Annotated in this window: 101 protein-coding genes and 3 tRNA genes (1 of these 104 running past the window's edge); 57 read left to right on the top strand and 47 right to left on the bottom strand. The window is 65.5% G+C overall.

Annotated features, from left to right (window positions below):
• From ACRVY7_RS21950 to ACRVY7_RS21925, 6 genes are all read left to right on the top strand, one after another.
• On the top strand, positions 1 to 537 hold the 3' portion of the coding sequence (locus ACRVY7_RS21950; RefSeq protein ID WP_431818644.1) for a PadR family transcriptional regulator. Its footprint begins 48 nt before the window's first position; 537 of the gene's 585 nt are visible here — the last part of the coding sequence; its start codon lies off the left edge, out of view; the stop codon is at positions 535 to 537.
• A gap of 41 nt (positions 538 to 578) precedes the next feature.
• Positions 579 to 2657, top strand: a complete 2079-nt coding sequence (locus ACRVY7_RS21945; RefSeq protein WP_431818643.1) for an oxidoreductase — start codon at positions 579 to 581, stop codon at positions 2655 to 2657.
• A 100-nt stretch (positions 2658 to 2757) separates the two neighbouring features.
• Positions 2758 to 3267: a nitroreductase/quinone reductase family protein gene (locus ACRVY7_RS21940; protein WP_431818642.1), complete on the top strand. Its 510-nt coding sequence runs from the start codon at positions 2758 to 2760 to the stop codon at positions 3265 to 3267.
• 54 nt (positions 3268 to 3321) lie between these two features.
• Positions 3322 to 4140 carry a mycolate reductase gene (cmrA, locus tag ACRVY7_RS21935; protein ID WP_387316088.1) on the top strand — a complete coding sequence of 273 codons (819 nt, stop codon included), beginning with the start codon at positions 3322 to 3324 and terminating at the stop codon, positions 4138 to 4140.
• 8 nt (positions 4141 to 4148) lie between these two features.
• A complete protein-coding gene (gene def / locus ACRVY7_RS21930) occupies positions 4149 to 4724 on the top strand; it encodes a peptide deformylase (RefSeq protein WP_431818641.1) in 576 nt (191 codons plus the stop codon).
• A 129-nt stretch (positions 4725 to 4853) separates the two neighbouring features.
• Positions 4854 to 5504: a hypothetical protein gene (locus ACRVY7_RS21925; protein ID WP_431818640.1), complete on the top strand. Its 651-nt coding sequence runs from the start codon at positions 4854 to 4856 to the stop codon at positions 5502 to 5504.
• A 23-nt stretch (positions 5505 to 5527) separates the two neighbouring features.
• On the opposite strand, the gene ACRVY7_RS21920 is transcribed toward ACRVY7_RS21925, so the two are convergent.
• Positions 5528 to 7105: a helicase HerA-like domain-containing protein gene (locus ACRVY7_RS21920; RefSeq protein ID WP_431818639.1), complete on the bottom strand. Its 1578-nt coding sequence runs from the start codon at positions 7103 to 7105 to the stop codon at positions 5528 to 5530.
• 112 nt (positions 7106 to 7217) lie between these two features.
• On the opposite strand from ACRVY7_RS21920, the gene orn reads away from it, so the two are divergent.
• From orn to ACRVY7_RS22600, 3 genes are all read left to right on the top strand, one after another.
• Positions 7218 to 7817 carry an oligoribonuclease gene (gene orn / locus ACRVY7_RS21915; protein WP_049700886.1) on the top strand — a complete coding sequence of 200 codons (600 nt, stop codon included), beginning with the start codon at positions 7218 to 7220 and terminating at the stop codon, positions 7815 to 7817.
• A gap of 103 nt (positions 7818 to 7920) precedes the next feature.
• Positions 7921 to 7993 (top strand) — tRNA-His (locus ACRVY7_RS21910).
• Positions 7994 to 8055: 62 nt separating this feature from the next.
• Positions 8056 to 8709: a DUF8453 domain-containing protein gene (locus ACRVY7_RS22600; protein WP_488184329.1), complete on the top strand. Its 654-nt coding sequence runs from the start codon at positions 8056 to 8058 to the stop codon at positions 8707 to 8709.
• A 22-nt stretch (positions 8710 to 8731) separates the two neighbouring features.
• Here the strand turns inward: ACRVY7_RS22600 and ACRVY7_RS21900 are convergent, their stop codons facing one another.
• On the bottom strand, positions 8732 to 9970 hold the full coding sequence (locus ACRVY7_RS21900; RefSeq protein WP_431818637.1) for a tyrosine-type recombinase/integrase: 1239 nt from the start codon (positions 9968 to 9970) through the stop codon (positions 8732 to 8734).
• The gene (locus ACRVY7_RS21895) at positions 9967 to 10533 is read right to left on the bottom strand and encodes a hypothetical protein (RefSeq protein WP_431818636.1); all 567 of its coding nucleotides are present in this window, start codon (positions 10531 to 10533) and stop codon (positions 9967 to 9969) included. The genes ACRVY7_RS21900 and ACRVY7_RS21895 overlap by 4 nt, the downstream gene beginning before the upstream one ends.
• Positions 10534 to 10674: 141 nt before the next feature.
• Between ACRVY7_RS21895 and ACRVY7_RS21890 the strand changes: the two genes are divergently transcribed.
• The 10 genes from ACRVY7_RS21890 to ACRVY7_RS21845 all read left to right on the top strand — a co-directional run bounded on the left by ACRVY7_RS21890 (position 10675) and on the right by ACRVY7_RS21845 (position 16270).
• The gene (locus ACRVY7_RS21890; RefSeq protein ID WP_431818635.1) at positions 10675 to 10917 is read left to right on the top strand and encodes a helix-turn-helix domain-containing protein; all 243 of its coding nucleotides are present in this window, start codon (positions 10675 to 10677) and stop codon (positions 10915 to 10917) included.
• Positions 10918 to 10920: 3 nt separating this feature from the next.
• Positions 10921 to 11337, top strand: a complete 417-nt coding sequence (locus tag ACRVY7_RS21885) for a DUF2742 domain-containing protein (RefSeq protein WP_431818634.1) — start codon at positions 10921 to 10923, stop codon at positions 11335 to 11337.
• Positions 11334 to 12659 (top strand): AAA family ATPase, encoded by a 1326-nt coding sequence (locus tag ACRVY7_RS21880; RefSeq protein ID WP_431818633.1) that lies wholly within the window; start codon positions 11334 to 11336, stop codon positions 12657 to 12659. The genes ACRVY7_RS21885 and ACRVY7_RS21880 overlap by 4 nt, the downstream gene beginning before the upstream one ends.
• Positions 12656 to 13018 (top strand): hypothetical protein, encoded by a 363-nt coding sequence (locus tag ACRVY7_RS21875; protein ID WP_431818632.1) that lies wholly within the window; start codon positions 12656 to 12658, stop codon positions 13016 to 13018. The genes ACRVY7_RS21880 and ACRVY7_RS21875 overlap by 4 nt, the downstream gene beginning before the upstream one ends.
• A complete protein-coding gene (locus ACRVY7_RS21870; protein ID WP_431818631.1) occupies positions 13015 to 13440 on the top strand; it encodes an endonuclease VII domain-containing protein in 426 nt (141 codons plus the stop codon). Before ACRVY7_RS21875 ends, ACRVY7_RS21870 begins: the two co-directional genes overlap by 4 nt.
• Positions 13437 to 13871: a hypothetical protein gene (locus tag ACRVY7_RS21865; protein WP_431818630.1), complete on the top strand. Its 435-nt coding sequence runs from the start codon at positions 13437 to 13439 to the stop codon at positions 13869 to 13871. Before ACRVY7_RS21870 ends, ACRVY7_RS21865 begins: the two co-directional genes overlap by 4 nt.
• 181 nt (positions 13872 to 14052) lie before the next feature.
• Positions 14053 to 14472 (top strand): hypothetical protein, encoded by a 420-nt coding sequence (locus ACRVY7_RS21860; protein WP_431818629.1) that lies wholly within the window; start codon positions 14053 to 14055, stop codon positions 14470 to 14472.
• A gap of 23 nt (positions 14473 to 14495) precedes the next feature.
• Positions 14496 to 14735: a hypothetical protein gene (locus ACRVY7_RS21855; protein ID WP_431818628.1), complete on the top strand. Its 240-nt coding sequence runs from the start codon at positions 14496 to 14498 to the stop codon at positions 14733 to 14735.
• A 53-nt stretch (positions 14736 to 14788) separates the two neighbouring features.
• On the top strand, positions 14789 to 15673 hold the full coding sequence (locus tag ACRVY7_RS21850; RefSeq protein ID WP_431818627.1) for a hypothetical protein: 885 nt from the start codon (positions 14789 to 14791) through the stop codon (positions 15671 to 15673).
• A 231-nt stretch (positions 15674 to 15904) separates the two neighbouring features.
• Complete coding sequence (locus tag ACRVY7_RS21845) at positions 15905 to 16270, top strand: hypothetical protein (RefSeq protein ID WP_431818626.1); 366 nt, start codon at positions 15905 to 15907, stop codon at positions 16268 to 16270.
• Positions 16271 to 16608: 338 nt separating this feature from the next.
• On the opposite strand, the gene ACRVY7_RS21840 is transcribed toward ACRVY7_RS21845, so the two are convergent.
• The 3 genes from ACRVY7_RS21840 to ACRVY7_RS21830 form a co-directional block, all read right to left on the bottom strand.
• Positions 16609 to 16734: a hypothetical protein gene (locus tag ACRVY7_RS21840; RefSeq protein WP_431818625.1), complete on the bottom strand. Its 126-nt coding sequence runs from the start codon at positions 16732 to 16734 to the stop codon at positions 16609 to 16611.
• A 169-nt stretch (positions 16735 to 16903) separates the two neighbouring features.
• A complete protein-coding gene (locus tag ACRVY7_RS21835; RefSeq protein WP_431818624.1) occupies positions 16904 to 18190 on the bottom strand; it encodes a site-specific integrase in 1287 nt (428 codons plus the stop codon).
• Positions 18187 to 18519 (bottom strand): hypothetical protein, encoded by a 333-nt coding sequence (locus ACRVY7_RS21830; protein WP_431818623.1) that lies wholly within the window; start codon positions 18517 to 18519, stop codon positions 18187 to 18189. The genes ACRVY7_RS21835 and ACRVY7_RS21830 overlap by 4 nt, the downstream gene beginning before the upstream one ends.
• A 256-nt stretch (positions 18520 to 18775) precedes the next feature.
• Here ACRVY7_RS21830 and ACRVY7_RS21825 point away from each other — a divergent pair, with 256 nt between their 5' ends.
• Positions 18776 to 23392, top strand: a complete 4617-nt coding sequence (locus tag ACRVY7_RS21825; protein ID WP_431818622.1) for a transglycosylase family protein — start codon at positions 18776 to 18778, stop codon at positions 23390 to 23392.
• 310 nt (positions 23393 to 23702) lie between these two features.
• On the opposite strand, the gene ACRVY7_RS21820 is transcribed toward ACRVY7_RS21825, so the two are convergent.
• Complete coding sequence (locus ACRVY7_RS21820) at positions 23703 to 24005, bottom strand: PX domain-containing protein (protein ID WP_431818621.1); 303 nt, start codon at positions 24003 to 24005, stop codon at positions 23703 to 23705.
• Positions 24006 to 24564: 559 nt separating this feature from the next.
• On the opposite strand from ACRVY7_RS21820, the gene ACRVY7_RS21815 reads away from it, so the two are divergent.
• The 9 genes from ACRVY7_RS21815 to ACRVY7_RS21775 all read left to right on the top strand — a co-directional run bounded on the left by ACRVY7_RS21815 (position 24565) and on the right by ACRVY7_RS21775 (position 32072).
• Positions 24565 to 25752 carry a hypothetical protein gene (locus ACRVY7_RS21815; protein WP_431818620.1) on the top strand — a complete coding sequence of 396 codons (1188 nt, stop codon included), beginning with the start codon at positions 24565 to 24567 and terminating at the stop codon, positions 25750 to 25752.
• Positions 25753 to 26100: 348 nt separating this feature from the next.
• Positions 26101 to 26718 (top strand): TetR/AcrR family transcriptional regulator, encoded by a 618-nt coding sequence (locus ACRVY7_RS21810; protein WP_431818619.1) that lies wholly within the window; start codon positions 26101 to 26103, stop codon positions 26716 to 26718.
• Positions 26719 to 26723: 5 nt separating this feature from the next.
• Positions 26724 to 27890 (top strand): sensor histidine kinase, encoded by a 1167-nt coding sequence (locus ACRVY7_RS21805; protein ID WP_431818618.1) that lies wholly within the window; start codon positions 26724 to 26726, stop codon positions 27888 to 27890.
• The gene (locus tag ACRVY7_RS21800) at positions 27887 to 28513 is read left to right on the top strand and encodes a response regulator (protein ID WP_431818617.1); all 627 of its coding nucleotides are present in this window, start codon (positions 27887 to 27889) and stop codon (positions 28511 to 28513) included. The genes ACRVY7_RS21805 and ACRVY7_RS21800 overlap by 4 nt, the downstream gene beginning before the upstream one ends.
• 105 nt (positions 28514 to 28618) lie before the next feature.
• A complete protein-coding gene (locus tag ACRVY7_RS21795) occupies positions 28619 to 29212 on the top strand; it encodes a hypothetical protein (protein ID WP_431818616.1) in 594 nt (197 codons plus the stop codon).
• Between the two features lie 160 nt (positions 29213 to 29372).
• Complete coding sequence (locus ACRVY7_RS21790; RefSeq protein ID WP_431818615.1) at positions 29373 to 30119, top strand: alpha/beta fold hydrolase; 747 nt, start codon at positions 29373 to 29375, stop codon at positions 30117 to 30119.
• Positions 30120 to 30122: 3 nt separating this feature from the next.
• Positions 30123 to 30563 (top strand): winged helix-turn-helix transcriptional regulator, encoded by a 441-nt coding sequence (locus ACRVY7_RS21785; RefSeq protein WP_431818614.1) that lies wholly within the window; start codon positions 30123 to 30125, stop codon positions 30561 to 30563.
• A gap of 132 nt (positions 30564 to 30695) precedes the next feature.
• Complete coding sequence (locus ACRVY7_RS21780; RefSeq protein WP_431818613.1) at positions 30696 to 31874, top strand: PE-PPE domain-containing protein; 1179 nt, start codon at positions 30696 to 30698, stop codon at positions 31872 to 31874.
• Between the two features lie 36 nt (positions 31875 to 31910).
• Positions 31911 to 32072: a hypothetical protein gene (locus ACRVY7_RS21775; protein ID WP_197494508.1), complete on the top strand. Its 162-nt coding sequence runs from the start codon at positions 31911 to 31913 to the stop codon at positions 32070 to 32072.
• 27 nt (positions 32073 to 32099) lie between these two features.
• On the opposite strand, the gene ACRVY7_RS21770 is transcribed toward ACRVY7_RS21775, so the two are convergent.
• Positions 32100 to 32843 carry an SDR family oxidoreductase gene (locus ACRVY7_RS21770; protein ID WP_431818612.1) on the bottom strand — a complete coding sequence of 248 codons (744 nt, stop codon included), beginning with the start codon at positions 32841 to 32843 and terminating at the stop codon, positions 32100 to 32102.
• A 185-nt stretch (positions 32844 to 33028) separates the two neighbouring features.
• Between ACRVY7_RS21770 and ACRVY7_RS21765 the strand changes: the two genes are divergently transcribed.
• Positions 33029 to 33865: a helix-turn-helix transcriptional regulator gene (locus ACRVY7_RS21765; RefSeq protein ID WP_431818611.1), complete on the top strand. Its 837-nt coding sequence runs from the start codon at positions 33029 to 33031 to the stop codon at positions 33863 to 33865.
• 18 nt (positions 33866 to 33883) lie between these two features.
• On the opposite strand, the gene ACRVY7_RS21760 is transcribed toward ACRVY7_RS21765, so the two are convergent.
• From ACRVY7_RS21760 to soxR, 3 genes are all read right to left on the bottom strand, one after another.
• Entirely contained in the window at positions 33884 to 35026 is a 1143-nt protein-coding gene (locus tag ACRVY7_RS21760) for an acyl-CoA dehydrogenase family protein (RefSeq protein ID WP_431818610.1), read from the bottom strand.
• Positions 35027 to 35096: 70 nt separating this feature from the next.
• Positions 35097 to 36302: a L,D-transpeptidase gene (locus ACRVY7_RS21755; RefSeq protein WP_064869758.1), complete on the bottom strand. Its 1206-nt coding sequence runs from the start codon at positions 36300 to 36302 to the stop codon at positions 35097 to 35099.
• 133 nt (positions 36303 to 36435) lie between these two features.
• Positions 36436 to 36909 (bottom strand): redox-sensitive transcriptional activator SoxR, encoded by a 474-nt coding sequence (soxR, locus tag ACRVY7_RS21750; protein WP_431818609.1) that lies wholly within the window; start codon positions 36907 to 36909, stop codon positions 36436 to 36438.
• A gap of 40 nt (positions 36910 to 36949) precedes the next feature.
• On the opposite strand from soxR, the gene ACRVY7_RS21745 reads away from it, so the two are divergent.
• Positions 36950 to 38371 (top strand): MFS transporter, encoded by a 1422-nt coding sequence (locus tag ACRVY7_RS21745; RefSeq protein ID WP_431818608.1) that lies wholly within the window; start codon positions 36950 to 36952, stop codon positions 38369 to 38371.
• A gap of 97 nt (positions 38372 to 38468) precedes the next feature.
• Here the strand turns inward: ACRVY7_RS21745 and ACRVY7_RS21740 are convergent.
• The 3 genes from ACRVY7_RS21740 to ACRVY7_RS21730 all read right to left on the bottom strand — a co-directional run bounded on the left by ACRVY7_RS21740 (position 38469) and on the right by ACRVY7_RS21730 (position 40129).
• Positions 38469 to 38541, bottom strand: a tRNA-Lys gene (locus ACRVY7_RS21740).
• A gap of 92 nt (positions 38542 to 38633) precedes the next feature.
• Positions 38634 to 39851: a L,D-transpeptidase gene (locus ACRVY7_RS21735; protein WP_431818677.1), complete on the bottom strand. Its 1218-nt coding sequence runs from the start codon at positions 39849 to 39851 to the stop codon at positions 38634 to 38636.
• Positions 39852 to 39907: 56 nt separating this feature from the next.
• Positions 39908 to 40129 (bottom strand): DUF3618 domain-containing protein, encoded by a 222-nt coding sequence (locus tag ACRVY7_RS21730; protein ID WP_064869752.1) that lies wholly within the window; start codon positions 40127 to 40129, stop codon positions 39908 to 39910.
• A 245-nt stretch (positions 40130 to 40374) separates the two neighbouring features.
• On the opposite strand from ACRVY7_RS21730, the gene bcp reads away from it, so the two are divergent.
• Both bcp and ACRVY7_RS21720 read left to right on the top strand, forming a co-directional pair.
• Positions 40375 to 40845 (top strand): thioredoxin-dependent thiol peroxidase, encoded by a 471-nt coding sequence (gene bcp / locus ACRVY7_RS21725; RefSeq protein ID WP_431818607.1) that lies wholly within the window; start codon positions 40375 to 40377, stop codon positions 40843 to 40845.
• Positions 40846 to 40881: 36 nt separating this feature from the next.
• Positions 40882 to 41502, top strand: coding sequence for a TetR/AcrR family transcriptional regulator (locus ACRVY7_RS21720; RefSeq protein ID WP_049700951.1), 621 nt, complete (start codon positions 40882 to 40884; stop codon positions 41500 to 41502).
• 36 nt (positions 41503 to 41538) lie between these two features.
• Here ACRVY7_RS21720 and acpS read toward each other — a convergent pair whose 3' ends face one another.
• Together acpS and ACRVY7_RS21710 are read right to left on the bottom strand one after the other, a co-directional pair.
• Positions 41539 to 41931, bottom strand: coding sequence for a holo-ACP synthase AcpS (gene acpS, locus ACRVY7_RS21715; protein ID WP_049700952.1), 393 nt, complete (start codon positions 41929 to 41931; stop codon positions 41539 to 41541).
• A 4-nt stretch (positions 41932 to 41935) separates the two neighbouring features.
• Positions 41936 to 51166: a fatty acid synthase subunit beta domain-containing protein gene (locus tag ACRVY7_RS21710; protein WP_431818606.1), complete on the bottom strand. Its 9231-nt coding sequence runs from the start codon at positions 51164 to 51166 to the stop codon at positions 41936 to 41938.
• A gap of 499 nt (positions 51167 to 51665) precedes the next feature.
• Between ACRVY7_RS21710 and ACRVY7_RS21705 the strand changes: the two genes are divergently transcribed.
• Together ACRVY7_RS21705 and ACRVY7_RS21700 are read left to right on the top strand one after the other, a co-directional pair.
• Positions 51666 to 52115: an HIT family protein gene (locus ACRVY7_RS21705; protein WP_064869746.1), complete on the top strand. Its 450-nt coding sequence runs from the start codon at positions 51666 to 51668 to the stop codon at positions 52113 to 52115.
• Positions 52112 to 52936: an SIR2 family NAD-dependent protein deacylase gene (locus ACRVY7_RS21700; protein ID WP_431818605.1), complete on the top strand. Its 825-nt coding sequence runs from the start codon at positions 52112 to 52114 to the stop codon at positions 52934 to 52936. The genes ACRVY7_RS21705 and ACRVY7_RS21700 overlap by 4 nt, the downstream gene beginning before the upstream one ends.
• A 7-nt stretch (positions 52937 to 52943) precedes the next feature.
• On the opposite strand, the gene ACRVY7_RS21695 is transcribed toward ACRVY7_RS21700, so the two are convergent.
• The 3 genes from ACRVY7_RS21695 to ACRVY7_RS21685 form a co-directional block, all read right to left on the bottom strand.
• Positions 52944 to 57101 (bottom strand): AAA domain-containing protein, encoded by a 4158-nt coding sequence (locus ACRVY7_RS21695; RefSeq protein ID WP_431818604.1) that lies wholly within the window; start codon positions 57099 to 57101, stop codon positions 52944 to 52946.
• Between the two features lie 95 nt (positions 57102 to 57196).
• On the bottom strand, positions 57197 to 57529 hold the full coding sequence (locus ACRVY7_RS21690; protein ID WP_049700903.1) for a rhodanese-like domain-containing protein: 333 nt from the start codon (positions 57527 to 57529) through the stop codon (positions 57197 to 57199).
• A gap of 168 nt (positions 57530 to 57697) precedes the next feature.
• Positions 57698 to 59455 carry a DEAD/DEAH box helicase gene (locus tag ACRVY7_RS21685; RefSeq protein WP_064869740.1) on the bottom strand — a complete coding sequence of 586 codons (1758 nt, stop codon included), beginning with the start codon at positions 59453 to 59455 and terminating at the stop codon, positions 57698 to 57700.
• Positions 59456 to 59685: 230 nt separating this feature from the next.
• Here ACRVY7_RS21685 and ACRVY7_RS21680 point away from each other — a divergent pair, with 230 nt between their 5' ends.
• Both ACRVY7_RS21680 and opgC read left to right on the top strand, forming a co-directional pair.
• Positions 59686 to 61473: an AMP-dependent synthetase/ligase gene (locus ACRVY7_RS21680; protein ID WP_431818676.1), complete on the top strand. Its 1788-nt coding sequence runs from the start codon at positions 59686 to 59688 to the stop codon at positions 61471 to 61473.
• A gap of 82 nt (positions 61474 to 61555) precedes the next feature.
• Entirely contained in the window at positions 61556 to 62716 is a 1161-nt protein-coding gene (opgC, locus tag ACRVY7_RS21675) for an OpgC domain-containing protein (protein WP_431818603.1), read from the top strand.
• Positions 62717 to 62862: 146 nt separating this feature from the next.
• Here opgC and ACRVY7_RS21670 read toward each other — a convergent pair whose 3' ends face one another.
• Both ACRVY7_RS21670 and ACRVY7_RS21665 read right to left on the bottom strand, forming a co-directional pair.
• A complete protein-coding gene (locus ACRVY7_RS21670; RefSeq protein WP_431818602.1) occupies positions 62863 to 64011 on the bottom strand; it encodes an acid phosphatase in 1149 nt (382 codons plus the stop codon).
• A gap of 184 nt (positions 64012 to 64195) precedes the next feature.
• Positions 64196 to 65722 carry a DUF7782 domain-containing protein gene (locus ACRVY7_RS21665; protein WP_431818601.1) on the bottom strand — a complete coding sequence of 509 codons (1527 nt, stop codon included), beginning with the start codon at positions 65720 to 65722 and terminating at the stop codon, positions 64196 to 64198.
• Between the two features lie 379 nt (positions 65723 to 66101).
• Between ACRVY7_RS21665 and ACRVY7_RS21660 the strand changes: the two genes are divergently transcribed.
• Positions 66102 to 67769: a hypothetical protein gene (locus tag ACRVY7_RS21660; RefSeq protein ID WP_235434475.1), complete on the top strand. Its 1668-nt coding sequence runs from the start codon at positions 66102 to 66104 to the stop codon at positions 67767 to 67769.
• A gap of 91 nt (positions 67770 to 67860) precedes the next feature.
• Positions 67861 to 71274 (top strand): GH92 family glycosyl hydrolase, encoded by a 3414-nt coding sequence (locus tag ACRVY7_RS21655; RefSeq protein ID WP_431818600.1) that lies wholly within the window; start codon positions 67861 to 67863, stop codon positions 71272 to 71274.
• Here ACRVY7_RS21655 and ACRVY7_RS21650 read toward each other — a convergent pair.
• The 5 genes from ACRVY7_RS21650 to ACRVY7_RS21630 all read right to left on the bottom strand — a co-directional run bounded on the left by ACRVY7_RS21650 (position 71215) and on the right by ACRVY7_RS21630 (position 76064).
• The gene (locus ACRVY7_RS21650) at positions 71215 to 72813 is read right to left on the bottom strand and encodes a SulP family inorganic anion transporter (protein ID WP_431818599.1); all 1599 of its coding nucleotides are present in this window, start codon (positions 72811 to 72813) and stop codon (positions 71215 to 71217) included. The two genes, ACRVY7_RS21655 and ACRVY7_RS21650, sit on opposite strands and share 60 nt — an antisense overlap.
• 84 nt (positions 72814 to 72897) lie before the next feature.
• Positions 72898 to 73605, bottom strand: a complete 708-nt coding sequence (locus tag ACRVY7_RS21645; protein ID WP_049700910.1) for a cysteine hydrolase family protein — start codon at positions 73603 to 73605, stop codon at positions 72898 to 72900.
• Positions 73602 to 75053: an allophanate hydrolase gene (locus ACRVY7_RS21640; RefSeq protein ID WP_431818598.1), complete on the bottom strand. Its 1452-nt coding sequence runs from the start codon at positions 75051 to 75053 to the stop codon at positions 73602 to 73604. Before ACRVY7_RS21640 ends, ACRVY7_RS21645 begins: the two co-directional genes overlap by 4 nt.
• Before the next feature lie 56 nt (positions 75054 to 75109).
• Positions 75110 to 75823 carry a GntR family transcriptional regulator gene (locus tag ACRVY7_RS21635; RefSeq protein WP_064868056.1) on the bottom strand — a complete coding sequence of 238 codons (714 nt, stop codon included), beginning with the start codon at positions 75821 to 75823 and terminating at the stop codon, positions 75110 to 75112.
• 156 nt (positions 75824 to 75979) lie between these two features.
• Positions 75980 to 76064 (bottom strand) — tRNA-Leu (locus ACRVY7_RS21630).
• A 60-nt stretch (positions 76065 to 76124) separates the two neighbouring features.
• Between ACRVY7_RS21630 and ACRVY7_RS21625 the strand changes: the two genes are divergently transcribed.
• The 3 genes from ACRVY7_RS21625 to ACRVY7_RS21615 are packed head-to-tail and all read left to right on the top strand — an operon-like array spanning position 76125 to position 78121.
• On the top strand, positions 76125 to 76595 hold the full coding sequence (locus ACRVY7_RS21625) for a hypothetical protein (RefSeq protein ID WP_064868060.1): 471 nt from the start codon (positions 76125 to 76127) through the stop codon (positions 76593 to 76595).
• Positions 76592 to 76963, top strand: a complete 372-nt coding sequence (locus ACRVY7_RS21620) for a DUF3817 domain-containing protein (protein WP_049700914.1) — start codon at positions 76592 to 76594, stop codon at positions 76961 to 76963. Before ACRVY7_RS21625 ends, ACRVY7_RS21620 begins: the two co-directional genes overlap by 4 nt.
• Positions 76964 to 77008: 45 nt before the next feature.
• Positions 77009 to 78121 carry a glycosyltransferase gene (locus ACRVY7_RS21615; RefSeq protein WP_431818597.1) on the top strand — a complete coding sequence of 371 codons (1113 nt, stop codon included), beginning with the start codon at positions 77009 to 77011 and terminating at the stop codon, positions 78119 to 78121.
• Between the two features lie 47 nt (positions 78122 to 78168).
• On the opposite strand, the gene rdgB is transcribed toward ACRVY7_RS21615, so the two are convergent.
• The 11 genes from rdgB to clpS all read right to left on the bottom strand — a co-directional run bounded on the left by rdgB (position 78169) and on the right by clpS (position 85835).
• A complete protein-coding gene (gene rdgB, locus ACRVY7_RS21610; protein WP_431818596.1) occupies positions 78169 to 78780 on the bottom strand; it encodes an RdgB/HAM1 family non-canonical purine NTP pyrophosphatase in 612 nt (203 codons plus the stop codon).
• Positions 78781 to 78784: 4 nt separating this feature from the next.
• Positions 78785 to 79540, bottom strand: coding sequence for a ribonuclease PH (gene rph / locus ACRVY7_RS21605; RefSeq protein ID WP_049700917.1), 756 nt, complete (start codon positions 79538 to 79540; stop codon positions 78785 to 78787).
• Between the two features lie 18 nt (positions 79541 to 79558).
• Positions 79559 to 80326, bottom strand: a complete 768-nt coding sequence (locus tag ACRVY7_RS21600; protein WP_431818595.1) for a cyclic nucleotide-degrading phosphodiesterase — start codon at positions 80324 to 80326, stop codon at positions 79559 to 79561.
• Between the two features lie 104 nt (positions 80327 to 80430).
• Positions 80431 to 81240 carry a glutamate racemase gene (gene murI / locus ACRVY7_RS21595; RefSeq protein WP_083444490.1) on the bottom strand — a complete coding sequence of 270 codons (810 nt, stop codon included), beginning with the start codon at positions 81238 to 81240 and terminating at the stop codon, positions 80431 to 80433.
• The gene (locus tag ACRVY7_RS21590) at positions 81237 to 81890 is read right to left on the bottom strand and encodes a rhomboid family intramembrane serine protease (RefSeq protein ID WP_049700919.1); all 654 of its coding nucleotides are present in this window, start codon (positions 81888 to 81890) and stop codon (positions 81237 to 81239) included. The genes murI and ACRVY7_RS21590 overlap by 4 nt, the downstream gene beginning before the upstream one ends.
• Before the next feature lie 103 nt (positions 81891 to 81993).
• Positions 81994 to 82965, bottom strand: coding sequence for a PLP-dependent cysteine synthase family protein (locus ACRVY7_RS21585; RefSeq protein WP_431818594.1), 972 nt, complete (start codon positions 82963 to 82965; stop codon positions 81994 to 81996).
• Positions 82966 to 82972: 7 nt separating this feature from the next.
• Positions 82973 to 83281 carry a MoaD/ThiS family protein gene (locus ACRVY7_RS21580; RefSeq protein WP_049700921.1) on the bottom strand — a complete coding sequence of 103 codons (309 nt, stop codon included), beginning with the start codon at positions 83279 to 83281 and terminating at the stop codon, positions 82973 to 82975.
• A 7-nt stretch (positions 83282 to 83288) separates the two neighbouring features.
• Positions 83289 to 83696 (bottom strand): M67 family metallopeptidase, encoded by a 408-nt coding sequence (locus ACRVY7_RS21575; protein WP_431818593.1) that lies wholly within the window; start codon positions 83694 to 83696, stop codon positions 83289 to 83291.
• A 78-nt stretch (positions 83697 to 83774) separates the two neighbouring features.
• Positions 83775 to 84899 (bottom strand): P1 family peptidase, encoded by a 1125-nt coding sequence (locus ACRVY7_RS21570; protein ID WP_431818592.1) that lies wholly within the window; start codon positions 84897 to 84899, stop codon positions 83775 to 83777.
• The gene (aosR, locus tag ACRVY7_RS21565; protein WP_431818591.1) at positions 84899 to 85474 is read right to left on the bottom strand and encodes an oxidative stress transcriptional regulator AosR; all 576 of its coding nucleotides are present in this window, start codon (positions 85472 to 85474) and stop codon (positions 84899 to 84901) included. The genes ACRVY7_RS21570 and aosR overlap by 1 nt, the downstream gene beginning before the upstream one ends.
• A gap of 19 nt (positions 85475 to 85493) precedes the next feature.
• On the bottom strand, positions 85494 to 85835 hold the full coding sequence (gene clpS / locus ACRVY7_RS21560; protein WP_049700924.1) for an ATP-dependent Clp protease adapter ClpS: 342 nt from the start codon (positions 85833 to 85835) through the stop codon (positions 85494 to 85496).
• Positions 85836 to 85855: 20 nt separating this feature from the next.
• On the opposite strand from clpS, the gene ACRVY7_RS21555 reads away from it, so the two are divergent.
• From ACRVY7_RS21555 to glgB, 5 genes are all read left to right on the top strand, one after another.
• On the top strand, positions 85856 to 87160 hold the full coding sequence (locus ACRVY7_RS21555) for a nicotinate phosphoribosyltransferase (protein ID WP_431818590.1): 1305 nt from the start codon (positions 85856 to 85858) through the stop codon (positions 87158 to 87160).
• A gap of 142 nt (positions 87161 to 87302) precedes the next feature.
• Positions 87303 to 87914: an isochorismatase family protein gene (locus ACRVY7_RS21550; RefSeq protein ID WP_431818589.1), complete on the top strand. Its 612-nt coding sequence runs from the start codon at positions 87303 to 87305 to the stop codon at positions 87912 to 87914.
• A 71-nt stretch (positions 87915 to 87985) separates the two neighbouring features.
• Positions 87986 to 90082 (top strand): ATP-dependent DNA helicase, encoded by a 2097-nt coding sequence (locus ACRVY7_RS21545; RefSeq protein ID WP_431818675.1) that lies wholly within the window; start codon positions 87986 to 87988, stop codon positions 90080 to 90082.
• Between the two features lie 116 nt (positions 90083 to 90198).
• Positions 90199 to 92199: a maltotransferase domain-containing protein gene (locus tag ACRVY7_RS21540; protein ID WP_431818588.1), complete on the top strand. Its 2001-nt coding sequence runs from the start codon at positions 90199 to 90201 to the stop codon at positions 92197 to 92199.
• A gap of 7 nt (positions 92200 to 92206) precedes the next feature.
• Positions 92207 to 94411, top strand: a complete 2205-nt coding sequence (glgB, locus tag ACRVY7_RS21535) for a 1,4-alpha-glucan branching protein GlgB (RefSeq protein ID WP_431818587.1) — start codon at positions 92207 to 92209, stop codon at positions 94409 to 94411.
• Here glgB and ACRVY7_RS21530 read toward each other — a convergent pair.
• Positions 94408 to 95280 (bottom strand): NAD(P)-dependent oxidoreductase, encoded by an 873-nt coding sequence (locus ACRVY7_RS21530; RefSeq protein WP_431818586.1) that lies wholly within the window; start codon positions 95278 to 95280, stop codon positions 94408 to 94410. The genes glgB and ACRVY7_RS21530 overlap by 4 nt on opposite strands.
• Before the next feature lie 82 nt (positions 95281 to 95362).
• Here ACRVY7_RS21530 and ACRVY7_RS21525 point away from each other — a divergent pair, with 82 nt between their 5' ends.
• A complete protein-coding gene (locus ACRVY7_RS21525; protein WP_049700930.1) occupies positions 95363 to 95725 on the top strand; it encodes a winged helix-turn-helix transcriptional regulator in 363 nt (120 codons plus the stop codon).
• A gap of 20 nt (positions 95726 to 95745) precedes the next feature.
• Here ACRVY7_RS21525 and trxA read toward each other — a convergent pair whose 3' ends face one another.
• The 5 genes from trxA to ACRVY7_RS21500 form a co-directional block, all read right to left on the bottom strand.
• Positions 95746 to 96651 (bottom strand): thioredoxin, encoded by a 906-nt coding sequence (gene trxA, locus ACRVY7_RS21520; protein WP_431818674.1) that lies wholly within the window; start codon positions 96649 to 96651, stop codon positions 95746 to 95748.
• A gap of 86 nt (positions 96652 to 96737) precedes the next feature.
• Entirely contained in the window at positions 96738 to 97967 is a 1230-nt protein-coding gene (locus ACRVY7_RS21515; protein WP_431818673.1) for an MFS transporter, read from the bottom strand.
• A 31-nt stretch (positions 97968 to 97998) separates the two neighbouring features.
• On the bottom strand, positions 97999 to 98304 hold the full coding sequence (locus ACRVY7_RS21510; protein WP_431818585.1) for a thiamine-binding protein: 306 nt from the start codon (positions 98302 to 98304) through the stop codon (positions 97999 to 98001).
• 64 nt (positions 98305 to 98368) lie between these two features.
• Complete coding sequence (locus tag ACRVY7_RS21505; protein ID WP_431818584.1) at positions 98369 to 98737, bottom strand: DUF3817 domain-containing protein; 369 nt, start codon at positions 98735 to 98737, stop codon at positions 98369 to 98371.
• 72 nt (positions 98738 to 98809) lie between these two features.
• On the bottom strand, positions 98810 to 100015 hold the full coding sequence (locus ACRVY7_RS21500; protein ID WP_049700957.1) for an acetyl-CoA C-acetyltransferase: 1206 nt from the start codon (positions 100013 to 100015) through the stop codon (positions 98810 to 98812).
• Between the two features lie 79 nt (positions 100016 to 100094).
• Between ACRVY7_RS21500 and mce the strand changes: the two genes are divergently transcribed.
• Positions 100095 to 100637, top strand: coding sequence for a methylmalonyl-CoA epimerase (gene mce / locus ACRVY7_RS21495; protein WP_431818583.1), 543 nt, complete (start codon positions 100095 to 100097; stop codon positions 100635 to 100637).
• A gap of 100 nt (positions 100638 to 100737) precedes the next feature.
• Positions 100738 to 101778, top strand: coding sequence for a coiled-coil domain-containing protein (locus ACRVY7_RS21490; RefSeq protein ID WP_431818582.1), 1041 nt, complete (start codon positions 100738 to 100740; stop codon positions 101776 to 101778).
• A gap of 12 nt (positions 101779 to 101790) precedes the next feature.
• Here ACRVY7_RS21490 and nucS read toward each other — a convergent pair whose 3' ends face one another.
• From nucS to ACRVY7_RS21475, 3 genes are all read right to left on the bottom strand, one after another.
• Positions 101791 to 102489 carry an endonuclease NucS gene (gene nucS / locus ACRVY7_RS21485; protein ID WP_431818581.1) on the bottom strand — a complete coding sequence of 233 codons (699 nt, stop codon included), beginning with the start codon at positions 102487 to 102489 and terminating at the stop codon, positions 101791 to 101793.
• 83 nt (positions 102490 to 102572) lie between these two features.
• The gene (gene glsA, locus ACRVY7_RS21480; protein WP_431818580.1) at positions 102573 to 104009 is read right to left on the bottom strand and encodes a glutaminase A; all 1437 of its coding nucleotides are present in this window, start codon (positions 104007 to 104009) and stop codon (positions 102573 to 102575) included.
• Positions 104010 to 104048: 39 nt separating this feature from the next.
• Positions 104049 to 105293: a helix-turn-helix domain-containing protein gene (locus ACRVY7_RS21475; RefSeq protein ID WP_431818579.1), complete on the bottom strand. Its 1245-nt coding sequence runs from the start codon at positions 105291 to 105293 to the stop codon at positions 104049 to 104051.
• Between the two features lie 149 nt (positions 105294 to 105442).
• On the opposite strand from ACRVY7_RS21475, the gene ACRVY7_RS21470 reads away from it, so the two are divergent.
• The 3 genes from ACRVY7_RS21470 (at position 105443) to ACRVY7_RS21460 (ending at position 109962) form a co-directional block, all read left to right on the top strand.
• Positions 105443 to 107314 carry an NAD(P)-binding domain-containing protein gene (locus tag ACRVY7_RS21470; protein WP_431818578.1) on the top strand — a complete coding sequence of 624 codons (1872 nt, stop codon included), beginning with the start codon at positions 105443 to 105445 and terminating at the stop codon, positions 107312 to 107314.
• A gap of 185 nt (positions 107315 to 107499) precedes the next feature.
• The gene (locus ACRVY7_RS21465) at positions 107500 to 108378 is read left to right on the top strand and encodes a universal stress protein (RefSeq protein WP_431818577.1); all 879 of its coding nucleotides are present in this window, start codon (positions 107500 to 107502) and stop codon (positions 108376 to 108378) included.
• An 18-nt stretch (positions 108379 to 108396) separates the two neighbouring features.
• A complete protein-coding gene (locus ACRVY7_RS21460; RefSeq protein WP_431818576.1) occupies positions 108397 to 109962 on the top strand; it encodes an APC family permease in 1566 nt (521 codons plus the stop codon).
• Between the two features lie 14 nt (positions 109963 to 109976).
• Here ACRVY7_RS21460 and ACRVY7_RS21455 read toward each other — a convergent pair whose 3' ends face one another.
• On the bottom strand, positions 109977 to 110672 hold the full coding sequence (locus ACRVY7_RS21455; protein WP_431818575.1) for a GntR family transcriptional regulator: 696 nt from the start codon (positions 110670 to 110672) through the stop codon (positions 109977 to 109979).
• Positions 110673 to 110834: 162 nt separating this feature from the next.
• Here ACRVY7_RS21455 and ACRVY7_RS21450 point away from each other — a divergent pair, with 162 nt between their 5' ends.
• The 4 genes from ACRVY7_RS21450 to ACRVY7_RS21435 all read left to right on the top strand — a co-directional run bounded on the left by ACRVY7_RS21450 (position 110835) and on the right by ACRVY7_RS21435 (position 115292).
• Positions 110835 to 111689 carry a fumarylacetoacetate hydrolase family protein gene (locus tag ACRVY7_RS21450; RefSeq protein ID WP_431818574.1) on the top strand — a complete coding sequence of 285 codons (855 nt, stop codon included), beginning with the start codon at positions 110835 to 110837 and terminating at the stop codon, positions 111687 to 111689.
• Between the two features lie 6 nt (positions 111690 to 111695).
• Positions 111696 to 112616, top strand: a complete 921-nt coding sequence (locus tag ACRVY7_RS21445) for a VOC family protein (RefSeq protein WP_431818573.1) — start codon at positions 111696 to 111698, stop codon at positions 112614 to 112616.
• A 90-nt stretch (positions 112617 to 112706) separates the two neighbouring features.
• Complete coding sequence (locus ACRVY7_RS21440) at positions 112707 to 114572, top strand: FAD-dependent monooxygenase (protein WP_431818572.1); 1866 nt, start codon at positions 112707 to 112709, stop codon at positions 114570 to 114572.
• 84 nt (positions 114573 to 114656) lie between these two features.
• Positions 114657 to 115292, top strand: a complete 636-nt coding sequence (locus tag ACRVY7_RS21435) for an isochorismatase family protein (RefSeq protein WP_431818571.1) — start codon at positions 114657 to 114659, stop codon at positions 115290 to 115292.
• Positions 115293 to 115343: the final 51 nt, after the last annotated feature.

The following is a 115343-nucleotide window of genomic DNA, read 5'->3' as shown; positions in this document are numbered from 1 at the left end:
ACCGGCTACGAGATCGGCAGGCAATTCGACCGGTCGATCGGCTACTTCTGGTCGGCGACGCACCAGCAGATCTATCGCACACTGGGCAAGCTCCACGCCGAGGGCATGGTGAGCTTCGAACCCGTCGCCCAGGAGGGCAGACCGGACAAGAAGGTCTACACACTCTCCGACGCGGGCCGTCATGCGCTGCGCGAGTGGGTTTCGTCGCCGACGCCCATGCAACAACTCCGCGACGACCTCGGACTCAAGATCCGAGCAGCAGAGCACGCCGACCTCACCGACGTCATCGACGAACTCCGCAGGCACCGCGCCGAACACCTTGCGCGACTGCACCTTTACCAGTCGTTCGAGAAGGACGACTACCCCGACCCGCAGGCACTGACCGGCCGCCGCCTCCATCAGTACCTGGTACTCCGCGGCGGCGTACGCATCGAAGAAGGCTTTGTCGGTTGGTGCGACGAAGTCATCACCGCGCTCGACGCCGAGCAGCGTCGAACAGCCACCGCGTCGAAGCCATCCGTCGGCAACGATTCCTGACCAGCAACCCACCCCATCCCCGACGACCCAGGAGAGCGCAGATGTCAGCCCCATCCGCGAATGCCAGCTCGAGCCAACCGAATCCGTACTATCCGCGTCTGTTCGAGCCCCTCACCGTCGGTGGGATGACGTTGCGCAATCGCATCGTCATGGGGTCGATGCACACCGGTCTCGAAGACCGCGTGTGGGACACCGACAAGCTGGGCGCGTACTACGCCGAGCGCGCCCGCGGCGGTGCGGGCCTGATCATCACGGGCGGCTTCGCGGTCAGTCGCACCGGCCAGCTCCTGCCTTTCGCGGGCAAGATGACCAACGTGCTCGACGCCAAACGGCATCAGCGCGTCACCCGCGCGGTGCACGACGCGGGCGGCAAGATCGCCATGCAACTCCTCCAGGCAGGCCGCTACGGCTATACGCCACTGAAAGTTGCTCCGGGAAGCGAGAATTCGCCCATCCACCCGTTCAAGAACCTGCCGATGCCCGAGTCGGTCATCCGGCACGTGATCCGCTCGTACGGGCAGGCCGCAAAGCTGGCGCGCCAGGCCGGCTACGACGCCGTCGAGATCATGGGCGGTGAGGGCTACCTGGTCAACCAGTTCCTGTGCCCGCACACCAACGACCGCACCGACAAGTGGGGCGGCTCCACCGAGAACCGGCAGCGCTTTCTGGTGGAGGTGATCACCGAGATCCGACGCCGCGTCCCCCGCGACTTCCCGGTCATCCTTCGGCAGTCGATCGCCGACTTCGTCAAGGGCGGACAGACCTGGGACGAGATCGCCCTCATGGCACGCAAGGCCGAGGCGCTCGGCGTCGACGCCATCAACACCGACATCGGATGGCACGAAGCCGGAGTGCCGACCATCGTCACCTCGGTGCCGCGCGCGGCGTTCGTCAAGTTCACCGAGCGACTCCGCGACGAGGTGTCGATCCCGCTCATCGCGAGCAACCGCATCAACACCCCGGAGGTGGCGGAGGAGATCCTCGACCGTGGCCGCGTCGACGCGGTGTCGATGGCTCGCCCACTCCTGTCCGATCCCGAGTTCCCGGTGAAGGCCATGACCGGTCGCGCCGACGAGATCAACACGTGCATCGGCTGCAACCAGGCGTGCCTCGATCACGCGTTCGTCGGGAAGAAGGTGTCGTGCCTGCTCAATCCGCGTGCCGGACGGGAAACCACGCTGACTCTCGGCGCGACGCGTCGGGCACGTAAGGTCGCCGTGATCGGCGCCGGACCGGCCGGACTGTCGGCCGCGGTGACCGCCGCACAACGCGGTCACAGGGTCGAGCTCTTCGAGGCCGGCCCGACGATCGGCGGCCAATTCTCCATCGCCGCAAGGATTCCCGGTAAAGAGGAGTTCGCCGAGACGCTGCGCTACTACACCCGGCAGCTCGAGCTCAACAACGTCCGCGTTCATCTCGAACAGCGCGTCGACGCCGAGCACATCATCGCCGAGGGTTTCGACGAGGTGATCGTCGCCACCGGCGTCACCCCACGCATACCCGACATCCCCGGTGTCGATCACCCGATGGTCATGTCGTACGCCGAGGCAGTGCTCGGCCACCGCGAGATCGGCAAGCGTGTCGCGGTGATCGGCGCGGGCGGTATCGGTTTCGACATCACCGAGTTCCTCACCGTCGACGACTCGCCCTCCCTCAACCTGAAGGAATGGGAACAGGAGTGGGGAGTCAGCGAAGACCTCGACGTTCCCGGCTTCCTCACCACGCCCCGACCGCTTCCGGCAACCCGCGAGGTCTTCCTGGTGCAACGCAAGCGCGGAAAGCAGGGCAAGACACTCGGTAAGACCACCGGGTGGGTACATCGGGCGAGTGTGAAAATGAAAGGCGTCGAACAGATCTCGGGTGCAACCTACGACAAGATCGACGACGCCGGACTCCACCTGAGTTTTCACGACGACGACGGCTCGGTCCGCGAGACGCGCCTTCTCGAGGTCGACAACGTGGTCATCTGCGCGGGACAGGAGTCCGTGCGCGACCTCGTCGACCCGCTGACCGTGGCGGGCATCCGAACGCACGTCATCGGTGGCGCCGACCTGGCCGCCGAGCTCGACGCCAAGCGCGCGATCCGTCAGGGCACGGAGGTCGCAGCGGGTATCGAGTAGACCGCTACCAATCGATCGACACCCAGACCGATTCGACGTACGTGCAGCCGCAAAACTGAGAAGCTGTGTGGGTCGCACGTCCGTCGATCGAAGGAGTGGCATGGCGTCTCCGTTTGCCGAGCGGCGTTGGGGCTCGACGTCGAGTCCGCTGCGCGGCCCGATGACCGCTCTCGCGAAGACGAGTGTCGGCTCGTGGGTGGTGCGTCGATCGGCGGGTGTCGACCGGCGCGTGCTGCACGCCTCGAAGGGCCGGTTCACGGTGCTGGGGCCGATCGGGGCTCCGACGCTGCTGTTGACGACCACCGGCGCAAAGTCCGGACTGTCGCGGACATCGCCGCTGCTCTACGCCCGCGAGGGCGACGACATCTTCGTCGTCGGGTCCAATTTCGGCCAGGAACGCCATCCCGCCTGGACGGCCAATCTCCTCGCCAACCCCGCATGCACGGTCAACACGGCAGGCGTCGAGGTCGACGCCGTCGCGACGCTTCTCGACGGCACCGAGCGCGAGCGGATCTACCGCCTCTTCGAGAGCGACGTGACCGACGTGTACTCGGTCTACCGCGATCGCACCGATCGCGAGATCAGGGTGTTCCGACTCTCGGCGAGCTGACCGGCGCACAGCTACGCGACCGGTTCGCGATCGAGCCACGCCGGCGGCGCTACCATGACCGCCATGCCCATTGCGTCTCCCGTCGTGTCCGCACGCGCCGTCGTCACCGGCGCGTCCTCCGGAATCGGAATGGAACTCGCCCGCGAACTCGCCAGGCGCGGGCACTCACTGATCGTCGTGGCGCGTCGCGGGGACATCCTCGAAGAGCTCGCGGTCGAGCTGCGCACGCAACACGACGTGCAGGTCGAGGTACGACCGAGCGACCTGTCGGATCCGACTGCCGTCGAGATCCTCTCCGCAGAACTCGCCCAGCGTGAGGTCTCGGTGCTCTGCAACAACGCGGGCATCGCCACGTTCGGTCCGGTTGCCGAGCTCGACGCCGACTACGAGCGCGCCCAGGTCCGGCTCAACGTCAACGCCGTGCATGACCTGACCCTCGCGGTGCTCCCCCAGATGGTTGCTCGCGGCTCGGGCGGCATCCTCATGGTCGGTTCGGCAGCGGGCAACATGCCGATCCCCAACAACGCCACCTACGCGGCGTCGAAAGCCTTCGTGAACACTTTCAGCGAGTCGCTGCGTGGCGAGGTCGGCGGTTCGGGTGTCCACGTCACCCTGCTCGCGCCAGGACCTGTCCGTACTCAGACACCGGACCCCGAGGACGCGTCGATCGTCGACAAGATGGTGCCCGGCTTTCTGTGGCACGACAGCGCGGAGGTCGCCAAGATGAGCCTGGATGCGTTGGAGCACAACAAGATGCGCGTTGTGCCCGGAACGCTGTCGAAGGCAATGTCGGTCGCGGGCGGCTACAGTCCGCGAGCGCTCGTCGCTCCCATCGTCGGCACGTTCTACAAGCGACTCGGGCCAGAGTCCTAGGAACCCCGATGCCACTCGAAGAATTGCTCCGCATCGGTACGCCGCGCCCGATCGTGCGGTGGGGCGACCCTGTCCTGCATACGCCTGCCCGTCCGGTGACAGACTTCGACGACGAGCTGCAGCATCTGATCGCCGACATGTTCGCCACCAATACCGCGGCACCGGGTGCGGGTCTTGCCGCGGCCCAGATCGGCGTCGACCTCGCGGTATTCGTGTACGACTGCGGCGACGAGGCAGGCAGGCGACGTACGGGCGTGATCTGCAATCCCGAGCTCGAACTCCCCGAGGGCCGCGACAGGGAACTCGCGACGCTGGGCGAGGGATGTCTCTCGCTGCCGGGTGCCCATGAGGATCTGGCTCGTCCGAAGGTCGCGACGTGTCGAGGCGTCGACCAATTCGGCCAACCGGTCACCGTGACAGCGGGCGGGATACTCGGCCGCTGTCTACAGCACGAGACCGACCACACGCGCGGCATGGTGTTCGGCGATCGCCTGACCGCCAAGGCTCGCAAACGACTCTTCCGCGACGCCGATGAGGTTGCCGATCGGTATCCCGACGACTGGCCCGTGTCGCCGATGGTGTGACCCGGCTCGCGATGACCGGCTCTGCCCTCACCGGGACAAATCGAGAATCTGATAGTTAGCCAAATCACACAGTGCTAGTTTCTGAGAACTTACTCACAGGTAGGTGCTAGCTCGTTCTCAGGAGGTCTCATGCGTCGCTTCACCCGTCTACGTCGGACAGTCATCACGGCCGCAACGCTATCCGCAACTGCCGCAGCCGTTTTCGCCACTTCCGTACACGCGGAGGCGGCCCCTTCGCTCTACATCAACCACAAGCACACGACGGTGACCACTCACCTCAAGAATCTCGGCGTCGACGTGGTCTTCACAACCACGGAGCGGACGAAGGCCGAGTCGATGCCACCGTTCGCGCTGGAATCCAAGATCGAGCCGGCACAGACACGTGCCGCATGGAGACTGGCCGACCTACGCATCGCGACGCTGCAGATCAAGATGATCCCCGACGGACCAGCGACAGGAAACGCCACGCCGACGGGCCAGGGACCGATGGACGTCAAGGTCACTCAGAAGCTCGACATTCAGATCCAGCGGATCGAACCGCTCGGGATCAAGGAGTTCAATCTCGTCGGGGCTCCGTGTACGACGAGCACCCCTGCTGAACTGGTGCTGACCGGCCAGATCCCCTTCTCCGAGGACGAGGGCACCGACTTCTTCGCTCCCCTCACCCTCAAGGGCGATCTGACCATCCCACCGCTGGCAGGCTGCGGCGCGCTCACGCCGCTGCTCAATCCCATCGCGTCCGGCCCGGGCAATGCGGTGACGGTCGAACTGAAGGAGTGACGCTCAGTTGGTGCCGGGCGTCCTCAGCGTCGACGACGCCCGGTACCGAAGATGGCTCGGCTGAACTCGCGGCCGGCCTGGCTGGCAGCGTTACGTAGGAAGCTCTGCATCGGCTGGCTCGTCAGGATTTCGGTGATCATGCCTGGCTCTTCGGGCGCGGGAGCAGGCACAGGTGCCGGCGTCGGCGTCGGCGCAGGAGCCTGTGCGGGCGGAGTCGGTGCCGGGGCGTCGGGTGACTCGCCCGGCGAGAGCATCTTCGCGGCGAGCATTTCGTATGCCGACTCGTTGTCGATGGCCGTGCCGTAGGTCTGATAGAGCGGACTCGCCTTCGCCGCGGCCGTGATATCCGCTGCCGCAACAGCTTCCATCGACGACCGGGGCGCACGAATGACCGTCCAGGCGACCGGCGTCGGCGCACCCTTCTCCGACAGCACGGTCACGATCGCCTCGCCGGTCCCCAGAGATGTCAGTGCCTGATCGAGCTTGTAGACGTCCGATACCGGGTAGGTCTTGACCGTTTTGCTGAGCGCTTTCTGATCATCGGGGGTGAATGCGCGCAGCGCGTGCTGGACTCGTGCGCCCAATTGGGACAGCACATCGTTGGGAATGTCGGTCGGCAACTGCGAACAGAAGTACACACCGACGCCCTTGGACCGGATCAACTTGACCGTCTGCACCACCTGCGCGATGAAGGCTTTCGACGCATCGTTGAACAGCAGGTGCGACTCGTCGAAGATGAAGACCAGCTTGGGTTTGTCGACGTCGCCGACCTCGGGGAGGGACTCGAACAGTTCCGCCAGGATCCACATGAGGAACGTGGAGAACAGGACCGGATTGGCGGCTTGGTCTCCCAACTCGAACAGTGTGATGATGCCGCGGCCGTCCGGAGCTAGCCGCAACAGATCCTGCGGATCGAGTTCCCGCTCACCGAAAAACGTATCGCCGCCTGCCGCTTCGAGATTCGTCAGTGCGCGCAGGATGACTCCGGCGGTCTGCGTCGAAACCCCACCGATCGCCTTGAGTTCGGGCTTACCCTCATCGCTGGTCAGGTAGGCGATCACCGAACGGATGTCTTTGAGGTCGAGCAGGGCCAGGCCGTTCTTGTCTGCCCAATGGAAGATCAGTCCGAGCGTCGATTCCTGGGTGTCGTTGAGCCCCAACACCTTACTGAGCAGAATCGGCCCGAACGCAGTGATCGTCGCACGCACCGGCACCCCGATCCCCTTCGATCCGAGTGACACGAACTCGACCGGGTACGCCGTCGGCGACCAGTCGTCGCCGGTCTGTGACGCCCGTGAGGTGATCCTGTCGTTGGACACCCCCGGTCGGCTCAGCCCCGACAGGTCGCCCTTGATGTCGGCCATCACAACCGGAACGCCGTTGGCCGACAACTGTTCTGCGATGAGCTGCAAGGTTTTTGTCTTACCCGTGCCCGTCGCCCCGGCCACCAGCCCGTGACGGTTCATCATCGCCAGCGGGATACGAACCTTGGCTGTCGAATCGACCTGGCCGTCGACCGATACCGTGCCGAGTTCAAGCGCAGTCGAATCGAACTGGTAGCCCTGCGCGATCGTCTGGGCGGCCTGGGTGGGATCGGTCACGAACATGTCCTTCCGGCGGTTGATTGACTGAGCACGACACCGGTCGAAGCACTGGCAGTCGGTGCACTACAGCAAACAATAGCCGTGGAACGCCGCCCGCTAAGGTTGATGCGTGCAGGACAAACTGGTGTGGATCGATTGCGAAATGACCGGCCTCGATCTCGAGAAGGACAAACTGATCGAGATCGCCGCCCTCGTCACCGATAGTGAGCTCAACATTCTGGGCGACGGCGTCGACGTGGTCATCCACGCCGACGACGCCGACCTCGAGTCGATGCCCGACGTCGTGACCAAAATGCACGCCGACTCGGGGCTGACCGAAGAAGTCCGACGCTCGACCATCACCGTCCCGGAGGCCGAGGCAATGGTCCTCGACTACATCCGCGCGCACGTGACGACGGCGGGCGCAGTCCCCCTCGCAGGCAACTCCATCGCCACCGACCGGGGTTTCATCGCTCGGGACATGCCGGAACTCGACGCCTACCTGCACTACCGCATGGTCGACGTCAGCTCGATCAAAGAACTCACTCGACGCTGGTACCCGCGCATCTACTTCAATCAGCCCGAGAAGGGCCTCGCGCACCGTGCCCTCGCCGACATCCGCGAATCCATCCGCGAACTCCGGTATTACCGCGCTGCGGCCTTCGTTCCCGACCCGGGTCCCGACGTCGATACCCTCGCGACGATCGTCAAAGACCTCGGACCGGCCTGAACGCACAGGTCAGTCAACCGATTGGAGTTCGGAGCGTCCGAACCGCTAGAGTATGACCTTGGCTCTGGGACCCAGTGTTCTTCCTGGGTTTCCGATGCCGATGGTGAGCGTAGTTCAGTTGGTAGAGCACCAGGTTGTGATCCTGGCTGTCGCGGGTTCGAGTCCCGTCGCTCACCCCGACCGGAAATAGCGCCCCACCTGCCAACGAGCGAGTGGGGCGCTATTCCTTTTTGTGCGCATGCAACGGACCATGCAACAGCGGTGCAGGAAGGTGACTCGCGTGGGTTGGTTCATGGACTTCTGGCATTGGTGGACCGCCGCCAGAGTCGCAGCCACCGCGGCTGCCGCTGGTGGACTGATGGCAGTTGTCACCGGTACCACTGCAGTCCGTACCCTTCGGCACAATCGGGACGCCGCGCGACGCACCGCCCGGCCTATGATGGTGGGATCGCTCCGCTTCACGGGTCGGATGAAGGCGGGTCTCGTGGTAACCAACGCGGGAAAGTCAATTGCCCGGAAGGTGCGCGTGACTTTTGATCCGCCACTGCCGACTCACACGACGACTGCCGACGGCCAGGAGTCAGTGTTGAAGTACGTCCGCGACCGATATGCGCAACCGGTAGATGCATGGCTACCCGAGTTCGCCGCGCGAAACGAGTTCATCCTCCTTACCGGCAAGAAGGACGCTCACGGCCATCTGGAGAACGTCGACGGAATTAGTCGCGACTCGGCGATCTGTTTTCAGTACGAAGATGACGACGGGAACGAATACGTCGACCGCATGTCCCTTGGCATTCCGCTGATTGAGGGTGAGACTTGGTCGGTCGATAAGCGCGACCGGGGTGGCGTGGAGACCGTCCTGCGTGACGGCGCACCTTGGCTGGGTGATTAACGAAACCGACTGAATCTCGTCATCACGAAGGTGGTCGAGCGCCGATCGCGGCGGCGAACCTATCTACCGCGGCCCGTTGCATCGTTGGCGTGACGTGCGAGTAGGTGTCCATCGTGGTCGTGATTGTCGTGTGCCCCAGTCGCTCCTGTACCACCTTGGGATTCTCTCCGTTCTCCAGGAGGACCGTGGCGTGAGTATGCCTGAGCCCGTGCAAGGTGATCTCCGGCAGTGCGTCTGCACCGAGCTTCCGTCTGGCCTTTTCGACACGTCGGCCGAACATCTGCGACGTGGACACCGGATTGCGAGGCGAGCCATCGAAGGTGCCAAACACGTATGCGCCAGCGCGGCCGAACTCCAGCGATATCGCGGCTCGGGCGGCTCTCCACTTGCGGAGCACCTTGATCGTTGCCGCGTCGACGTCGATCACACGGGCACGATCCGACTTCGTGCCTTTGATCTCGCCTCGACGAGCAGTGTCGAGAGCTCGGCGGACCTTGATCCGAGATCCTTCGAAGTCGATGTCGTCCCACATCAGCGCGAGGACTTCGGACCGTCGGAGGCCGGTGTGGGCAACAGTCCACCAGAGTGCGTGGACGTCGTCATCGAGAGTGTCGCGATTCCAAGCGAGGAATGCACCGAGTTGAGCTCCGGACCAGGTGACCATCTCGGCTTGCTCACGCTTCACGGCTTTGGCGGTGGGCGCTTTCACTGTCTTGCGCTGCCGAGCAGGGTTGATGGCGATGAGGCGGTCAGAGCGGGCCGACTCGAACATGGCTGATATCGCCACGTGCACCTTGTGGACGGTGTTCTTCGATAAACCGGCAGGTGCTCGTTTGCGGGATGGGTTGGGCCGCTGGAGCTCTGCGTAGAGCCTCGCTAGTCGGGTTGGGGTCACTTTGTCGATTCGTATCGTGCCTATGGCTGGGTTGACGTGAAGCTTGAAGATTCGGCGGTAGCCGGCGACGGTGGAGGCTTCGAGATCGAGCGAGTCGAGCCAGCGTGTGGAGTACTCAAGCGTCGTCGGCATCGTTGCAGTGAGGTCAACTCCGGCCTTGTGATCTGCGCGCGCGGATTGCAGCGCATCGTCGGCGTCATCGGCGGTCTCGTATCCGCCTTTGCCGACGTGTTTCCACTCCCCCTCGGGAAACTCGGGATCGGCGGGCACCCACACTTGGTATCGCCAGCGAGTACCAGCCTTCGTCTTGTAACTGGTGATGGAGCCGACGCCGCGACGCCTGCTCGTGTTCTTCCGCTTCGTCATTGTGGCGTGCCTTTCTTGGGAGATTGTCTGCGGCGCATCACGAGTCCTGCATCTTGTAGTTGCCGAATGACTTTGTCGGCACCTGCCGGGGTGATTCCAAGGTGGAGGGCGATCGCTTGTCGTGCGGAAGTGCCGTTTCGACGAGCCGCTCGGTGGACTGCTGCGAGGTCTTGCAGGTCTGAGGTTGTGCGTGGAGGCCTGCCGCGTGCACCTGGTCGTCGCCGCTCGGGTTCAGTGAAGTACGTGCCAGGGTCGAATTCAAGGGGTGCGGCTTCCTCTGTGGAGTGATCGTCACCATGCTCGACGTGGAACAGCGCGGCCTGATGAGCCAGTCGTTTGGCTGGAATCCGTTTGAGTAGTTCAGCGGTGAGCTCGGTTCCGTCGTCAGGAATGATGGCGAGTCCCAGGAGAACTGGACCCTCGTCGGTTCTGCCTGCACGCACGTAATAGGTGCAGGGGTGTCCGACGAGGCGGATCGCTACTGAGCGCAGTCTTCCGAGGCTGACGGGGTAGACGCCGTCGACGACTGAGTGGGCGATCTCGACCTGGGGTTTGCCGTCCATGTGACCAGGGAGACGATCCGATCCTCCGCCCGATTCCATGCCTCGACTTTTTCTCATAATCGACACACTAGACTTTGTAGGTAATTACGGCAACCGTAGAGGCATCAGCAGATTCACTGAGATGCACACGGAGGCAACAGGATGACGAGTTCACCGGAACCCACGCTGGATCTGGGCTGGCTGAAACGATCGACGTTAGCGGCGATCACCATGAAACAGACCGCCGAAGTGTTGGGTGTCGACCAACGCACTGTCAGCCGGGCGGTGCGTGACGGACAGATCCCCAGCATCCGTGTCGGACGGAGAGCCGTCGTTCCCCGCATGTCGCTACTCGCAATGCTGGGCGCCACGCCATCTGGAGACACTTCAGCGAGCGAACTCTGACCAATGGCCCAAACGTACGAACGCCTCCCTGGAGCGGAGGGAGGCGATCGCAACAACACCGAGGGATGGGCGTCTGATGTCGATAGTAGCGGTGCACAGCGAGTCCCGGAGCCCACGACACCAGACCCGTACATCGAGGTGCGTGACTGGGTGAACCGGAGCGTTGGCGCCGCCGCCGCGCGACCCTCTCCGGCTGCGGGGTCGCCGCAGTGGTGTGCGCTCCCAGATACCCACCCGCAGAAGTTCATTGCCGTGCTGACCGCCGGCACCCGCTGGGTCCTCGCCGAACGCAGCGCTGCACTCAAGGACGCCGCGCTCGTCGTGTCAGATGCAGTCGATTGGGCAGCTGTCGCTCACCGAGTTCGTCAGCGCGACAACGCGATTCGGTCAGGCGCCTACATCCCGCGGAGGTCAGAATGACCGACATCGGGACTCGCATCGCCCAGTTGAATCACCGCGTCGAGACAGCGCTGGGAGTGACTCTCGACGCCGATCCGTACGCGGACGTTCCGCCACCCAATGCGGAGCCACCGACAACCCCAGGCGCACAGCCCGATTCGTGGAACTCCCACATGGTTGAGGGAGCGCGTTATGTTCTCGACCAGCCGCCAGGGGTTCCCGCGGTGTGGGGCGACGACGCCGGCCGGGTGTTGTGGGCTGAAGGCGAGGCGCTCATGATTGCCGGGCCTCAGGGCGTCGGGAAGACGACTCTGATTGGCCAAGTGCTGTGTGCGCTGCTGGGGGTCGCATCAGAGCCTGTTCTGGGGTTGCCTGTCGCCGAGGCCCACCGCGTTCTCTATCTGGCGATGGACCGGCCGCGCCAGATCGCACGGTCTCTGCGCCGCGGTTTCGGCGAGGAACACCGGGCGATCCTGGACGCGAAACTGGTTGTGTGGAAGGGGCCTCCACCGCATGACGTCGCCAGCAACCCCGGTCTGCTGCTGAACCTGGTCGAGGATGCATGTGCCGACGTCTTGATCGTCGACAGCATCAAGGACGCTGCGCTGGGTCTGGCGAAGGACGAGGTCGGTGCTGCCTACAACCGGGCGCGGCAGGCGGTGTTGAACAGTGGCCGACAGATTGCCGAGTTGCATCACATCAAGAAGCGCGGTGACCGCGACGATGGCCCGACGACTATCGGGGACGTGTACGGGTCGACGTGGCTGACGTCGGGTGCGGGGTCGGTGGTGCTGCTCGACGGTCAGCCGGGTGATCCGATCGTGTCGTTCCGGCATTTGAAACAGCCAGCCGAGGAGGTAGGTCCCTACCGACTCCTACATGATCAGGCGGCGGGTTCGATGTCGATCGAGCACCGCGTCGATCTTGTCGAGGTGGTGCGCGCTGCGGGTGTGACGGGGTTGACGGCACGGATGGCTGCGGCGTCGATTGCGGAGAAGTCGAACCCGAATCGTTCGGATGTGGAGAAGGCTCGCCGTCAGCTCGACAAGCTCGTCGTGGCGGGGATGTTGGTGCGGAGCGTGGGCGAGAAGGGTGGTTCGGAGGGTGGCCGTGCGGCTACTTACTTTCTTGCGGAGACCGATCACGGGCGATCACGGAAATCGGTAAAAGCGCAGGTCAGGGGCGATCACGCACTTTTTCCACTCGAACCCGATCACGCACCGATCACGCCGATCACGAATTCTGGTGTTTCCGCAGGTCAGGGCGATCACGCTACCGATCACGCCGATCACGCGGGTACCGATCACGTTTTCCCCCCCTCCTTTAAGGAGGGGGAAACGTGACGGATCGGGACAACGCTCACGATCCACTCGAGCGCGCATGGGCACTGATCGATCCTCGTACGCAGCGCGGACTTGGCGATGTCGGCCTGCCCGGACATCAGCTCGTAGAGAGCATCGACGCGGACGGTAATCGTGAGTTGTGGATCGCCGACTGCGGCGTCGTTGGCCGACGCGACGTCGACCATGGCGACCCGTGTCCCAAACACGACCTCGACGAGCCACTGCCCGACGAGACGCGTGCGCGGGTGTGGTCTGTACCGATTCGGTGTGGAGCGCCCACCGAGTGTGGGCGGCCGTGCCGGCGTCGCGTGGCCCAATCCGGGCAGCGGTGCGGCGCACATCGGGAGGTTCTGCGATGACGGCGAAGCTGAAGGCGTGCAAGGAGTGCGGAGCTCCGGACGCCCGGTTCCCCGGCCCACGCTGCTACCGCCACCACAGGGCCCGCATGGCGGCCAGGAGCACGCAGGAGCACCGTCGCCGCGTCGAGGGCACCTACGACCTTCCGGCGGGCGCATACGACGCGCTGCTGGTTGCGCAGGGCGGTCGCTGCGCCATCTGCTGGGCAAAGCCGCGGGGACGACGCCTAGCGGTCGATCACGACCACGAGACAGGCCGGGTCCGTGGATTGCTGTGCGAGCCGTGCAATCACCGCCTGCTGGGCCGGTGGTCGCTGACCAGTTTGCGGCGAGCTGTCGCATACCTGATGCGGCCGCCTGCAGCCGACGTTTTCACCGATCCGCCGACGCTATCCGACACCGACACGAAGGAGACCTCAGCATGACCGAGCTGTTGACGACCGCCGACGAACGCGTCGCCGCTGGCTTCCTGGCAGGCCTACGCGACGAGCTTGACGCTGCAGGCGAGTACGGCAGCCAATCGTGGCGCCGATGCCGCGACGCCCAGATCCACAGGTTGCATGAGCGGTTCGATTGGGAGGTCGACGTGATCGCCGCCCACTTCCGCCTCGGCCGTAATGCGGTGCGGGCCGCACTGTCCCGCCACGACGCCCGAGAACGCACTCCACTAGCCGCGCACGCCGCATCAGGCGAGACAGAGCCGGTAGTGTCGGCGACCCAGCCGGGTTGGACGCTGACCGTCGCCGACAGCCCACCGATCTCGTTGCATGCCAGCATCACCGAAGTCACGCGATTGCTGCAGATCTTCCATGCCCGCGGCATCGATGCCGCCCTCACGTCCGGAGTTGTGCGGTGACCAGCAGCCGCCGGACTCGCGCCGTGTTGGCTGCCGCCGCCGAGCTGCGCTGCCCAGCGTGCGGTGCCGCCGCCTTACACCCGTGTATCGGCGCGACGTGGTGCACGGGGCGACTCGACCTCGCGATCACGCACACCACCCTCCCGAAACTCAACCCCCACTCACCGTCCTGAAAGGAACCATGATGCAATCCCCCACCCCGAGCGTCGACCGGCTCATCCACGCCGCCGCAAGCGCTGTGGACACCCTCGAGTGGACGTACTTCCAACTGTCGATGGATGGCGCGTTCTCCGACCATGTCGACGCAGGTGATCAGATCGAGCGTGCCCGAACCGATCTCGGCGGCACCGTGCACGACTTCACCACCTACGGTGACGGCCGCCCGGTCACCGCAACCATAACCATCGAGCAAGGTCGAATCTTCCGGTACGTGTTCCCGCCGATCGCCGAGGACGTCGGTGGGCGCCTGCTTTATCACGCCGACCTCGGGCCCGGCTCGCCTGACAGCCCTTCCCGAGGCATGTACTCGGTGTGGGTCGACGACCGCGCCGGAACCGTGCGTGCCACCACACTGCGCGACATCTCGGCAGGGAGTATCTGATGCATTCCTACAACCTGGACCACGTGGCCACCGGCCTGGCGAACGACATCGCGACGACCACCAGCGAAGCGCAGATTGCCGAGCTACTGGACACTACGCGGGAACTGATCGGCGCAACCGAGACCGACGCCATCATGGCCGCGGTGATCACCCGCCTTGCCGAGCACCTGTGGGTTCTCCCGCTGGAGGTTCGCATGAGCGGTGTCAACCATTTCAGCCGGGATAGTCGCTGTACGGTCCTCGATCCTGGAAGCCTGCGATGAGCCCATTGCCCTGGCGCCGACGCACCACAATCAACCTCGATGAGGAGCCCACCATGCCCGACGCCGCCCCGGCGCCAGCCCCGAGCCAACCTGCCGATCCCGCCAGTGCCGTCATAGACGCGCAAGTCGAGTCGCTGCGCAACACACAAGGACGGTTACGGATCACGTTCCGGGCGGGCCGATTTCAGATACCCGACCGGGCTGGCCACTGGCACACAGTCCCCGAGCCGCTCATCGAGGCGATGCTCGCCGACACCGCTGCGACGCTCGATCTCGACGTCGACGATCCCGAGATGCTGCTTCGACGATTCGCATACCACCTCGGCGACCTTGACCCGACAGACGGACCTATCGTCAACGCACGGTTCGCCTGCCTTCCGGCCGATCATCCGAATGGGGCGCCACGAAGCTGGGAACAGCGGAGCGACGACGGCACACTGCCCGAACCGGTCAATGCGCGTGCCCTTGCCGAGATCTTCATCCGAGAACGGTTGTATCGCACCGATATTCACAACCCCGGCCGGATCGTCGTGTTCTCCGGCCGCCTCCTACTGTGGCACGACAACCCTTCCGAGTATCGCGGGCCCTACACCGGCACGTGGTTGGGCAATTGGCAGCCCATCGAAGGCATCGAGGACTGGCTCGCCGACCAGTTGCGACGGTGGTTGGCCGGCGCGCGCTACCGACGCCCGGCCACGGATGCCACGCTGATCCTCACCCACAACGGGCTCGACTGGTCGTCCTATGACGTCATCGACTGGCCTGGAAGCCACCAGAAGCCGTTCCTCGACGGCACGCTTGTACCTGCGGTGCGCGACATCCTGTGGTCCCCAGGATTGCCAGAGAATCCGGGCGAGCTGGCGGCAGCGGACCGAGAGAAAGCCATCGCGCGTATTCAGCATTCGGAAGTTGCGAGCCACAAGCCGCGGTTGCGGTGAAGTCGGAGTTGGCCAGCTTTGTGCTGTCTGTTCCGACGGCTGCGCCAGACAAGAGAGGATGTGGGTATGAGACCTGACGAGGTGCGCAATCGTGAGCGCGCGACGGAGGCTTTGCGGTTGCGTCGCCAGGGCTATTCGTGGCAGGCGGTGGCCGACCGATGTGGGTATCACGATCGGACGACTGCGTATCGGGCGGCGGCGCGCCTTCTGTCTCGGGTCGAGGTCGCTGAGGTGGACGAGTACCGTGCGCTGCACACGGAGCGTCTGGAGGACTTGCTCAGACGCTCATATGAGGCGTTGGACGAGGCACACCGCGGCCGCGAGGTCGGTGTCGCGCAACTCCTGTCGTCGGCGCGCGGCATCCTCGACAGCCTGGCAAAACTCCATGGGCTCAACCAGCCAGATCGAAATTGGTTGCCGATGCGGCAGCAGGAGTCGGAGGCGGACCTGTTAGACGCCGAGTTGGGTGCGTTGGTGACGGTCTTAAAGAATCATGCGATGACAGAAGGCATTGTGATGCCGACACCGGGGCTCGATGCGCTGGAGCAGCGTGGCGCGACGTACGACGGGACTGGAGGAGCTGGTGGCGGTGATTGAGTCGTGGGAGCAGGCTCTCGCGGCCGCAGCGTCGGCGGCGCCCGGAAGGTGTGTGGTCAACCAAGGTTGGCGCGTTCCCGACGGCTGGATTGGGGTGACCCACGATCGGCGTTTGCCCGTGCATCTCCGAGGTGCCGAGGAGGACATGTTGCTCGTTCGGGTCTGGGCTGATGGATCGGTGGAGACTGGCACTTATGTGCGGTGGATGGATGTGTTGTGCACCGCTGCACGCCAGGACGTATCCCGGAGAGAGCAGCCTAGGTAGCGGTCGAACGACGACTCACTCGCTGCCGTGGCGCTACGGCGTGCCGACGAGCTGGCTCGTCAAGCACAGTCATCTATTCGGCGCCGAGTTCGATGCGTTGCAGCGCTCGGGTGATGGTGAAGATCAGCGCCGGCATGGTGATGCCGCGGGTGTCACCAATCTCTTGCAGTTCGAGTCCGGGAATGCTGTTGTCTGGCATTGGTTTTCAGAGCCGCGTTTTCGGTCGTCGGTGACGCGAGCGTAGATCGCGGCGGTTTGGAGGCTGGCGTGGCGCGGGAGCCGGTTTCGCGCCGTCGTCGAGGCGCCTTCGGCGTAACGGTGGGTGGCCGACTTGGTGATGTATTCGGCGTGGTGGATCGAAGGTCGTGTCATCGCCGGTCACCGGCCGTGGCGACAGCTTCGACGATCCGGCGCATCGCGGAGTCGTCTGCTGCGATGTAGCGCTGTGTGGTGGCCGGCGAGGAGTGGCCGAGGAGTCGTTGGACGGTCAACAGGTCGCGGGAATGCGCGTAGGCCTGGGTGGCGAATCGGTGCCGCAGCTGATGCATGGTTACTCCGGCCGGGAGTCGACGCCGCACCAATTCGCCGACGTAGCGTGCGGAGAGGTGGCCACGTCCGTCGAGGCCGGGGAACAGATAGCCGGAAGCAGCCAAGGCGCGTACAGCCGCCGCCAGATCGTTCGTAAGGGGCAAGACGCGATCCTTGCGGCCCTTGCCGTGCACGACAATCCACCAATGGCCGCCGTCTCCCCTCGTGATGTCGCGGGAGTGCACGCAAGCCACCTCAGCACGGCGCATGCCGAGTTCCGCGGACAGTCGCAGCATCAGTCGGGTTCGCTCGTCAGCTCCCGAGAGCGCGTCGACGTAGACGTTCTCGGGAGCTGGCCGAGGCGCAGGCCGGCCGGGCTTCACTCGGGGTAGCCGTTGAGCGGGGTTGATGGTGAGGCGGCCGTCTGCCTCGACTGCCCATTCATAGAATGCGCGGAGAGATCCTCGAATGTTGCGGCGTGTCTCGGGTTTCCAGTCGTCACGCTCGGCCAGATAGTCGATCAGGTCGTCGAGCACCACTTCACTCGGAACGAGAGGGTCGAGTGCTCGCGCCAGGGCTTTGAGATGCTCGAGGCGTGTACGCACGGAGTGCTCGGTGCGGCCACCTGCGCGCATATAGCGGCGGAAGTCTTCGATCCACATTGCCCATTCGGTGGGCACAGGCAGCGGGTCAGGACCGGTGAGCGGACGGTCGGGCCGAGCGAGTGCTCGAGCGCGCATCTCATCCGCGACGTGGCCGTTGATGGCGACGGGAAGAGTGAGAGCAGGGTCCACCGCGGTCACTCCGCTGGAGTGAAGCCATCGGTAGAACGCGCGGATGGCTTTCGCATTGTTGCGGTAAGTGCTCGGTTGCCAGGTTCGGTCGTCGAGGTACCGCCGAAGCTGGGTGGTCGTCACCGCCGCCGGATCAGGGACGTCGGCTTGCAGGGTTCGAGCGAGGTTGCGCAGGCATGTAGCGCGTGTGCGGATGGTGGTCTCTGCGCATCCGGCGGTCCGGCACTCGTTGGCCCACCGTTGAATGGGTCGGCTCCATCCCGCGGTGACGTCGGCGCGGGCCGGTCGACGGCCCTGGGTGCGCGCAGTTGCTCGCCGCTCAGTGGTGGTCATGCTGGGCTCGTGGGGTTGAGGTGTGCGGTTTCGGCGGCGATCTCGCAGTCGACAAGGTCGATCGCTCGGTGAAGCGCGTCGGCGAGTGCTGCAGCTTCGTCACGGGAAAGGATGAGAGCCGGAGTGTGTCCCGACCACGGCCACAGCGACAGCTCGGGAATCGTGTCGACGCCGTCGACCTGCGTGATGCGTAATGCGAGCCTGTATCCGGGTGTCCCCCGCACCTGACCGAGTTGCCAAACCGTGGCCGATCGTGCCGTGATTGGCCCGGCATCGGGGTAGTCGATCCGCTGTTCGTGGTCCCACCAATGGTGTTGCGTTTGTGTCATGACCGGAGACCATACCTCAACACAAGGCGAGGTGTTGTTCGTTAATTCCATTGTGGGACAACACTTTTAAAGGTGACAGCAACACTGTGCCCACTTGTGCGCGTGGTTTCGACAGGCCGGGCACACCCCTTCCCGCCCCTTTTTGCCGCCACGCCCGTCGTCGAGGGCAAACGCCGCAGGGGCCACCCGATACCCTCTAGATACATGCTGACTGGCCGCGGGCCGGGCGCGACTCTCTGCGCGCGGATTGGTTGGCATGACAGCACCCTGGGCCGAGGCCCATGTCGATGCGAAGCTGAACTACGGCAACATCGACCGCGATCTCGCGCTGCGACTTGTCCGCAGTATCAAGATCGCCGAGCGTGCCGCCCGCCAGTCCTTCCAGCGGATGGAAGCCGACGCCCGCAACTATTCGGGACGCACCGCAGACCACTGGGATAGGTCTTTCGACCGCATCGCCCGATCCGCAGTCACGGCAGCAACGAAGGTACGGGCAGCCCTCAACACTGTTCCCGAGCGTGTCACCACCACTCTGCATGTCGAGCAGACCGGCGCTAACACGGCAGACCTGAGACTTCTGTCCGCGGCCCTCGACCGTATTCGCCGCAACGGCAACACCAACATCGTCATCAACGTCACCGTCCACGGAATCGCCGAGGTTGAACGACTGGCACTCGTCCTGCGATCACTACCCAGCAGCCATCACATCAACGTGAACGCCAACAGCGGTGGCGTTGACCGCATGTCGGCATCTCTGGGCGGGATGCTCGGGACTCTCGGCAAGTTCACGGCGATCGCCGGTAGCGCAACGGTTGCGGTGGGGGCGATGCTGCCGGGACTTGCTGCGCTCGCTGCTGCGCTCGCGGCTGTGGGTGCCGCAGCGGGTGGTGCTGCTGCGGCCGGTGTCGGCGCCCTCGCGCTCGCCGCTGGAACGCTGAAGGTCGGTCTCGGCGGGATGAGTGACGCGTTCTCCGCAATGGGGAAGTCGGCCACAGGTGGTGGCGCGGCTGACACGGCTCGTGACCTCGCAGAGCAAGCCAAGGCGGTGCGGGACGCCGAGTACGGGCTGTCTCGCGCGGTACGTGACGAGAAGGACGCGCAGAAGGACGTCGCTCGCGCCCGTGACGACGCCCGCAAGAAGCTTCGTGACCTCGATCTCGAGATGCGTGGCGCGGTGCTGTCGGAGAAGGACGCTCAACTCGACCTTGCGGACGCGAAAGCGGAACTCGCAGCGGGTGACTTCAAGAATGGGCGTGAACGTGCCCGCGCCGTATTGCGTGTAGAGCAGGCCGAGCAGCGGCTCATGGAAACCCAGCGGGACAACGCAGACTTCGCGCGAGAAGCAGCCGATACCCGCGCCAAGGGCGTTGAGGGCTCCGATGAAGTTGTTGCGGCACAACAGAAGCTTGCCGACGCAACCCACGCCACACAGCAGGCACAAGACGCTCTCAACGAGGCCCGCAACCCGAAGAAGACGGCCGCTAGTGGCGGGTCAGATCCGTTCGCCGACGCGATGGCGAAACTGTCGGGTAACGCCCGAGCATTCGTCCTCGCGGTCCAGGCGGTCACGCCGGCCTGGAACGAGATGAAACGTTCAGTGCAGGACCAACTGTTCGCAGGTCTCGCCGAGCAAGTACGGCCGCTGGCCGACAACTACATTCCACTTCTCGGAGCGTCGATGCGGGGAGTGGCGGCAGGCTTCAACGAGGGCGCCCGATCGGCGCTCGGGTTCCTCAACTCGACCACCGGACTGTCACTGACGTCGACGATGCTCGGCTACTCGTCGAACATGGCCGCGAACTTCGGTCGGGCACTGGGCAACCTTGTCCCCGGCATCGCCGCGATCGGGGCAGGTGCGTCGCAGGTTTTCGCCCCCATGACCGATGGGATCGCCGGAGCGACAAAAGGCTTGTCCGACATGCTCGTTGAGGCGCAGAAGTCGGGACAGATGCAGGCGTTCTTCACCAACGCGGTGAACATTGCCAAGCAGTTCGGCGCGGTCCTGGGTCAGGTCGGAGGGATTGTTGCGGGGGTCTTCCGTGCCGCTGGCGCGGCGGGGACCAGCCCACTCGCCGGAATCTTGGGGACCCTGACGCAGATCCAAACGTGGGTCAATGGCGCCACTGGGCAGAATGCCCTAGGAACGTTCTTCACATCTGCGCAGGCGGCGATGGCTGCGGTTGTGCCGGTGCTGTTGCAGGTGGCTCAGGTCATCGGCACGCAGGTGGCGCCAATCATTGCGCAGATGGTGCAGCAGCTTGCCCCTGTTCTGCTACCGGCGATTCAGGCGGTGGGTCAGGGGTTGGCGGAGGCTGCACCACAGTTTGTGGGGTTGGCCCAGGTGGTGGGTGGTCTGGTGATAAGCCTGACCCCATTCATACCTACGCTCGTGCAGTTCGCGCCCGCCATCATGGCCATCGTCGGCGGTATCCGCATGTGGAGCATCGCGCAGGCCGTACTCAACGTTGCTCTGTCAGCGAACCCGATCGGCCTCATCGTTATCGCTATCGCCGCACTCGTCGCCGGAATCGTTTGGGTGGCAACACAAACGACGTTCTTCCAAACGGTGTGGGAAGCGGTGTGGGGTGCGGTCAAGGTGGCCTGGGATTGGGTGTGGGGTGTCCTGTCTGCGGGATTCTCGGCGTTCGTACGAGTTTTCACGGAAACCATCCCGAACGCGATAGGTAAGGCCAAAGACTGGATCGTGCAGAAATTCACTGATGTGGTGAATTTCTTCAAGTCGGTGCCGGACAAAATCAAGTCGATTGCGGGCGCAATATTCGAACCGATCCGAGAATCCGCCAAAGCGGTATTCAACGGAATCGCCAAACTCTGGAACAACACCGTCGGACGCCTATCGTTCACGGTGCCTGGCTGGCTTAGTCACGTCCCTGGCATGGGGGGCATTGCGGGAAAGACGTTCTCCGTTCCCCAAATTCCACTGCTCGCGGCAGGTGGACGACTCAGCGATGTGTTCCGCCGCGCCACCGGTATGGTGCGCGGATCAGGAGGCCCCACCGACGACAAGGTGCCCGCCCTGCTGTCGAACCGCGAATCGGTCAACACTGCCGCATCCACGGCCCGCTATTGGCCGATCTTCTCGCGACTCAATGCGGGGATGCCACTGTGGCAGGCGTTGCGCGCTGCGCTACCTGCATTCGCTGAGGGAGGACTTGCCCGCGAACCCTACGGCCTACCTGTCGGCACAAACATCAGCTACGGATCTGAGGGCTTCCCGCAATGGGTGTACGACATCGGGAAACGCTTCAACGTCAAGCCGTCCACCTATGCCGGACACCAGGAACGAGACGGCCAGAACAAGGGCATCGATTGGTCGGGATCGGTCGACGACATGCAGAAGTTCGCCGAGTTTCTGAGAGGGGATGCCGCCGAGCTTGAGCAAGTCATTTGGATGAACCCGAACACGGGTGAGCAGATCGGTGTGGCGGACGGGCAACTGGTTGGTCCGGGTACGTCGCAGCCTGGGTATTACCGCGATGACTGGGCCGGCCATACCGATCATGTGCATACGCGGCAGTCGTACTCGTTTGGCGGGTCGAAGTCGTCTGGTGGCAAGGGTATTGATGACACCCCGTCGTCGGGGACGTCGGCATCGGGGTCGACTCCGATTGGTTCCGGTATCGGCTCGTCGGCAACCTCGTCGTCGTCGAGCGGCAGCAGCAGTGGCGGTGGGGTGTCGTGGGGTAACTCCGGGGGCGGGTCGAAGTACAACTCGGCAGCCGACGCGCAGAAGGGTGGAGTCACCCCTGTGTGGGTGGAGAACTGGCCTGCCATGATGGGCGGCGGTGGCGGCGGGTTGACCTCCGCTGATACCGGTACAGGCGACCTCACCACCACGGCGGATGCTCCTGCTGCGTCGACGGTTGACACGATCCCGTTGAAGAAGAATCCCGACGGCACGTACTCGTCGTCCGATCCTGCCTGGGATCATTTGATGCAGCGTGAGAGCGGCGGCAAAGCCGACAGGGTTCAGGAGATTCAGGACGCCAACAGCGGCGGCAATGAAGCGAGCGGGCTGTTTCAGATCGCCAAGCAAACGTGGGCTGCGAATGGTGGCACAAAGTATGCGCCGACGGCCGGAGAAGCGACGCCCGAGCAGCAAGCAGAGATTGCCGCCGAGATCTTCAACAAGAGTGGTGGAGCTCCGTGGGGATCGGGCATGTCCGGTCGGGAGAGTGACGACGAGCTGCGCGCCGGTATCCAGCGCGCAGCACCCACTCCTGCTGCTCCGGCTGCTTCGCCGAACGACGCCCAGCAACCCGCAGCCACCCCACCGACGACTGCGACGGACACCGGTGACACGGGAACACCCACGACCACAAAAACTCCGGAGGTCACGAGTCCGAAAACGCTTCCGCCCGTGCAACCCTTGACCGACACCGACCTCAACAGCAAGGGCAACTACAAGCCGCAGGAATACACCCTCGGCTCCAACATTTCCGGCAGCCTCGGCAGCGCGGCCGACGTCGGCATCCACAACATCATCGACGGCTACTTGTGGACCAACTCGAAACTGTTGGGCGCCTACGACAACACGACGGGTACCTCTCTCGGCACTCGCATGGGTGGGGCGGCGAACAAACTGATCGAAGGCCAACTCGGCGCCGGGCTCGGCATCGTCGGTCTCGACTCCCTCCCTCCGGCACTACACGCCGTCAACCAGTACGGGACGGACAACAAGCCGACTGACCCGACCGCCGACCGCCGCAACCTCACCGATCTGGTAAACGAATTGCTTGCGCGCGCCGCACCGATCAACGTGATCATCAACGGACCTGTCGACGCCGACGCCGTCGTCGAGAAGCTCAACCAGACCCAACGCCGCAAAGCCCGCAGGTACGTCAAGGTATGAGCAGAGAACTGCGGCTCAGCTGGTCACCCACGGCATGGGCGCGCTGCTCGTATCGATTCCCGAGGACTCTCCCCAACCTGCGCGGAAGGTTCACCGTGCAGCTTCGGCCGTTCGATCCCGATGTGACGGCACGACAACTCAGCTTTTCGCGTGCCCGCGCCGTCGAGGACTGCTGTCTGAGCTGCCCTGCTCGCGGGCAATGCTGGAATGGGCATCAACTGCACGCGCTCGGGTATCCGGGCGGGCGTACCGTGGCGACAGCCAACGTCGCATCTGCTCTATCCCCGCGCCGCGCTGCCGAAGGGAACTGTTACGCGAGCGCGATCTCGTTGGGGGGCACGGGGTCGCCGACAGCTAACACGCGCCAGTGATCGAACTCGGGGATGACGTCGTGGATGTCGGGCCGGCGCACGAGAGTGACGAATGTGTCGTGTTCCGCATCGCCAGAGTCGAGAACCACATAGGCAACTCCGGGCGCCGCAATATGGACCGGGGTGAGTAGCGTCCGACCGTGGACAGCGGCGACGGTTTCGATTCGCCGCGTCGCGAACTCGGCGACACTCTCGCTCGCCGCCACATCAGCGAGATCGAGATGCCCGGGCAGTTGGCGCATTACGCCCATGAAACACGCGAATGCCAAGATCGGGCCCAGATATCCGCTGCCAGCGGAGGCCTCGACGAGCGCCGCGACCGCGTCTCGGGTGTTCGGCCCTCTGCCGGTCAACTTCGGGTCCCACGGGAGCTGGGAAGTGTCGGCATCCTCACAGGAGGGACTGTCGGCCGGCCGGCCTTCAAATCCCGGATCATGCGCTGAGTGTTGCGAGCCTTGATTCTGCGGGCCGAAATTCCGAAGGTCACGACACTGAGATTACCGTTGTCGGAGCGGAAATCCGGGGAGCTCATTAGCGGTGTATATCGCTCTGCGTCGAGGCCTTCCATCTGCCGACTGGCAGACACCTGGCATCCTCCGATTCACGCCCGGCGCGGGCGGCGCATACGAAACAGGTGGAACTGCTCGGCGACCAGTTTGCCGGAGATCCACACAGGCATCCGTCCTGCCGTCGACTGAAGATCTTCCCTGCTGGCTGCGCCCACGAGACGAAAGGGCACGACTCAGGGGGATCTCACCAGCATGATCTCAGGTCTTTGACGCGGCGATAGCATGACGGGCTATGACTCCCACCGACGGCTACCGTCAACGCGTCGCGCCTGCCACCTCGCGCCTCAACGAGCTACAGGCGCACCTGATTTCACAGCTCGACGTCGACGAGGGTGGGTTTGGCTGGTGGTCGGGATATCTCGACTGGAGGACTCGCATTATGTTGTCTGACTATCTCATCCAGTCGATCGCAGGCACCGCTGAGTCTCTGGTGCTGGCATCCTTGTCAGCGCAGGACCACGCCCAGGACGTGCACGCGGAAAACTACGCGATCAAGGCGATCTGGAGCGCACTCGACAAGCAACGCTCGCCGTCGAAGCCCACGCCCACCGACTACCTCGCCGCCATCCCCAGAGACGCCCACGCCGAACGCCGATCCCATCGGATCACGGCATCAGCAGAACACTGCCTGTTCCACCTTGGTCAGACGCTCGATCGAATGGCAGCCGCGATTCTCATCGTCGGAGCGATTGCGCGACACGACGTCATGTCCTGCGACTGGGGCGATATCATCAAACTTCAGGAAGCGGACTGGGCCAAGCTAGCGTCAACCACTCAGACGTCAGGACGAAAGCAACGACCGGCGCGAGGTCCACTTGATGTGGCGCTGGTGGGGCTCGAAGGCACGCCAGGCGGGGACATGCAGCGTGCACTGATCGCAGCGACTACTCATAAGGGCCATGGCCCGGACGGGTGGCTTCCGTGGTTGCGCGAGACACGAAACGCAATGACCCACCGCTCACCTGCCGTGAAGATGCAGCTGATGGTCGACGGGCGCAACATGATCCGCGTCTTCTATCGCAACCCGAAATGGAGTGAGGTCCAGTCGTTCGTTTTTGCCGAACGCGCCGGGACCGCACGGTCGCGACGGTTCGAACTTGCAATGCGCGATCAGTTCATCGTGCGGTCCAGCAGTGACGTTCTCGACGGACTGTGCGAGTCCATGACCTCCTTTGTCACCGCGGTCGTCGGCGCGCTCACACACTGCTGGGATGAGCGTCGGTCGCACCCCGAATGGCTGGTTCAACATGCGGCGCAGTGGCCGCTGGCGCTCCCCCGCTCAACGTCGGCAGAGTTCACCGGCTATGGCACCGAACCCAGAGTCCACGCAGACACCATGGCAGCAGCGCACCCGTCGGGCACCCGGAGGTGGGCCGCCGCACGGATCATGGACGACCGCTGGCGTGACTGGGAGCAGTAGACCTTGATGCAACGATCGATGCAACGCCGCCGTTGCATCGCGATGTAACCCGACGTATGTGGATGCACCGTCGCTTCGCTTGGGCGCTGGTCAGGCGCCCCATCAGGTATCTCGACGCATCGTGAAGTCATCCGCTCACGGGAGTTCGAGTCCCGTCGCTCACCCCAAAAGAACGAGGTTCAGACCTGCGACAGGGAAATCCCTGGCCGGGTTTGGACCTCGTTTTTCGTTTCTGCGACTTCGGCGGATCTCGGCGCCAGCCGTGCCAGAGACCAAATCAAGCACCCGTGTACGAGTATCCGGCTATGCTAACCCGTATCTCTCCGTACGAGATAGGAGTTGGTCTACGTGAGCGCGACGGACCACACCGGTGCTGCGACGAGCAGGGAAGGCGGTCCCAGCAACCAACGCGCCGATGCCCAACGCAACCGCGGCGCGATCTTAGTGGCCACTCCCATCGCTCTCCGTAAGAATCCCGACGCTTCCATCGCAGACATCGCAGCCGAAGCCGGCGTCGGCCGGATGACCCTCTATGGGCACTTCAAGACCCGCGCGGAGCTCATCGAGGCGGCCGTGGTCGAGAGTCTGAAGCGAGGCGACGACGTTCTCTCCGAAGTACCGCTCGACGACGATCCCGCCGAGGCCCTCGGCCGCCTCGTCGAATCCAGTTGGACACTGGTCGATCAGGCCCGTGGTCTCCTCGCCGCCGCCCAGAAGGAACTGCCTGCTGCTCGAATCCGCGAGCTGCACGAGACGGTTGAAGCACGCATGCGCAACCTGCTGGAAAGAGGGCAGCGAGAAGGCAGGTTCCGGGATGACCTGCCGGTGAGCTGGCTACTGACCACCACCCACGTCGTCATCAACGCCGCCGCCGATGAGATCACCGCCGGCAGGCTTGATCCCTCGGACGCGGCTCATTTCATCAATGCCGTCCTTCAACCCGCATTTGCCCCACCAGCGGACTGACGATCATGTCCCGACTCGTCGACGTCCTGCCGCCGTGGCGAAGTCCGCGCTGGATCGTCCTCGGCTTCTTGATGACCAGTTTCGGGTGGGCCCCGATGATGGCGATGTCGTCCACCGCGCCCCCGACGGCACCGCTCGCCGTGGCATACGGCGCTGGACTCATCCTGTACGGGTTCGCTCTGTTGACCGTTCTGCGCAACGCGGTCGAACCCGCACCCGTGCTCGCCGCAGGTATTCAGAAGACGACGCTGCTGATCATCGTCTGCTCAGCGCTGTGGACGCCGACTCACCTGTGGACGGAGTCGGGTGAAACGCCCTGGGTATGGCTCGCCGGCTTCGCCATCGCCGCCTGTGCGCTGCTCACCTGGCACTGTGGCGTGATCGCGGCGGTGATACTCGGCGGCGCCGCGGCACTCGGCGGCGAAATCTTCGACGGGTCGCCGATCCCGAGCCTTCTCACAACTCTCGGCTGCGCCCTGGCCGCGTGGGCGACATGTCATGTCCTGGTCTGGATTCACCGCCTGTGGCTGGCAGCTCAAGATGGTCGGGAGGCCCACACCGAACTCGCAGCCGCACAGGAGCGGTTACGCGTCGGCCGCGAGTTGCACGACGTGCTCGGACAGCGTCTGACAGTCATCGCGCTCAAGGCCGAGCTCGCAGCCGATCTCGCCCGGCAAGATCCCGACCGAGCAGCTGCGGAAAGCGAGAGCATCCGTGAACTCGCGAACGGAACGCTTCACGAAGCACGACGCGCGATCCATGGAGAATCCGCCATCGATCTCCCGACTCAACTTCGGTCCGCACGGCTCGTGCTCGACTCAGCCGGAATCGACACGACGATCGACGTCGAGAAGCCAGACCTCATACCGCCACCCATCACCAACCTTCTGGCGATGGCCGTTCGCGAGGCCGTCACAAATCTGTTGCGCCACAGCGACGCTCGTACCGCGTCGATTCTGATCTCCGCGACGACCTCCATGGTGACCATGCGGATAGTCAACGATGGGGCGCGAGGAAAAACGTCACAGACGAGCACGGGCGGCGGAACCGGCCTCGCGGCGCTGTCGGCGCGATGCGCAGTCATGGGCGCGAGTCTGGTCGCAGGTCCCATCGGAGAGAACCGCTTCGAGCTGAGCCTGGCATCGCCCCGCGACAGCGGGAAGGCACCGTGAACGAGTCGATCCGAGTCCTCCTCGCCGAGGACGATGAGCTGATCCGGGAGGCGCTAATTGGTCTACTCGAGCGGGAGACCGACCTGCGCGTGGTCGCCAGCGCACGCGATGGCAGGGAGGCGGTCGAACGTGCTGTGCTCCATACACCCGAAGTCGCCGTTGTCGATCTACAGATGCCGAAACTGGATGGCCTCGGGGTCATCGAAGAGCTGCAGCGGGTACTCCCGCGGTGCGCCGGGGTGATACTCACCGGCCACGGGCACCCCAATGCTCTGCGTACCGCCCTTGCCTCCGGCGCACGAGGCTTCCTCGCCAAGGGAGCTCCCGCCACCGCCCTCGCCGACGTCGTCAGGCGAGTCCACGCGGGGCAACGCTACGTCGACCCGGTACTCGCCGCAGACGCGTTGACCATGCGACCATCACCGCTGACGGCACGTGAGACCCAGGTCCTCGCGGCCGCGCAAGAAGACCGCGCCGTCCGCGATGTCGCCCGAGAACTTTTTCTCTCCACCGGCACCGTGCGGAACTATCTCGCGACCATCAATCGAAAACTCGGCGTCGACAATCGATCCAGCGCCTACCGAATAGCCCGCGAGAACGGGTGGGTGGATTTTGCGCCGTGACCGCGAACAGGATCTCGATTCGGCTGTGCCGCCCCGGGAATTCCGCGGAAAATTCGTGACCGATTCACGGGTTGGCCGGGCACGAGCCGGGCCGAGACTTCGAGTATGAACACGCAAACTCATCTCGAGAATCACAGCCACCACAACGCAGGCCAGAACAGGAGCATAGGGCGCCATATCCTGGGGCGCTGGCCCTCACTCCTCGGCCTGGCCGCTCTGTTTTTCAACGTCACGAACGGAGCAGACTCCCATGTGACCGCGATGATCATCGTCATCGCCTCCATGTGCTACCTGGCCGCGAGTGCCATCGGCCGTCAACACAGCGGTTGGGTCGTGGTCGGGATGGCAAGCATCGCCGTCGTCCTCGCACGCCTCACCGGGCTCGACCCCACCGCGACCCTGCTCGTCATGGGCGCCGGTTTCGCCGCCTTCGGCTTCCTCCGCGGCCGCAACATCGACCGCCGTGAACTCACGGCACAAACCCTGGCGTTCGGAGGATTCAGCGCAATCGCGCTCACCGCCATGGTGGTGAATCCCGTCGCCGCCCTGTATTTGGCCGCACTCGGCGCCATCGGGCACGCGGGCTGGGACGTGGTCTACTTCGTCCGAAACAAGGTTGTGCCTCGTTCACTTGCCGAGGCCTGTTTCATGCTCGACCTCGGCCTCGGCGTCGCGCTGCTTTTGATCGCCTGGTTCTGACCATTCTGACCGGCCCCGCCGGGATGCCCACACCTGACTGCCCTATGCGTGGAACCTTCGCCGCGATCGAACCCCTCGCCAACTGGTTGTGTTTCACGATCAGTTGCCATAGCCTTTAACTGATCGCGAAACACGAGCAGTTTAGAGAAAGGTGTCAACGATGAACAGTCAACCCACCGTGATCTTGGTGCCAGGCGCATGGACCGGAGCCTGGGTGTGGGAGCCAACAGCAAACGAGTTGTGCCGCAGAGGAATTGAAGCCGAGGCGGTGACCCTTCGCGGCCTCGAGACCAACCTGTCCCGACCAGCCATCGCCGCTGTCCATCTCGAAGACCACGTCGATCAGGTCGCCGCGCTTGTCACTCGTCGCACGAATCCCGTTGTGCTCGTCGGTCATTCATATTCGTCAATGGTCACCGCTCAGGTTGCCGACCGTGTGGGCGCTCAGGTCGTCGGACTCGTTCACTTCGGAGGGTTCATGCCCGAGGATGGACGTTCCCTGCTCGACGGGTGGGGAGACTCTGCGTCGGCACGAGAGGACGAGCGCCAGGCAATCGTCGATGCGGGAGATGTATGGTTGCCACCCGAGCCACACATGCTCGAACACGAACGGGACCTCACCAATGCCGACCGGACGTTACTTGCCGAGCGATTCACGCTGCACCCGGGCCACACCGTCACCGACCCCGCGCGGCTGCATACCGCCAGTTCGGACCAGCCCACGACATACTTCACCCTGTCGCCCGAGGACATCTCGACCGCAAGCCGTGCGACTGACCCGGATGTCCCGAAGGCATGGCGGGTCGAGCATCTCGTGAGCGGACACTGGCCCATGCTGTCGAGGCCCGACGACGTCGTCGACCTCATCGCCCGTGAAGTGGTCCGCTACGGAGAAGGACAGGAGTGAAGCATGGCCACGACAGATCGTTCCCGATGCCCGATCAACCTCGCTGTCGAGATTCTGGGAGACCGCTGGACCCTGCTTGTGCTGCGCGACATCATCTTTGCCGACCGTAGGCACTTCCGAGAACTTCTCCGCGGCTCGGAAGAGCACATCACCAGCAGCATCCTGGCCGACCGGCTCGACCGACTCACGACGGCTGGAATTCTCACCCGCGAGGACGATCCCACGCACCGACAGAAGGCCCGGTACACGCTGACGGACAAGGGCATCGACCTCGTCCCGGTCGTCGCCACCATGGCGCAGTGGGGTGCGGCTCACTGCCCGGCCGATCCGGACAAGGTCGACGTGGTCGCTGAACTCGCGTACGAGCGTCCGACGGCGTGGACGCATCTCATGGACGCCCTGCGCTCCGAGCACTCACCCGGTGCCCCCATGGACTCGAAGTAATCTCCGCGCTCTGGTGGCGCGTTGCGCTTTGGCGTTCTAAAGTCTCGATCCAGGAAGATCGGCCCACTTCGTCGGCCGTTTCCGCTCAGCGATGCGGCATCGGGCGCGTCGCACAACGAATCGAGAGCGCGCATGCGACATCGGCTGGCGGCAACGGCAATTCTGAGCGCGACGATAGCGGCTGTCGCGACAGCACCGAACGGGTCTGCCGCGACTGTTCTGACCGTCGCAGGCAATCAGCTGGTGGTCAGTACACCGATGAGCCAAGAACTACGCGGCGACCTCTGTCGATCTCCGAATGTGTGTAAGGCCGTCGAATACCCGTCCGCGTCGATCGGTTCGGTGGCGCTCCAGCAGGGAGCCGTCAACCTGCAGAAGGCGATCGCCTCGACGTCGGGCAAGAAGATCGTGATGGCCTACTCTCAGGCCGGATACATCGTCACGATGTGGGTTGCCGCGCACGCGCACGACGCGGATGCTCCCAGCCGCGACGATCTCACGTTCGTTGTGTTCGGAAATCCGCAACGTGCGAGCGGCGGATTCTCGCGGGCGACCGGCGGGGCCTCGACTCCCAGTAAGACCGGGTATCGGGTCATCGATGTGAGTCGCGAGTACGACCTGGAGTCCGACTTCCCCACCAATCCGTTCAACGCACTGGCCGTCGCAAACGCATTCGCGGGCTATCTGCTGATTCACACCGACTACACCGGCGTCGACATCAACGATCCCCGCAACCTGGTGAAGACGGTCGACGACACAACCTACGTGCTCGTGCCGACCGACAATCTCCCGCTCCTTCAACCCCTGCGCATGCTGGGCTTGAACGCTCTGGCAGACCAGCTCAATCCCGCGCTCAAGAAGATCGTCGACGCCGGGTACGACCGGAGCGGATTCACTCCGCAGACCACACCGGTGTTTCCACTACCCGAGGGATCGCCCACCTCGTCGTCGAGGAGCAGCAACTCTGTCACCGTCTCGAGCAAGCTCGCGACGTCGCAGCGCCCGACGGCGCCTCTGACGGCGCCGGCCCCACTCGCCGCGACCGCCCCGACCACCTACTCCCTCGCAACGACGCCGACGACGCAACCCGCGACGACCAGCACCCCGAAATCCGTTTCGGACGCGCCTTCGGAGACAACGCAAGTCACGCAATCTGAGTCCGCGAGCGCGGTCGGCAACAACGAAGCGGCCCCTACGGCGACGCCTCACACGACCTCGATGCCCGACGCAACCGCAGACCCCGATGCCTCGGCCAAGGACACCTCGCACACGGCAGCTGTGACCGCGGGAGCGGTGGGCGCAGCGTCGTAGCGCGGTGTTCACTTTCATGCTCTACGATCTGCACCCGTGCTGGAAGATCTGAACAAGGCCGCGAAGAAGTCGGGGCTCCACGTTGCGCCGGGCAAGAAAAAGGACACGTACTCAGTGCGAAAGTCCAAGAGCGGCAAGCTCATAGCCAAGAACATCGACGCCGACGAGGTAAAGAAGATCATCAAAGATCGCAAGTGACCTCGGCCAACCCGGGTGCGGCCATCCTCAACCGAGGTGGGCCAGCATCGTCACAAGTTGGTCGTGCTCACCCGACACCTCGGAGAACCGCAGCGGCTTGACCCGCTCGACCAGTATCTCGCGCTCCGAGGTGGGCAGCAGTGTCATCACCTCGGTGAGGAACTCGTCGAGTGGCATGGCCCACTCGGCGTCGGCCTGTCCTGGCATGAGGTCTGTCTGCACGGCCGGCGGGACCAGTTCGAGGACAGCGATACCCTTGTCCGCCAATTGAATCCGAAGGCTCTCCGATAGCGAGTGGATAGCGGCCTTCGTGGCACTGTAGGTGGGAGTGCCGACCATCGGCGTGAACGCCAGACCCGACGACACCGTGATAAACGTCGCCCCGTCCTTACCTGCGAGCGAATCGGTGAAGGCCGCGACCAGACGTAGCGGTCCCAGAATGTTCGTGTCGACCTCCAGAGCCGCTGTCTCCAGAAAGTCGGGAGTCGTGAGGTCCTCGGCCCGCATGATCCCCGACATCGCGACGACCACGTTCAGTTCCGGGAAACGTCGAGTCACCTCCGCGGCCGCGCGAGTGACGTCGTCGGTGTCGGTGGTGTCGATGCGGACCGCCTCGATCCCGGGGTGCTCGGCGACGATCTGGTCGAGAAGCTCCTTACGACGCCCGCCGACGATGACCGTGTTGCCCGCCTCCTTCAGCCTCAGCGCGAGACCGAGTCCAATGCCCGACGTCGCGCCCGCGATGAAAATGGTGTTGCCGCTTGTCTTCATGTCGTCTCCTCGTTGCCGTGTGGTCCGGCCGTGCGCCGTTCTCGGTTCTGACTCCGAGTTCACTCCTCTCGTGCGACGCCGACAAGGCACCCGATATCCGGGGACCGACGATCCCTGGTTCACCTCCGTCCGATCGGTCACCCTGGAGAGATGACTGACAAGCCGATGCCCTCGAAGCGAGCACGGTGAGCACCGTCGATCGAGCGGGCCTCGCCGAGTTCCTCCGTCGGCGCAGGGAGTCGTTGCAACCCGCCGACGTCGGCCTCGGCGTCGGACAGCGCCGCAGGACGCAGGGGCTCAGGCGCGAGGAGGTCGCGGCGCTCGCAGGAATGTCGGTCGACTACTACACGCGACTCGAACAGCAACGTGGGCCGCAGCCGTCGGACCAGATGGTCACGGCCATAGCGCGGGCACTGCACCTGTCCCTCGCCGAACGCGACCACCTGTTCCGGTTGGCAGGACACAACGCGCCCGACCACCTCGGCCGCGATGATCACATCTCCCCCGGGATGCTGCGCATCATCGACCGCCTCACCGACACTCCGGCCATGGTCGTCAACAGTGCCGGTGAGACTCTCGTACAGACCCCGCTGGCTGCCGCGCTCGTCGGTGACGACAGTGTCTTCACCGGGCTGAGCCGATCGATTGCTTATCGATGGTTCACCGACGCCGACACCCGTGCGCGCTTTCTCCCCGAGGATCACGCCCTGCATGCGCGGGCCCACACGGCCAGATTGCGGGAGGCGGTCACGCGGCTCGGACCACACTCGCGTGCAGCAGAAGTCGCCGACGCACTACTCGCCGAGAGCACCGAGTTCGCGGAGCTGTGGCGCCGGCACGATGTCGGCGTCACGCTGACCGACACCGACAAGCGAATCGTGCACGGTTCACTCGGCGTCATCGAGGTGCAGTGCCAGATGCTGTTCGATCCGAGCACCGCGCAAGCACTTTTGGTCTACACCGCGGTGCCGGGCTCGTCCGATTACGAGAAACTGGCGATGCTCGCGGCGTTCGCCGACTGAACCGCCAACCTCTCGGCCTCAGAGGCTGCGCGAGATGATCTCCTTCATGATCTCGTTGGTGCCCGCGTAGATCTTCTGCACCCGCTGATCGGCCCACATGCGCGCGATCGGGTATTCGTTCATGTACCCGTAGCCACCGAACAGTTGCAGACATTCGTCGGCCACCGCCATCGCCCGCTCACTGGTCCACCACTTGGCCATCGCGACAGTAGGGATGTCGAGCTTGCCGTCGAGGTGCTTGATGATGCAATCGTCGGTGAACACGCGGGCGATGCGCGCCTCGGTGGCGACCTCTGCGAGCTTGAACTTGGTGTTCTGGAAACCGAAGATGGGTCGGCCGAATGCGGTGCGGTCCTTGGTGTAGGCCAGCGTGTGCTCGAGCGCGACCTCCATCCCGGCGGTCGACGCGACGGCGATGATCAGACGCTCCTGCGGGAGCTGCTGCATGAGCTGAATGAAGCCCTGCCCCTCTTCGGTGCCGAGCAGGTTCGACGTCGGCACGCGAACACCGTCGAAGAAGAGCTCCGAGGTGTCCTGTCCGCGCTGCCCGACCTTGTCGAGCACACGACCACGCCTGAACCCGGGACGATCAGCCTCGACGAGGACGAGCGAGATTCCCTTGGCACCCTCACTCACGTCGGTCTTGGCGACGACGATGATGAGGTCGGCCTGGCCGCCATTGGTGATGAAGGTCTTCGAGCCGTCGATGACGTACTCGTCACCCTCGCGGATTGCCTTGGTCTTCACGGCCTGCAGGTCCGATCCGGTGCCCGGCTCGGTCATGGCGATGGCCCCGACGACCTCGCCCGACGCCATCTTCGGGAGCCAGGTGCGCTTCTGCTCCTCCGACCCGTAGGCAAGGAGGTAGTGGGCGATGATCCCGTTGTGAAGGCTCGCGCCCCACGACGAGTCCGCGATGCGCGCCTGCTCCTCGATCAGCACCGCCTCGTGGGCGAACGTTCCGCCGCCTCCGCCGTACTCCTCGGGAATCGACATGCACAGCAGGCCGAGTTCACCGGCCTTGTTCCACAGCTCACGGTCGACGTGGTGCTGCTCGATGAACTTCTCGATATTCGGCTTGATCTCCTTCTCGCAGAAGCTGCGAGCAAGATCGCGCACCGCTGTCAGGTCGTCGGTTTCCCACGGGGAGCGCTCGGCCATGCTGTACACCTCGATCGTCGGCAAACTATGTCACCGTCGATCGTAACAGTGGCTGGTGTCACAGTAGGTGCTAGGCATTGCCCTTCGACCAGACAGCCCACGGGACGTTCCAGTCGCCGAGTCCGTCGGTGCCCGAGAGCGTCCCGCCCGCGGTGTTCTTGACGATCACCGGGTCGCCGCGCAGCGTGTTCTGCATGACCCACAGCGCGTTGTCGGGACTCAGGTTGAGGCACCCGTGGCTCGTGTTGGTATTGCCCTGCGCCCACACCGACCACGGTGCGGAGTGGAAGAAGATGCCGCTGTACGACATACGGGTCGCGTAGTCGACCGGGGTGCGGTAGCCGTCGGCGGAACCGACGGGAACGCCGTAGGTCGAGGAGTCCATGATCATGTTGTCGTGCTTGTCGGACACGAGGTACACACCATTGTCGGTCTCGGTACCCGGCTTGCCCATCGACGTCGGCATGCTGCGAATGTCCTTGCCGTCGCGATTGAAGACAACCTGCTTCGTGCGGTCATCGGCGGTCACCACCATCGAACGACCGACGGTGAAGCTCGACTTGAGGTTCTCCTGCCCGAAGACGCCATCGCCCAGGTCGATGCCGTAGGTGTTCACCGCGACGGAAACCTTGGTTCCCGGCTTCCAATACTCTTTCGGCCGCCAGCGGACCTCGGTATCGCTGATCCAGTAGAAGGCGCCCTCAACCTGGGGGTTGGTGGTGATCGTGATCGCGCGCTGCGCCGCCTTGCGATCGGCAATGGGCTCGTCGAACTTCACGGCGACCGGTTGGCCGACACCGACGGTCTCGCCGTTGGACGGGGTCAGGTACGCCTGTGTCAGATTGGCAGGCGCCCGTGTTGTGAACGAGACGCGCTTGGTGCTCGTGCCGCCGATGCCCTTGGCGTCGGCCTGCACGGTGTAGTTGCGCGCGTAGCCGAGGGGCTCGGCACTCGTCCAACGCGTCGCGTCCTCACTGAGGCTTCCGCGCAACGGCGTGCCGTCGGCCTTGTCGATGCGCACGTTGGTCAGGGCGCCCTCGCTGGCCTGAACGGTGATCGGCGCGCCGGGCTGAATGCCGACCGCCTGATCGATCAGCGGCCGGTCGGCCCACTCGGTGATCTCGACGCCGGGCATGAGGAGATCGCCGAAAAGTGCTGAACTCTGCACGTTCTCGGAGTATTTCGCCGTCTGCGAGCAGGAGCTCAGCAGCGCAGCCACGGCAACCACCATTCCAACGATCAACAACCCGCGTCGCTGGATACGACCGCTCCCCATGTGACTCCTGCCCGATGTTCAAACGATCTGCGGTCCCGTTGTGTGGAACCGCAGACATGGATCAAATGACTGTGCGCGACGGCGCGCCACCAGTGTACGAGATCTACCGAATGCCCGAGTCGCCCGACATGGCTCAGTCGTCGTCAGGATCGATCGCCGGGAGCAGCCGCGGACCCGAACCGTCGACGCCGAGTTCGTCGTCGGGGTTGAGTACACGGCAACTCCGCAAGGACACACACCCGCATCCGATGCACTCCACGAGTTCTTCTTCCATGCGCTCGATCTCTTTGCGTCGAGCTTCGAGCCGGCCGCGCCACCGCTCCCCGATGCGTCGCCAATCGGTTTTCGACGGCATGCGATCCTGCGGCAGCTCGGAGAAGACCTCGGCCACCTCGGCGAGCGGGATACCCATGCGCTTGGCCACCTGGATCACCGACACACGCCGGATCACGTGCCGAGCGAATCGTCGTTGGCCTCCGGAGGTGCGTGTCGAGGAGATCAACCCCTCGCGCTCGTAGAAGTGCAGAGCCGATACCGCGACTCCCGTGCGCCTGGCAACGTCGCCGACGGTGAGCAGATCGGTCGGGGTTGGTTTGATCTCGTTCACGCTTGACCTCAACTTTAGTTCAGGTTCTAGCGTAGCCGACATGACGACCGAAGATACGAGAACGCCTGGGGATTCCAGAGACAACGCATCCGCAGGCACACAATCCGGAAGCTGGCGCGAACTGTTCGGCGCCGAACACATCACCGCCTCACTCGTCCTGGCCGGTGGCATCGCGGTCTACGCGATGAACACCTTCGTGACCGCCGCACTCCTCCCGTCGACGGTCGACGACATCGGCGGAGATCGTTACTTCGCATGGGTGACAACGACATTCATGGTGGCATCGGTACTGGCGTCGATGCTGGTCGCTCGTTCGCTCGCATCATGGGGCGCAGCACGCGCCTACCTGATCGCGTTCCTGCTGTTCGCAGCAGGCTCGGTCGGCGCCGCGCTCACACCGAACATGGAACTCCTCCTCGCCTCACGGGTGCTGCAAGGGCTCGGAGGCGGACTCCTCGCCGGGCTCGGCTACGCCGTGATCCGCGATGCACTCCCCGAACATCTCTGGACACGCGCCACGGGATTGGTCTCGGCGATGTGGGGGCTCGGCACACTCCTCGGACCGACCATCGGCGGCGTCTTCGCCCAAATCAACTTCTGGCGGGGAGCATTCTGGCTGCTCGCCGTCGTCGCGATCATCCTGGGTGTGCTCTCGGTACGCGGATTACCCAGGCGCAGTGCGGAATCCGACGACTTCGGCCGGGTTCCGGTGCCATCGCTGACGGTGCTCGTCCTGGCTGCGACGGCATTCAGTATCGCTGCGGTCGTGCCTGTCGGCGGACCCACCGTCGTCGCACTCGTCTCCGGTGTGGCACTCCTGGGTGCCTTCGTCATGGTGGATCGCCGCGCGTCGTCTCCGGTGTTGCCGCACATCACCTATCAGCGCGGTAATCCGTTGAAGTGGTTCTACATCGTCCTCGGCATTCTCAGTGCCGCGGCCATGGCGGAGATCTTTCTCCCCAAGTTCGGTCAGGAACTCGCGGGGATGTCGCCCCTCATCGCCGGAATCTTCGGCGCCACCGTGTCGATTGGCTGGAGTGTCGTGCAGTTGTTCAGCGCGAGTGTTGACAGCGAACAGACCCGAAGGCGACTCATGGTCCTCGGCCCGGTGCTCATGACCATCGGCCTGACACTGTTCGCCGCGACTCTGCACGCGAACGCGGGATGGATCGCGGTCATCTGGGTGGTGGGACTCCTGCTTGCCGGAGCGGGTGTCGGACTCGCCTTCCCGCACCTGAGCGTCGCGGCGATGCGCAGCACAGATGATCCGGTCGAGGGGTCGAAGGCCGCCGCCGGGGTCGGCACCGCAGAACTCATCGCCAATGCGATCTCGTCCGCACTGGTCGGGGTATTGGTTGTCGTCGGTGGCCCGGGCGCCGCAGGGGCGATGACCATGGGCGCGGGACTCGCAGCGCTCGGTGCCCTCGGCGTCGTGGCGATCACCGTCGCCATCCGACGCTAGCGTCGTCGGCAAGGCAATCGGCGATCGGCTATCGCCGGTGATGGGCCGACAAAGAAAACCGCCCCTCACCGTTGAAACCGGTGAGGGGCGTTCGCTGTGCGCCATCAGGGACTCGAACCCCGAACCCGCTGATTAAGAGTCAGCTGCTCTGCCAATTGAGCTAATGGCGCTTGGCCGTGCGAGAAAGAACCTTACAGGGTCACTGCCTCAGAAGTGAAATCGCCTGTTCACAAGCCCTTTTTGGCCTCTCCCGCACGGGAACTCATGCGTTGCCCTTCTTCCACACATCCCACGGAACGTTCCAGTCACCGAGGCCGTCGTCGCCGGGCAACGGCTCGCCGACGGTGTTCTTCGCGATGACGATGTCGCCTCGGAGTGCGTTGTTCAAGAACCACTCCGCGTTGGCGGGGCTCACGTTGAGGCATCCGTTGCTCACGTCGTCGACGCCTTGGTCGCCAAGCGACCACGGCGCGGAGTGAACGTAGATGCCGCTGAACGAGATTCGAGTCGCGTCATACACGGTCTCTCGATAGCCACCGGGCGAGCTCACCGGCACCCCATACGTCGAGGAGTCCATGATCACGCTCGGCTCACGCTCGGCGACCATGTAGATGCCGTTGTTGGTCGGCGTCGAATCCTTGCCCAGCGAGGTCGGCATCGTCTTGACGACCTTGCCGTCGATCGAGACGGTGATGTTCTTGGTTTTGTCGTCGGCGACCGCGACAAAACTGCGCCCCACCTTGAAGTTGGTCTCGAGGTTATTGCTGCCGTATACCCCGCCACCGAGGTCGATGCCCTTGAGGTTGGCCGCGACGTGCACCTTGGTGCCCGGCTTCCAGAAATGCTCGGGGCGCCAACGCACCATGCTGTCGTTGAGCCAGTAGAACGCACCCTCGACCGGCGGGTCGGCGGTCACCGTGATCGCGCGCTGGGCGTTGAGTTTGTTGGCGACAGGGGTGTCGAAGTTGATCGCAACCGTCTGGCCGACACCGACGGTCTCGTTGTCCTCGACCACCGACGACGCCGATGCCAGCGAGTCCGCGGACGCCGTCGTGAAGCTGATCTTGCGGGCACCATCGCCCTCGACGCCCTTTGCCGCGGCGGTCAGCGTGTAATCGCCACCGAAGTCGAGCGGCTGACTCGACACCCAGGTACCGCCGTCGGGCGACACCTTGCCCGCGACCGGACCATCAGGCCCCGACACGACGACGGACGTGAGACTGCCGTTCTGCGCCGCGACCTTCACAGGGGCGCCAGGCATGACACCGACCGCATGGTCGGACATCGGACGGTCACGCCATCCGGTCACCGAGATCGTCGGCTGCGCAAACGACTGCAGCGCAGGCGCATTGGTGACGGTGTCGGAATACTCCGGCGACTGAGAGCACGCCGCCGCACTGACAACAACCAAACCGGCCGCCGCGAGCGCACCCACACGGCGCACGCGCGAACGGGACGACTTCTGCCCACTCAGACCAATGAAAGAAGTTTCTGAAGTACTCAAAGAAGTTGAAGCCTTGAAGCGACGAGCACGCGTCACGCGATCACCTTGCGGACGACGACAACCAAGACGACTGCCCCGGCAACCGCGAGTGAGATCTTGACCGCCGGCTTGTTGACGAAGGCGATCACCTTGGTCTTCGCGGAGTCGGCAAGCCTTTCGGGACTCACCCGAACCGCGAGTTCGTCAAGTGTGTTGGCCAGGTCTTCGCGCGCCTGCACGATGTCCTGTTCGATACGGTCGGTGTCGCCGGCCACAGTTGTCCTCCCAGACTTTTTCACTACACATGCGGACTCACCGATCCGCGTCTTTCCGCCAGAACGCCGTCGACGCAGCGGCCACGGCAGGCTCGCGCGCGTCGACAGAGCAAACGACATGTCGAGAATACGTCATCGCGACGTGGCGAGCCTCGTCCTGCACGAGCGAGTCGAGGAGGTGCCCGGTTTGCCCGGCTGAGGGTCGATCACCCGGTCGACCTGCCCTATCGGTTAGCCTGACGACCATGTCTGGCACATCCCGTCTTGCCGTCGGCGACACCGCGCCCGGCTTCACACTCACCGACGCTCACGGCGAATCGGTATCGCTCTCCGACTACGCCGATACCAAGGTCATCGTCTACTTCTACCCCGCGGCGTCGACGCCCGGCTGCACCAAGCAGGCGTGCGACTTTCGCGACAACCTCGCTGAACTGGACGGACAAGGTATCGCCGTCGTCGGTATCTCCCCCGACAAGCCGGAGAAGCTCGCCAAGTTCGCCGACGCCGAGGGTCTGACGTTTCCCCTGCTGTCCGATCCGGACAAGTCGGTTATGACCGAATGGGGAGCATTCGGCGAGAAGAAGCTGTACGGCAAAACCGTGACGGGCGTGATCAGGTCGACGTTCCTCGTCGACCACGGGACCATCGAGCTCGCGCAGTACAACGTGCGTGCCACCGGGCACGTTGCCAAGCTCAGGCGCGACCTGTCGGTGTGACCCACAGGCGCTGATCGAACCGAGTTGATCGAACCGATGAGTACCGAACCCCTGGTGCCGCGCAAACGCCCGACGCAGGAGCGCAGCAAACGAAAGTTCTCCGCGATGCTCGCGACGGCGCGCGATCTGCTGACCGAGGTGGGTTTCGAATCGCTCACCTGTGAGGAGATCGCCGTTCGCGCGGGCGTTCCCATCGGAACCCTCTATCAGTACTTCGCCAACAAGTACGTCATCGTCTGCGAACTCGACCGACAGGACACGGTCGGCGTCCGTGAGGAGCTCGCCGCCTTCGCGTCGGAGGTGCCCTCGCTCGAATGGCCGAACCTGCTCGAGAAGTTCCTCGACCATCTCGCGACGCTCTGGCGCGACGATCCGTCGCGCCGCGCGGTCTGGCTCGCTGTCCAGTCGACTCCTGCGACCCGCGCGACGGCGACACTCAACGAGCGCGTACTCGCCGAGCAGGTGGCTCGCCTTCTTGCCCCGCTGATCCCCTCGCAGGGACGCCGCCGGGAGATGATGGCTCAGGTTCTCGTCCACACCGCGTACTCGCTGTTGAGTTTCTCGGTGCAGGACGGCCACGATCACGACGCAACGGTCGACGAACTCAAGCGCATGCTCGCGGGCTACCTCCTGCTCGAGGAGTCGACCGGTAGCTGAATCCGTTGCACCGCACACGGATTGCGCACCGGCCGGTCAGCTCCCCTCCAGGATCGCCACCGCGGCAGCGGTGTTCCCGTCGTGCGTGAGCGAAATGTGCACGGTCGTCTCACGGAGGTGTTCGGCGATCTCCCCCGACAACCTGATCGCCGGACGGCCCCACGTGTCGGTGACGACTTCGATATCGCTGTGCCGGATCAGCGGCAGCAGCGGCGAGCGCGAGAATCTGCTCACCGACCACGCCTTGACCACCGCCTCCTTCGCCGCCCACCGTGCCGCGAGGTGACGAGCGTCCTCACCCGTACCCGTTGCCGCGTCACGTCTCTCGCCCACCGTGAATCTCTCGACGAAGTTCGTGCCGACCTGTTCGAGTTGGTCTCCGAACTCCGGGATCGACACGACGTCGATCCCCACCCCGAGTACGGCCATCGCGTCAGCGCCCATCGGCCGCGACGCCGTAGGCGCCATCGGTCGTGAGGCGTGCACCCGGATCGAGCAGCAGCCCTGCTTCGGCATCGTGCTCGTCGAGCGTGCTGTCGAGACGTCGACCCGAAGGACGACGGTACGCAGGCTCGCCGCCGCACATCGCGACCAGACGCCGCTGTGCACCGTCACGTTCGCGGCGTGCGGCCCGATCGCGATAGCTCTGCGCCTGATCCGAATCCAGGGTTGCGACAAAGGCTTCCGGATGGACGATGGCGATCAGACCCGAGACGTGACCGAAGCCGAGACTGGTGAGCAGACCCGCCTTGAGCGGGAACCGATCACCGAGCGCGAGCGGCTCACGCGCCCACACCAGGTGGGGGTAGTCGCGCATCTGCTCATCGACACAGTCGAGGCTGCGGTTGGGTGGGATCACCCCGTCGCGCAGCACCTGGCAGAGCCCGATGAGCTGGAATGCCGCCGCGCCACCCTTCGCGTGGCCGGTGAGCGACTTCTGCGACACGACGAACAGCGGTGCACCGGGCGTCCTGCCGATCGCGTCGGCGAGTCGCTCGTGCAGCTCTGACTCGTTGGGATCGTTTGCACGCGTCGAGGTGTCGTGCTTGGACACCACCGCGACGTCGTCGGCGCTCACGCCGAGTGCACCCAGCGCGTTGGCCAACGGCGAGGCGAGCGCCCCACGTGCGGCTCCCAGCGCTCCGAGTCCCGGTGCGGGAATCGACGTGTGCACTCCGTCGCCGAAGCTCTGCGCCCAGGCGACGACACCGAGGACCGGCAGTCCGAGCTGTGCCGCGACGTCGCCGCGAGCGAGCAGAATGGTTCCGCCACCGGCAGATTCGACGAATCCTCCGCGTCGCCTGTCGTTGGCACGCGAGTACCGGCGCTCGTCGATTCCGCGTGCGGCCATCTTCGCCGACTCCGCGGTCGCCGACATGTCACCGAATCCGACGATGCCTTCGATACCGAGATCGTCGAATCCGCCCGCCACCGCGAACATTGCCTTGCCGAGACGGATCTTGTCGACGCCCTCCTCGACCGACACCGCGGCCGTCGCACAGGCAGCGACCGGGTGGATCATCGCACCGTAGCTTCCCACGTACGACTGAACGACGTGTGCGGCAACGATGTTCGGCAACGCCTCCTGGAGGATGTCGTTGGCTTTCGCCTCGCCGAGCAGGGTGTTGACGTACAGCTCACGCATCGACGTCATGCCACCCATACCGGTTCCCTGGGTATTCGCGACGAGTCCCGGATGCACCCACCGCATCAGTTCCGACGGGGTGAATCCCGATGACAGGAAGGCGTCGACGGTCGCGACGAGATTCCACAGCGCAACCCGATCGATCGATTCCACCATGTCGGGCGTGACACCCCAGCGGGTCGGGTCGAACCCGGTCGGGATCTGGCCTCCGACGGTCCGGCTCAGCTCGAACTTGCGGGGCACGCGAATCTCGGTGCCGGCCAGACGGGTAACCCGCCAGTCTCCGGTGTCGGAGATCGGAGCGATCCTGGTCTTGTCCGGATCTGCGGCCGCAAATGCCCTTGCCTGCTCCTCGGAGCTGACGGTGAAGCTCAGGTCCTCGTCGAGGAAGATCGACGTGAGCAGCGGCGAGGTGTTGTCGACCATCGCGCCTTCATCGCCGTAGCGCCGAATGCCGCAACGCTCGACGACCGCGTCGTGGTAGCGCTCTGCGATGTCGGCCTCGTCGACCGGATCGCCGGTCTCGGTGTCATACCAGCCCGGCTTGGGTGCGTCGTCCCAGACGATCAGACCGGTGTTCCAGGCAAGCTCCAACACGCCTGCCGCGCTGAGCTTCTCGTCGACCTCCATCTCGAACCGAGTGCGCGACGAACCGTAGGGTCCGAGCTCTCCGGCGCCGACGATCACCACGAGATCCTCGGGGCGCGCATCGATCGACGGCCATGCGGGCGCCATCGACTTCGCGGCGCGGGCCGGCGCGGGTAGCGCAGCGACCGTGGCGTCGTCGAGTTCGTCGGCCTCCGCCTCGACCTCGCCGGCGTCGTCCTGGTCCGTGGCAAGGGCTTTGAGATCGATCGACGGGTCGAGGCCGCCGGTGAAGTCGGCGAGAATCGCCTCGTCCCGGGCAGCGACTCGCTGCTGCGGCGTGCACAGTCCGAGGAGCTGTGCCGCCATTTCGTCGGTGCTCCACGTCCGCACGCCCGCTGCCTCCACAGCCGCGACCATGCCGTCGTTGTGGCCCATCAGCCCGGTGCCGCGCACCCACCCGATGAGTGCGTGCGCGAGAGTCGTTCGCGCACCCCACGATTCCTCGGCTCCCCAGCGGGTGACCAGTGCATCGAGTGCGGCCTTGGACTCGCCGTAAGCACCGTCGCCACCGAACATCCCGCGGTTGGGCGATCCGGGAAGCACGACGTGCAGTCGGGCCGCGATGTCATGATCGGCGCCGATCTCACACAGCCCCGCGATGAGCCGCTCCACCGACCAGAGGAGGACCTTCATCTCGAGCTCTGCGCGCGCCCCGGCGTCGGTGAGGTCGCCGGCGACACGGGGTGCCGCGAACGGGAAGAGCAGCGTCGGCTTCATCGCAGGCTTGATGACAGCCGTTGTGCCGCCGACGTTTTCGGTCTGTTCGCTGCCGACCCATTCGACGAGATCGTCGACGTCGGTGTACGACGCCATGTTGGTCGGGGCGACCCACAGCGCCGCGTCGTGACGCGCGTTCTCCCGGTAGAGCTTCTTGTAGAAGGCGAGCTTGCCGGAGTCGAGCTTCGACGTCGTGGCGATGACCGTCGCTCCGCCCGCGAGCAGTCGGCCGATCACACCTGCGGCGATCGATCCCTTACCCGCGCCGGTCACCACGGCGATCTCGTCGGACCATTCACCCGCGTCCGGCGCCTGTGCCGCGGCGGCGATGGCGCCGAAGATCTGCGCGCGGGTCGCCTCGCCTGCGGCGAGAGCCTTGCCCTGCCACCACGTGGCATGTTGCGCGACAGTCTGTCCCGCACCCGCGAAGGACTCGACGATCGTGTCGTGGCGGTCGGCGAGGTCGGCGTCGGCTGTCAGCCAGATGCGGACCAGATCCTCGCGACTGGTGGCCCATCGGTCGTCGACGAGGACGATCTTCTCCGCGTCGAACGCCGGCGCGACGGTGCGCGCCCAGTCCGAGCCGAGTTCGGCACTGACCCGCTCGACCAGGTGCGCGTCGACGTTCTCCGCGATCTCGGGCGCGGCGTCGTCCTCGGTGAGTCCGAGTTTGGCCAGCACCGTGTACGCGGCAGAGGCAAGCGCGCCACTGCGTCCGGTGAGCTGCTCGGTGAACTCACCGAGTGCTGCCGCGTCGACCGTCGCGCCACCGCCGGTGTCGGCCGCGGGCTTGGCGACAGCGATACCGCGCGACGCACCCACCGCGGTCACGGCGCGGTCGACGAGAGCGTCGAGCGCGTCGGTGTTGGCGAGCGGTCCGTCGAGCAGATCGCCGAGGTCGCCTCCGCGCACGCTGGCTCCGTCGCGGGTACCGAGGGCGAGTGCCACGGTGGTGTGCAGTCCCCAGCCGGGACCGAGCTGCCACACGCCCGTCACCCGATCGGCGATGTAGGCCTGCCGCTTTCCGACGGGGCCGAGTACCTTGCGGATCTGATCGGACACCGCGTCGGTGAGGACCGCCCCCAACGGGCGGTAACCACGTGCGAGGCTGTCCACCGTCGCGGCGAGCGCGACCATGTCGGCTTCTGCGGCTCCGTCGATCGCGCCGAGTCCGAGCTCGCCACCGATGTCGAGCAGGAGCTGGTTACGCCGCGACGAGACGCCGTCGCACAACGCCTCGATGGTGTCGGCCGAACCGATCTGCTCGGGGCGGATCTTGGTCCACAGCGCCACGACTGCACGGACCGCGTCCGACGGCCCGAAGGAGACGTCGTCGGGCCGCGGAGCGCCTGCGGGCGCGCTCGGAGCAGCAGGCACTGCCGCCGCGGGAGCGGGCGTGCTCGCCGCAGCGTCGTGCGGGGCACCGGTGTCTTGCGCAGGCGCGTCTTCGACGGGTTCATCGTCGAGCTCGGGGCCGGCATCCTTGGCGAGGATGACGTCGGAATCGCGCTCGACGTTCACCACTTCGGTTGTCGCCGAGCCGTAGTCGTCGAGCTTGAGAGTGTTGGTCGCCAGGCCTGCGAGCGTCGGCGCACCCTTGAGGCCGATCTCGACGAACCGTTGGATGCCCAGCCCGCCGCGCTCGGCTGCGCCGAAGAGGAGGTCCTGGGTTTCGATCCAGCGCACAGGACTGGCGAACTGCCAGGCGAGTAGCTCGATGAGAACGATGCGCGCCAAGCCCGCCGGGTCGGCCGCGTGGGTGTCCCAGTCGGCGAGGACGGCGTCGAGCGGATCGGACGGCACCAGTGCCGCGATCTCTTCGACGAACGCACGGTCGAGCGTGAACAACCGCGGCACGAGATTCGGGATGTAGCGCCCGACGAGGATGTCGGGATCGATCTGTGCGGGCAGCAGTTCGTCGAGCTTGCCGCGGAACTCGGGCACACCGGCTCGCAGCACTGTCGAATGGAACGGCACATCGATGCCGGGAACGAGGATGAACGATCGCTTGCCGCCGAATTCGGTTCGACGACGTTCGATCTCGTCTTCGAGGTGTTCGAGACCGCGGACCGTGCCCGCGATCGCGTACTGCGAGCCGAGAAGGTTCAGGTTGACCACCTCGAGGAACTCGCCGATCGACTCCCCGACCTCTGCGACGAACGACTCGACGTCGGCGTCGGCGAGGCCGAACTGGCTCGGGCGGATGGCCGCCATGCGATAGTCGCTGCGCCCAAGGTCATCTCGCGGTACCAGGTGGTGCATGGCCTCGCCGCGCTGGAACACCACCTCGAGGACGGCTTCGAGCGGGAGCACTCCCGCGCATGCCGCGAGGGCGTTGTACTCGCCGACCGAGTGTCCACACGTGATGGCGCCGTCGACGAATCCGCCTGCTTCCTTGAGCTCCGCGATCTGCGCGACGCCGAGGGTCGCCATGGCGACCTGGGTGAACTGTGTCAGGTACAGCACGCCGTCGGGGTGGTTGTAGGTGGTGCCGTTGGCGATGAGCGTGGTGGGGTTGTCGCGTACAACTGCGAGGATCGAGAACCCGAGAGCCGCGCGCGTGTGCTTGTCCGCGCGATCCCAGATCGCCCGGGCCGCCTTCGAACGCGACCGGGCGTCGAGTCCCATGCCCTTGCTCTGGATGCCCTGCCCGGGAAAGGCGTAGACGGTGCGCGGAGCCGCGAGAAGTCCCGTGGCACTCATCACCAGGGTGTCGCCGACCTTGCAGGTCACCTCGACGACCTCGCGGCCGCGATCGAGACCGACGCGGTCGACGCGGACCGACACCGCATCGCCGGTACGAACCATCCCGAGGTAGCGAGCCGTCCACCCGACGATCGGGCGCGGCGACGGGATGCGGTTGCGCGAGTCGGCCGCGGTGACGACGTGCTGAGCCGCCGCCGACAGCCACATGCCGTGCACGATGGGCTCACCGAGTCCTGCGAGCTTTGCCGCGCTTGTATCGGTGTGGATCGGATTGCGGTCGCCTGAGACGGCAGCGAACGCACTCATGCGTGTCGGTGCGGTGATCGTCGCGGTACGCAGCGGTTTCCGGGTGGCCGCGGCCTCGTCGGTGATCGCTCCCCCGGCGCGCTGCGGGTCGTCGAGCTCGGAATCACCGATGCGGCCACGGATGGCGAAACGCTCTGTCATACGGGCGATCTCACCGTCAGGCCCCGACACCTCGACGGCGACGTCGATGACGCGTCCCACCGTCGTGTCCCGGACGTCGCCCGCGCGGGCGACGACGGTGAGTTCGGTGTCGTGGTCGGGGATGGAACCGACGGTCTCGATGGTGTGGTCGAGGTGGACGAGGTCGAGCAGGCCCTCGACGACGGGAATGCCGTCGTCGGTCGTCGCAGCACCGATCGTCGCGAAAACGCTTGGCCAGCAGGCTCCGACGAGCGTGTCGGGCACCGCGAAGCCGAAGGGCTGCGCCGGTGTGACGGCGTGGAGGTGAGCAGGCAGAGTGTTGGCGGTGACGACGGCGTGGTCGGCGACCCCGTCTGCCGACCATCCGATGGTGGTGACCGCGACGCCGTCGACGACGTCGGTGAGGCGTCCGCCGGCTGCCACGGTGAGGATCTCGCGCATGGCACCTGCTGCGTCGTCTCGCTCGATGCGAGGGCTGCCGCCGTCGGCGATGCTCCGATCGACACGGAGCGGGATGCGCACAGACGATCCCGAGATCGGCACGATCAGCTCGAAGCTGTCCTCTCCCACGTGTTCGAGCACTGCGCCTGTTGCCGCGTGCTCGGCTCGACGCTCCGAGGAGACCTCCCACGACTCCCGATCGCCAAGCAGCGCAACCGGACTCGGCACGATGCGGCCGGCCCACGAGACGTCGTCGGCCCAGAGCACGGCACCGAGGATGCCCGCGTCTCGTACCGGAGCCTGCTTGCGGGCGGTGATCAGGTCGGGGTCGGCGCCCGCGGTGGCGAGATCGTCGACGACCTTGGCCTCGAATCGATCGAGCAGCTCGCCCACCGGCTCGTCGACACGGGTGATACCCGAGACCGCGACCGGCCCGGGGATGATGCAGACGGCGTCCGCGCCGTAGCGTGCATCGTGAGCCTGCCACAGCGAGTCGCTGCGCCACCACCGTCGAACGTCTTTGTCGACGACGGGCACGAAGTTGACCGGCTTACCCGGGGTCCGGCACAGGCCGAGGAAGAAGGCGACGTCCGCGGGATGCAGGATGTCGGTCTCGATCTCGGGGTAGACACCGCCGAGCGCGTCGATCGCCGCGTGCGGATCGTCGGTGGTCGAGATGTCGGCGAACATCGTGGGGACCGGGCCCGAATCCTTCGGGTGCATGCGCGCCTCGGCACGCTGCAGCATCTCCACGAATCGCTGCTGCCAGGTGATGTCGGCCCACGGGTACTGATCGGTGCGGCCATCCCCGACGGCCAGCGTCGCATAGCGATCGAGCCATTCGCGGTAGGTCATGGTGTCGAGGTCGCCGAAGTAGGGTTTCGCTGTCGGCGCCATCGCGGCCACGATCTCGTCGCGACGCTCGGCCACCGCGTCGGCGTCGCCCGCCACCTCGTCGAGCAGTCGACCGCAGCGCGACGCGGCGTTGTCGACCTCATGGATGTCGGCGCCGAGTTGGCTTCGGCCCGAGGCCATTCCGTTCGCGGCCCGGCCTGCGCCGATCCACTCGTCGACCCCCTCGGTGTCGACGAGTAGCTGCTTGACCTCCGGCGCGGTGGTCGCCTCGGCGGTCGCCATGGCCGCGGTACCGATCAGGATGCCGTCGAGCGGCATGGTGGGATACCCGTGCCTGGTTGCCCATTCGCCGGTCAGATACTCGCTGGCGCGCTCGGGGGTGCCGATGCCGCCACCGACGCAGATGACGACGTTGTCGCGCACGCGCAGCTCGGCGTATGTGGAGAGCAGAAGGTCGTCGAGGTCTTCCCACGAATGGTGGCCACCGGCGCGCCCGCCTTCGATCTGCACGATGACCGGGTGATGCGGCACCTCGGCCGCAATGCGGATCACCGAACGGATCTGCTCGACGGTGCCTGGCTTGAATGCCACGAAACGCAGTCCCGCGTCGACGAATTCGTCGACGAGTGCCACTGCGTCCTCGAGCTCTGGGATACCCGCCGACACGATCACGCCGTCGATCGGCGCGCCCTGCGCCCGTGCCTTCTGCACGAGACGCTTGCCGCCGAGCTGCAGCTTCCACAGATACGGATCGAGGAACAGCGCATTGAACTGCGCTTCGCGGCCCGGCTCGAGAAGGTCGGTGAGCGTGGCGATGTTGCGGGCGAAGATCTCCTCGGTGACCTGACCGCCGCCGGCGAGCTCTGCCCAGTGACCCGCGTTGGCCGCGGCAGCGACGATCGCGGGGTCGACGGTGGTCGGAGTCATGCCCGCAAGCAGCATCGGAGAGCGCCCGGTCAGTCGGGTGAACGCCGTCTGCACGACACGACGACCGTCGGCGAGTTCGGCCAGTGTCGGGGCGAAGTCGGACCAACGGCGCGCAACCTCGGGAATCCCGCCGGGGCTGAACAGATTTCGCTGGCCTCCGCGAAGCGCTGTCGCCACCAGACCGACGCCCTGTCCGCGAACGAGCGGGGCGGTGAGCCGTGTTGCGAGATCGCTGGGACCGAAATCGAGAATCCACGCGGCGCCGTCTGCGATCACGGCGTCGATCTGTGCGACCCAGTCGACGGGCGCGACAAGGATCGATTCGGCGTGGCCGGCAGCGAGGTCGGCGTCGATCCCGCACGTCTGCGCCCACTCACGTACCAGGTCGACCGCCGGTGCCATGCCGGGGTGGTGGAATGCGACGCTGACGGGGAGCTCGTCGAAGACGGGGGCGAACGGCGCGCCGCCGGTGATCTTGCGCTTGCGGTCATCGGCCTCCGCGGCGACGATGCGCTCGCATTCGGCCGCGAACGCCGCGAGATGTCGGGGCGCACCGGACAGCACGACCGAACGTCGGCTGTTGCGGATGGCGATCACGGGTGCCGTGACGAGTTCGGCCTCGGGCAGTCCAGCTCGGTAGGTCGTCAGGATCTCGTCGATGCGCGCGGGAGCAACATTGGTGATCGACAGCATCGGTGAGCCGTCCGGACTGCTCGCCAGCCCGCGACGTCGAGCAACAAGAGTGCCGGCGGCCGCGACGAGATGCGCGATCGCCAGCAATTGTCCACAGCCGCTCTCCCCGTGCCGGATAGCGTCGACGGCCAGTGACCCCTGTGAGTGTCCGACGACGGCGACGGGTGCGATCACGTCGGGATCGAGGCCCTGCTTCTTGAGTGATTCGACGGCGGCGACCTGGCTGAGGAGCACGCCGGGACCGCTCAGTGCGAAGTCGGCGAGCTCGGCGTCGGACGGCACCGGCTCGCCCGCGTCGGTCGCACGCACCCATGCGAGGGGGTGGAAGCCGTCGGGGCGAGCTATCTCGATCGAGTCGGCAACGGGGGCGAGCATGCGCTCTGCGGCAGCGACGGCACCCGCCAGTTTCTGTTCGAGATCCGCGTCGACGACCAATTCGGCCAGCGTCGACAACCACGGACCACCCTGCCCACCAAAGCTGATTGCGTACTTCTCACCTGCTGAGAGCCGATCGATCAGGGATTCTGCAGGGCTTCCGGTGTTGCGGCTTCCGTGGTGCCCTTGGCGGAATTGGTCGACGGTCACGGGCTCTCCTAGAGGATCGGGGCTCGGCTGATGTGCGGTGCAGGAGTTGTCTGGTTCTCGTGCGAGAGCACCACGTGGCACGACCCGGCGGCGGGGGGATATCGCCGGGTCGCGCACGTGTCTCTCACGAACATGCTTGCCCAGCAACACCTTTGACGCTGTGGCGGGCGACTGACAGTTCAGCGTGGAACGTCGTCGACATGAACGTGGCACTCATGATGGCACATAAACGTGAGGAGTTCCTCATGTTGTTTCCGACCCCCAGGTATACCCGCGAGTAGCCCCGCCGGTAACAAAATGCGGGCCCGTGCGCCCATGGATTGGCGTGCACATCCGACCAGTTCGGGGCGCATTTCTCCGGTCGCCCGAGGCGTAGCGAAGGCATCCGGTCGTCGTTATATAATCGTTATGTGACCTGTCGCACTGCGTGTCGTCCGCTGCGACATGGCACGCCCTCAGCGATGTCGAGCCAAGACGTCGAAGTCGTTAGGGTGCAGGGATGACCGACTGCGTGTTCTGCAAGATCGTCGACGGTTCCGCACCGGCCCGAAAGGTGTACGAGGACGACTCCGTGGTGGGTTTCCTCGACATCAGACCGATGTCGCGCGGACACACCCTGCTCGTTCCCCGCATCCATTCGAGCGGACTGGGAGATCTGGTTCCCGACGACGGCGCCGCCCTGATGCGAGCGGGCCAGGTCGTCGCGGCAGCACTCCGGACTGCGCCACTGACACGCGACGACGAGCCCGCCGACGGGGTGAACCTCGTCGTCAACGACGGAAAGGCAGCGTTCCAGACCGTCTTTCACACCCACCTCCATGTGATCCCGCGACACCGCGGAGACAAGCTCCGCATGGCGAGGTCGCTGCTCGTACGCCGCGACAAGAATCCCGACGCAACCGCGGCCACCGTGCGTGCGGCGGTCCTCGAACAGATCGGACCCGCATGACCTCCGACGACGCTCTCACCACACCTGGCGCGCAGATCCCCCAGGCCGCGATCGACATCCTCGCCGGGGCCGAGTGGATCACCGTGTTCACCGGTGCCGGGATGTCGGCGGAGAGCGGCGTACCCACCTTCCGCGACGCGCAGACGGGACTATGGGAGAACTTCGACGCCGAGCAACTGGCAACCCCGCAGGCGTGGGACGCCGATCCAGCACTCGTGTGGGGCTGGTACCAGTGGCGTGCACACCTCGTCAGCCGAGCTGCCCCGAACGCCGGACACCTCGCATTGAGCGCACTGGCAGAACGTGCCGATGAGGCCGACGACGCGCCGTCGGTCATGGTGGTGACGCAGAACGTGGACGACCTGCACGAGCGCGCGGGTAACACCGTGGTCAGCCATGTACACGGCTCGCTCTTCGCACCACGCTGCTCACGCTGCGGACATCCCTACGAGGGCAGAGACGCCAATCCGGCGACGGCCACCGATGAGCATCCCATGGAACCGCCGTCGTGCCCGATATGCCTGTCGCTGGTGCGCCCCGGCGTCGTGTGGTTCGGCGAGCCGATCCCCCCGGAGCCCTGGGCACGCGCCGAGCAGGTGTTCGACGTCGCCGACGCGGTCCTCGTGGTCGGGACCAGCGGGATCGTCTACCCCGCTGCCGCTCTCCCCGAGCGTGCAGCGGCAAGGGGTATTCCGGTCATCGAACTCAACCCGCAACCTTCGGGACTGAGTTCCGTTGCCACACATAGCATTCGGACCACCGCCGCACAGGGTCTACCCGAGATCGCCGAACGCGTTCGTGCCGCGCGGCGCAGCCGATAACGGGCTGCTACTCCGCTCCGGTCAGGTCGATCGGCTCCCACGCGGCGACCTCACGCGAGGCCGTCGCCGACACCGAACCCGGCTTGACGCCACGACGGTCGAGAAGCCGGATCACCGCGGCGAGCGCAGTGTCGGCGTCGAGCTCGAACTCCGATTCGCGCACACGCGCGAATTCCCAACCGCACCGGCGCAACTCACGCTCACGCTCCATGTCGGAACGTGCCTGTGCGCCGGTCGAGGTGAACTCGTCTCCGTCGCATTCCACGGCCATCCGGCCCTCCGAACCCGTGACCACGAGATCGATGACCCGATTGTTGACAAGGACTTTCGGCGTCACGTGATACCCGAGTGCCGCGAGGCGATTGAACACCCGCTGCTCGAAGAGACTGTCGAAAGGTTCGACGCGCTCGTCGTCGGGGACGTCGGACGGCATCGGCGCGATGGTCGGTCCCTGATTTGCCTGCATGTAGCCGAGCAGTGAGTAGCGCAGGTCGTTGGGACGCAGATCGTCGAGCCCGACCGAGTGGAACAGCCACATCTGATCCATCGCGCGCGATGCGGCGACGTTGATTCGACGCTGCGATTCTGCGCGGGTGAGAGCACTCAGTGACGCGGGGTCGGAGACCACCATGGACAGGAACATCACGTGTCGTTCGTCGCCCTGGAAGTCGGGCGGGGTCCCGACCCGGATACGGCGTGCACGCCAGGTCTCCTCGTCGACAGCCTCGCGTAGGAGACGTGTGATCTCGTCGACCTGCTTGGTTCCCTGCAGAGCGATGATGCCGAAATCGAGCTCGGCATAGGCGGGATCGGCGAGGCAATCGAGGAGCGTCGCAACGATCGCGGCGGCCTCCCCTTCGTTCACCAACGACTGTCCCTGACCGGTTGCCGCACCGTCGACACGCACCGTCCGCAGGGGATCGAGCCGATCGGCACCGAACTGTCGGACCGGAACGAGTGGCGACCCGCCGTAGAACTGTCGCGACGAGTACTCGATGATCTCCGGCATCGAACGGAAATGCTCACGCAACCGGATGAGGTGACCGAATCGACTGCGCAGCAACGAGAACAGACTCGAGCGCGGAGTCAGACCATCCCGGAGGTAGTGCGGCAGATCGGGAAGCTCGGCGTCGAGTCGTGCGAACGCGTCGTCGAGCGAGGTCCCGGCGAGTCCGCGTGGCGCACACTGCTTGTCGTCGCCGACGACGATAACACGGGGCGCGAGCCACAGCAGGAAGGAACTGGTGATGTCGGCCTGACTCGCCTCGTCGACGATCACGACGTCGAACGAATTCGGTTCGGGCGGAAGCATGTCGGCTACCTGGCTGGTCGACATGATCCACGCGGGAACCGCCGACTGTGCCTGCTCCATCGCCTCGCGCGCAGCAGTCCGGAAGCGGTTGGCGTGCTTGCCCGATCCCTTGCCCAGATTGATCATGTGGTCGCGGTAGGACTGCAACGCCTGCACCTGGGCGACCGTGGTGCGCGCGAGACATGCCCGCCACGCGCGTGCGGCGGCGAGCTTGGTGGTCAACTGCGCGATGTCGGCATCGGCGTCGTCGAGCGCAGAAGCCAGGCGCGCCTCGGCGTCGGGGTCGCTGCGTTCGGCGACCCAGGTCCGTGCCCGACGCCACTCCCAGGCGCCGACCACGTCACGCAGACGTGCGTCCCACGCGGGATCGTCGGGAGTTGCGGCCAGCGCCGCGTAGAACTCCGGTGCCTTGCCGCGCAGCCGCAGAGCAAGCAGGTCGAGCGCGGCTTGGTCGTTCAATTCGTCACGCGCCGTGGTGAAGGCGCGTCGCGCCGACCTGATCGCCTCCGCGTCGGCGTTGGCCAGTGCGGCGACAAGCGCATCACCTTCAGGCGACGGTCCCCTCTCGACTTCCGTCGACAACCGATAGGCGTGGTCGGCCAGTTCCTGCTCGGCGAGGTTCGCGTCGTTGGCGGCAGCGATGAACGCACCCTGGTGGGCAACCTCCGACACCTCCGCGACGCTGCGCGGGCGAGGACCGCCGGGGCTGATGTACTCGAGCTCGCGAATCAGCTGGTCGCGTGCAGACAGCAGATCCGATACCCAGGCGAGTTGCGTGTCGAGCCGCACGAGTTGGCTGAGCTGCTTTGATCGCGAACCGGCGGTGTCGACGGGGACATGCAGATCCGCGAGCACGCGGTGTACCTGACTCACGGCGTCGAGGACCGCGAGGTGATCAGCGACGAGCTCCAAGCTTTCGGCATCGGTGGCCGGACGACCGTCGACACTGGCTATGACGCCCGAATCCTCCACTGCCCGTTGCTGTTCCGACCGCAGCAGGCGGCCGCGCCAGCGTCCGCCCTCACGTAGATAGGTGGCAGCGGCCGCGAACCGTTCGCCGTCACCGGGCCTCCCATTCTCAACGACGACGACGTGCGCGCCGATCGCCCGGTCACGCTGCGCGGCGTCGGCGATGACCGACGAGAGAGCCGTGACGCGCGACCACAGGTGCGCTTCCTGCCCGGCGAGGAGCCTGTCGGCCATGTCGACGATCAGCGGCGGGAACGTCGCGACCTCTCCGGAGGCCACCGCGAGGTGATCGCAGATCCCCTTGATGCGCAGTAACCGTTCGCTTGCCACGTCCGACAGGATCGACATCAACGATCCGCTGCCGACCATCGGCTCCGCGGGCCGCTGTCCGATCCGTTCGCAGATCGCGTCCATCGTCATCGTGTCGGGGAGGTAGTCGTCGAGGTCTGGCAGTCGCTGGGCGAGACGCCCGGAGTCGGCGCCGACACGACGAAGCAGTTCGAGTAGGCGGGTGAATTCGCCGCTGTCCAGTGGCGGCAACGCCCCTTCGAGTGGCCCGGGAAGCCAGTCGAACCGTTCGGCGTCGGCGTTGCATGCGCGAACGATCGACGCCGCGGTGCCGCGATAATCGCCCGCAACCCACTCGTGCACCTCGGTCTCCGACGAACGCAGATCCCACAGACCGCGCAACGCTCGCTCGCGCCGGTCGATCGCCTGCGCGCGGCGGTAGGCGAGGTCGTCGATCTCGGCGTCGGCGACACCGGTGGAGAAACTCGACTTGCGGTCGGCGATCGCCTCGACGCCCGAGACCACGGCGTCGTAGCTGTCGGTGCTGACGTCGGCGAGCGAGACGGTCAACTCGCGTAGCTCCGGCGGAAGGATGTCGCGCAGCACCTGCAGCGCGTTGACCTTCTCGCTGGTCACCAGAACGCGCTGGCCCTTCGCGAGAAGTGCCGAGAGGACGTTCGCGATGGTCTGGGTCTTGCCGGTACCGGGTGGCCCCTCGACGACAACCCCACTGTCGACTCCGAGTTGGGCCAGCACGTCACGTTGTTCGACATTGGACGCGAGCGGGAACATCGCGTCTGCGACGAGTTCGGTGGCAGGTGTTGCTCCCTGCCCGCTGAGCGCCGCCAGCCGATCCGCTGCCTCGATGGGCGCGACCAATTGCGACAGACCGATCGGCACCTCGGTGCCCGGCTCGCGCAGCGCCGCCAGCATCGCGTCGTAAAAGCGCAACGCCGACCCCGTTCCGCGGTTGCGTAGAACGATGGCCGGCGCGAGGTCGATGGTCAACGACACGTGCTCGTCGTCGACGACCACTTTGTCGCGCCACGCGGAAATCAGTTGTCCCGCAGCAGAATTCGCAACATTGGTAAGGCCTGCCACACGGCCCCGCTGCTTGACCGCGTCCGACAGGTCTATGCCGTCGATCGAGGCGAGCAGGTGCGTGTCGTGGATCATCGGCACGCCAGCGGAACCGAGTGAGATCCGGATGGTCCCGGAATCGGTGTCGCGTTCTGCGACGACGTCCTGCGTCAGCAGGTGTTCACGAACAAGCGGCTCACCGTCGTTCTCCTGGTCGACGACGGTGACCAGCCCGTTGGCGAGGACGATCTCGAGCGATTCGGGATCGGCGATGAGGTCGTCGAGAATCGTCGACAGTTGTGGATACGCGTCGTCGTCCGGAGATACTTCGACGACGGTCTGTCCCGGCGCAGCTCCGGTGCGGACGGGCACGGGCGTCGATCTGCCGACCCACACGACAGCGGGGTGGGAATCGACGGTGCTGACCGAGACCGATCGTGACCGAACCAGGCCACGGAGAAAGCCGATCAGCCTCGACACCTGATCCCGACGCTCATCAGGAGTGTCGTTGATCATGCGCTTGCTGCCTTCCCGCCGCGATACCAGAGTTCATCAACGCTACCAAGGCCGCGGAGGGCCAGTCGTGTCGACGAGCACTGTGGCGGTGCAGCTCAGCGGCCCGAGGTGCCTCGAATGGCGGGGAAACCGCCATCGACGTAGTGCACGTTGGTGTATCCGAGGTCGGCGATCTGTTCTGCGATGCGCGGTGCCTGCGAACGCACCGACACGACGGCGATCTCGGTGTCGCGGTTGCTGACCAGCGGGAACGAACCGGTCGGCGTGGGCGCGAGTCGGGTTGTGACCTCATTCGGGTCGACGACGACTGCGCCGGGGACACTGCCCTGATGACGGACGACCTGCGGACGGGCGTCGACGACGACTGCGTCGCCGTGCTCGACGTGATCGATGGCTTCTGCTGCGGTAATCGCACTCACCACTGACACTGGTGACTCACTCCTGAACTCGAACTTCTACTTGCTTGTCGGGAGTCGGTGTACCGCTCTCCCCCCAAAAGGTTACGGAAAGATATCGATCTGTCCACCTTCGCACCAACAGCCTGGTCACAGGATCAAAGCTGTCGCGAGGACGGGCGAACCAGCTACCCGATTCCGTCAGCCCCGACCACGACCGGCGACGCGCGGATTGCCGCGCTTGCCCCAACTGTCACCGCGTTTACCGTGACGGTCGCGGTTGAAGCTGCCACCGCCCTGACCATTACGTTTGCCGCCACGTGCGCGAGGCGGGCCCTGGTCGCGTCGGATGTCGATCGGGTTCTTGCCGATCCGCGTGTGCCGCAGGCGCTCCAATGTCTCCCTGTCGAGATCTTCAGGAAGCTCGACGATCGAGAAGTCGTCGCGGATGCTGATGTTGCCGAAATCACCCCGGGTCAGTCCGCCCTCGTTGGCGATCGCGCCCACAATCGCGCCCGGAGACACCTTGTGTTTGCGTCCGACAGCGATCCGATAGGCGGCGAAGTTGCCGCCACCCGAACGCGGCGCACGTTCCCGACGCTCGGGACGCTCGCCCTTCGGCGGGTCGGGCGCCATCAGGAATCCACCGTCGCGGGTCTCGAGCGCCAGCGCGGCCGCGATGTCGGCCATCGCCACGTCGTTGTCGCGGGCGTAGTTCTCGATCAGCTGTCGGAACATGTCGAGATTCTCCGACGCGAGATTCTCGGTGATGGAGTCGGCGAAACGTGCGACGCGCTGAGCGTTGACGTCGTCGACAGATGGCAGATCGATCTCGGTCAGCGGCTGGCGTGTTGCACGCTCGATCGCGCGCAGCAGATGGCGCTCCCGCGGCGAGACGAACAGCAGAGCGTTACCCGACCGTCCGGCACGCCCGGTGCGTCCGATGCGGTGCACGTACGACTCGGTGTCGTGCGGGATGTCGTAGTTGACCACATGCGAGATCCGGTCGACGTCGAGTCCGCGGGCAGCCACGTCGGTGGCGACGAGAATGTCGATGCCACCGGCTTTGAGCTGGTTGATCGTCCGCTCGCGCTGGGCCTGCACCATGTCGCCGTTGATCGCGACCGCGGAGAACCCCCGCGAACGCAGCTTCTCGGCCAGCTCTTCGGTTGCCGACTTCGTGCGGACGAAGACGATCATCGCGTCGAACGTCTCGACCTCGAGGAAGCGCGTCAGGGCGTCGAGTTTGCGCTGGTGAGAAACCTGCAGGTAGCGCTGAGTGATGTTCTGAGCGGTCGCGGTCTTGGCCTTGACCGTGATCTCCTGCGCATCGTGCAGGTACCGCTGCGCGAGGCGTCTGATCGCGCTCGGCATTGTCGCCGAGAACAACGCCACCTGCTTGTCGTCGGGAGTCTCGGCGAGAATGCGTTCGACGTCCTCGGCGAACCCCATCGTCAGCATCTCGTCGGCTTCGTCGAGCACGAGGAAGTCGAGTTGGGAGATGTCGAGCGTGCCCTTGTCGAGGTGGTCGATGACGCGTCCCGGTGTACCGACGATCACCTGCGCGCCGCGTTTGAGACCGGCGAGCTGGACGCCGTAGCTCTGTCCGCCGTAGATCGGCAGGACGCGCACGTCGGGCATGTGTGCCGAGTACTTGCCGAAGGCTTCGGCCACCTGGAGTGCGAGCTCACGGGTCGGCGCGAGGATCAGCGCCTGCGGGCGTCGAACCTGCGGGTCGATCCGCGAGAGGATCGGAATCGCGAACGCGGCGGTCTTGCCGGTACCGGTCTGGGCGAGCCCGACGACGTCGCGGCCCTCCATGAGCGGTGGAATCGTGGCCGCCTGGATGGGCGACGGGGTCTCGTAACCGACATCGGCGATGGCGTTGCGTACGCGCTCGTCGATGTCGAGGTCGTCGAATGTGATCGACGGTGTATCTGCGGTCGGGCTGTCGGTCATGGTCTGCGTGTCCCGTTCATCGACTCAACTGTAATCCGCGGGCGGGCCAAAAGCGGCATTCACGTGCGGCATGGTCAAGACCGGAGTCGATCACACCCCAATGTGATGGACGCCACTTTCCCTGCTACCCTCTGTGGCAACATATGCGAGCGGCATCCCGCCCTACCTCGACTATGTCCGTAATGTCTATGTCCGAAATGCCGGATAACACGTCCCAGGGGGCCACCTACATGCAGCAGTACGCCACTCCGTCGGATCTGACCGTCGAAGACAAGGCCACGCTGGTCGACACTCTGCTCCGTTATCGCGACGAACGCCCGACACTCCCACTGTTCCGGCGACAGTCGTCCGGCCAGTGGATCACGGTGACCGCAAAGCAGTTCGCCGACGAGGTCGACGCCGTCGCGAAAGGTCTCATCGCGTCCGGGATCGCACCGGGCGACCGCGTCGCGATCTGTTCGTCCACTCGGTACGAGTGGTCGCTCCTGGACTACGCCATCTGGCGTGCGGGCGGGACAACGGTCGCGATCTACGAGACCTCCGCACCCGATCAGGTCCAGTACCTCCTCGAGGACTCCGGAACCGTCGCGCTTGTCGTCGAGGACGCCAACCACCGCGACAAGTTCCGCGAGGTGACCGACGGACTGCCCGCGCTTCGCGAAACCCTCGTCATCGACGACGGTGCGGTGAACGAGCTGACCAACCGCGGCAAAGATGTGCCCGACGCCGAACTCGATGCGCGACACGCCAATACGGTGTCGTCCGACGCAGCGACGCTGATCTACACCTCGGGCACCACCGGGCGCCCGAAGGGTGTGGTCCTCACCCACGCGAACTTCCTCGCCGAGTGCGCCGCAACCCGCTCGGCCGTCGGATCGGGTCTCGAAGAGGGCAATTCGACGCTGCTCTTCCTCCCACTGGCACACGTCTTCGCTCGCGTCATCGCCGTCGCGAGCCTGGAGAGTGGCGTCATCGTGGGGCACACGAGCGATATCCCGCACCTCGTCGAACATCTCGCCACCTTCAAGCCGAACTACGTGCTGTCGGTCCCGCGCGTGTTCGAGAAGGTCTACAACTCGGCCAAGCAGAAGGCATACGACGGCGGCAAGGGATCGATCTTCGACAAGGCCGCCGACACCGCCATCGAGTACAGCGAGGCGCTGGAAAAGGGTGGTCCCGGCATTGCGCTCAAGCTCAAGCACGCGGTGTTCGACGCCCTGGTCTACAAGAAGCTGCGTGCCGCACTGGGCGGCAACTGCGACGGCGCGATCTCCGGCGGAGCCCCTCTCGGGGCGCGCCTCGGGCACTTCTTCCGTGGCGCAGGCGTGCCGGTCTACGAGGGCTATGGGCTGTCGGAAACCACAGCGGCGATCACGGCGAACAGCGAAGAACACCAGCGCGTGGGTTCTGTCGGACGGCCGATCCCCGGGGTGACCATCGCGATTGCCGACGAGGATGGCGAAGTTCTCGTCAAGGGTCCGGTGGTCTTCACCGAGTACTGGCACAACCCCGACGCCACCGCTGATGCGATTCGCGACGGATGGTTCCACACGGGCGACGTCGGACACCTCGAGGATGGCTTCCTCTTCATCACCGGCCGTAAGAAGGAACTGATCGTCACCGCGGGCGGCAAGAACGTCTCCCCCGCCCAGCTCGAGGACTCGATCCGCGCGCATCCGATGATCAGTCAGTGCCTCGTCGTCGGCGACAACAAGCCGTTCATCGCCGCATTGATCACGATCGATGTCGAGGCCGTTCCCGGTTGGCTCGAGCGCAACGGGCTCGCTGCCGATACCCCGTTGACCGAGCTCGCCACCAACGACAAGTTGCGGGCGGAGATCGCCGAGGCCGTCGACGCCGCGAATGCGAAGGTTTCCAAGGCTGAGGCGATCAAGAAGTTCAGCATCCTCGACACCGATTTCACAATCGATTCGGGCGAGCTCACGCCGACGATGAAGCTCAAGCGCAACATCATCCACTCCGCCCACCAGAAGGCGATCGCCGACCTCTACACGTGATCGTTCGCTAGCAAAGTTCTCACCGCACCCCGCGTGGCCCTGCACGGCTACGCGGGGTGCGGTCTTCTACGCTCGAGTAACCATGACTCGTGATCTCGCCATCGACGCCACACGCGGCGTCGCCATCTGGTCGATGATCACGGCGCACTTCGCGCTGGGAATGCGCATCGCCGAACCCACGCACTCGTTTCCCTATGTCGACGGAATGTCTGCGTTCGTCCTGCTATCGGGATTCGTCCTCGGACTGGTGTATCAGCGCTGGATAGAACGCCACGGCCTGTGGTTCGGCTACCAGCGGCTCACCAAACGGATCGTCGTGCTGTATGTGTGTCAGTTGACGATTGCGCTCGTCGCCGTAGCCGCGGCGATGGCCGGGCATCGGTGGCTGACTCTCCTGCTCCCGATCGACGGGTGGGGCGAGGGTCTACGACTCGCGCTGAGCATGAATTACCTGCCCAGCGGGGGCAACATCTTGTTGCTGTACATGGTGTTGATGGCGTCGGCGTATGTCGTGTTCCCCCTGTTGATGCGTGGATGGTGGGTCGCGGTGCTGTGCGCATCGATTGCGCTGTACGTGCTCTCGCAGATCCACTCGCCGGACTGGTTCTTTCTGACCCAGTCGATGGCCTCTCCGCGGACGGAGAACTGGGCGGCGTGGCAGATCATGTTCGTGCCTGCGCTGGTGATCGGCTGGAACTGGCGACGTTGGCAGGGTGCCCGTTTCATCGACAGATACCTGCCCGCGTTTGTTCTCGTGACCGTCGGCGTGTGGTTGGTCTTCCACTACGTGATCGACACCGGGCCGTTGGCAGATCTCGAACCCCTCGTCGCCGACAAGGTCAGCTTTGCGCCGGCGCGGGCGTTGGGCGCCTGGGTCGTCGTGCCCGCGGTGTACGGGGTGTTCCGCGCGCTGCTGCGCGTATGGCATCACGACTGGTTGCGACCTCTCGTGATGACCGGGGCACGGAGCCTCGATTCGTATGTCATACAGGCGATCGCGCTGATCATCGTTCCGATCCACGTCGCTCACCGGCCCTGGGACGAGACCACGTCGATCGCCGTCACGCTGCTCGTCTTCGGCGCGTGCTGGGCGTGGGCGGAGCTTCGACGCGCCGCCGAGATCGACAAGCTCCATCGACTGCCCGCGATCGCCTACGACGCGACGCGCGGCCGCGCCGCCCCGGTCGAGGGGACTATTGAAGCCCCGGAACGCGAGCCCGTCGCCGGCGGTGTACCCGGTTGAGTTCCCGAAGCCGTTGACTGTCGCGGGCCGCGCCGCGCAGAAAGTGACGTCCCTGGGGTCACTCGCACGTACCGGTACATGCGAGTGACCCCAGGGATGTGGTTTTCTGCGCGGCGATCAGACCGATTTGCGTCGTGCAGCCCGCCTCAGCGAGCCGCCCATGCACGCGCGATGTCGAGTCGTTGCCAACCGCCGTGCGCTCCGGTCTTGTCGAGCGGGTATCCGCCGGGCAACGCCGTGCGCGCCAACAGGTCCCGCAGTTGCTGCGTCGACCATCCTGGGTGAGCAGCCCGGATCAGGTTCTCTGCACCGGCCGGAACCTGAAGCGGCGCAGCGGGTCCGGTCGGCAGGAACGAGAAGGTCGAGCGCTGCCGGTAGCTGGTCAGCGCGGCGTCGGTCGACACGTAGGGCTGCTGGCAGCCGACGATGCGGCTGATCGGTGCACCGACTCGCGCGGCGAGTACCGACCGCAGTTCGGTGCGCGCCTGCGCCAGCAGCCTTCCGAAACTCGGGTCGGCGATGACCTCGGCGGTGATGTTCTCGGCAAGCATGCGTCCGCCGATGACGTCGAGTGGGTAGTGCACCCCGAGCACGATGCGGTGATAGCCGTACTCGGCGCCGCGGGCGAGGACCTGCGGCCCGACCTCGGGCAGCATCGTCGCGATCAGAAAGGCCTGCGTGTAGCCCCAGGTGGTATGTCCCGACGGGTACGACCCGCTGCCGCGCACCGATTCGTAGAGGTCTGGGCGACCATCGCTGTAGTGGCGGATGAGAGTGGGCGCGACCTCGAACGGCCGCTTGTAGTCGAAGTACTTCTTCTCCTTCGACGTGCCGACGCGCTCGCCGACCAAGGCCTTCTCGCCGAGTAGCAACTCGCTCGTCTTCGGAAGCTGTCCCGCCTTGAGCGCGTCGAAGAACGCGGGCGAGAGCTTCGAGCCGAGAGCGTTGAAGATCGCGGGCCCCTCGATCGCGTAGTTGTCGTCGACCGCATACGCCGAAGCCTTGGGACTCGCGGAGTTGTTCACCGCGATGGCCTCGAGAAGATTCTGCTGCTTTATCACCGGGGACAGTGACGAGAACGCGTCAAGGGTCGCGATGTGATCCGCGGGCTTCGCAGTCGCGAACGGCGCCGACTTCTCGCCCGCGGTGAAGCCACTCGACGCCGAGACGGCAGTCGGGGCGAAGGCACATGCTGCGGGAGCCGCTGTGGCGGTCGCGGGTACCAGCAGGCCGACGGCAGCAATGACGGGAACGACTGCGGCCGTGAGTAATCTGCGACTTCCGAACCGACGCATAGGTGTTTCCTCCCCGAGGCAGTTGCGCCCCATGGACGTCGGGGCCGGTCGCGAACTCACTCAGATGACCAGCTCATGTCAACGCCATGGCGACGATGCGGTGAACGTCTGGTGTCCAGACCGGTCCCATCAGATCGGGGTCGGACAATCCGGTCGGGTTGGGGAGCGCTGTGGGGGTGCTTGCTCAGCGAACCTCGTAGAGGATGCCCCTACCGATTGCCTCGCGCACCACGGGCAGTGCTGCTTCTGCGAGCGCGTCGGCGTCGACGTCGTGGAAGTCGGCGAGAAGTTCGATCAGAGCACCGAGTGGCACCTGGCCTCGGCAACCCGCCAGCAGTGCCCGTGAGACGTCGTCGACGCCGAGCACGGCGCCCGGCCCGCCGGGACGGCGTACGGATGCACCGATCTCCTGCCACCCCTCGTCGCTCGGAAGTGACTGCGCGTCGAGAAACACCGGAGCGGTTTTCAGCCGAGCGGCCAGCAGCGCGGCGTCGGAGGTTGTCCGGAGATAGTCACGACGGTCCAAGAACGCCTTCGCTTCAGGACCGGTCACCTCCTCACCCGCGCCGGTGATCTCCTCGATCACGACGTCGGGCGGACCGTCGGGGCCGCCGCGACGATCCCGAAGTGTGATGACTCCCATGCCGATTCCCGCGATGCGCTCTCGCTCGAACCAGTCGAGCCAGGCCGATCCCCGCGCGGCGATCTGCTCGGGTTCTTCGCCTGCGTCGGACAACCACAGCGAGATGTAATCGACGGGATCGGCCAGTTCACGCTGCACGACCCACCCGTCGAGTCCCGTCTCCGCGATCCACGAACCCACCCGATCGCGCCAGTCGGCGTCCTCGTAGACGATCCAGTTGGCGAGCAACTGCGCCGTGCCTCCGGGATTCAGGTGCGCGGGCAACTCGCGGATCAGGCGAGCACACAGAGCGTCGCCCTCCATCCCGGAGTCGCGATACTCGTAGTCCTGCGACCCTGCTCCGACGACGAACGGCGGATTGGAGACGATCAAGTCGAAGCGCTCGTCCCCGACGGGCTCGAACAAGCTGCCCTCGCGCAGGTCCCAGGACATTCCGTTGAGGCGCGCGGTCGCGGCGGCCAGGGCCAGCGCTCGGGGGTTGGTGTCGGTCGCAACGATCCGGTCGACGTGCGTTCCGAGGTGCAGCGCCTGAATTCCGCACCCGGTACCGAGGTCCAATGCCGACTCGACCGGATCACGAATGATCGCCCGTGCCAACGAGATCGACGCCCCTCCGATACCAAGTACGTGATCGTGCCCGACAGGACCCGAGCGCATCGCGGCGTCTTGGTCGGAGACGACGAGGTAATCGCGGACGTCGTCGGCGTGCGGTCGGATGTCGAGGACAGCCCGCACCCGCTCGTCATCGACGAACTCGACGACGCCGTTCGCTGCGAGCGCATCCAGCGGCGTCGACGCAAACGCCTGCTCAGCGGCCTCACGCGGCTCGTCAGAGCCGAGGAGGAAGAGTCGGATCAGCGTCGCGAGAGGTCGGTGTTCGGTGGGCGCTGACGAGGTAGCTCGCAGCGCAGGCCACCACACTCCCCCGCCGAGAGCTGCGTTGGCCTCGTCACCGAGAAGCGCGGCAACTCCGTCGGAGTTGTACTGCGCCGCACGCAGATCCGCTCCGATCGAGTCGACGACCGACGCGTCGTGGAGAGGAAGGCGCCCAGGCGTGGGGTCAGACATGCGTCACCGACCTTTCAATGCTTCGTGGGGCAATGTCCAGCAGACCACACGACCCGCACCGTGGCAGACGACACTCACATCAATTCGCCGAGAAGTCTGTACGCAGTCCGTAAAGTGCCCTAGCCTTCCGAGTGTCAGCCGAGACCTGATAGTGACCTTAGAGATTCATTAAGGTTATGCTAACCTCACGAACTGAGCCGATGTGCTGGTGCCGTCGGCGGGATGAGTGAGCAGGCGGCGGACACCATTTCGGTGACACATGAGAAGAGAGTGCTTCATGGTGCGTGGCGGGGGTCGGGACCACCCAGCGGCAGTAGGACGATCGAGAACCGGGACGAAATGGCTCGTCCGCGTCACCGCAGTCACGACGTTGTGTTCGGTGTTTGCCGCCGGCGCTACCGGTAATGGCACAGCCGCCGTGGTGGCCACGCAGGCCGCGCATCAGCAGCAGGCCGCAACGCAAGCGGCACAGATCAAGACGAAGCCGACAACGCGTCCCGCCGAGACCTACGACGAGCGACTCGACCGGATCGGCAAGTCGAAGCGATCACTGCTGGCAACGCCCAAGGAGAACCTGGGCAAGGAAACCAGTTGTGTCAGTGCTGAATTCACCTCCCTTGCAGTGGTCTACGACTCGCTCTTCGAGTCGATCCTCCCGTCACTTCCGCCTCAGCTGAAGCAGAACGCCTACGCCGCACGTGCACAGGCACATCGCGACATGGACCAGATGAACGTCTCGACGCTGGCGATCTCCGACAACCCGCTGGCCCTCGGCGCCGATTCCGACGACCCGGCCACCAAGTACCGCACCCCGATCTCCCAGTGGATCGTGGTGCAGCTCTTGAAGGTTCGCGACGGCAAGCAGAACGATGCGATCCCGGTCAGCCGCATCACGTTGATGCAGGCCGTGGAGACGGCATGGCTGTATTTGTTCACGACCGTCGTGGCACCTGCGCGGGTGCTGTCGCAGATCGCGCCGATCCAGGGCAGTCCGTTTGAGGGAACCCAGCTGTCGGCACTCTCGGACTTCATCACCTGGAGGAGCATCCTGCAGATCGGCGTCTCCGCCAGCGCGCTCGGTGCCCAGTACACCTACCAGGCGATCGCCAGCTCGATGATCAACCAATGCGTCGCGCGGGTCACCAAGGAGCAGAAGGACGACGCCGGTCGGCCCAGCGAGACCGTGCGCTACAACATCCCGATCCCGGCCATCGTGCAGGACATCGCCGATCAACTCGCACTCGCCGACAACAAGACCTGCGCTCCGGTCGGTTCACTTCCGCTGTCGCGCATCGTGACTCGCACCTCCGACTACGCGCAGACGATGGTCACCACCGAGGCGCAGAAGCGCAACATTCGTAACGAGACCAAGCGCATTCTTACGACGATGCGCTCGACCCCGATTCCGCACAACCTGATCCCCGCCGATCCCGCGGACTTCAACACGGCGGAATCGATCGCGTCCTACATCGGCACGATCATTCCTTACGTCGGCGGCGCACCCCTCGACATCGCGTTGGGCCTCGGACACAACATCGGCCAGGGCGACAACCTCGCGGCGACGGTACCGCTCGCAGACCTCACCGTGACCAAGGGAATGACCGCCGCGTATTACTCGCTCTACCTGTCGCTGTACTTGTTCAGCACGGCAGGCGGACTGGTGGAATCTGCGGGCCTTGGGGCTGCAGGTATCACGGGTCTTCCGATCACCCCGGTCCGCCTGCTCAACGCGGCCGGTTCGGCAGCCATCACGTACGGACTCGTCAACTACCACAACGTGATCCGGTCGATGTGCTTGCGCGAGGACGACACCACGGGAGCCGGTCTCGGAGCCGAGCAGAACAAGAAGTTGCGCGACGCCAAGGACGGCGTGCGCACCGAGAAGGCGGCCGACGAGAAGGCGCTCGCGCCCGCCGCACCGACCACGTCAGCGCGCGTGCCCGCCGGTGAGGATCGACGTCGCACCGCGACACCGTCGACGACATCGAAGAAGCCAGCCATCACCCCGGTGCCCGGCCTGCCCTTCACGATTCCGGCTGCTGGCTGATAGCCGAAGAGCAGGTGACGGCGGTTGCTGTTGGTCGCAGGTTTGGTGACTCACGGCAACCGCAGGTGGTCGTGCACGTAGGGTAACGCTTGTGCGGTTCGGTGCGCGCAGGCAGAATCCGACCACCTCGCTACGGCGCGGCCCTGGTCCGTCGCATCCTGTCAACGCACGGCCGCTGGTCGGTCTGACGTCGCTGCAACCGTGGGTCTACGACCTCACTGTGCGCCTCGAATCCGAGGTGGTTGCCGGGCTCGACGGCTGCGATCTCGTCGGACGCGTCGTCGGAGAAGACGACGAGCTGACCTACGCCATCCATGCCGTCTTCGACCCTGACGAGCACGACGTGCGGGACTCGTACGCCGCGACGGCTGTAGCCCTCGATCTCCACTTCGACGACGGCCACACACTCTCCGAGAGGACGGTGCTCGACCAGCACGGCGTCGAACTCGATCCGCGCAGTCAGTACCTTTCTCGGACTATCGCGGTGGATCAATGGACTCTGAAACGAGTGCGACTCACCGGATGCGCGGGGCTGAGAATCGTCGGGGTGGTGCTCCGGTTGGCTCCACCTCCGCGAATCACCAAGAGTCACAAGCAACGTCGGCTCAGGGGATTTGTCGACGAGGTGTGCCTGCGTCCGAGCAGCGCGCCTCCGCCGGAGCGTATTCACCACGTACGCACCACACGCGGAACGCACTCCAGCGACCGCTTCTCACGCGGCAACTGCGCACCGCTGGTCGCTCCCCCACACGGATCGGTGTTCGGTCTGCCGATGACCGACGCGGGCAATCGAGGGTGGCCGTACTCGTACCACGAGGCCAACGACGCCGAGAATCGTTCGCACCTCAACGCTTTCGCGACCTCGCACATCCCGAGTCCCTGGATGGGTGATCGTGGTGTGCTCCAATTCTTTCCCAGTGCACTTTCCCAGCCCTCGCTCGATCGCGGCGACCGTGCGCTCGAGTTCTCACACCACCACGAATCTGATCGTCCGGACCGCTACGCCGTGTCGCTCGGCGGCGGCTCTGCCGCCGGCGGTGTCGACGCCGAACTCACCGCGGGCACCTGGTCGGTGTGGCTGCGGATTGGCTTTCCCTCCGACGTCGGGTCACTGATCTTCGATCAGCTCGACGGGCGCGGATCGCTGGTGTTGTCCGACGCCTCACGGGGTGTGATCACCGGATTCGTCGACGGCCCGGGCGGTTTGGTCGATGTGCCACGCATGTATTTCGCCGCCCGCGTCGACGTTCCCGTCACGGCAACACGCCACGCACCCGGTCGCCACGAACGCAGCGCGGTGCTCGGAGCGGTCACGCTCGATGTCGCGCAGCGTCGAAGCGCGGTGCTCGCCATCGGGACGTCGTTCATCGGTGTCGATCAGGCAGCCCGCAACCTCGACTATGACATCTGGCTTGCGGGAGGCGGTTTCGATGCGATCTGGTCACGAAGCCGAGCCGCTTGGGACGCTATCCTCGGTCGGCTCGACATCCGTGGCGCGAGCGATGACCAACTCGTCACCGCGTATTCCAGTCTCCATCGAGTTCACCTCTACCCCACCATCGCCCATGAGAACGTCGGGACCCCCGAGCGTCCGCAGTGGGCATACGCAGACCCGTTCGTTCCGCCCGTCGACGACGCACCGACGCGGACGGCGCGTCCCGTTGTCGACGGCAAGCTCAGCGTGACCGACGGCTTCTGGGACTCCTATCGTGCGAGCTGGCCGCTGCGCACCCTCGTGTGGCCAACGGAGACAGGCGAATTGGTCGACGGCTTCGTCGAACATTACCGGCGGAGTGGTTGGACGAGCAGGTGGTCGGCGCCGGGGCCCGCCGACATCATGACCGGCACGAGCAGCGACGCGGTGTTCGCCGACGCCGCGCTCGCCGACCTGCCGGGACTCGATCTCGAGAATGCCTACGACGCCTGCCTACGCAACGCGACGACACCGTCGTCGAATCCCCGCGTGGGCCGAAAGGGTATGTCACGGTCCCTGTTTCGTGGATTCACCGACACCGACACGGCCGAGGGAATGAGCTGGACGGTCGACGCCGCGATCAACGATGCCGCCATAGCAACCTTCTCACGCTTACTCGCACAACGCTTTCCAGCGCATCCGCGGAGTGAGGAGTTCCGCACCAACGCACTGTGGTTCGACGCGCGAGCCGCGTCGTACGCCGCCGTCTTCGACGCCGAGAGCGGCTTCTTCCGCGGGCGAGATCGCAATGGGGACTTCCGTCCGCTTCGCGACTTCGACCCGCGCAGGTGGGGCGTCGACTACACCGAAACCAACGCCTGGGGAACAGCATTCACCGCACCCCACGACGGCGAGGGACTTGCGACGCTGCACGGAGGACGAGCCGCACTCGAGAAGAAGCTCGACGAGTTCTGCGCGACTCCCGAAACCGGCAGCGCCGACATGCGCGGGTCGTATCCCGTTGTGATCCACGAGATGCGAGAGGCGCGCGACACCCGCATGGGCATGCTCGCCCTCTCCAACCAACCCGCACACCACATTCCGTTCATGTACGCCCACGCGTCCACGCCGGGCAGCTTCGCCCACGCGAAGACGCAGGCGTTGATTCGCGATGCCACACAGCGACTGTTTCTCGGATCGGAGATCGGGCAGGGATATCCGGGCGACGAGGACAACGGCGAGATGTCGGCGTGGTACCTCTGGGCGGTCACGGGGCTCTATCCGCTGTCGATCGGCTCGGGCGAATACGTGATCACCGCGCCGACGTTCCCCTGGATCAGGTGGACGTTGGACAACGGCGCCACACTCACCGTCGACGCTCCCGCGGCGTCGCCGACCAATCGCTACATCGAGTCCGTGACCATCGACGGGCAGCCGTGGAGTCACATCACCGTGTCTCGGGAACGACTGATGCGGGGTGCACGCATCACCATCGCGCTCGGCCCGGCGCCCACGACGTGGGCCGCGGGCACGGTGCCGGCATCGACTACTCCGCAGGGCGCAGTACCCCAACCACCCCGCGACCTGACGAGTCCGCGGGCAGCTCCGACGTGCGCCCGCGGCCCAACAGACGCAACCGCCGTCTTCGACGACGATTCGTCGACAGCGCCACTACTCCTGCCATCCGGCCACGCGGTCGGCTGGGCATTCGACGCCCCGACCCTCGTCGACCACTACACCGTCACCCCGCACTCGGCGGGCGAGCTGGGGTGGCTGATCGAGGTTCTCGACGACGCCGGCACGTGGATCTCCGTCGACGAACGGAGAGCTTCGTTCCGGTGGGATCGACAGACCCGCATCTTCGCGCTGCCGACGGCGAGCACAACGTCGGAGATCCGACTGCGGACACTCGACGACGCCGAGCTGGCTCAGTTGGAGTTCTTGCGACTGAACAGCACCGTGCACCCACCGGAAGAAAGCCAGCACTGCCCGCGACGTCTCGCGACACCGCGGGCAAGCGATAGTGGCGAGTCAGTGTCCGGCGACCACGTCGGCCTCGTCGACGGTCACCGGCGTTCGGGCGTTGGGTAGGAACCAGTAGGCGAAGCACACGATTCCGAAGAAGAGATAGCCGAGCGCCACTTGCGGGTTGGCCGCCCACGTCACCTCGGGTGCATGGATGAGCCCGATGAACGACAGCACCGCACCGACCAGGCAGGCGATCGCCGCATAGTGGAACTTCTTGTCCAGGATGAACGTCACGATCGCCCCCAACACCAGACCCACCAGCACCGCACCTTCGCCGAAGGTCTTGAGGCCGGAGTAGACGAGCCCGGCGTTGGCCAACGCGTCGCCTCCTACCTTGTCGGCCGTCGTTCCTGCCGCGGACAACGCGTTGTCGATGAGGCCGGTTCCCCACTGCGCGAGGTTCGGCAGGATCGCCGCGACCACTGCTACCGCGTGCAGACGGGGTACAGCCTGGAACGCCTGGGCCCCGATGAGCAGGCCGATGTAGAGCAGGATCGGCACGATCGCGGGCACCGGCAGCAGCGCCTCGAGTACCCCGACCAACCCGAGGAAGCACAGCAGGCCGACCACCACCCCACTGGCCAGCGAGTACGTCGACCGACCACCGGCGTCCTTCCACCCCGGGTGCCCGATGTAGACCGCAGGCGGGAACGGCGAGCCGAACGCCGCACCGATACATGCGCCCGCACCGTCGGCCAGCAGCACGCTCCGTAGGTCGTAGTTGTCGCCCGCGGCGGCGGCGCTCTCGACGTTGCTCATCGCCTCGGTGAAGTTGTAGACGCCCAACGGGATTGCTGTGCCCAGCAGCGGGGCGAGATCCCCCAAGCCCGAGAAGAGCATGTCGAACCGCTGATCCGGGACTCCGATGGCGATGTTGTCGACAGCGCTCTGCAGGTCGGGCAACGACATGAACCCGCCGATCCAACCGATGGCGGTGCCGACAAGTAGCGCTGCCAGCCCGACCGGGATGTTGCCCGGCAGCTTCACGTCGGTGAAGAACCCGATCAGGATGATCGCCAGCACCGGCAACCCAATCCATGCCGCATCCCATATCTGTCCGGCCGGCCGCATCGAGATGAAGGTGATCGAGATACCGGCGAGGGTGCCGAGCATCGCCGCGCGCGGGGTGAGCTTGCGGACGTACGGTCCCACGAACGCTCCGATCATCACGATCACACCGATCATGAACGCCCACGCCAAGCCGGCCTGCCAAGCCTGCATCGCGTCGTTGCTCTTGAGGTAGACCGGCAGCATGACCACGAATACGACGATGAACATGTGTGGAACGCTCGGCCCGTACGGCAGAGCCGTGACGTCACTCCTGTTCTCACGCTTGGCAAGTCGTCGGGCCAGGAAGGTGTAGTACAGATTGCCCAGCACGAGTGCGACGCCGAGGGCGGGCAGCACGGTACCGAGGACATCGTCGGCCGGAACCTTGACGACGCCGATCATCAGGCCGGTAAGGGTCAACGCGTTGACGAGAATGTTGAATCCGAGCCCGAAGAAGGCGTTGGTATCCCCTCGGGTCCACCACGGTAACTTCGCAGTGGCGTCAGGTGTCGACGGCTCGGTGGGTGGCGCGGGTTCGACGGTGGTGCCCATGATGTTCCTTCGAGTGTGTAGATGTTTCAGCAATGTCGATTCCACAACGCCGTGGAAGGTAGTGGTGAATAGTGTTGTGCTAGTTCAGGAAACGACGTCAGACGAGGCCTCTGCACGACGCCCGAGCATCGCCGGGAGCAGGTCGGCACTCGCAGCGACCCAGCCGAAGATGCCGCCCTGCGCGGCGATCATCTCCAGCCCGACACGCTGAAACTCAGGGAAGTAGGACCCGACGCAATCAGAAACCACGACGCACTCATAACCCCGGTCGTTGGCTTCACGAGTTGTGGTGTGCACGCACACCTCGGTGGTCACGCCGGTCACCAATAGCTGGGTAATGCCATTGGACTCCAACACTTTTCCGAAGTCCGTCGCGTAGAAGGCACCCTTGCCGGGTTTGTCGATGACGACTTCGTCGGCCAGCGGCGCAAGCTCGTCGACGATGTCATGGCCGTACTCGCCCCGGATCAGGATGCGCCCGAATGCCCCGAGGTCGCCGATCCGTTTCGACGGAGCACCTCGAGACAGTTTGGCGGGCGGGCAATCCGACAGATCAGGAAGGTGTCCTTCCCGCGTGTGTACGACGAGCATGCCCGCTGATCGGGCGGCGGCGAGCAGCGCCTGCAACGGTTCGACGACCTTCTGCAGCTGTCCGACGTCGTTGCCAAGAGTCTCACCAAAACCGCCGGGCAGCAGGAAATCTCGCTGCATGTCGATGATCACCAGTGCGGTGCGGTCGAGTTCGAGATCGATGGGTTCAGGTAACGCCATGACGGTGACCGATTCGCTCACAACACGGCCTTTCTGTTGTGCTGCAGGGGTTTCGCTTGCACGCTGTTCAGCTCTGGGCGTTCCACGACGGAGGCGTGCGCCCGCGGCTCGTCGAGCAACTCGGCCGCAAGATGCAACACCGTGTCGTCGGAGAGGGCATCGCCGAGCAGCATCGCAGCATGGGGACGTCCGTCGGCGGTGGTTCCCTGGGGTACCGAGATCCCCAGAAGGTCAAGCAGATTCCCGAAGTGCGTGTAATGACCGAGCATCGTGTTCGCCGCGATGGGTTGTGCAAGCACCTCATCGACGGTGAACGTGCGGCCGATCGTCGGCACCACCAGAACATCCATGCCGCGCCAGATCCGGCCGACCTCGGCACGCAGTTCAGCAAGTCGCTGCAGTGCGGCGAAGGCATCGACCGCCGTGTACTTCAGTCCGCTGCGCAAGATATCGCGCACCACTGGGACGATCTCTTCCGGATGCTCGTCGAGGAATTCATCGAACACCACCAGGCGCTCGGCGACCCACGGCCCCGAATACAGGAGTTCGCCGGCGGCAAGGAAGGGCGCCAGAGATACCTCGACGACCTCGGTCGGGACGGAGAAACTGTTGTTCTGGAGCTTGTTTCGGAAAGCAAGATGAGCATCGCGCATCGCCTCATCGCCGAAGAACTCCAACTCCTCCACCGGCGGCAGGCCGATAGTGATGCGGTCACCGTCGAATCCCGGCCCCGACGCTCGTGACCACGGATCATCGTCGTCGACGCCTGCCATCACCGCCATGACCCGATCGACGTCGTCGATGCAGCCGGCCATCATCGTGATGCAGTCCAACGACTTACACGCCGGCACAAGCCCCACAGTGCTGATCAAACCTCGGGACGGCTTGTAACCGACGACACCGTTGAGGGCCGCAGGGACCCGGCCGGACCCGGCAGTGTCGGTGGCCACCGCGAACGGGACCTCACCCAGCGCGACCGCCAGCGCCGATCCCGAACTCGAGCCACCGGAGATCATGTCGCCCCCGTAAACGCTGCGGGGCACGGTGAACGGCGTGCGCGTGCCGTTGAGACCGGTAGCGAACTGGTCGAGGTTGGTCTTCCCGACGTAGAGCGCACCCGCGTCGAGTAGGCGCTGCACGACCGGCGCGGTGGTCTCGGCGACATATGCGTAGCCCGGGCACGACAGCGTGGTGGGCACCCCGGCGACGTCGATACTGTCCTTGACGCCGAAAGGCACTCCGTACAGCGGAAGACCGCGCGCGCCCGGCCTGGCTTCGAGTTCGGCCGCCGCCGCCATCAGTTGGTCTCTCGGCACCGTCGACAACCAGGTGCCATCGTCTCCACGCGCCTCGATCGCATCGCAGACCATTCGTGCGGTTCTGCTCGGCGACCCGCTACCGCTCACATGTGATTCGACGATCTCGGCGACCGTCGGCCCCAGGGTTGGACCCTCTCCGGAAATGTTCATACCGTCGATTGTCGACAGAATCGTGCCAACCGAAGAACGGCTGTGTGTCGTTTGTGTTAGCTCATCCGGGCTTCGTCGGCTCGCCCGTCCTCCCCCATCGTCGCCTCGACGAGGTTGAGGTAGTTGAGGTGTCCGTGATCACGTAGTGCGGCGACCACGGCTTCGATGTCGTTGGCTTCTAGCGCGTGCAAGATGTCGTGATGACGATGGAGTCCATCATCGTGCCCGTGGTGGTCGCGCGCCTCCGCACGCAGGTTGACCGCCATGGGCAACTGTAGTTTCAGCAGGATCGGCTCCAAGGCGATGTCGAGTTGCCGATTGTCGGCGAGTCCGACCACCGCTGCATGAAACCGCCGATGAGCATCGTCGATATCAATGTCGGCCGAAGCATTCTCCATGGCCTCGATTGCCGCGCGCACTGGCGCAAGTTGAACGTCAGGATCGGCCAGCGGCAGCGCCGACTCGACCGCATATCGCTCCAGGAGTTGGCGAAGTTCGAAGAGCTGCAAGATGTCTCGCGGTGACCACTCTGCCACCCGGGTTCCGCGGCGAGGCTGGTGTTCTACGAGGCCCTGCTGGGCGAGCAACCGGAGTGCCTCTCGGACCGGAGCCCGACTGATGCCGAGATCGGCGCATAGTGTCTCTTCGACGATCTTCTGTCCGGGTGTCAATGCCCCGGACAGGATCGCGTCCCGAATACGACGGCCTGCCACGTCGACGAGGCTCTCCGGGAGATCGGGGGTGACACCGGACCCATCGATCTCCGTCATCGTGCGTTCGTACCCTTCGTAGTGATGAATTCGTGGGTGACGGTTGGTCGTACCCGTGGCCGAGTCTAGTCAGCATCGCGTCATCCGCCGGACATCTCTGGCCACCGTGACGTCGGATGCGAATTCACGGGCGCACTGATTCGAGTAAGGGTTCTGTGGTGCGCGAGGGGGGACTTGAACCCCCACGTCCTAGGACACTGGAACCTAAATCCAGCGCGTCTGCCAATTCCGCCACTCGCGCGTGCGCGGTCAACAGTACCGGTCGCGCGGCGATACACCCAGGCCAGGTACCGTCAAAGGTATGTCTACTACGCGTCGTGGTGCTCGCAGGCACCGCCCGGCACTGTTGGTGCTGGTGGCGCTCGCCGCTGTCGTGTGCCTCGGCATGGCGTGGTGGCAGTGGGATCGTTATGAGTCGTCGGGCGGTACCGGCCAGAACCTGGGCTACGCGCTCCAGTGGCCGGCGTTCGCCATCGCGTTCGTCTGGGCGTACCGCCGGTTCGTGGTGCTCGAGGCCGACCCGGAGGAGGTCGAGAAGCTCAAGCCCAAGGGCGTGACCGAGATCCCCGACGGCATACTCCCCGAGCGGGCCACCACCCCGAGCGCGTCGTCGTTTGCCGCGACTCCCGTGAGCGACGATTCGACACTCACCGACTACAACCGGTACCTCGCCGAGCTCGCCGCCACAGACCACGAGCGCACCGAGGCGCAGCCGGTCACCACGCCCGCGACGACCCGCGAGTCCACACAGACGGAGGAACACCCCAGGTGAGCAGCGAGACCCCACAGAGCACCGAAACCGCCCAGTCCGCACAGACCACCACGCCCGTCGCGAAGGTGAAGAGCGCACTGACTCGCTATCGCGTGCTCGCGTGGATCACCGGTATCTGGCTGCTGCTGTTGGTCGCCGAGTTGATCCTGCGCTACGGCTTCGGCAATCACGTGTTGGACTTCGTCCCGCCGGTACACGGCTGGATCTACTTCATCTACCTGATCTGCGCGATCGACCTCGGCATCAAGGTGCGTTGGTCGGTCGGCAAGATCATCGTGACCGCCATCGCGGGCACCATCCCCTTCCTCTCGTTCTATGTCGAGCACATCCGGTCGAAGGAAGTAAAGGCGCAGTTCAACCTGCCCTAAGGCAAGCGCTGCGCTGCGTTCACGCAAGCGCGGCTGACTGGCGAGGTGCGCATCGTTCAGTTGGCCAACTTCTACGGTGAGCGCTCCGGAGGACTGCGCACAGCCGTCGACCGCTGGGGTGCCGGCTACGTCGCCGCCGGACACGACGTGACACTCGTCGTACCGGGAAGCGAATCGCGCGAAGATCTGATGCCGTCCGGCGTAGTGAAGATTTCAGTGCGCGCGCCGGGTATCCCGTTCTCCGACGGGTATCGCCTGGCATCTGCTCGACGCGTCGCCGACGTTCTGGCTTCGATCCGCCCCGATGCACTCGAGGTGTCGGACCGGCTGACGCTGCGCGGTTTCGGTGGCTGGGCCCGACGCCGCGACATCCCGTCGGCAATGGTGTCGCACGAGCGGCTCGACAGGCTGCTGGCCATGGCCATGCCCGTGCGGACCGCCCGGGCACTGGCCGATCGGGCGAACGCCGCAACCGCCAACTCGTACGACTCCGTGGTGTGCACCACCGGGTTCGCCGCCGCCGAATTCGAGCGGATCGGGGCCCGCAACGTGGTCCGCGCACCGCTCGGCGTCGACCTGGAGCAGTTCGCGCCACATCACCTCGACCCCGCGCTGAGTGCTCGGTGGACCGACGGTTCGACGACGCTCCTGGGCCACTGCGGCCGACTGTCGATGGAAAAGCGCGCAGATCGCTCCGTAGCGGCAGTTGCGAAACTTCATCGCGCGGGACTACCCGTGCATCTGGTCGTCGCGGGAGACGGTCCCATGCGCGGCGCCCTGCAGCACGCCGCCAGGGGCCTACCTGTCACGTTTCTCGGCCATCTGCGTGACCGACGCGAGGTCGCGGCACTGTTGGCCAGCACCGACGTCTCGTTCGCTCCCGGCCCGCACGAGACCTTTTGCCTGTCGGCGTTGGAGTCGCTCGCGTCAGGGACGCCGGTCGTCGGATCGCGGTCGTCCGCGGTAGCAGGAATGGTCGACGAGTCGTGCGGCGCACTCGCCGACAATTCGGGGACAGGGTTCGCACGCGCCGTCGAGCATGTTCTGTCGATACCGCGTACCGAACGTGAAGGTGCCGCTCGTGCGCGTGCTGCGCAGTTCACGTGGCCCGATTCGGTCTCACGGATGCTCGCGGTCCACAGCGGCGGCGCAGGCTGACGGTGGCCGCTTGCTGCGACGTCTAGTCTGTTGAGGGCCGTCGACCCTCAGGCCAGGGCGCGCAGTGCGGGAACCAACTGCGCCAAGGCTTTTCCGCGATGGCTCAGTGCGTCCTTCTCTGCCGGTGCCAACTCGGCGGCAGAGCGTCCGGCAGCTACCGCGTCGTCGGGGATGAAGAGCGGGTCGTAGCCGAAGCCGTTGGAGCCCTGCGGTTCTCGCGCAAACGTGCCGCGCCACTCACCGCGCACGACAGTCTCGTCGCCCGACGGCGACACCAACGCACACGCCGACACGAATGCCGCGCCCCGTCGTTCGTCGGGTGTGTCCGAGAGTTGCGCCAACACCAGCGCGTTATTGGCGGAGTCGTCGCCGTGTACGCCGCTCCATCGAGCCGAAAGCACCCCGGGCATCCCGTTGAGTGCGTCGATTTCGATTCCCGAATCGTCTGCGAGACAAGGTAATCCAGTTGCCCGCGCGCCGGCTCTGGCTTTGATCAACGCGTTGTCCTCGAAGGTCGCACCGGTCTCGGGTTCTTCGGGGTACTCGGGCACGGCGTCGAGTCCGATCACCTCGAGGCCGGTGAGGCCTGCGGCGTCGACGACACGCTGAAGCTCGGCGAGCTTCTTGCGGTTACGACTGGCGAGGAGTACCTGCGACATCGAGTCAGGCCGGCTCGGGCAGGGTGCCGGGATACGGAAGCGCGAGCGCCTCACGCTGCGCCACGAACAGCTTGTCCGTACCGATCTCAGCCATGTCGAGCAACTTGTCGAGGGTCGCGCGCGGGAACGTCGCGCCCTCTCCCGTGCCCTGCACCTCGACGAGGGTTCCGGCATCGGTGGCGACGACGTTCATGTCGACCTCGGCGCGCGAATCCTCCTCGTACGGGAGGTCCAGTCGCACGCGGCCGTCGACAACGCCGACACTCACTGCAGAGATCATGCACGAGAGCGGCTGCGGATCCGACAGTCGCCCAGCAGCTTTGAGCCACGTCACGGCGTCGGCGAGTGCGACGTAGGCGCCGGTGATCGACGCGGTGCGCGTGCCGCCGTCGGCCTGCAGGACGTCGCAGTCGAGGGCGACGGTGTTCTCGCCGAGCGCGCCCAGGTCGATGCAAGCACGCAGCGACCGCCCGATCAGTCGACTGATCTCGTGGGTGCGACCGCCGATCTTGCCCTTGACCGACTCGCGGCGTGAACGCTCGTGGGTTGCGGCGGGAAGCATCGAGTACTCGGCGGTCAGCCAGCCGAGCCCCGACCCGCGGCGCCAGGGCGGAACGCCCTCGGTGACACTCGCGGTGCACATCACTCGTGTCTGACCGAACTCGATCAACACAGACCCTGCGGGATTCGACGTGAATCCGCGGGTGATGGTGATGGGACGGAGTTCGTCGTCGGTCCTGCCGTCAGCTCGTGTGGTCACGAACTCAACTGTAGGAGATCACCCGGGTAGGTCGAACACCTGGCCCTGGCGCACGAGTCCGACCGGACCCGAGAAGGTACTTCGCGCTTCGGCGAGAATCGCCTCGGCGTCCGACCACGGTGCAACGTGGGTGATCGCGAGAGATTTCGCGTCGGCCTTGGTCGCCATCTCCCCCGCCTCGATGCCCGACATGTGCAGGTGCGGAGGGCGATCCGATGGAGCATGCGTCCACGACGCCTCACACAGGAAGATGTCGGCGTCTGCCGCCAGGTCGATCACCGCATCGCACGGACCCGAATCGCCGCTGTACGCGATGACCTGCCCCTGCGGCCCGGTGAACCGAAGACCGAATGTTGCGGGCGGATGGTCGACGCGGAAGGGGTCGATCGTGATGCCGCCCAACGTGATCTCGATATTGTCCGACCACTCGTGGACGTCGAACGTATCGCTGATGTCGTCGATCTGACCACCGAACTCGCTCGACGCCGCGCCGATGCGCAGCGCGGTACCGGTGGGCCCATAGAGCGACGCCAGTTCGGTCGCGGGTGTCGGTGCATAGCGGCGCCACACCAACAACGCGGGCAGGTCAACACAGTGATCGGCATGCAAATGGCTCAGTACGACGTCGACCTCGTTAGGATCGACAATCCGCTGCAACTCCCCCATTACCCCGGGACCACAGTCGACGAGCACGGGTCGATGACCAGGAACGGTCAGCAGGTAACCCGAGCAGGCCGCGCCGGGGCCACCGACACTGCCCGAACAGCCCAGGACAGTCAGACGCATACGACCTACCTTGCCACGCGCACATGGCGGGCAGACCACTTATCGGTCACAAGACACGCCGACCGGGAAGTGTGAACGGCCCGGCGTGGGCGACACGCCGCACGTCAGACCGGATCCACCGATCGGACAACGGGTCCGAGGAATCGACTCGACAGCTTTGCGAACATCTCCGGGTCGCCGGTCGCTTGGAAGTGGCGCACAGCCTCGCGCCCGGTGTGCGGGTGAAGGAGGTCGGATTCGGTGAGCACACGGAACAGATCTTTGGCGGTCTCCTCGGCGCTGGACACGAGAGTTACCTCGTCGCCCATCGCCAACTGAATCACGCCCGACAGCAACGGGTAGTGAGTGCAGCCGAGGACAACCGTGTCGACGTCGGCCTCCTGCAGCGGTTCGAGATATCCCTGCGCAAGACCCAGGATCTGCCTGCCGCTGGTGATTCCGCGTTCGACGAAATCGACGAATCGCGGACAGGCGACGGCGGTGATCTGAGCATCGCGGGCGGCAGCGAACGAGTCCTGATAAGCGCGCGACGAGATCGTCGCCTCCGTGCCGATCACCCCGATGCGCCCGGTCTTCGTCGCGACAACGGCTCGACGGACCGCGGGCAACACCACCTCGATCACCGGGATCGGCGCGTAGCGCTCACGGGCATCGCGCAGGCACGCCGCAGACGCGGTGTTGCAGGCGATCACGATTGCCTTCACCCCGCGCTCGGCGAGGTCGTCGCCGATCGCCAATGCGTGGCGTCGGATCTCCGGAATGGTCAGCGGACCGTACGGGCCGTTCGCGGTGTCGCCGATGTAGACGATGTCCTCGTCCGGCAGTTGGTCGATGATCGCGCGGGCAACGGTCAGCCCACCGACGCCGGAATCGAAGATGCCGATGGGCGCGTCGGCGCGTGTGTTCGTGACTATGACCGCACCCCCGGTGTTGTCGGGCCATACGGTGATACAGGACCCGACGAGGCGCTCCGTGGGCGTCGGCGACGATCCCGGTCGGCGAGGAACCACGCGGCAAGCACGCCGCCGATCGCGCCGAACAGGTGGCCCTGCCACGAGACTCCGAAGGTGCCGGGGAACACGCCCCACAGCACCGATCCGTACACGAGAAAGAGGATGACTCCGATCGCGATCTGCGTGAGGTCGCGGTTGAAGATTCCGCGCACGAGCAGGTAGGTCAGCCAACCGAAAATGATGCCCGACGCTCCGACTGTGACGCTGTACGACGGCGCGAACAACCAGACACCGAGGCCCGACACGATCCAGACGATCGCGGTGACGATCAGGAAGCGCTTGCTCAGCAGCAGAATGAATCCCAGCACGACGAGCGGGATCAGATTGGCGAACAGGTGCTGCCAATCGGCGTGGAGAAACGGTGCCCACAGGATGCCGTCGAGTCCGTCGATCTGGCGTGGTTCGATGCCGGCGCGATCGAGGTCGTAGCGCGTCGCGGCGTCGATCGCCTCGACGATCACGAGCACCGCGACGATGAACGCCATCACGATCGCCGACCGCGCCCACAGGGGTCGCGCGCCGCGCGTCGCGGGCGTGGTGCTCGGTGTCATCGTCTTTCCTTCGTCGGGAGGTCTCGACAAGCTCGACCAGCGAGGCTCGCTCGACCAGCGGGGGTAGCTCGACCAGCGAGGCTCGCTCGACCAGCGGAGGCGGCTAAGCCCAGAGCTGCCCCTCGAGTGCCTGCTCGGCATCCTCAAGGCTACCGTCGTACGCCCCGGTGGACAGATACTTCCATCCCGCGTCGGGCACCACCAATCCGATGTCGGCGCGTCGACCTTCTTTGAGCGCCTTGCGGCCGATGCCGCGGGCGGCCTGCAGGATCGCGCCCGTCGACACGCCCGCGAAGATACCCTCGCGGTCGATGAGTTCGCGGACCCGGGCCACGGCGTCGACGCCCTGAACCGAGTAGCGGCGGGTCAGCACCGATTCGTCGTAGAGCTCGGGCACGAAGCCCTCGTCGATGTTGCGCAGGCCGTACACCTCGTCGCCGTATCGCGGTTCGGCAGCGACGATCTCGATGTCGGGGTCTCGTTCGCGCAGATACCGTCCGACGCCCATCAACGTTCCGGTGGTGCCCAGTCCTGCGACGAAGTGCGTGATCTCGGGAAGGTCGGCGAACAGTTCCGGGCCCGTGCCCTCGTAGTGCGCGCGCCAGTTGGCCTCGTTGCCGTACTGGTAGAGCATCACCCAGTCGGGATGCTCCGCGGCGAGTTCCTTCGCTATGCGGACGGCGGTATTCGAGCCGCCCGCCGCTGGTGACGAAATCACCTCGGCGCCGTACATGCGCAGCAGTGATCGACGTTCGTCCGAGGTGTTCTCGGGCATCACGCAGATCAGGTGGTAGCCCTTGAGCTTCGCGGCCATGGCAAGCGAGATGCCGGTGTTGCCGCTCGTGGGTTCGAGGATCGTCGACCCCGGCTGCAGCAGGCCGTCGGCTTCGGCTTGCTCGATCATGCGCAATGCCGGCCGGTCTTTGGTCGAGCCTGTGGGGTTGCGATCTTCGAGCTTGGCCCAGAGCCGCACGTGCGGACCGTCGGCGGAGTCGTCCCACCTCGGTGAGAGACGTTGCAGTCCGATCAGGGGCGTATTCCCGACGGATGAGATCAGCGACGTGTAGCGCGCCACGAAATCCCTATCGTCCGAGCTGTGGCAGTGCGCCACCGGCGACCGCAGGCAGGATGGTGACCTCGTCGCCGTCGTCGATCGTGGTCGCGAGACCACCGGAGAAACGCACGTCCTCGTCGTTGACGTAGATGTTGACGAAGCGATGCAGCTTGCCCGCGCCCGCACCGTCTGCGGCGACGAGACGTTCCTTGAGGCCGGGGTTAGCGGTCTCGAGATTGTCGATGAGCTCCGACAGCGTCGAGCCGGAACCCTCGACCCGCTTCTCGCCGCCGGTGTGCGTACGCAGGATGGTCGGGATGGACACGGTGACCGTCATGGTTGATTCAGCTCCTGATCTCGATGGGTTCTTCGGTGACTTCACCGTCGATGATGCGGTAACTCCGAATCTCGGTGTCGTCGGCGTCGCGCGTGGACACGAGGACGTAGTGCGCTTGGGGTTCGCTGGCGTACGAGACGTCGGTGCGGCTCGGGTACGCCTCGGTCGCGGTGTGGGAGTGATAGATGACGATCGGCTCCTCGTCGTTGCGGTCCATCTCCCGCCACACCTTCAGTTGCTCCGTCGAATCGAAGCGGTAGAAGGTCGGCGACCGCTCGGCGTTGACCATCGGGATGAAGCGGACGGGACGGTCGGAACCCTCCGCGCCTGCGATCACCCCGCACGCCTCGTCGGGATGATCGGCGCGCGCATGCGCGACCATCTCGTCGACCAACTCCTGGCTGATCTGCAGCACTCGCTCTCCTCGAGGTGAACGGATAAACGTCGTGACGAACAACGTGCCCCTCGGCGCCGCTATTCCGAAACCAGGCCGCTACGCGATGCCGCTGGTCGTGATCGCCGACGGCGCGAGGTCGGCGTAAGAGGGCACGCCCGCCACCGAATCGGCCGCCAGCACGGCGTTGACGATCGCGCGCTGGGTGACCGTCACGGCGACGCGGCAGATGTCGGCGAGGACAGCGACGTCGGGGTTCATCCCCGCCGGCACGAACGCCGAGGGCTCGGTCGGATGTGCCCCCGTGGCAACCGCGAAGATCGTGTCTCCGTCGAGCGGCGAGTGCACGGGGTGGATGGCGCGGGCGAGACCGTCGTGCGCCGACATCGCGATTCGACGTACCGACGCCGCGTCGAGTTCGGCGTCGGTCGCCACCACTCCGATCGTGGTGTTGAGCACGGTCTGCTTGGCTGCGACGTCGGCCAGTCGCGCGGCATCCGAGCTGTCCGGGCGGGCGAGTTCGTAATACGCAAGGTCGTGATCTGTTGCGCCCCAAGGCAATCCGGTAGTGGGATCGATCACCGAGCCCACCGGGTTGGCGACGATCAACGCGCCGACGGTGATCCCCGACGCCGCGCCGGTCTCGATGCGCGACGACGCCGTACCCACTCCGCCCTTCAGTCCACCCGCCCGGGCTCCGGCCCCTGCTCCGACGCTGCCCTGAGCAACCTCGACACCCGCAGCCTGCAGCGCCGCGTGTCCGAAGCTCGCGTCCGGACGGTTGGTCCACCCACCCATCGGGAGGTCGAAGATGACTGCCCCCGGAACGATCGGGACCACGCCGCCCTGAGCATTCATCGGTAAGCCACGACCCGACTCCTCGAGCCCGGCCATCACCCCGTCCGCGGCGGCGAGTCCGTAGGCGCTGCCGCCCGTGAGCACTATCGCGTGCACCGTGGTGACGGTGTTCGACGGGTCGAGAAGGTCTGTCTCGCGGGTCCCCGGGCCACCGCCCCGCACATCGACGCCCGCCGTCGGGGCACTCGTCGCTCCCTCGGGTGCGCTGACCACCACGACCGTCGTACCGGTGGCCCATCCCGTTCCGGGTGGATCGTCGGGTCCGCCGAGGCCGAGCGTGGCGTCCGCGTCGACGAGGTGATGATGACCGACGGCGATGCCCGCAACATCGGTGATCCGATCGCCGACGGGGGCCCAGCCGGTCATCACATCATCGCCTCGACGAGCAGCTCCTGGATGACGGTCAGCCAGTGATAGACGTCCAGGTGAGCAGCGTGCGGATGGTCGGCCGGGAGTTGATCGGGGGTGTCCTCGGAGATCCCGAGCATCGCGCCCAACGCGAGGCGGACATCGTTGAGCGCTGTCAGCCAGCACATCGCCTCCTCCTCCGTGAGCGCGACGTCGCCGCCGCCGTCGGGAAGGGTCGCGAGCATCGTCGTCGACGCCGCGAGCTTGGCGTCGATGATCTTGGGTTCGTTGACACTGCGTAATGCCGCATTGAGCCGCCCGTTGACGGCGTCTGCGGTGAGTTCGGTGTCCTGGTCGGGGCGATGGAAGTCGGGCAACAAGCGTCCCAGGGTCGCGTCCGTCGGGGCGCTCGAATGTCCGGTCCGGATCCCGGTCAGCTCCGCGAGGTCGTCGCGCGGCGCGCTCTCCTCACGTTCGGTGAGCAATTCCGACATCGACGCCACCATCGACGCGAGGAGCTCGGATTCGTGCGACTCCAACGACGTCGTGTACCGCACCGAGCGTCCTCGGCCCTTGCGTTTGAAAACGCGCACTCGTATGTCCCGCCCGCTGCTAGCTGTCGCGCTGCATGGTGGCCCACAGACCCGCGGCATGCAGTTTCGTCACGTCGGATTCCATCTTGTCGCGGTCGCCCGACGACACCACGGCTTTACCCTCGGTGTGCACCTGCATCATGAGCTGGTTCGCCTTGGATTCGGAGTATCCGAAGACCTTCTGGAACACGAACGTCACGTAGCGCATCAGATTGACCGGATCGTCCCAGACGATGGTCACCCAGGGACGGTCGAACGCCGAGGCGGAGTCGGCAACTGCCGGGTCGGCCACGGCCGTGCCACCGCTACCACCGCCACTTCCGGGGGTAGCCTCATGCGCACGAATATCGTCAGGCGCCATACAAACTAGGGTAAGGGATCGTGACCATCCGCAACACCGCCCTGCTCACCGACCAGTACGAGCTCACCATGGTCTCCGCCGCGCTGCGGCAGCCGATCGCACACCGGCAGTGTGTGTTCGAGGTGTTCGCACGTAGGCTCCCCGACGGCCGCAGGTATGGGGTCGTAGCAGGCACCGCTCGCATCCTCGACGCGCTGACACAGTTCCGGTTCGGCGAAGACGAGATCGCCGTCGTCGAACGTTTCCTCGACGACGAGACCGTCGAGTGGCTCCGTAACTACGAGTTCACCGGCGATATCGACGGGTATCGCGAAGGTGAGCTGTACTTCCCCAACTCGCCGATCCTCACGGTGCGCGGAACCTTCGCCGAGGCAGTGGTGCTCGAGACGCTGATCCTCTCGATCCTCAACCACGACAGCGCCATAGCGTCCGCCGCTGCCCGCATGGTCAGCGCGGCAAGCAGGCGCCCGATCATCGAGATGGGATCGCGTCGCACGCACGAGTGGGCCGCCGTGGCGAGCGCTCGGGCCGCCTATCTCGCGGGTGTCGCCGCCACCTCCAATCTCGAGGCCGCGCGTACCTACGGCGTCCCGAGCGCGGGAACCGCGGCGCACTCGTTCACCCTCGCGTTCACCGATCCCGAGGGCCCCAACGAGAAGGCCGCGTTCGCCGCACAGATCGAGACGCTCGGCGTCGGCACCACGCTGCTGGTCGACACCTTCGACATCACCCAGGGCGTGCGCAACGCCGTCGAGGTGGCCGGTCCCGAGCTCGGCGCCGTCCGCATCGATTCCGGCGATCTGGGCGTCCTGGCACGGCAGGTCCGCGAGCAACTCGACGAACTGGGCGCCCCGAACACCAAGATCGTCGTCTCCGGTGACCTCGACGAATACGCGATCGCGTCGCTGCGCGCCGAGCCCGTCGACACCTACGGCGTCGGAACCTCGTTGGTCACCGGCAGCGGCGCCCCGACTGCGGGCATGGTCTACAAGCTGGTCGAGGTCGACGGCATCCCCGTCGCCAAACGCGCCAGCCACAAGGAATCGAAGGGCGGCGCGAAAAACGCCGTGCGGGTCGCGCGTCCCACCGGCACCATCGTCGAGGAGATCCTCTACCGCGCAGGAACACCGACACCCGACGTTCCGGGACACGTCGTCCGACCTCTGCAGATCCCGCTGGTTCGCGGTGGCCGTCGCGTCGACGACCTACCGACGCTCGACGACGCGCGCGCGTTCCTCGCCGAAGGTCTGGTCAGCCTGCCGTGGGAGGGACTCGGACTCTCGCACGGAGATCCCGCCGTACCGACACGTTTCCAACTCGGCTGACAACCGCGGGAACCGATACCCACCCGCCCACGTCCAATCATCGAACCGGTAGCGAGCAACCCGAGTACGTCACGCAAACAGGTACGTCAAGCAGACACAACCCGATCACACAGCAGCCAAGCCACGACCCGAGGAGATCGGAATGTCCAGCCCACACTTCGACGACGACGTCAGCCCAGCCCAAGCGCTCATCGTCGTCGACGTCCAGAACGACTTCTGTGAGGGTGGCGCGCTCGGCGTGAACGGCGGCACCGCGGTCGCGCGGTCGCTCAAGTCGTTGACCGACGACTACGGCATCGTCGTGGCGACACGCGACTACCACATCGATCCGGGCGCACACTTCTCCGACGATCCCGACTTCGTCGACACCTGGCCGCCGCACTGCAGGGTCGGGACAGACGGCGTTGCGTTCTCGCCCGAGTTCGATACCTCCGATGTGCAGGAGGTGTTCTCCAAGGGTGCCTACAGCGCGGCGTACTCCGGATTCGAGGGCGCCTCGGACGATGGCACCACACTCGCGGACTGGCTGCGCGCGCACGACGTGCGCAGCGTCGACGTGGTCGGTATCGCCACCGATCACTGCGTACGCGCCACGGCAGTCGACGCCGCGAACGAGGGTTTCGACACCCGCGTCCTGTTGAACTTCACGGCAGCCGTGTCCGAACCGACCGCCAACGCCGCGCTGACGAGCATGCGCGACGCAGGCGTCACGCTCGTGGGCGACCTGGTCTATGGCGGACAGGCCGCTTCCTAGTGACCGACCTCTCTGTAGCGAATGCGGCTGCGCCGGACGCCTCCGGGCCAACCGGCTCACGGGCGAACGGGCTGCCGCCGGTGACCGCCCTCCTCGACACCGCCGTGACCGCACTGTCGGGCAAACGCCGAGACGGGCAGGTCCGCATGGCCTCCGCCGTCGCCGACGCGATCGACACCGGACAGCACCTCGCAGTGCAGGCAGGTACCGGCACGGGTAAGTCGTTGGCCTATCTCGTGCCCGCGATCCGGCACGCCGTCGAATCCGGCGACACCGTGGTCGTCTCCACAGCAACCATCGCACTGCAGCGGCAGTTGGTCGAGCGCGACCTTCCCCGCCTCTCCAAAGCCCTGAAGGGCGCGCTCGGCCGCGAGCCGACGTTCGCGATCCTCAAGGGTCGCGGAAACTACCTCTGTCTGAACAAGATTCACGCAGGGACCGTCGAAGAGCCGGATACCGAACTGTTCGACGCATTCGAACTCTCGCGTACCGGCCGGGAGGTCACACGCCTGCGCGAGTGGGTGTCCGACACCGACACTGGCGACCGCGACGACCTCTCCCCCGGCGTCGCCGACCGATCATGGCGGCAGGTCAGCGTCACCTCGCGCGAATGCCTCGGGGCGTCGAACTGCTCGTATGCCGAGGATTGCTTCGCCGAACGGGCACGGCGCAAGTCGGGGCAGGTCGACGTCGTGGTGACCAATCACGCGCTGTTGGCGATCGACGCGATGAGTCCGGCCAACGTGCTGCCCGACCACCATGTGGTGATCGTCGACGAGGCGCACGACCTCGTCGACCGCATCACATCGGTGTCGACATCCGACGTCTCTGCCGCGTCGATCGCGGTGGCCGCCCGACGGTGCGGCAAGCTCATCGACGAGGAGACCGTCGACGCACTCATCGGAGCGGGCGAGCAACTCGGCGACATGCTCGACGACGCCCCCAAGCGCGAGTGGACCGCCATGCCCGCGGATGCCGCGCTGGTGCTGGCGACGCTGCGAGACCGGTTGTGGCAGGCGCGATCGGCGATCGGTCCCGCGCGCGGGCCGGGAGGTGCCGACGACGGCAAGGGTGCAGCTCGGTCGGCGGCGCTGACCTCATTGGAAGAACTCCACGACACCGCGGTCCGCGTGCTCGGCGCCTTCGACGAACCCGACCCGGCGAAACGACGCGACGTCGTGTGGGTGGCCGAAGAACGCGCGGGCAGATCCGAATCGTCGACGCGCACCGTGCTGCACATCGCACCGCTGTCGGTTGGCGGACTGTTGCGCGCGACGCTGTTCAGCGAGTCGACCGTCATCCTCACCTCCGCGACACTGACCATCGGGGGTTCCTTCGACGCCCTGGCCGCCACGTGGGGGCTGCCCGCCGCGGGTCGCGGCACCGACACCCCAGTCGCCGACGACATCGCGCTCGGCGACGCACGCAACGACGCACCCGCGCGCGATGTCACCGCAACGGGCAGTGCTGCACCCTCCGACGGTTCGCCAATGCGGTGGACGGGACTCGACGCCGGTTCGCCGTTCGACTATCCACGCTCGGCAATCCTCTACGTCGCACGTCATCTCCCCCGACCGGGCCGAGACTCGATCGCGCCAGCAACGCTCGACGAGCTCGCCGCGCTCACCGAGGCCGCGGGTGGTCGCACGCTCGGGCTGTTCTCGTCGATGCGCGCCGCCCGCGAAGCCAGCGAGGTGCTTCGCGCGCGCAGCGACCTACCCATCCTGTGCCAGGGCGACGACACCACCGCCGCGCTCGTCGCGCGCTTCGCCGAAGACCCCAGGACCTGCTTGTTCGGCACCTTGTCGCTCTGGCAGGGCGTCGACGTCCCCGGACCGTCGTTGTCGCTGGTGATCATCGACCGCATCCCCTTCCCGCGCCCCGACGATCCCCTGCTCGGCGCCCGCCAGCGCGCCGTCACCTCGCGGGGAGGAAACGGATTCCTGTCGGTCGCGGCCAATCACGCGGCATTGCTGCTGGCGCAGGGGGCCGGACGGCTCCTGCGTTCGGTCGACGACCGCGGCGTCGTCGCTGTTCTCGATTCGCGACTGGCGACGGCCGGATACGGCGGTTACCTCCTCGCATCCATGCCACCGTTCTGGCGCACCACCGACCCCGACGTGGTCCGCGCGGCACTCGGCAGACTCGCCGCCGTACCGCTACGGTGAGTCTGACGCTTGGATCTGACATCACGACCCGGCGACGTCACTAGAGTGAACGCAACACCTTGGGATCGATGAGGACTCCCGGCCCTGCGCGTGGCCGCTGACGAGAGGGGGCCGAAGTGATCGGCCGGATGGGCATCGACGACATCCAACCATTGGTCTCCGCAGGGCAATACCCTGCCAAATGTGTTGTCGGAGAATTGATCCCGATCAGCGCGACGGCGTGGCGGGAGGGGCACGACGCCCTCGGGGTCACCCTGCACGTCGAAACGCCCTACCGCACCTCGTTCGACGTCCGCATGTCGCCCGCGAGCGAACCGGATGTCTTCAACGCAGCCATCGTGCCCGACGCCGTCGGCTACTGGACCTTCCGGATCGAGGCGTGGAGCGATCCCTATGCGACGTGGCGGTCGGCGGTCACCAAGAAGATCGACGCCGGCCAGGGCGCGGAAGACCTCGCCAACGACCTCGAGATCGGCGCACGGGTGCTCAGCGAAGCGGCGCAACAGGTCGACGGCACCGACCGCCAACTGTTGCTCGACGCCGTCGACTCACTTCGCTCGAGGCGCAGGCGAGTCGAGAACCGGGTGGGCATCGCGTTGTCCGACGAAGTCGTCGATCTTCTCGACGAGCATCCCGTGCGCGAACTCGTGACCAAGAGTCGCAATCTGCGGATCTGGACCGACCGACGTCGCGCACTCTACGGATCGTGGTACGAGATGTTCCCACGATCGACGGGCGGCTGGGACAACGACGGCCGTCCCGTGCACGGCACGTTCCTGACTGCGGCCCAAGATCTCTCGCGCATCGCCGACATGGGATTCGACGTGGTCTACCTGCCACCGATCCACCCGATCGGTGAGGTCAATCGCAAGGGGCCCAACAACACATTGGTCGCGGCACCAGACGACGTCGGGTCGCCGTGGGCGATCGGGTCGGCGCAGGGCGGTCACGACGCGATCCACCCACAGCTCGGCTCGCAGGAGGATTTCGAGTATTTCCTGTCTCGCGCAAGCGAACTCGGCATGGAGGTCGCTCTCGATCTGGCGTTGCAGACCGCCCCCGACCACCCGTGGGCCACCGAGCATCCCGACTGGTTCACCACCCTGCCCGACGGCACGATCGCCTATGCCGAGAATCCACCGAAGAAGTATCAGGACATCTATCCGCTGAACTTCGACAACGATCGCAATGGCATCTACCGCGCGGTACTCGAGGTGGTACTTGCGTGGAACAAGTTGGGCGTCAAGATCTTTCGGGTCGACAATCCGCACACCAAGCCGCCGAACTTCTGGGAGTGGCTGATCATGGAGGTCAAGAAGCGCGACAGCGACGTGCTGTTCCTCGCCGAGGCGTTCACCAGACCCGCCCGGCTCTATGGCCTTGCGCGCCTTGGTTTCACCCAGTCCTACACCTACTTCACCTGGAAGACCGCGAAGTGGGAAATCGAGGAATTCGGTCGCGAGATCGCCGCGCACGCCGACGAGTCACGGCCCAACCTCTTCGTCAATACCCCCGACATCTTGCACGAGAGCCTGCAACACGGTGGACCCGGCATGTTCGCGCTTCGCGCCGCATTGGCCGCCACGCTGTCACCGACCTGGGGTGTCTACAGCGGCTATGAGCTTTACGAGCACCTGCCCGTACGCGAGGGCAGCGAGGAGTATCTCAACTCCGAGAAGTACGAACTCCGTCCGCGTGACTACAAGGGGGCCGCGAGCCGCGGCGAGTCGCTCGAACCGTGGATCACGTCGCTCAACGCGATCCGTCGACGGCACCCGGCCCTGCAACAGTTGCGCGACATCACATTTCACCACCTCGACAACCCCGCACTGATCGCCTATTCCAAGCTCGACCCGGTGTCGGGCGACCGTGTCGTCGTGGTGATCAACATCAATCCGTTCGGTGCGGAGGAGTCGACGCTGTGGCTCGATATGCCCGCGCTCGGATTCGACTGGCAGGAACGCTTCGTCGGCAAGGACGAGGTCTCCGGTGAGGAATTCGGTTGGGGCCAGGCGAATTACGTACGACTCGAACCGTGGCGCGCCGTCGCACACATCGTCGCCCTTCCACCCCTGAGTCCCGACGCCGCCCGCCGACTCTCCTACCGAATCCAGTGAGCACACCGTGACCAGCACGCAGCCCGACCCCTTCGCTTCCGACCACGACCTTCGACGTCTGATGTCGACGACGCATCCCGACCCGCACTCGTTCCTCGGTGCCCACGACGCCCCGGGCGACTACACGATCCTGCGGACGCTGCGTCCGAACGCCATCTCGGTGTCGGCGGTGATCGGCGGCGTCGACTATCCGATGCACCATCAGACCGACGACCTGTTCGTCGTCACCGTGCCGATCACCGATCTCATCGACTACCGCTATCGTGTCGTCTACCCCGACGGGCACGGCGGCACAAGAGAATTCGTCGTCGCAGACGGTTATCGGTTCCTGCCGAGCATCGGTGAGCTCGATCTGCATCTGTTCTCCGAGGGCAGGCACGAGGAACTCTGGAAGGTTCTCGGCGCGCACACCGTCACCTACACCACACCGGACGGCGACGTGCCCGGCACGACGTTCTCGGTGTGGGCACCCAACGCGCACGGCGTCGTCGTGATCGGTGATTTCGACGGCTGGAGCGGACGGTCGACGCCCATGCGGTCGATGGGGCCGTCGGGTGTCTGGGAGTTGTTCATCCCCGACGTCGGCGAGGGCACGCTGTACAAATTCCGCGTCCACGGCGCGGACGGCACCATCCACGACAAGGCCGACCCGATGGCCAGGCGCACGGAGGTTCCGCCCGCCACCGCGTCGGTGGTCACCCACTCGGACTTCGTCTGGTCCGACGACGACTGGATCGACCGTCGGGTCGCGAGCGAGCCGACACGCGAACCGATGAGCGTCTACGAGGTGCACCTGGGTTCGTGGCGCAAGGGCCTCGACTATCGCGAACTCGCAGAACAACTCGGCGCCTACGTGATCGAGAAGGGCTTCACCCACGTCGAGTTCCTGCCCGTGGCAGAGCACCCGTTCGGCGGCTCGTGGGGCTACCAGGTCACGTCGTACTACGCGCCGACGGCCCGCTTCGGCAAACCCGACGACTTCCGGTACCTCGTCGACCATCTGCATTCGCTGGGAATCTCGGTGCTCATCGACTGGGTCCCCGCACACTTTCCCAAAGACGAATGGGCGCTGGCACGCTTCGACGGAACGCCCCTCTACGAGAACGCCGATCCGATGCGCGGCGAGCAGCTCGACTGGGGCACATACGTTTTCGACTTCGGTCGACGGGAGGTGCGCAACTTCCTGGTCGCCAACGCACTCTATTGGATCGACGAATTCCACGTCGACGGACTGCGCGTCGACGCCGTCGCATCGATGCTCTATCTCGATTACTCGCGGCCGGCAGGCGGCTGGCGACCGAACATCTACGGCGGCAGAGAGAATCTCGAAGCCGTGCAGTTCCTGCAGGAGACCAACGCAACCGTCCACAAGCTCTTCCCCGGCGCGGTGACCGTCGCCGAGGAGTCGACGGCCTGGCCCGGCGTCACCCGCATGACCGACCTCGGCGGACTGGGATTCAGCCTCAAATGGAATATGGGCTGGATGCACGACACGCTGGGGTACCTGGGACGCGACCAGATCCACCGCAGCTTCCATCACCACGAGATCACGTTCTCGCTGATGTACGCGTGGAGCGAGAACTTCGTCCTCCCGCTCTCGCACGACGAGGTGGTGCACGGCAAGGGCACGCTGTGGAGCCGGATGCCCGGCGACTCCTGGACGAAAGCCGCCGGCGTGCGGGTGTTTCTCGCATACCAGTGGTCGCATCCCGGCAAGCAACTGCTGTTCATGGGCCAGGAGTTCGGACAGACCGCCGAGTGGGCCGACAACCGCAGCCTGGATTGGTACCAGCTTCAGGGTTGGGAAGGTGAACTGCACCAAGGGATCTCGGCGCTCACCACCGATCTCAATCGCGTCTACCGCGAGCGTCCCGCCCTGTTCACGCAGGACACCGATCCGCAGGGCTACGAATGGATCGACGCGAACGACACCGCGAACAACGTGATCAGCTTCCTGCGATGGGGTTCCGACGGCTCGGTGGTGGCGTGTCTGTTCAATTTCTCGGGGGCCGACCGCAGCGACTACCGCGTGGGACTTCCCCACGCCGGAACCTGGACCGAGATCCTCAACACCGACGCCGCCGCCTACAGCGGGGCGGACAAGGGCAATCTCGGCTCGGTGCAGGCCGACGGCGAGGGCTGGCACGGCAGGCCGGTGTCGGCGTCGGTCACGATTCCTGCCAACTCGGCGATCTGGCTCGCACCGGCCTAGGGCACGGCCCGCGCGATCGTCGGAACCAGACGTGACGGCCCGTCGTCGTGATAGCCGTGGTCGGTGGCGCGTCGGAGTAGCGCTTCGACAGAGCCAGGGAAGCCCGCGTCGATGCGGCGATCCGTGCTGGCGTGCAGGATATGCGTCAGTGTGCTGCGGGCAGACGCGATGGTGGATACATCACCGGGATAGCTGCCGAGCTCGGCATCCTGCGAGATCCCGGCTCCGACCTCCGCGGCCAGATGCACTATCGCGGTCAACCGCTCGGTGAGGTCGTTTGCGTTGAGCCCTTCGGCTCGTCCGAGGGCGACGGCGTGACTCCACGCTGCCACTGTGCCCCAAAACGCGTCGAGCAGGGCGAGGTCGAGCGCGGCGACAGCGCCGGGATCGTCGCCGTGGCGTGCGACCTCGGGCGCGATCACCTCGAGCACCGGGAGGGCTTGCTCGTACATGCTCTCGACGCCACCCAGCACCGCCGTCGAGCCAGGCTGCCCCACCAAGACGGAGGGGGTGAGCATCGTCCCGCTCAGATACCTGACACCCTGGCTGGTCACCCAGCCTGCGAGTTCGCGCGCCGAGCTCGGGGTGTCAGACGTGAGGTTCACTACGAGCACGTCCACGCCGGACAGTTCGGCTTGTTCGAGTATGTCGCGCGCAGCGTCGTTGCCCCGCACCGAGATGAGCGCAATGTCGCTGCGACGCACGGCCTCTCGTGGAGTGGTGGCGACATGCGCACCGAGTTCGGCAAGCGGTGCGGTCTTTTCGAGGGTTCGGTTCCATACGGTCACCTCGTGGCCTGCTGAGAGTAGAGCGCGGGTGATGGCCTGCCCGATCGGGCCTGCCCCGATCACGGTCACGGTGGAAGTCATGCCTCAACACTCCTGTGCCGCTGCACTTCTCACAAGTACGCACTTTCGCGTTAGGTAGCCACCGAATGGTTAGTATTGGCTGATGGCTGATGCTTCGAGCAAGGGTCCGTTCTCTTGCGGGCTCGACGCGGCGGTTGCGGTGGTCGGCGGAAAGTGGAAGCCGTTGATCCTGTGGGCGCTGCACGAGCGCCCGTGCCGCTTCGGCGAACTGAGGCGCAACGTTTCGGGCGTCAGCGAAAAGATGCTCACCCAGCAATTGCGCGAACTGGAAAGCGACGGCATCGTCCACCGCGAGGTCTACCGGGAAGTGCCACCACGAGTGGAGTACTCGCTCACCCCGCTGGGACAGTCACTCAACGACGCACTGCTCCCCCTCGGAGACTGGGGCGAAGCCAACCTCGTGACCATCGTCGCCACGCGGCAAACTCCGCGAACTCCCTCGTAAGCTCCTCGCCGATAGCCGGCTCAGAACAGCGCGGCGGCCAGCTTCCGACGAGCGGCCACCACGAAGGGCTCGGCAGGATCGAACAGCTCGAACAACTCGAGCAGTCGGGTTCGTGCACGCGTGCGGTCGTCGCCTGAGGTCGCCTTCACGACGTCGATGATGCGCGCGAACGCTCCCTCCGGATCCTGACCGAGCAGCAGTACGTCCGCGGCCGCGAGCTGGGCGTCGACGTCTGTCGCAGCGGCGTTCTCGACGATCGCCGGGTCGTGCGCCTGGGCACGGAGCATGAAGTCGAGGTTGCGCACCAACGATGCGGCCTCGACGTTGTCGGGCTCGGCCTCGGCAATGGTGCGGTAGTCGGCGAGCGCGCCGTCGAAATCGCCCGCGTTCATCTTGTCCTCGGCGGCGATCATGCGCGGATCGTCGGCGATCTCCTGCTCTGCTTGCGGAGCAGGAGCCCCGGCGAGCGCACCGCCGACCTGGGCGAGGATCTGATCGATCCAGTCGACGATCTCGGCCTCGGGACGGGCACCGTTGAACGCGGCGACCGGCTGACCGGCGGCGAGTGCGACGACCGTCGGGATCGACTGCACACCGAAGGCCTGCGCGATCTGAGGGTTCGCGTCGACGTCGATCTTCGCGAGGACCCACGAGCCGCCCGACGCGTTGGCCAGCTTCTCCAACACCGGCGACAACTGCTTACACGGACCGCACCACTCCGCCCAGAGGTCGACCAGGACAAGCTGTCTCGTCGACCGCGCGAGGACCTCGGTCTCGAAGGTCGCATCCGTCACGTCGATCACGTTGCCGCCGGTCGGCGCCGATCCTGCGCTCGGCTGCTGCGCGGCCGCTGCGGGCTGACGTGCCTGTGCTCGTTGCGCCTCGGCCTTCTCCTTGAGTGCGGAGAGGTCGACTGCACCTGACATGGCAACTGTCGCGGCGGCTTGCTGACGTGCTGCGGCGCCTGCCTGAGTGCGTGCAGCATTTCCCTGAGGCCTGGGGGTCGGTCGTGTCACCCCTCTAGTGTGTCATGTGCATCGCGGCCGCTCACCGGTCGTGCAGCGGGACGCACGACCGGTGCGGCCACCAACGCGAACACCAGCGCGCCGATGACGGGTGTCAGACCGACCGACACCCCCGAGCGGCCTGCGATGAATCCGACGATCGCGGGTCCCGACAGCATCCCGATGTAACCGCAGCCGACGACGGTAGAGATGGCACGTCCGCTCGACGACGCCGTCAGATTGCCTGCAGCCGTGAAGATCTGCGGTATCAGCCCTGCGAGACCGACACCGAAAATAGTCCAGCCGACGATCGCGATGATCGGTTCTGGGGCGAGAATCGCCAGGGTGATTCCGCAGATTCCGAGCGCCGACCCCGCCCGCACCACCCAGACGGGGCCGAGTCGCGCGGCGATCGGATCGATACCGAAGCGGGCGATCGTCATCGCCGCACTGAACGCCCCGAACGCCACCGCGCCGACCGCGTCACGCGTATTGAAATCTTCGACGATCTGCAGCGCACTCCAGTCGTATGCGGTCCCCTCAGCCAGCATGAGTGCGAACGCCACGGCCGCGAGGATTGCCAGTCGACGCAGGTCCAGTCCGTGCCACCAGCGCGCGCCTGTCGTCGACGAATCGTCGTCTGTCGGCCCACCTGCCTCCGACGCCGAAGACGCTTCGACCAATCCCCCACCATCAGGGGCGACGAGCGAGCGGGCACACACCGCGACCAGCACCAGCCCTAGTAGCGCCGACACCCCGACAGTCGCAACGACGCCGACCTGCGCCCACAACGTCGCGGCGACGACGAGCGACCCGGCGAGACCGCCGAGCGAGAAGAAGCCGTGAAACGACGACATGATCGGTCGGCGATACGCCCGCTCGACCGCGACGGCCTGGGCGTTCATGGAGACGTCGAGGCTGCCGTTGACAAACCCGAAGAGCGCGAGCGCGACAGCGAGCGCAACGGTGTTCGACGCCACCGCCGGCCCGATCATGACAGGACACAGCAGCGTCGCCGCGACCAACGTGGTGGTACGCGAACCGAATCGGTCGAGTGCGTGCCCGCTGACCTGCATGCCGACGAACGCCGAGCCGCCGAGCAACAGCAGAAGCCCGCCGAGTTGCTCGTGCGAGGTCTCCGTGCGAGCGGTGATGACGGGGATATGGGCAACCCACAGCGCAGCGAGGAAGCCGTTCAGGAAGAAGATCGCCGAGACCGCACCGCGCGCACGTGCCAGCGTGGATCGTCGAGCAAGCGCGCGGGCCGAGTCAGGACAGATGTCGCATCACCCGGTCGACCTTGCCGGTCAATTCGTCGGTGTGGCCGGGGCGAATATCGGCTTTGATGACGAGCCCGACCCGTGGCGCGAGCTCGCCGACAGCGTCGGTGGCGCGCTTGATCACGTCCATCACCGCGTCCCAGTCACCCTCGACGTAGGTGAACATCGCGGTCGTCTGGTGCGGCAGACCGGATTCGTGAACCACTCGCACCGCAGCCGCGACGGCTTCGCTCATCCCGCCGTCATCGTCGACGGCGTCGCCACCCGACGGAGTGAGACTGAAAGCGGCGATCATAGTCGGCTCCTCTGCGAGCTGTGCGGGATCGGAGGCAACGCAGGCCAGCCCCTAGACGCAGGCGTCAGGCTGCGTACTGGGGCTTCGACTCGGCGTCGAACTGCGCCGACAACTCGGCCAGATGCCCGTTGCGGCGCGCCCACCATTCGAACACGAGGGTGCCGAACGGAGGGATGCTCGAGATCAGCGCGAGCAACGTGACCCCGAGGCTCCACCTCAACGAGACCGCCGTGACGATCGAGATCAGAACGAACGCGACAAACACGATGCCGTGCACCATGCCGGGAACCGCGACGGCCTCGGTGTACCCGAGCACCCACTTGAAGAACATCGCCACCAGCAGCGCAGCCCAGGTGATCGCTTCCAGCACGGCGACGAACCGGAATCGCTTGGCGGGGGTGGACAGGTCGAAGAATTGCTTCATATAGGACATTGTGCCTGATACGGATGCCTACTACGACACGGCGTAGTAGGCATCCGTGATCACGAACGTGTTGGAGTGACCTCAGGCCTTGGGGACTCGGATGATGAGCGCGTCACCCTGACCACCGGCACCACAGAGCGCGGCAACGCCCACGCCCCCACCCCGACGCTGCAGTTCCAGCGCGAGGTGCAGCGTGATGCGGGCGCCCGACGTCCCGATGGGATGGCCGATCGCGATGGCCCCACCGTTGACGTTGACGATGTCGGGGTTGATGCCGAGCGCCTTGGTCGAGGCCAGGCCGACTGCGGCGAACGCCTCGTTGATCTCGACGAGGTCGAGATCGGCCGGCGCGATACCTGCTCGCGCACAAGCCTTTTCGATGGCGTTGGCCGGCTGGAGCTGCAGCGATGAATCGGGGCCCGCAACCACACCGTGCGGACCGATCTCGGCGAGCGGGGTCAGTCCGAGTTCTGCTGCCTTCGCCTTGCTCATCACGACGACGGCGGCGCCGCCGTCGGAGATCTGCGACGAGTTGCCCGCCGTGATGGTGCCGTCCTTGCGGAATGCCGGGCGCAGTCCCGCGAGAGTGTCGGCGGTGGTGTCGGCGCGAATACCCTCGTCCTCGGCGAATTCGATCGGGTCGCCCTTGCGCTGCGGGATGCTCACCGGAACGACCTCGTCGGCAAACAGCCCGTTCTTCCACGCGGTTGCGGCGAGCTGGTGGCTACGCGCGGCGAACTCGTCCTGCTCGGCGCGGGTGAAGCCGTCGGCGTCGTTGCCCTGTTCGGTCAGCGCACCCATCGGCTGATCGGTGAACGCGTCGTAGAGGCCGTCGAATGCGGTGTGGTCCACGAGCTCGGTGTTGCCGTACTTGAATCCGCTGCGGCTTCCCGGCAGCAGGTGCGGTGCCTGGGTCATCGACTCCTGGCCACCGGCGACGACGCACTCGAACTCACCGGCGCGGATGAGCTGATCGGCGAGCGCGATCGAGTCGATGCCCGACAAGCACATCTTGTTGATGGTCAGCGCGGGGACATCCCAGCCGATTCCGGCTTTCACCGACGTCTGGCGCGCAGGCATCTGACCTGCGCCGGCGGTGAGCACCTGGCCCATGATCACGTAGTCGACTGCCGACGCCGGGACACCGCCGCGTTCGAGCGCAGCCTTGATGGCGATCGCACCGAGATCGACACCGCTGAAACCCTTCAGCGAGCCGAGGAGCCGACCGAACGGCGTGCGCGCGCCGGCGACGATCACCGACGTCGCCTGATCTGTTGCCGGGGACATGAGGACCTCCAAGTACTGGGCAGCGACCAACCGAGCGGTCGCTCTGTTCGAATGACGCCTTAAACGTTACCTTTATCGCATGACGACCTCATCATCCGTGCCCCCCGCCAAATCAGCGGTTGCAGTCGATTCAGAAGCCGCAGGTGCGGTCGACTCCCCTGGTGCGACGGCACTCATCTCCGACCTCGTGGTGGCCATCGACCACGTCGGCATCGCGGTGCCCGATCTCGACGCCGCGAAGCAGTGGTACGCCGACCACCTCGGATTCGTCACCCTGCACCAGGAGAGGAACGAGGAGCAGGGTGTCGAGGAAGCAATGGTCGGACCCGCGGACGCAGGGACCGGCGCGGTGATCCAGCTGCTTGCCCCGGCTTCCGAGTCGTCGACGATCGCCAAGTTCCTCGATCGCAACGGACCAGGCCTGCAGCAGCTCGCCGTACGGGTCACAGACGTCGACGAAGTGGTGTCCCGTCTGACGTCCGCAGGAGTCCGCGTGCTGTATCCGGAGGCGCGACGCGGCACGGCCGACTCGCGAATCAACTTCGTGCATCCGAAGGATGCGGGCGGTGTGCTCCTCGAACTCGTCGAGCCCGCGGCCGACAAGGGCGCTTCGACGCACTGAGCCGCACACTTCCGCTCTGACGCCTGCTATTCGCAAAGGCGTTGACGCGCTCAGGCCAGACACAGCACCGCCACAGCACAGACGACTAGACTGTCGAACCATGTCGAGCCAGGCTCCGAGGCAGCAACTCCCGTTCGCCGTCGTCATGCGCGGATACGATCGCGAGCAGGTCGCCGAGCGTTTTCGACGCATCGACGCCGACCTGCGAGTCCTCGCAGCCGACCGTGACGCCGCGACCGCCAACGCGCAAGAACTCGCCGCACATCTGCACGAGGCCCGCGCGACGATCGACGAACTCCGGCGCGAGGTCGACACGCTGTCGGTACCACCCACCACGGCGCAGGGCATGAGCGAACGCTTGAGTCGCATGCTGCAGCTCGCGTCCGACGAGGCGTCGGAAATGCGCGCCGAAGCCAGCGCAGAGGCCGCCGAGACGGTGTCGGTGGCGCGTCAGGAAGCGGCGGAACTCGCCAAGAACTCGCGTGAAGACGCCGACCGCATCGTGTCGGAGGCACGGAGTAGGGCCGAGTCGATCGTGTCGAATGCGGAGAACAAGGCGTCGGGCATCGTTGCCGACGCCGAACAGCACGCAACCGATCTACGCACCGATGCGGAATCGATCCATGCCAAGGCCAAGGCCGACGCCGCCGAGTCGGATCGCCTGTGCACCGAGCGCGCAGCCGCAATGGAAGCCGAACACTCCACGACGATGAACGCGGCACGTACCCAGGCGTCCCAACTGGTCTCCAAGGCTCACGCCGACGCCGACGAACTGGCCCGCCAGAGCAAGCAGACACGCACCGAGGAGCGCCGCCGGCACGACTCGACGCTCGCCGAGGAGCGTCGACAAGCACTGGCCGAGGCCAAGCAGATCCGCGACACCGCGCGCGATATCGCGATCGAACGACTGGCGGGCTCCCGCAATCTCTCGGCGAAGGCCGACGACGCCCGCACGCAGGTCCTCGAGGAGTTCGAGGAGATCCGCACGAAGCTCGTCGAGATCCAGCGTGAGTTCGGCACCTTCCCCGACACGTTGCGACCGGCCGAAGACATCGACTACACCTCGTTGTCGGATGCCGACGACTCCGAACTTCTCAACCGGATACTGTCCGAGCGCGCTCGCTTCAGCACGGGCGACTGACGCCCTCGCGCGTCAGAACAGCCGGAACTCGGTACTCTCCGCACCCCGCAGTGCGTCGTAATCCAAGACGACGCAACGGATTCCGCGGTCGGTTGCCAGCGTGCGCGCCTGCGGTTTGATCTGCTGGGCCGCGAAGACACCACTCACCGGGGCAAGCAACGGATCGCGGTTGAGGAGTTCGAGGTAGCGGGTCAGTTGTTCGACGCCGTCGATCTCGCCGCGACGTTTGATCTCGACGGCGACGGTCGCTCCCTGCGCATCCCTGCACAGAATGTCGACGGGTCCGATTGCCGTCATGTACTCGCGCCTGATCAGCGTGTGGCCGGGCCCGAGAGTCTCGACGTGCTCGGCGAGCAACTCCTGCAGGTGCGCTTCGACGCCGTCCTTGACCAAGCCGGGATCGATGCCGAGTTCATGCGACGAGTCGTGTTCGATCGAGGCGAGCGTGATCCGCAGTTCCTCGCCGGCCTTGTTGGTCACCACCCAGTACGCCTCGACCGAATCGTGCATTGCCGCGATCTCGTCGGGAACCTGCGCCTCGGTCAACCAGCAGGGCGGACTCATCCAGTTGAGCGGCTTGTAGGCGCGGTCGTCGGCATGCACACTCACCGATCCGTCGGACTTGATGAGCAGCAGCCGTTTGGCCATGGGCAGATGAGCCGTCAGTCGGCCGACGTAGTCCACTTGGCATTCCGCGATCACCAGACGCACACCGGGCAGCTTATCGGCCGCACGCGCCGACCAACACGACCCCCGACCCCCGGCGAGCCACGCCGAGCCACCGCCGCGACGAGTCAGGCGTTGCGGTAGTGCTTCAGCAGGAACTGTTCGGCGTCGTCGACGGCGTCGGCCATGGACGAGTGCACGTGCGGGAGCGTGGGGTCGAGGCCCTGCAACTGGGCCGGCACGGCGAGATTGTGGACGAAGGAGTCCGACCGGTGTCGCTCGACACTCGCGCGGACCTCGCCGTCGGGGTCGACGAGAATGATGCGTTTGCCGTTGTCGTCGGCCGAGTTCTTGACGGCGAGCATCATCGTGCGGGCCACCGGGTCGATCACCCCGACGCGCGAGATCTCGATGATCACGACATCGACGCGCTCGATGTCCTCCTCGACCCGACGCAGTGCGCTCTCCGCGCTGCCGAACGTGAGGTCGCCCTGCAACTCGTACACCCGGACACGGTCGCGGCAGGTGCGCAGGAAGCTGCGCTCCTCCTCCGTCCAGTCGTCGCCGATGGAAAAGTCGGCGATGTCGTAGGTCGCTCTGATCGTGACCCGGTTCTCGCGGGTCACGTTGAACATGTGTAGTCCGAGGTCGGCCGACAGGTGCTCGCAGGTGTCGACGCCGCGCACGCTGTTGCCGTGCTCGTCGAGTCGAGGCGAGTAGACACCGATGCCGAGCTGACCGGGCAGCACCGCCAGGATGCCGCCTCCCACACCACTTTTCGCGGGCATGCCGACCGCTGTCACCCAGTCGCCCGCGGCGTCGTACATGCCACACGTGGTCATCACGCTCAGCAGCCGCTGTGCGACCTCCTGGCTGAACACTCGCCGTCCGGTGCGCGGGTTGGCCCCACCGCAGGCGATCGTCGTACCCATTACGGCGAGGTCGTTGGTGGTGACCTCGATCGCGCACTGCCGGAAGTAGAGCGCGATCGCGGCGTCTGGATGGGTGTCGAGTCCGCCGAAGCTGTCGAGCATGTAGGCGATCGCACGATTACGCGACCCCGTGGCCGCCTCCGACTCGAAGACGTCGTGGTTGAGCGTCAGCTGTCGGCCGGCGCACGCCGAGTAGAAAGCGAGAATCTCCTCGAAAGTCTTCTCCACGACCTCGGGATCGACCTCGCGGATCGGAGGAAGGAGCAACGACGACGCGACGATGGCTCCGGCGTTGATCATCGCGTTCTTGGGTCGACGTCGTGAGTCGACGCTGATCTGGTTGAACGCCTCACCCGACGGCTCGACACCGATCTTCGCGTCGACCTCCGTCGGGCCCAATCGGCTCAGCGCCATCGCGTAGGTCAGTGGCTTGGACACCGACTGGATGGTGAACGCGGTCCCCGAGTCACCGAGTGAGTACAGATAACCGTCGTGCATGGCGACCGAGAGTCCGTAACCGTCGGGATCGACCGCCGCGAGTTCGGGGATGTAGTCGGCCACCTCCCCCGCCCGGTCGTCGGCGCAGTCGGACATGATCTTGCGCAGGTAGCCATCCACATGCGAAATCGTCACGCACTGACCGTAACCCGCCGAAGTTCATCGGTCGAGGATTCACCGGTCGAGTGACCGCGCTGGGTCGTCGACAGTCGTGATCTCGACGCCCGCGGCGAACCGGTACGGATTCGCGCTGAGCACGCCGCCGAGACTCTTTCGCAGACGCGACATCTCGGCGCGCACCGTGACGGTGCGGTCGTCGGTGCCGAAGAGTTGCTCCGACATCGCTGCCGCACTCAACCCGTCGGGGTGCGCGGCGAGCAGCGCCAGGATCTCCGTGTGCCGCCGCGACGGACGGTGGGTCCACGAGCCCGTCGCGCCCGATACCCGCACAGTCGGTGGACGGTTGCCCGCGAGGTCGAGTTCGACGAGCGTCGTCGTCGGGTCGCGGTCGTCGGCCACGCGCACGAGCCATCCGCCCGGCAACGGTTCGAACTCGCATGCACCCAGTGCGTGTAACCAGGTGCGCCCGGGCTGCGGAGTCCCGGGTAGAAGCAGCCGCGAGCACGGCGCAACCGAGTCGACCGCCGCCACCCAGCCGTCTGCGTCGACGGCGAGCGCCGGACCGGATGACCGCGCGAGGATCGGAGCCGCGATCGCCCTCAACTCGTCGAGGCGGCGTCGATGATGTTCGCGCAGTTGAGATTCGGCGAGTTTCGCAACTGCACTTACCAGTGCCAGCGTCGTCGGGTGGATGGTTGCGGCGGGGCCACTGACGTCGACGACGCCGAGCACCGCATCCGTTCTCGGGTCGCGGATCGGCGCACCCGTGCACGTCCAGGTGTGGTGTGTTCGAACGAAGTGCTCGGCGGAGAAGACCTGGACGGGACCTCCGGACATCAGCGCGGTTCCGATGGCGTTGGTGCCGACGGACTGCTCTCCCCAGTCCGCGCCCTCGACGAATCCGAGACGATCGGCCCGGTGCAGCACGCGGGTCTGACCTCCACGCCAGAGAACGTGTCCCGCGGCGTCGGCGATCACCAGGATGTTGTCGCCGTCGGCGATCACGGCGTCGAGCCCACCGGTCAGATCGTCGAGAACAAGTGCCAACGGTGACTGAGCCCGACGCGCCTCGAGGTCCGCGGCACCGATGAGACTCTCACCGCTGCCGCGCTCGGGGTCGACACCCGCGCGCAGGACTCGACGCCATGACTCGCCGATCACATCGCGCGGACGCGCGGGTGGGCGGCTGCCCGACATCGCGGCGTCGTACACGGCTGCGAGCACGGCGGGATACTGCCGCGGGTCATCGCCCGCGCCGACCGCGGGCTCGCCCTCTCTGGATGGTGATGTAGCGGTCATCACCAGCGATTGTGCTCTCGATCACAGAAGAACCGCAAAGAACCCCGCGAATGCAACCTGTTGCAACCCTTGCTCACCCCACCCGCTCCCGAGTGTGCTGTGCATCACACCCGCCGGGCGCAACGGCCCGACAGAGATGAGGAGTAGCGATGACTCAAACGCTTGAACCCCAGACGTCTTCACCGACCACCGGACGAGACGAACCGACCGCACGGACACCGGCGGAACGCGTAGACCGCTGGCTCGCCGACTTCGAGTCGGCGCTTCGAGCGCGCGATGTCGCCGCGGTGACCTCGATGTTCGCGACCGACTGCTACTGGCGTGACCTCGTGGCCTTCACCTGGAACCTCAAAACAGTCGAGGGCCGCGAACAACTCGCAGACATGCTCACGGCGCGCCTCGACGACACCGCCCCGGAGTCGTTCGCCGCAACCGAGACTCCGACCGAGGACGACGGCATCGTGACCGCGTTTCTCGAGTTCGAGACCGCGACGGGTCGCGGCGAAGGCATGCTGCGGCTCCGACAGGCGGCCGACGGCGACGACGACCGCGACGAGGCGTGGACGCTGCTCACCACCCTCCAGGAACTGAAGGGGCACGAGGAGCGCCGCGGCGCGAGCAGGGTGCTGGGCGCAGTCCACGGGTCCGAGCCCGACGCGCGATCCTGGGCCGAACGCCGTGAGGCCGAGGAAGCGGAACTCGGCCGATCAAGCCAGCCATACGTGCTCGTCGTCGGCGGCGGGCAGGGCGGTATCGCGCTCGGTGCGCGCCTGCGGCAACTCGGCGTTCCGTCGATCGTCGTCGACAGTCACGACCGACCGGGCGACCAGTGGCGCGGACGGTACAAGACGCTGTGCCTGCACGATCCGGTCTGGTACGACCACCTGCCCTACCTCCCCTTCCCCGACAACTGGCCCGTCTTCGCGCCCAAGGACAAGATCGGCGACTGGCTCGAGTTCTATACGCGCGTCATGGAGGTCCCGTACTGGTCGAAGACCACGTGCACGTCGGCGAGCTACGACGAGCAAGCCGGGCGATGGACCGTCGAGGTCGAGCGCGACGGCGAACACCTCACGCTCACCCCGACCCAACTCGTCCTCGCGACCGGGATGTCGGGCAAGCCCAACGTCCCGTCGTTCCCCGGCCAGGACGTGTTCGCCGGCGAGCAACACCACTCGAGTCAGCACCCGGGACCCGACGGCTTCGCAGGCAAACGCGTCGTCGTGGTCGGTGCCAACAACTCGGCACATGACATCTGTAAAGCGTTGGTGGAGAACGGGATCGACACGACGATGATCCAGCGATCGTCGACACACATCGTGAAGTCGGACTCGCTCATGGAGATCGGTCTCGGCGCGCTCTACAGCGAGCAGGCCGTGGCGTCGGGCATGACGACCAAGAAGGCCGACCTCACCTTCGCCTCGCTGCCCTACCGGATCATGCACGAGTTCCAGATTCCGCTCTACGACCAGATCCGGGAGCGCGACAAGGACTTCTACGGGCGGCTGGAGGCGGCAGGCTTCGACCTCGACTTCGGCGACGACGACTCGGGACTGTTCATGAAGTACCTGCGCCGCGGCTCGGGCTACTACATCGATGTCGGCGCGTGCGAGCTGGTTGCCGACGGCACCATCAAGCTCGCTCACGGCCAGGTCGACCACCTCACCGAGAACTCCGTGGTGCTCGCCGACGGCACAGAGCTTCCAGCGGACGTGGTGGTCTACGCGACCGGGTACGGCTCGATGAACGGGTGGGCCGCCGACCTGATCGGCCAGGATGTCGCCGATAGAGTGGGCAAAGTGTGGGGCCTCGGCTCCGACACCACCAAGGATCCCGGACCGTGGGAAGGCGAGCAACGCAACATGTGGAAGCCGACCCAGCAACCGGGCCTGTGGTTCCACGGGGGCAATCTGCACCAGTCCCGCCACTACTCGCTCTACCTCGCACTACAACTCAAGGCACGATTCGAAGGCATCGACACCCCGGTCTACGGGCTACAGGAGGTCCACCACCTGAGCTGACCGGTCGTCGACTGCCGTTCTCGACCCACTGGCCAGAATGTCCTGCGTGCCTCTTGGACGCAGGACATTCTGGCCAGTGCGTCCGGAAGTGGCCCAGCGCACAGTGAATCGGATGCCGTGAACATCGAACCGCTCGGGCCCTGCTGGCGCCACCTTCCCGAGCCGACCGAACGGAGCGCACCACCATGACCAACCCCAGGCCCAACCTGCTGGTCGCCTACCTCGCGACCCCCGGCGGCGAGGATGCACTGGCACTGGGCGCGCAGTTGGCCCAATCCTTCGACGCCGACCTGAAGATCTGTCTGGTGGTGCCGCCTTCCACACCAGCCGAACAGGCCGTGGCACCGGGCGACTTCCAGGAGATCCTGGACAGGCAGGCCGCGACTTGGCTCGACGACGCACTGCGCACGCTGCCCGACGGTGTCGAGGGCGAAGGCTATGTCGCCGAGTACGAGAACGCCGCGGAGGGCTTGTCGATCGAGGCGGAGCGGCTGGACTCGTCGATGATCGTCGTCGGCGGGTCCGGGGGCGGCATACTGGGCCGTCACACGCTCGGTTCCGTCGTGACCAATCTGGTGCACACCTCGGCGACCCCGGTCGCGGTGACGCCCCGCGGTATTCGCGAGATCGTCTCGCCGGTCACCCGCGTCACGTGCGCGGTGGGTCGACGGCCCGGCGTCGAGGCGCTGTTGCAGGCGGCGACGAGGGCGTGCACAGCCGCCGACGTCCCGCTCCGATTGTTGTCACTACTGCCCGTCGACGACGGCCTCTCGAGCGACCCGACGAAGGACTCCGAGGCCCGCCGCGTTGTGCACGAGCACCTCGAGCGCACCGTCGCCGCGGTGCGCGACGACCTGCCGGACGGGCATCCGGTCACCACCGCGATCGCGACCGGCAAGACCGTCGAAGACGCTGCGGCGTCGCTGGATTGGGAGCCGGGCGACCTCCTCTACGTCGGTTCGAGCCGACTGGCACAGCCATTCCACCTGTTTCTCGGATCAACCGCGGCAAAGATGTTGCGGGTGCTCGCCGTTCCCATGATCGTCGTCCCCCGCGGCGCCTGACTCCGGAGTTCTGCAGAGATGAGTACGACCCCATCGTCGCCAACCGAATCGCCCGACCCTGCGCCGTCCGTCACCATTGATGCGAACAGCAAGGGACTCGCGTCGGGGAAGGTCGGAGTGTTCTCCGGTGCTGTCCTCGGGATTTCGACGGTGGCCCCCGGTTACACGCTCACCGCGAGTATCGGACTGATCGTCGCGGCGGTCGGGCTCAAGATGCCCGCGATCTTCATCGCCGGTTTCATCCCGATGTTCCTGACCGCGTACGCCTACCGGGAACTCAACAAGGACACCCCCGACTGCGGAGCGTCGTTCACCTGGTCTACCAAGGCATTTGGGCCGTACGTGGGCTGGATGTGCGGCTGGGGCATGGTCGTGGCGACCATCATCGTGCTGTCGAATCTCGCGGCGATCGGCGTGCAGTTCTTCTACCTGATCATCGCCCAGATCTTCGACAAGCCGTCGATCGCAGATCTCGGCACCAACAAGCTCGTGAACATCCTGACGACGCTGGTGCTCCTCGCGATAGCCACGTGGGTGTCGATGCGCGGGATCACCACGAGCGAACGACTTCAGTACGTGCTGGTCGGTTTTCAGCTCATCGTGTTGTTCGCATTCGCCATCATCGCGTTCGTCAAGGTCGCCGACGGATCCGCGCCCGCGGGACTGCATTTCGACATCGACTGGTTCAATCCCTTTACCGGACTGACCATCTCCGCGTTCGCAATCGGGCTCACCGGATCGATCTTCGCGTTCTGGGGTTGGGACACGTGCCTCACGCTCGGCGAGGAATCCAAAGACCCCAAGCGCACCCCCGGACGTGCCGGGTTGCTGTGCGTGATGTCGATCCTGCTCACCTATCTGCTCGTGGCGGTCGCCGTGATGATGTATGCGGGTGTGGGCACCGACGGGGTCGGGCTGGGCAACGAGAACAACGCCGAGAATGTCTTTGGCGCACTGGCCGATCCGATCCTGGGACGATGGGGCGGCGTCCTGCTGTTCGCCGCGATCCTGGTCTCGTCGATCGCCAGCCTGCAGACAACCTTCCTGCCGGTCGCACGCACCATGCTGGCCATGGGTAGCTACGGAGCATTTCCGAAGAAGGTCACCGAGATCAGTCCGCGCTTCCTGTCACCGTCCTTCGCGGCGCTCGTCGCCGGCATCGTCACAGCCGTCTTCTACACGGCGGTGACGCTTCTGTCCGAGCGCACGCTGATCGACACCATCGCCGCGCTGGGCATCATGATCTGCTGGTACTACGGCATCACGGCGTTCGCGTGTGTCTGGTACTTCCGGCGCGAACTCTTCTCGTCTGTGCACAACTTCTTCTTCAAGTTCTTGTTCCCACTCTTGGGCGGTGCCGCACTGATCGTGGTGTTCGTCATCTCGGTCGGAGAGAGCATGAATCCCGACAACGGTAGTGGCGCTTCGATATTCGGCGTCGGACTTGTCTTCTACATCGGTTTCGGATTGCTGGTGCTCGGACTCTTCGTGATGCTCTACCTACGCATGCGCCAGCCCGCGTTCTTCCGGGGCGAAACGCTCCCCCGCTCGCTGCCCGTCTCGTCGGACGCCGACAGCGCCTAGCCTTTCGAGAGCGGTCACATGGTGACTGCGCTGTGCGCAGCGATGTCACTCTCGACGAGCAACTCTGTGGTGTGCGCGATGTGATCACGCAGCGCTGTCACTGCGCCGTCGGCGTCGCGCGCAAGCGCCAACTCCATCATTCGACGATGCTCGCCGTCGAGATCGCGATTCTTCTCCCGCCCCAACGGCTGCGACCAGCGTCGGTAGAGCTCGGCCTCGTCGCGTAGACCGTTGGCCAACTGCAGGAGCTTCTTGTTCCCACATCCGTCGAGCAGTGCGCGGTGGAACGCCGCATGGGCCAGCGCCCATTCATCGGTCACGCGCACGGGATCGTCGTCGGTGAGATAGGGCGTACCGACCATCCGGTGATGAGCGGCGACGACCGACGACTCCCACGCGAGGTCGCCGTCACCGATGGCACGACCGAAGACCAGGCCCTCGAGTTCGAGACGCGCGTCGGTCAGTTCGCGCAACCGGGGAACGGAGATTTCGGTGACCGCGTACCCGACGTTGGGTTCGTTGGTGACGAGCCCCTCGAGCGACAACCGCGTAAGTGCCTCGCGGATCACACTCATGCTCGCGTCACATTCTTCGGCAAGAGTTCCGAACTTCAGGCGGTCACCCGGCAGATACCGACCCCCGAAGATCTCGCCGCGCAACTGCGCGTAGACGAGGTCGCCGCGCGTCTGCTTCGCCTTCACTGTTGCCATGGTCACAACCATAACCCACTCTTGTCCGCATTAGCGTCTGATCGACCGATTTTCGAAAATAACTTGCACTGGCGAATATGAGGGAGTAGACCAGAGGTCAGTGACTGTGACACCGATCACCTTCTGGCATCGATGCGCAGCGATACGAGGAAGTGAGCAATCATGCGCCTGGGAGTTCTCGAGAAGCGCGCGGTGTTGGTCGACGACGGACATCGGCTGGCAATCGACATCGCCGAGGCAAGCGACGGACGGTTCGGGCCATCGATCACCGCGATCTACGACGGCTGGGACGATTTCGCCGCGTGGGCCCGCGACATCGACCCCGCCAACGGCAGCGTCTTCGACGCCACGCTGGAGAATCCGATCCCCGAGCCGGCGCAGGTCTTCGCCATCGGCCTCAACTACGCAGAGCATGCGGCCGAGTCGAAGTACGACGTCCCCGACTTCCCACCTGTGTTCACCAAGTACCGCACGTCGCTGGCAGGCCCGGTCGGCGTCGTCGAGTTGACGGGCCCCAAGATCGACTGGGAGGTCGAGTTGGTGGCAGTGATCAGCCGTGCGGCACATCGTGTCAGCGAAGCGGACGGTTGGGATCATGTGGCCGGTCTGACGATCGGGCAGGACATCTCCGATCGCGAAACCCAGTTCAACGCGCACCCGCCGCAGTTCAGTCTCGGCAAGTCGTACCCGGGGTATGCCCCGATGGGACCTGTCGTCGTCACTCCGGACGAGTTCGCCGACCGCGACGACCTCGAGCTCAGTTGCGACGTCAACGGAGAACAGATGCAGAAGGGCCGGACGTCGGAGATGATCTTCTCTGTCCCGCAATTGGTCTCGCGTCTGTCGCACATCACGCCGCTCCTCCCGGGCGACATCATCTTCACGGGCACACCATCCGGTGTCGGCATGGGCAGAACGCCGCAGCGATTCCTCACCGACGGTGACGTTCTCACTTCACGAATCGCAGGCATCGGCGAAATCGAACAGCGCTTCGTCGCAACGGCTGAGACGCGGTGATCGACGATGGCACTGCACAGACTCGCGTCGGTCACCATGGGAGTACCGAATGTCGAAGAAACCCTGGCCTACTACACGGAGTTCGGGCTGACGCCGACGTCAGACGGCTGGTTGTCGACCACAGAGGGTGGCGAACAGTTGCGGATCGTCGCCGCGCCGACGCGTCGACTCCTCGAACTCTCGGTCGGCGCTGACGATCTCGACGACATCGACCGCATCCACCACGAACTGATCTCGAAAGGCTTTCTCGCGCAACGGCACGGCGACGAGGTGACCGCCCACGAACCGGTCGCCGATCTTCGCGCCACCGTTCGAGTCCTGCCGCGACTGAACCAACAGCGTGTCGAACCGACTCCGTACAACGGCCCCGGCCGCATCGAACGGTATGGCCGCGCACCCGGCGTGATGCGCGACTACCCGATCAAGCCGCACAAGCTCGGACACGCGGTCCTCGGTTCCACCGACTACGTGGCGACCTGCCGATTCTTCGTCGACGGACTCGGCTTCAAGATCAGCGACCACATCAAGGGGCACGGATCGTTCCTGCGCTGCTCGCAAGACCACCACAACGTGCTCGTCATGAACTCGCCGGTGACCTACCTGCACCACACCTCATGGCAGGTCGACGATATCGACGATGTGGGACGCGGCGCGGCCGCGATGCTCGAGGGCAATCCCGAACGCCATGTCTGGGGCCTCGGCCGACACCACGCCGGGTCGAACTTCTTCTGGTACCTGAAGGACCCGGCAGGGAACTTCTCCGAGTACTACTCCGACATGGATTGCATCCCCGACGATGCGCTGTGGACGCCGGAAGATCTCGAAGGCGCACGCGGACTGTTCAATTGGGGACCGCCACCTCCCCCGAGTTTCCTCGCTCCCGAGGATCTGGCCGCGATGATGACCGGCGCCCACTCGACCAACTGACGCCCAACACTCCCGCTCGAACAACTCCCCAACCCCTTATCCACCCCTCCGGCACGACTGCCGGCACTTCGACCATGGAGGTCGACTCCGATGGAAACCGTCACCACAGATGTCCTCATCGTCGGCGCAGGACCGGCAGGCCTGACCGCAGCAGCACTGCTCGCCAAGTACGGCGTCAGGGCACTGACCGTCAGCCGATACTCGGGAACCGCGAACTCACCGCGCGCCCACATCACCAATCAGGGTGCGATGGAGGTGTTCCGCGACCTCGGCATCGACGACCGCGTGCGTGCCGCAGCCGTGCCGAACGAGTACATGGGCAACAACGTCTGGGCGACAAGCTTCGCGGGGACCGAGATCGCCCGGCTGAAGTCATGGGGTTCGGGGACGCTACGGCACGCCGACTACGAGGTATCGAGCCCGACGGAGATGTGCAACATTCCGCAGCACATCCTCGAACCGATACTCCTGCAGGCAGCGCGTGAGCTCGGCGCGGAGATCCGGTTCAGCACGGAGGCCGTCTCACTGACCGACACCGGCGATCACGTCGACGCCATCGTGCGCGAACGCACGACAGGCGCCGAGTATCGGGTACGCGCCAAGTATGTGATCGGCGCCGACGGCGGACGTTCGACAGTCGCACAGCAGATGGAGTTCCCCCTGCGCGGGGAGATGGGCCTCGGCGCCGCCATGAATATCTGGCTCGAAGCAGACCTCTCCCAGTACACCGCCCACCGTCCCGGAACGCTCTACTGGATGGCACAGCCGGGCAACGACTATTGGGTCGGTAGCGGAACGTGGATCTGCGTGAAGCCATGGACGGAGTGGGTGTTGCTGTGCATGTACAACCCCGAGGACGGCGAACCCGACACGTCCGAGGAGGCGGTCATCGAGCGGGCCCGCACCACCATCGGCGACGACTCGATCGACATCCGTATCAAGGCTGTCAGCAAATGGCAGATCAACCACGTCATCGCCGACACGTTCAGTAAGGGTCGGGTGTTCCTCGCAGGCGACGCGGCGCACCGCCACCCACCTGCGAACGGTCTGGGCACCAACACCTCGGTGCAGGACTCCTTCAACCTCGCGTGGAAACTCGCCATGGTGCTGCGCGGCGACGCCGAACCGGCACTCCTCGACACCTACACGCAGGAGCGCCAACCCGTCGGTGAGCAGGTCGTCGATCGCGCGATGGAAAGTGTGCGCAACATGCTGCCGATCTCGCAGGCACTCGGCTTCGAGCCCGGACAGTCCGCGGAGGACGGTTGGAAGATGCTCGACGAGTTGTTCTCCGGAACCGAGCGCGGCGCCGCCCGACGCCGCGAACTCGACAGTGCCGTCGCGCTTCAGAACTATCAGTTCAACGCGCACGGAGTCGAACTGGGACAACGCTATTCGTCGACATGCATCGTCGACGACGGCACCGACTACCCCGAGAATGTCCGCGACGCAGAGCTCTACTACCAGCCGACGACACATCCGGGAGCGCGCCTACCCCACGCGTGGGTGGAACAGGGTCGACGCCGCGTATCGACCATCGACATCACGGGCCACGGAGCGCTCACCCTCATCATCGGCGAGAACGGCGAACGCTGGCGTGCCGCGGCAGCACAGGTTGCAGACGAGTTCGGAGTCGAGCTCGACGTCCGAGCTGTCGGCGTCGGCTGTGAATACCACGATGTCCTGCGTGAGTGGACGCACCAGCGGGAGGTCGGCGACGACGGCGCGCTTCTCGTCCGCCCCGACCATCACGTCGCGTGGCGGAGCATGGCGATGGTCGACGATCCGGCCTCCGCCCTCCGCACCGCGATCAGCACGGTGCTCGGCAGGCAGGTGCCTGCGAACTCAGCGCCGACCGCACCCCGCGGATCGGTGGAGACGGTCGTTTCCCACGACCAGCCTGTCGCAGTTGTTACGGTCGGGACCGGAGCACCGCTCGTTACCGGTTCGAACTGAACCGACGCGGGCACGTCGCTCAACCGACCGACGACCAAGCTCCCGCTACAGCGACGCTCGATCGATAAGGGAGGAACGGCATAGATGCCAAAAACCGAACCAGAACCGATACGCGAACCGCGCGGTGATCACCTGCTCACCCCAGAAAACTGTGTGGTCACGTTCATCGACTACCAACCCGAGCAGTACTCGACGATTACGTCGACCAGCACCGAAGCCATCAACCTCGGGGTGGTCGCTCTTGCGAAACTCGCCACCGCCTACGACGTCCCCGTCGTCCTCAGCACCGTCGGCGTCGACCTCGGTGTGAACACCGGAACCACCGAAGCGCTGCGATCGGCACTTCCCGATGTCGAGGAGATCGACCGCACGGGCGTCAACGCGTGGGAGGACGCCGACTTCCGTGACGCCATCCGTGCGACGGGCCGCCGAAAGGTCGTCATCGCCGGCCTGTGGACCGAGGTCTGCCTCACGTTCCCGACGCTCGACATGCTCGCCGAGGGGTACGACGTCTACCCGGTCATCGACGCTGTCGGCGGAATCAGCCCGGTGTCTCATGAGCAAGCGATCACGCGGATGGTCACGGCGGGCGCACAGCCGGTGACCGCTATCTCGTTCGGCGCCGAGCTCATGCGCAACTGGGCGCGCCCGGACTCGGACAACCTCCGCACCGTCATGCGGTGGTACTTCCCGGAACGAGCGCGCCTCGGCCTCGAATAGGCCTTAAACGCAGTAATGCCCCGCACCACGGGGGTGCGGGGCATTACTGGG

This window comes from Gordonia jacobaea, from assembly GCF_965344965.1.
Lineage (GTDB): Bacteria > Actinomycetota > Actinomycetes > Mycobacteriales > Mycobacteriaceae > Gordonia > Gordonia jacobaea.
The sequence above is the reverse complement of the archived record's forward strand: the minus strand, read 5'-3'. Positions and strand labels throughout refer to the sequence as shown.

What these genes read in the sequence shown, in the direction of transcription:
- ACRVY7_RS21705 (WP_064869746.1), top strand. Translation starts at nt 51,666, where the DNA reads ATGACCGACTGCGTGTTCTGCAAGATCGTCGACGGTTCCGCACCGGCC.
- ACRVY7_RS21900 (WP_431818637.1), bottom strand. Translation starts at nt 9,970, where the DNA reads ATGACGAAGCGGAAGAACACGAGCAGGCGTCGCGGCGTCGGCTCCATC.
- ACRVY7_RS21700 (WP_431818605.1), top strand. Translation starts at nt 52,112, where the DNA reads ATGACCTCCGACGACGCTCTCACCACACCTGGCGCGCAGATCCCCCAG.
- ACRVY7_RS21580 (WP_049700921.1), bottom strand. Translation starts at nt 83,281, where the DNA reads ATGACGGTCACCGTGTCCATCCCGACCATCCTGCGTACGCACACCGGC.
- ACRVY7_RS21860 (WP_431818629.1), top strand. Translation starts at nt 14,053, where the DNA reads ATGATGCAATCCCCCACCCCGAGCGTCGACCGGCTCATCCACGCCGCC.
- ACRVY7_RS21770 (WP_431818612.1), bottom strand. Translation starts at nt 32,843, where the DNA reads ATGAAGACAAGCGGCAACACCATTTTCATCGCGGGCGCGACGTCGGGC.
- ACRVY7_RS21685 (WP_064869740.1), bottom strand. Translation starts at nt 59,455, where the DNA reads ATGACCGACAGCCCGACCGCAGATACACCGTCGATCACATTCGACGAC.
- ACRVY7_RS21840 (WP_431818625.1), bottom strand. Translation starts at nt 16,734, where the DNA reads ATGCCAGACAACAGCATTCCCGGACTCGAACTGCAAGAGATTGGTGAC.
- ACRVY7_RS21490 (WP_431818582.1), top strand. Translation starts at nt 100,738, where the DNA reads ATGTCGAGCCAGGCTCCGAGGCAGCAACTCCCGTTCGCCGTCGTCATG.
- ACRVY7_RS21510 (WP_431818585.1), bottom strand. Translation starts at nt 98,304, where the DNA reads ATGATCGCCGCTTTCAGTCTCACTCCGTCGGGTGGCGACGCCGTCGAC.
- ACRVY7_RS21695 (WP_431818604.1), bottom strand. Translation starts at nt 57,101, where the DNA reads ATGATCAACGACACTCCTGATGAGCGTCGGGATCAGGTGTCGAGGCTG.
- clpS (WP_049700924.1), bottom strand. Translation starts at nt 85,835, where the DNA reads ATGGCGCCTGACGATATTCGTGCGCATGAGGCTACCCCCGGAAGTGGC.
- trxA (WP_431818674.1), bottom strand. Translation starts at nt 96,651, where the DNA reads ATGTCAGGTGCAGTCGACCTCTCCGCACTCAAGGAGAAGGCCGAGGCG.
- ACRVY7_RS21940 (WP_431818642.1), top strand. Translation starts at nt 2,758, where the DNA reads ATGGCGTCTCCGTTTGCCGAGCGGCGTTGGGGCTCGACGTCGAGTCCG.
- ACRVY7_RS21530 (WP_431818586.1), bottom strand. Translation starts at nt 95,280, where the DNA reads ATGACTTCCACCGTGACCGTGATCGGGGCAGGCCCGATCGGGCAGGCC.
- ACRVY7_RS21475 (WP_431818579.1), bottom strand. Translation starts at nt 105,293, where the DNA reads ATGACCGCTACATCACCATCCAGAGAGGGCGAGCCCGCGGTCGGCGCG.
- ACRVY7_RS21455 (WP_431818575.1), bottom strand. Translation starts at nt 110,672, where the DNA reads ATGGCAACAGTGAAGGCGAAGCAGACGCGCGGCGACCTCGTCTACGCG.
- ACRVY7_RS21795 (WP_431818616.1), top strand. Translation starts at nt 28,619, where the DNA reads ATGAACACGCAAACTCATCTCGAGAATCACAGCCACCACAACGCAGGC.
- ACRVY7_RS21640 (WP_431818598.1), bottom strand. Translation starts at nt 75,053, where the DNA reads ATGAACATTTCCGGAGAGGGTCCAACCCTGGGGCCGACGGTCGCCGAG.
- ACRVY7_RS21505 (WP_431818584.1), bottom strand. Translation starts at nt 98,737, where the DNA reads ATGTCCTATATGAAGCAATTCTTCGACCTGTCCACCCCCGCCAAGCGA.
- ACRVY7_RS21470 (WP_431818578.1), top strand. Translation starts at nt 105,443, where the DNA reads ATGACTCAAACGCTTGAACCCCAGACGTCTTCACCGACCACCGGACGA.
- ACRVY7_RS21925 (WP_431818640.1), top strand. Translation starts at nt 4,854, where the DNA reads ATGCGTCGCTTCACCCGTCTACGTCGGACAGTCATCACGGCCGCAACG.
- ACRVY7_RS21755 (WP_064869758.1), bottom strand. Translation starts at nt 36,302, where the DNA reads ATGGGGAGCGGTCGTATCCAGCGACGCGGGTTGTTGATCGTTGGAATG.
- ACRVY7_RS21525 (WP_049700930.1), top strand. Translation starts at nt 95,363, where the DNA reads ATGGCTGATGCTTCGAGCAAGGGTCCGTTCTCTTGCGGGCTCGACGCG.
- def (WP_431818641.1), top strand. Translation starts at nt 4,149, where the DNA reads ATGCCACTCGAAGAATTGCTCCGCATCGGTACGCCGCGCCCGATCGTG.
- ACRVY7_RS21665 (WP_431818601.1), bottom strand. Translation starts at nt 65,722, where the DNA reads ATGTCTGACCCCACGCCTGGGCGCCTTCCTCTCCACGACGCGTCGGTC.
- ACRVY7_RS21790 (WP_431818615.1), top strand. Translation starts at nt 29,373, where the DNA reads ATGAACAGTCAACCCACCGTGATCTTGGTGCCAGGCGCATGGACCGGA.
- ACRVY7_RS21500 (WP_049700957.1), bottom strand. Translation starts at nt 100,015, where the DNA reads ATGTCCCCGGCAACAGATCAGGCGACGTCGGTGATCGTCGCCGGCGCG.
- ACRVY7_RS21815 (WP_431818620.1), top strand. Translation starts at nt 24,565, where the DNA reads ATGACTCCCACCGACGGCTACCGTCAACGCGTCGCGCCTGCCACCTCG.
- ACRVY7_RS21805 (WP_431818618.1), top strand. Translation starts at nt 26,724, where the DNA reads ATGTCCCGACTCGTCGACGTCCTGCCGCCGTGGCGAAGTCCGCGCTGG.
- opgC (WP_431818603.1), top strand. Translation starts at nt 61,556, where the DNA reads ATGACTCGTGATCTCGCCATCGACGCCACACGCGGCGTCGCCATCTGG.
- ACRVY7_RS21780 (WP_431818613.1), top strand. Translation starts at nt 30,696, where the DNA reads ATGCGACATCGGCTGGCGGCAACGGCAATTCTGAGCGCGACGATAGCG.
- ACRVY7_RS21445 (WP_431818573.1), top strand. Translation starts at nt 111,696, where the DNA reads ATGGCACTGCACAGACTCGCGTCGGTCACCATGGGAGTACCGAATGTC.
- ACRVY7_RS21435 (WP_431818571.1), top strand. Translation starts at nt 114,657, where the DNA reads ATGCCAAAAACCGAACCAGAACCGATACGCGAACCGCGCGGTGATCAC.
- acpS (WP_049700952.1), bottom strand. Translation starts at nt 41,931, where the DNA reads ATGGCCGTACTCGGGGTGGGGATCGACGTCGTGTCGATCCCGGAGTTC.
- ACRVY7_RS21600 (WP_431818595.1), bottom strand. Translation starts at nt 80,326, where the DNA reads ATGCGTCTGACTGTCCTGGGCTGTTCGGGCAGTGTCGGTGGCCCCGGC.
- ACRVY7_RS21670 (WP_431818602.1), bottom strand. Translation starts at nt 64,011, where the DNA reads ATGCGTCGGTTCGGAAGTCGCAGATTACTCACGGCCGCAGTCGTTCCC.
- bcp (WP_431818607.1), top strand. Translation starts at nt 40,375, where the DNA reads ATGTCTGGCACATCCCGTCTTGCCGTCGGCGACACCGCGCCCGGCTTC.
- ACRVY7_RS21635 (WP_064868056.1), bottom strand. Translation starts at nt 75,823, where the DNA reads ATGACGGAGATCGATGGGTCCGGTGTCACCCCCGATCTCCCGGAGAGC.
- ACRVY7_RS21450 (WP_431818574.1), top strand. Translation starts at nt 110,835, where the DNA reads ATGCGCCTGGGAGTTCTCGAGAAGCGCGCGGTGTTGGTCGACGACGGA.
- ACRVY7_RS21625 (WP_064868060.1), top strand. Translation starts at nt 76,125, where the DNA reads ATGTCTACTACGCGTCGTGGTGCTCGCAGGCACCGCCCGGCACTGTTG.
- ACRVY7_RS21945 (WP_431818643.1), top strand. Translation starts at nt 579, where the DNA reads ATGTCAGCCCCATCCGCGAATGCCAGCTCGAGCCAACCGAATCCGTAC.
- cmrA (WP_387316088.1), top strand. Translation starts at nt 3,322, where the DNA reads ATGACCGCCATGCCCATTGCGTCTCCCGTCGTGTCCGCACGCGCCGTC.
- rdgB (WP_431818596.1), bottom strand. Translation starts at nt 78,780, where the DNA reads ATGTCGCAGGTACTCCTCGCCAGTCGTAACCGCAAGAAGCTCGCCGAG.
- ACRVY7_RS21550 (WP_431818589.1), top strand. Translation starts at nt 87,303, where the DNA reads ATGTCCAGCCCACACTTCGACGACGACGTCAGCCCAGCCCAAGCGCTC.
- ACRVY7_RS21440 (WP_431818572.1), top strand. Translation starts at nt 112,707, where the DNA reads ATGGAAACCGTCACCACAGATGTCCTCATCGTCGGCGCAGGACCGGCA.
- ACRVY7_RS21865 (WP_431818630.1), top strand. Translation starts at nt 13,437, where the DNA reads ATGACCGAGCTGTTGACGACCGCCGACGAACGCGTCGCCGCTGGCTTC.
- ACRVY7_RS21680 (WP_431818676.1), top strand. Translation starts at nt 59,686, where the DNA reads ATGCAGCAGTACGCCACTCCGTCGGATCTGACCGTCGAAGACAAGGCC.
- ACRVY7_RS21785 (WP_431818614.1), top strand. Translation starts at nt 30,123, where the DNA reads ATGGCCACGACAGATCGTTCCCGATGCCCGATCAACCTCGCTGTCGAG.
- ACRVY7_RS21460 (WP_431818576.1), top strand. Translation starts at nt 108,397, where the DNA reads ATGAGTACGACCCCATCGTCGCCAACCGAATCGCCCGACCCTGCGCCG.
- ACRVY7_RS21880 (WP_431818633.1), top strand. Translation starts at nt 11,334, where the DNA reads ATGACCGACATCGGGACTCGCATCGCCCAGTTGAATCACCGCGTCGAG.
- ACRVY7_RS21745 (WP_431818608.1), top strand. Translation starts at nt 36,950, where the DNA reads ATGACGACCGAAGATACGAGAACGCCTGGGGATTCCAGAGACAACGCA.
- ACRVY7_RS21465 (WP_431818577.1), top strand. Translation starts at nt 107,500, where the DNA reads ATGACCAACCCCAGGCCCAACCTGCTGGTCGCCTACCTCGCGACCCCC.
- ACRVY7_RS21895 (WP_431818636.1), bottom strand. Translation starts at nt 10,533, where the DNA reads ATGGACGGCAAACCCCAGGTCGAGATCGCCCACTCAGTCGTCGACGGC.
- ACRVY7_RS21835 (WP_431818624.1), bottom strand. Translation starts at nt 18,190, where the DNA reads ATGACCACCACTGAGCGGCGAGCAACTGCGCGCACCCAGGGCCGTCGA.
- ACRVY7_RS21870 (WP_431818631.1), top strand. Translation starts at nt 13,015, where the DNA reads ATGACGGCGAAGCTGAAGGCGTGCAAGGAGTGCGGAGCTCCGGACGCC.
- mce (WP_431818583.1), top strand. Translation starts at nt 100,095, where the DNA reads ATGACGACCTCATCATCCGTGCCCCCCGCCAAATCAGCGGTTGCAGTC.
- ACRVY7_RS21650 (WP_431818599.1), bottom strand. Translation starts at nt 72,813, where the DNA reads ATGGGCACCACCGTCGAACCCGCGCCACCCACCGAGCCGTCGACACCT.
- ACRVY7_RS21720 (WP_049700951.1), top strand. Translation starts at nt 40,882, where the DNA reads ATGAGTACCGAACCCCTGGTGCCGCGCAAACGCCCGACGCAGGAGCGC.
- ACRVY7_RS21885 (WP_431818634.1), top strand. Translation starts at nt 10,921, where the DNA reads ATGGCCCAAACGTACGAACGCCTCCCTGGAGCGGAGGGAGGCGATCGC.
- ACRVY7_RS22600 (WP_488184329.1), top strand. Translation starts at nt 8,056, where the DNA reads ATGCAACGGACCATGCAACAGCGGTGCAGGAAGGTGACTCGCGTGGGT.
- ACRVY7_RS21825 (WP_431818622.1), top strand. Translation starts at nt 18,776, where the DNA reads ATGACAGCACCCTGGGCCGAGGCCCATGTCGATGCGAAGCTGAACTAC.
- ACRVY7_RS21830 (WP_431818623.1), bottom strand. Translation starts at nt 18,519, where the DNA reads ATGACACAAACGCAACACCATTGGTGGGACCACGAACAGCGGATCGAC.
- ACRVY7_RS21890 (WP_431818635.1), top strand. Translation starts at nt 10,675, where the DNA reads ATGACGAGTTCACCGGAACCCACGCTGGATCTGGGCTGGCTGAAACGA.
- ACRVY7_RS21570 (WP_431818592.1), bottom strand. Translation starts at nt 84,899, where the DNA reads ATGACCGGCTGGGCCCCCGTCGGCGATCGGATCACCGATGTTGCGGGC.
- ACRVY7_RS21760 (WP_431818610.1), bottom strand. Translation starts at nt 35,026, where the DNA reads ATGGCCGAGCGCTCCCCGTGGGAAACCGACGACCTGACAGCGGTGCGC.
- ACRVY7_RS21850 (WP_431818627.1), top strand. Translation starts at nt 14,789, where the DNA reads ATGCCCGACGCCGCCCCGGCGCCAGCCCCGAGCCAACCTGCCGATCCC.
- ACRVY7_RS21590 (WP_049700919.1), bottom strand. Translation starts at nt 81,890, where the DNA reads ATGACACCGAGCACCACGCCCGCGACGCGCGGCGCGCGACCCCTGTGG.
- ACRVY7_RS21820 (WP_431818621.1), bottom strand. Translation starts at nt 24,005, where the DNA reads ATGCGCCAACTGCCCGGGCATCTCGATCTCGCTGATGTGGCGGCGAGC.